Origin of the sequence: Haloplanus sp. C73 (assembly GCF_051195115.1) — an archaeon.
Classification (GTDB): Archaea; Halobacteriota; Halobacteria; order Halobacteriales; family Haloferacaceae; genus Haloplanus.
Map to the genome: position 1 here is coordinate 107,375 of NZ_JBNTJZ010000005.1, position 109,318 is coordinate 216,692.

The 109,318-nt window shown below is 66.9% G+C and carries 113 protein-coding genes and 2 tRNA genes (2 of these 115 cut by a window edge); 68 read left to right on the top strand and 47 right to left on the bottom strand.

Going from position 1 to position 109,318, the window contains the following annotated elements:
* On the top strand, positions 1-266 hold the 3' portion of the coding sequence (gene thrS, locus ACQUSQ_RS10415) for a threonine--tRNA ligase (protein WP_435068909.1). Its footprint begins 1,657 nt before the window's first position; only the last 266 of its 1,923 coding nucleotides appear in the window; its start codon lies beyond the left edge, outside the window; the stop codon is at positions 264-266.
* Here the strand turns inward: thrS and ACQUSQ_RS10420 are convergent.
* From ACQUSQ_RS10420 to ACQUSQ_RS10440, 5 genes are all read right to left on the bottom strand, one after another.
* Positions 263-451, bottom strand: coding sequence for a hypothetical protein (locus ACQUSQ_RS10420; protein ID WP_435068912.1), 189 nt, complete (start codon positions 449-451; stop codon positions 263-265). The two genes, thrS and ACQUSQ_RS10420, sit on opposite strands and share 4 nt — an antisense overlap.
* Before the next feature lie 128 nt (positions 452-579).
* Positions 580-2,433 carry an ATP-binding protein gene (locus ACQUSQ_RS10425; protein WP_435068913.1) on the bottom strand — a complete coding sequence of 618 codons (1,854 nt, stop codon included), beginning with the start codon at positions 2,431-2,433 and terminating at the stop codon, positions 580-582.
* A gap of 52 nt (positions 2,434-2,485) precedes the next feature.
* Positions 2,486-3,214 (bottom strand): response regulator, encoded by a 729-nt coding sequence (locus ACQUSQ_RS10430; RefSeq protein ID WP_435068915.1) that lies wholly within the window; start codon positions 3,212-3,214, stop codon positions 2,486-2,488.
* A 46-nt stretch (positions 3,215-3,260) separates the two neighbouring features.
* Positions 3,261-3,953: a plastocyanin/azurin family copper-binding protein gene (locus ACQUSQ_RS10435; protein WP_435068917.1), complete on the bottom strand. Its 693-nt coding sequence runs from the start codon at positions 3,951-3,953 to the stop codon at positions 3,261-3,263.
* A gap of 50 nt (positions 3,954-4,003) precedes the next feature.
* Positions 4,004-4,273, bottom strand: coding sequence for a glutaredoxin family protein (locus ACQUSQ_RS10440; protein ID WP_435068919.1), 270 nt, complete (start codon positions 4,271-4,273; stop codon positions 4,004-4,006).
* Positions 4,274-4,355: 82 nt separating this feature from the next.
* Between ACQUSQ_RS10440 and ACQUSQ_RS10445 the strand changes: the two genes are divergently transcribed.
* Positions 4,356-4,598 carry a hypothetical protein gene (locus ACQUSQ_RS10445; protein ID WP_435068921.1) on the top strand — a complete coding sequence of 81 codons (243 nt, stop codon included), beginning with the start codon at positions 4,356-4,358 and terminating at the stop codon, positions 4,596-4,598.
* Here ACQUSQ_RS10445 and ACQUSQ_RS10450 read toward each other — a convergent pair.
* From ACQUSQ_RS10450 to ACQUSQ_RS10465, 4 genes are read right to left on the bottom strand one after another with little or no spacing between them, the layout of a single operon-like run.
* Complete coding sequence (locus tag ACQUSQ_RS10450; protein WP_435068923.1) at positions 4,595-4,765, bottom strand: hypothetical protein; 171 nt, start codon at positions 4,763-4,765, stop codon at positions 4,595-4,597. The genes ACQUSQ_RS10445 and ACQUSQ_RS10450 overlap by 4 nt on opposite strands.
* 1 nt (position 4,766) lies before the next feature.
* Positions 4,767-6,140: a cytochrome b gene (locus tag ACQUSQ_RS10455; protein ID WP_435068924.1), complete on the bottom strand. Its 1,374-nt coding sequence runs from the start codon at positions 6,138-6,140 to the stop codon at positions 4,767-4,769.
* 1 nt (position 6,141) lies between these two features.
* On the bottom strand, positions 6,142-6,789 hold the full coding sequence (locus tag ACQUSQ_RS10460; RefSeq protein ID WP_435068926.1) for a ubiquinol-cytochrome c reductase iron-sulfur subunit: 648 nt from the start codon (positions 6,787-6,789) through the stop codon (positions 6,142-6,144).
* Between the two features lie 3 nt (positions 6,790-6,792).
* Positions 6,793-7,365 (bottom strand): hypothetical protein, encoded by a 573-nt coding sequence (locus ACQUSQ_RS10465; RefSeq protein ID WP_435068928.1) that lies wholly within the window; start codon positions 7,363-7,365, stop codon positions 6,793-6,795.
* 207 nt (positions 7,366-7,572) lie between these two features.
* Here ACQUSQ_RS10465 and ACQUSQ_RS10470 point away from each other — a divergent pair, with 207 nt between their 5' ends.
* A complete protein-coding gene (locus tag ACQUSQ_RS10470) occupies positions 7,573-8,589 on the top strand; it encodes a zinc-dependent alcohol dehydrogenase family protein (RefSeq protein ID WP_435068930.1) in 1,017 nt (338 codons plus the stop codon).
* 11 nt (positions 8,590-8,600) lie between these two features.
* Here ACQUSQ_RS10470 and ACQUSQ_RS10475 read toward each other — a convergent pair whose 3' ends face one another.
* From ACQUSQ_RS10475 to ACQUSQ_RS10485, 3 genes are all read right to left on the bottom strand, one after another.
* Positions 8,601-9,845, bottom strand: coding sequence for an RNA-guided endonuclease InsQ/TnpB family protein (locus ACQUSQ_RS10475; RefSeq protein ID WP_435068932.1), 1,245 nt, complete (start codon positions 9,843-9,845; stop codon positions 8,601-8,603).
* A gap of 411 nt (positions 9,846-10,256) precedes the next feature.
* A complete protein-coding gene (locus tag ACQUSQ_RS10480; protein WP_435068934.1) occupies positions 10,257-11,024 on the bottom strand; it encodes a DUF7537 family lipoprotein in 768 nt (255 codons plus the stop codon).
* A gap of 319 nt (positions 11,025-11,343) precedes the next feature.
* Positions 11,344-11,417, bottom strand: a tRNA-Lys gene (locus tag ACQUSQ_RS10485).
* Between the two features lie 100 nt (positions 11,418-11,517).
* Here ACQUSQ_RS10485 and ACQUSQ_RS10490 point away from each other — a divergent pair.
* Positions 11,518-12,981 carry a DHH family phosphoesterase gene (locus ACQUSQ_RS10490; protein WP_435068936.1) on the top strand — a complete coding sequence of 488 codons (1,464 nt, stop codon included), beginning with the start codon at positions 11,518-11,520 and terminating at the stop codon, positions 12,979-12,981.
* Here ACQUSQ_RS10490 and ACQUSQ_RS10495 read toward each other — a convergent pair.
* Entirely contained in the window at positions 12,978-13,268 is a 291-nt protein-coding gene (locus ACQUSQ_RS10495) for a PRC-barrel domain-containing protein (protein ID WP_435068938.1), read from the bottom strand. The genes ACQUSQ_RS10490 and ACQUSQ_RS10495 overlap by 4 nt on opposite strands.
* Positions 13,269-13,388: 120 nt before the next feature.
* Here ACQUSQ_RS10495 and ACQUSQ_RS10500 point away from each other — a divergent pair, with 120 nt between their 5' ends.
* Both ACQUSQ_RS10500 and ACQUSQ_RS10505 read left to right on the top strand, forming a co-directional pair.
* On the top strand, positions 13,389-14,174 hold the full coding sequence (locus ACQUSQ_RS10500) for a helix-turn-helix transcriptional regulator (protein WP_435068940.1): 786 nt from the start codon (positions 13,389-13,391) through the stop codon (positions 14,172-14,174).
* A 66-nt stretch (positions 14,175-14,240) separates the two neighbouring features.
* Positions 14,241-14,528: a DUF7344 domain-containing protein gene (locus ACQUSQ_RS10505; RefSeq protein ID WP_435068943.1), complete on the top strand. Its 288-nt coding sequence runs from the start codon at positions 14,241-14,243 to the stop codon at positions 14,526-14,528.
* A gap of 3 nt (positions 14,529-14,531) precedes the next feature.
* Here the strand turns inward: ACQUSQ_RS10505 and ACQUSQ_RS10510 are convergent, their stop codons facing one another.
* The 3 genes from ACQUSQ_RS10510 to ACQUSQ_RS10520 form a co-directional block, all read right to left on the bottom strand.
* Positions 14,532-16,724, bottom strand: a complete 2,193-nt coding sequence (locus ACQUSQ_RS10510) for an LUD domain-containing protein (protein ID WP_435068945.1) — start codon at positions 16,722-16,724, stop codon at positions 14,532-14,534.
* Positions 16,717-17,223, bottom strand: coding sequence for an LUD domain-containing protein (locus tag ACQUSQ_RS10515; RefSeq protein ID WP_435068947.1), 507 nt, complete (start codon positions 17,221-17,223; stop codon positions 16,717-16,719). Before ACQUSQ_RS10515 ends, ACQUSQ_RS10510 begins: the two co-directional genes overlap by 8 nt.
* A 95-nt stretch (positions 17,224-17,318) precedes the next feature.
* Positions 17,319-19,049 carry an L-lactate permease gene (locus ACQUSQ_RS10520; RefSeq protein ID WP_435068949.1) on the bottom strand — a complete coding sequence of 577 codons (1,731 nt, stop codon included), beginning with the start codon at positions 19,047-19,049 and terminating at the stop codon, positions 17,319-17,321.
* A 260-nt stretch (positions 19,050-19,309) separates the two neighbouring features.
* Between ACQUSQ_RS10520 and ACQUSQ_RS10525 the strand changes: the two genes are divergently transcribed.
* A complete protein-coding gene (locus ACQUSQ_RS10525; protein ID WP_435068951.1) occupies positions 19,310-22,324 on the top strand; it encodes an FAD-binding and (Fe-S)-binding domain-containing protein in 3,015 nt (1,004 codons plus the stop codon).
* On the opposite strand, the gene ACQUSQ_RS10530 is transcribed toward ACQUSQ_RS10525, so the two are convergent.
* The 5 genes from ACQUSQ_RS10530 to ACQUSQ_RS10550 form a co-directional block, all read right to left on the bottom strand.
* Positions 22,321-23,076 carry a helix-turn-helix transcriptional regulator gene (locus ACQUSQ_RS10530; RefSeq protein ID WP_435068953.1) on the bottom strand — a complete coding sequence of 252 codons (756 nt, stop codon included), beginning with the start codon at positions 23,074-23,076 and terminating at the stop codon, positions 22,321-22,323. The genes ACQUSQ_RS10525 and ACQUSQ_RS10530 overlap by 4 nt on opposite strands.
* A gap of 216 nt (positions 23,077-23,292) precedes the next feature.
* Positions 23,293-23,718: a GIY-YIG nuclease family protein gene (locus tag ACQUSQ_RS10535; RefSeq protein ID WP_435068955.1), complete on the bottom strand. Its 426-nt coding sequence runs from the start codon at positions 23,716-23,718 to the stop codon at positions 23,293-23,295.
* Between the two features lie 51 nt (positions 23,719-23,769).
* Positions 23,770-24,654 carry a Vms1/Ankzf1 family peptidyl-tRNA hydrolase gene (locus ACQUSQ_RS10540; protein WP_435068957.1) on the bottom strand — a complete coding sequence of 295 codons (885 nt, stop codon included), beginning with the start codon at positions 24,652-24,654 and terminating at the stop codon, positions 23,770-23,772.
* A 39-nt stretch (positions 24,655-24,693) separates the two neighbouring features.
* Positions 24,694-25,044, bottom strand: coding sequence for a DUF5802 family protein (locus ACQUSQ_RS10545; RefSeq protein ID WP_435068958.1), 351 nt, complete (start codon positions 25,042-25,044; stop codon positions 24,694-24,696).
* 74 nt (positions 25,045-25,118) lie between these two features.
* On the bottom strand, positions 25,119-25,340 hold the full coding sequence (locus tag ACQUSQ_RS10550) for a hypothetical protein (RefSeq protein ID WP_435068960.1): 222 nt from the start codon (positions 25,338-25,340) through the stop codon (positions 25,119-25,121).
* An 88-nt stretch (positions 25,341-25,428) separates the two neighbouring features.
* Here ACQUSQ_RS10550 and ACQUSQ_RS10555 point away from each other — a divergent pair, with 88 nt between their 5' ends.
* Positions 25,429-25,938, top strand: a complete 510-nt coding sequence (locus ACQUSQ_RS10555) for a MogA/MoaB family molybdenum cofactor biosynthesis protein (RefSeq protein ID WP_435068961.1) — start codon at positions 25,429-25,431, stop codon at positions 25,936-25,938.
* Between the two features lie 66 nt (positions 25,939-26,004).
* The gene (gene ilvD / locus ACQUSQ_RS10560) at positions 26,005-27,759 is read left to right on the top strand and encodes a dihydroxy-acid dehydratase (protein WP_435068963.1); all 1,755 of its coding nucleotides are present in this window, start codon (positions 26,005-26,007) and stop codon (positions 27,757-27,759) included.
* A 7-nt stretch (positions 27,760-27,766) separates the two neighbouring features.
* Here ilvD and ACQUSQ_RS10565 read toward each other — a convergent pair whose 3' ends face one another.
* Complete coding sequence (locus ACQUSQ_RS10565; protein WP_435068965.1) at positions 27,767-28,951, bottom strand: lycopene cyclase domain-containing protein; 1,185 nt, start codon at positions 28,949-28,951, stop codon at positions 27,767-27,769.
* A 101-nt stretch (positions 28,952-29,052) separates the two neighbouring features.
* Between ACQUSQ_RS10565 and ACQUSQ_RS10570 the strand changes: the two genes are divergently transcribed.
* From ACQUSQ_RS10570 to ACQUSQ_RS10595, 6 genes are read left to right on the top strand one after another with little or no spacing between them, the layout of a single operon-like run.
* On the top strand, positions 29,053-30,330 hold the full coding sequence (locus ACQUSQ_RS10570; protein ID WP_435068966.1) for a CaiB/BaiF CoA transferase family protein: 1,278 nt from the start codon (positions 29,053-29,055) through the stop codon (positions 30,328-30,330).
* Positions 30,330-31,469 (top strand): LeuA family protein, encoded by a 1,140-nt coding sequence (locus ACQUSQ_RS10575; protein WP_435068968.1) that lies wholly within the window; start codon positions 30,330-30,332, stop codon positions 31,467-31,469. The genes ACQUSQ_RS10570 and ACQUSQ_RS10575 overlap by 1 nt, the downstream gene beginning before the upstream one ends.
* Before the next feature lie 58 nt (positions 31,470-31,527).
* Positions 31,528-32,139 carry a translation initiation factor IF-2 subunit beta gene (locus ACQUSQ_RS10580; RefSeq protein ID WP_435068969.1) on the top strand — a complete coding sequence of 204 codons (612 nt, stop codon included), beginning with the start codon at positions 31,528-31,530 and terminating at the stop codon, positions 32,137-32,139.
* A gap of 38 nt (positions 32,140-32,177) precedes the next feature.
* Positions 32,178-32,891, top strand: a complete 714-nt coding sequence (locus ACQUSQ_RS10585) for a fumarylacetoacetate hydrolase family protein (RefSeq protein ID WP_435068971.1) — start codon at positions 32,178-32,180, stop codon at positions 32,889-32,891.
* 37 nt (positions 32,892-32,928) lie between these two features.
* On the top strand, positions 32,929-33,183 hold the full coding sequence (locus tag ACQUSQ_RS10590; RefSeq protein ID WP_435068973.1) for a DUF7385 family protein: 255 nt from the start codon (positions 32,929-32,931) through the stop codon (positions 33,181-33,183).
* A gap of 53 nt (positions 33,184-33,236) precedes the next feature.
* Positions 33,237-33,671 carry a universal stress protein gene (locus ACQUSQ_RS10595; RefSeq protein ID WP_435068975.1) on the top strand — a complete coding sequence of 145 codons (435 nt, stop codon included), beginning with the start codon at positions 33,237-33,239 and terminating at the stop codon, positions 33,669-33,671.
* Here ACQUSQ_RS10595 and msrB read toward each other — a convergent pair.
* Both msrB and ACQUSQ_RS10605 read right to left on the bottom strand, forming a co-directional pair.
* Positions 33,668-34,072, bottom strand: a complete 405-nt coding sequence (gene msrB / locus ACQUSQ_RS10600) for a peptide-methionine (R)-S-oxide reductase MsrB (protein WP_435068977.1) — start codon at positions 34,070-34,072, stop codon at positions 33,668-33,670. The two genes, ACQUSQ_RS10595 and msrB, sit on opposite strands and share 4 nt — an antisense overlap.
* A gap of 40 nt (positions 34,073-34,112) precedes the next feature.
* Positions 34,113-34,787, bottom strand: a complete 675-nt coding sequence (locus ACQUSQ_RS10605) for an HAD family hydrolase (protein WP_435068979.1) — start codon at positions 34,785-34,787, stop codon at positions 34,113-34,115.
* Positions 34,788-34,888: 101 nt separating this feature from the next.
* Here ACQUSQ_RS10605 and ACQUSQ_RS10610 point away from each other — a divergent pair, with 101 nt between their 5' ends.
* From ACQUSQ_RS10610 to ACQUSQ_RS10675, 14 genes are all read left to right on the top strand, one after another.
* Positions 34,889-35,452: a hypothetical protein gene (locus ACQUSQ_RS10610; RefSeq protein ID WP_435068981.1), complete on the top strand. Its 564-nt coding sequence runs from the start codon at positions 34,889-34,891 to the stop codon at positions 35,450-35,452.
* Between the two features lie 61 nt (positions 35,453-35,513).
* A complete protein-coding gene (locus ACQUSQ_RS10615) occupies positions 35,514-36,533 on the top strand; it encodes a lamin tail domain-containing protein (RefSeq protein WP_435068982.1) in 1,020 nt (339 codons plus the stop codon).
* A gap of 129 nt (positions 36,534-36,662) precedes the next feature.
* Positions 36,663-38,291, top strand: a complete 1,629-nt coding sequence (locus ACQUSQ_RS10620; RefSeq protein WP_435068984.1) for a COG1361 S-layer family protein — start codon at positions 36,663-36,665, stop codon at positions 38,289-38,291.
* Between the two features lie 58 nt (positions 38,292-38,349).
* A complete protein-coding gene (locus tag ACQUSQ_RS10625) occupies positions 38,350-40,656 on the top strand; it encodes an efflux RND transporter permease subunit (protein WP_435068986.1) in 2,307 nt (768 codons plus the stop codon).
* Between the two features lie 48 nt (positions 40,657-40,704).
* A complete protein-coding gene (locus ACQUSQ_RS10630; protein WP_435068988.1) occupies positions 40,705-41,472 on the top strand; it encodes a CehA/McbA family metallohydrolase in 768 nt (255 codons plus the stop codon).
* 45 nt (positions 41,473-41,517) lie between these two features.
* Positions 41,518-42,504: a S49 family peptidase gene (locus tag ACQUSQ_RS10635; protein ID WP_435068990.1), complete on the top strand. Its 987-nt coding sequence runs from the start codon at positions 41,518-41,520 to the stop codon at positions 42,502-42,504.
* A complete protein-coding gene (locus ACQUSQ_RS10640) occupies positions 42,494-43,504 on the top strand; it encodes a hypothetical protein (RefSeq protein ID WP_435068993.1) in 1,011 nt (336 codons plus the stop codon). Before ACQUSQ_RS10635 ends, ACQUSQ_RS10640 begins: the two co-directional genes overlap by 11 nt.
* Positions 43,501-44,046 (top strand): peptidylprolyl isomerase, encoded by a 546-nt coding sequence (locus ACQUSQ_RS10645; protein ID WP_435068995.1) that lies wholly within the window; start codon positions 43,501-43,503, stop codon positions 44,044-44,046. The genes ACQUSQ_RS10640 and ACQUSQ_RS10645 overlap by 4 nt, the downstream gene beginning before the upstream one ends.
* Before the next feature lie 18 nt (positions 44,047-44,064).
* Complete coding sequence (pabB, locus tag ACQUSQ_RS10650) at positions 44,065-45,513, top strand: aminodeoxychorismate synthase, component I (protein ID WP_435068997.1); 1,449 nt, start codon at positions 44,065-44,067, stop codon at positions 45,511-45,513.
* Positions 45,510-46,091 carry an anthranilate synthase component II gene (locus ACQUSQ_RS10655; RefSeq protein ID WP_435068999.1) on the top strand — a complete coding sequence of 194 codons (582 nt, stop codon included), beginning with the start codon at positions 45,510-45,512 and terminating at the stop codon, positions 46,089-46,091. The genes pabB and ACQUSQ_RS10655 overlap by 4 nt, the downstream gene beginning before the upstream one ends.
* Entirely contained in the window at positions 46,076-46,936 is an 861-nt protein-coding gene (locus tag ACQUSQ_RS10660) for an aminotransferase class IV (protein WP_435069000.1), read from the top strand. The genes ACQUSQ_RS10655 and ACQUSQ_RS10660 overlap by 16 nt, the downstream gene beginning before the upstream one ends.
* 118 nt (positions 46,937-47,054) lie before the next feature.
* Positions 47,055-47,139: transfer RNA gene (locus ACQUSQ_RS10665), tRNA-Leu, on the top strand.
* A 403-nt stretch (positions 47,140-47,542) separates the two neighbouring features.
* Positions 47,543-48,025 (top strand): DUF5813 family protein, encoded by a 483-nt coding sequence (locus tag ACQUSQ_RS10670; RefSeq protein WP_435069001.1) that lies wholly within the window; start codon positions 47,543-47,545, stop codon positions 48,023-48,025.
* A 38-nt stretch (positions 48,026-48,063) separates the two neighbouring features.
* Positions 48,064-48,375 (top strand): hypothetical protein, encoded by a 312-nt coding sequence (locus tag ACQUSQ_RS10675; RefSeq protein ID WP_435069003.1) that lies wholly within the window; start codon positions 48,064-48,066, stop codon positions 48,373-48,375.
* Here the strand turns inward: ACQUSQ_RS10675 and tmk are convergent.
* Positions 48,372-48,950: a dTMP kinase gene (gene tmk / locus ACQUSQ_RS10680; RefSeq protein ID WP_435069004.1), complete on the bottom strand. Its 579-nt coding sequence runs from the start codon at positions 48,948-48,950 to the stop codon at positions 48,372-48,374. The genes ACQUSQ_RS10675 and tmk overlap by 4 nt on opposite strands.
* Before the next feature lie 146 nt (positions 48,951-49,096).
* On the opposite strand from tmk, the gene ACQUSQ_RS10685 reads away from it, so the two are divergent.
* The 5 genes from ACQUSQ_RS10685 to cofG all read left to right on the top strand — a co-directional run bounded on the left by ACQUSQ_RS10685 (position 49,097) and on the right by cofG (position 53,885).
* On the top strand, positions 49,097-49,981 hold the full coding sequence (locus tag ACQUSQ_RS10685) for a complex I NDUFA9 subunit family protein (RefSeq protein WP_435069006.1): 885 nt from the start codon (positions 49,097-49,099) through the stop codon (positions 49,979-49,981).
* A gap of 158 nt (positions 49,982-50,139) precedes the next feature.
* Positions 50,140-51,327, top strand: a complete 1,188-nt coding sequence (locus tag ACQUSQ_RS10690) for a tubulin/FtsZ family protein (protein ID WP_435069008.1) — start codon at positions 50,140-50,142, stop codon at positions 51,325-51,327.
* The gene (locus ACQUSQ_RS10695; RefSeq protein WP_435069010.1) at positions 51,296-52,096 is read left to right on the top strand and encodes a hypothetical protein; all 801 of its coding nucleotides are present in this window, start codon (positions 51,296-51,298) and stop codon (positions 52,094-52,096) included. The genes ACQUSQ_RS10690 and ACQUSQ_RS10695 overlap by 32 nt, the downstream gene beginning before the upstream one ends.
* Before the next feature lie 2 nt (positions 52,097-52,098).
* Positions 52,099-52,710, top strand: coding sequence for a 2-phospho-L-lactate guanylyltransferase (gene cofC, locus ACQUSQ_RS10700; RefSeq protein ID WP_435069012.1), 612 nt, complete (start codon positions 52,099-52,101; stop codon positions 52,708-52,710).
* Between the two features lie 44 nt (positions 52,711-52,754).
* Positions 52,755-53,885 (top strand): 7,8-didemethyl-8-hydroxy-5-deazariboflavin synthase subunit CofG, encoded by a 1,131-nt coding sequence (cofG, locus tag ACQUSQ_RS10705; RefSeq protein ID WP_435069014.1) that lies wholly within the window; start codon positions 52,755-52,757, stop codon positions 53,883-53,885.
* A 3-nt stretch (positions 53,886-53,888) separates the two neighbouring features.
* Here the strand turns inward: cofG and ACQUSQ_RS10710 are convergent, their stop codons facing one another.
* Both ACQUSQ_RS10710 and cofH read right to left on the bottom strand, forming a co-directional pair.
* Positions 53,889-54,443 (bottom strand): metal-dependent hydrolase, encoded by a 555-nt coding sequence (locus ACQUSQ_RS10710; RefSeq protein ID WP_435069016.1) that lies wholly within the window; start codon positions 54,441-54,443, stop codon positions 53,889-53,891.
* A gap of 6 nt (positions 54,444-54,449) precedes the next feature.
* Positions 54,450-55,820, bottom strand: a complete 1,371-nt coding sequence (gene cofH, locus ACQUSQ_RS10715; RefSeq protein ID WP_435069018.1) for a 7,8-didemethyl-8-hydroxy-5-deazariboflavin synthase subunit CofH — start codon at positions 55,818-55,820, stop codon at positions 54,450-54,452.
* An 84-nt stretch (positions 55,821-55,904) separates the two neighbouring features.
* On the opposite strand from cofH, the gene uppS reads away from it, so the two are divergent.
* The 3 genes from uppS (at position 55,905) to ACQUSQ_RS10730 (ending at position 58,690) form a co-directional block, all read left to right on the top strand.
* Complete coding sequence (gene uppS / locus ACQUSQ_RS10720; protein ID WP_435069020.1) at positions 55,905-56,843, top strand: polyprenyl diphosphate synthase; 939 nt, start codon at positions 55,905-55,907, stop codon at positions 56,841-56,843.
* 42 nt (positions 56,844-56,885) lie between these two features.
* Positions 56,886-57,770 (top strand): mechanosensitive ion channel family protein, encoded by an 885-nt coding sequence (locus ACQUSQ_RS10725; protein ID WP_435069022.1) that lies wholly within the window; start codon positions 56,886-56,888, stop codon positions 57,768-57,770.
* A gap of 242 nt (positions 57,771-58,012) precedes the next feature.
* The gene (locus ACQUSQ_RS10730) at positions 58,013-58,690 is read left to right on the top strand and encodes a DUF4382 domain-containing protein (RefSeq protein WP_435069024.1); all 678 of its coding nucleotides are present in this window, start codon (positions 58,013-58,015) and stop codon (positions 58,688-58,690) included.
* Positions 58,691-58,693: 3 nt separating this feature from the next.
* Here ACQUSQ_RS10730 and ACQUSQ_RS10735 read toward each other — a convergent pair whose 3' ends face one another.
* A complete protein-coding gene (locus tag ACQUSQ_RS10735; RefSeq protein WP_435069026.1) occupies positions 58,694-59,302 on the bottom strand; it encodes an undecaprenyl diphosphate synthase family protein in 609 nt (202 codons plus the stop codon).
* Between the two features lie 93 nt (positions 59,303-59,395).
* On the opposite strand from ACQUSQ_RS10735, the gene ACQUSQ_RS10740 reads away from it, so the two are divergent.
* Both ACQUSQ_RS10740 and ACQUSQ_RS10745 read left to right on the top strand, forming a co-directional pair.
* A complete protein-coding gene (locus ACQUSQ_RS10740) occupies positions 59,396-60,709 on the top strand; it encodes a DUF92 domain-containing protein (protein ID WP_435069028.1) in 1,314 nt (437 codons plus the stop codon).
* Entirely contained in the window at positions 60,706-61,116 is a 411-nt protein-coding gene (locus tag ACQUSQ_RS10745; RefSeq protein ID WP_435069030.1) for a GNAT family N-acetyltransferase, read from the top strand. Before ACQUSQ_RS10740 ends, ACQUSQ_RS10745 begins: the two co-directional genes overlap by 4 nt.
* Positions 61,117-61,208: 92 nt before the next feature.
* On the opposite strand, the gene dnaG is transcribed toward ACQUSQ_RS10745, so the two are convergent.
* Positions 61,209-62,564, bottom strand: coding sequence for a DNA primase DnaG (gene dnaG / locus ACQUSQ_RS10750; RefSeq protein WP_435069032.1), 1,356 nt, complete (start codon positions 62,562-62,564; stop codon positions 61,209-61,211).
* 148 nt (positions 62,565-62,712) lie between these two features.
* Here dnaG and ACQUSQ_RS10755 point away from each other — a divergent pair, with 148 nt between their 5' ends.
* Positions 62,713-63,522 (top strand): MOSC domain-containing protein, encoded by an 810-nt coding sequence (locus ACQUSQ_RS10755; RefSeq protein WP_435069034.1) that lies wholly within the window; start codon positions 62,713-62,715, stop codon positions 63,520-63,522.
* Between the two features lie 51 nt (positions 63,523-63,573).
* Positions 63,574-64,494, top strand: coding sequence for an HFX_2341 family transcriptional regulator (locus ACQUSQ_RS10760; protein ID WP_435069036.1), 921 nt, complete (start codon positions 63,574-63,576; stop codon positions 64,492-64,494).
* On the opposite strand, the gene ACQUSQ_RS10765 is transcribed toward ACQUSQ_RS10760, so the two are convergent.
* Positions 64,491-65,537, bottom strand: coding sequence for a hypothetical protein (locus ACQUSQ_RS10765; protein ID WP_435069038.1), 1,047 nt, complete (start codon positions 65,535-65,537; stop codon positions 64,491-64,493). The genes ACQUSQ_RS10760 and ACQUSQ_RS10765 overlap by 4 nt on opposite strands.
* 106 nt (positions 65,538-65,643) lie before the next feature.
* Between ACQUSQ_RS10765 and ACQUSQ_RS10770 the strand changes: the two genes are divergently transcribed.
* Positions 65,644-65,904 carry a hypothetical protein gene (locus ACQUSQ_RS10770; RefSeq protein WP_435069040.1) on the top strand — a complete coding sequence of 87 codons (261 nt, stop codon included), beginning with the start codon at positions 65,644-65,646 and terminating at the stop codon, positions 65,902-65,904.
* 1 nt (position 65,905) lies between these two features.
* Positions 65,906-66,436 carry a hypothetical protein gene (locus ACQUSQ_RS10775; protein ID WP_435069042.1) on the top strand — a complete coding sequence of 177 codons (531 nt, stop codon included), beginning with the start codon at positions 65,906-65,908 and terminating at the stop codon, positions 66,434-66,436.
* A gap of 3 nt (positions 66,437-66,439) precedes the next feature.
* Here ACQUSQ_RS10775 and ACQUSQ_RS10780 read toward each other — a convergent pair whose 3' ends face one another.
* A complete protein-coding gene (locus ACQUSQ_RS10780) occupies positions 66,440-67,162 on the bottom strand; it encodes a DUF1405 domain-containing protein (protein WP_435069044.1) in 723 nt (240 codons plus the stop codon).
* Between the two features lie 38 nt (positions 67,163-67,200).
* On the bottom strand, positions 67,201-67,347 hold the full coding sequence (locus ACQUSQ_RS10785; protein WP_435069046.1) for a hypothetical protein: 147 nt from the start codon (positions 67,345-67,347) through the stop codon (positions 67,201-67,203).
* Between the two features lie 112 nt (positions 67,348-67,459).
* Here ACQUSQ_RS10785 and pdxS point away from each other — a divergent pair, with 112 nt between their 5' ends.
* Positions 67,460-68,359 (top strand): pyridoxal 5'-phosphate synthase lyase subunit PdxS, encoded by a 900-nt coding sequence (gene pdxS / locus ACQUSQ_RS10790; RefSeq protein ID WP_435069048.1) that lies wholly within the window; start codon positions 67,460-67,462, stop codon positions 68,357-68,359.
* Here pdxS and ACQUSQ_RS10795 read toward each other — a convergent pair.
* Positions 68,356-68,739 carry a hypothetical protein gene (locus ACQUSQ_RS10795; protein WP_435069050.1) on the bottom strand — a complete coding sequence of 128 codons (384 nt, stop codon included), beginning with the start codon at positions 68,737-68,739 and terminating at the stop codon, positions 68,356-68,358. The genes pdxS and ACQUSQ_RS10795 overlap by 4 nt on opposite strands.
* Before the next feature lie 42 nt (positions 68,740-68,781).
* Positions 68,782-69,666, bottom strand: coding sequence for a homoserine kinase (locus tag ACQUSQ_RS10800; protein WP_435069052.1), 885 nt, complete (start codon positions 69,664-69,666; stop codon positions 68,782-68,784).
* A 94-nt stretch (positions 69,667-69,760) separates the two neighbouring features.
* Here ACQUSQ_RS10800 and ACQUSQ_RS10805 point away from each other — a divergent pair, with 94 nt between their 5' ends.
* Positions 69,761-71,071 carry an MFS transporter gene (locus ACQUSQ_RS10805; RefSeq protein ID WP_435069053.1) on the top strand — a complete coding sequence of 437 codons (1,311 nt, stop codon included), beginning with the start codon at positions 69,761-69,763 and terminating at the stop codon, positions 71,069-71,071.
* On the opposite strand, the gene carA is transcribed toward ACQUSQ_RS10805, so the two are convergent.
* Positions 71,068-72,135 carry a glutamine-hydrolyzing carbamoyl-phosphate synthase small subunit gene (gene carA / locus ACQUSQ_RS10810; protein ID WP_435069055.1) on the bottom strand — a complete coding sequence of 356 codons (1,068 nt, stop codon included), beginning with the start codon at positions 72,133-72,135 and terminating at the stop codon, positions 71,068-71,070. The genes ACQUSQ_RS10805 and carA overlap by 4 nt on opposite strands.
* A gap of 97 nt (positions 72,136-72,232) precedes the next feature.
* On the opposite strand from carA, the gene ACQUSQ_RS10815 reads away from it, so the two are divergent.
* Together ACQUSQ_RS10815 and ACQUSQ_RS10820 are read left to right on the top strand one after the other, a co-directional pair.
* A complete protein-coding gene (locus ACQUSQ_RS10815) occupies positions 72,233-72,646 on the top strand; it encodes an Lrp/AsnC family transcriptional regulator (RefSeq protein ID WP_435069057.1) in 414 nt (137 codons plus the stop codon).
* A gap of 50 nt (positions 72,647-72,696) precedes the next feature.
* On the top strand, positions 72,697-73,140 hold the full coding sequence (locus ACQUSQ_RS10820) for a DUF5778 family protein (protein ID WP_435069060.1): 444 nt from the start codon (positions 72,697-72,699) through the stop codon (positions 73,138-73,140).
* Here the strand turns inward: ACQUSQ_RS10820 and ACQUSQ_RS10825 are convergent.
* A complete protein-coding gene (locus ACQUSQ_RS10825) occupies positions 73,137-73,853 on the bottom strand; it encodes a rhodanese-like domain-containing protein (RefSeq protein WP_435069063.1) in 717 nt (238 codons plus the stop codon). The two genes, ACQUSQ_RS10820 and ACQUSQ_RS10825, sit on opposite strands and share 4 nt — an antisense overlap.
* A gap of 287 nt (positions 73,854-74,140) precedes the next feature.
* Here ACQUSQ_RS10825 and hemA point away from each other — a divergent pair, with 287 nt between their 5' ends.
* Genes hemA through ACQUSQ_RS10845 form a run of 4 tightly spaced genes read left to right on the top strand, consistent with a single transcriptional unit; the run spans position 74,141 to position 76,840 of the window.
* Complete coding sequence (hemA, locus tag ACQUSQ_RS10830; protein ID WP_435069065.1) at positions 74,141-75,478, top strand: glutamyl-tRNA reductase; 1,338 nt, start codon at positions 74,141-74,143, stop codon at positions 75,476-75,478.
* 38 nt (positions 75,479-75,516) lie between these two features.
* Positions 75,517-75,792 (top strand): 4a-hydroxytetrahydrobiopterin dehydratase, encoded by a 276-nt coding sequence (locus ACQUSQ_RS10835; RefSeq protein ID WP_435069066.1) that lies wholly within the window; start codon positions 75,517-75,519, stop codon positions 75,790-75,792.
* A complete protein-coding gene (gene lwrS / locus ACQUSQ_RS10840; protein WP_435069067.1) occupies positions 75,792-76,148 on the top strand; it encodes an LWR-salt protein in 357 nt (118 codons plus the stop codon). Before ACQUSQ_RS10835 ends, lwrS begins: the two co-directional genes overlap by 1 nt.
* Before the next feature lie 41 nt (positions 76,149-76,189).
* Positions 76,190-76,840 carry an HAD family hydrolase gene (locus tag ACQUSQ_RS10845; RefSeq protein ID WP_435069069.1) on the top strand — a complete coding sequence of 217 codons (651 nt, stop codon included), beginning with the start codon at positions 76,190-76,192 and terminating at the stop codon, positions 76,838-76,840.
* Here ACQUSQ_RS10845 and ACQUSQ_RS10850 read toward each other — a convergent pair.
* Genes ACQUSQ_RS10850 through ACQUSQ_RS10860 form a run of 3 tightly spaced genes read right to left on the bottom strand, consistent with a single transcriptional unit; the run spans position 76,837 to position 80,716 of the window.
* Complete coding sequence (locus ACQUSQ_RS10850) at positions 76,837-77,538, bottom strand: HalOD1 output domain-containing protein (RefSeq protein WP_435069071.1); 702 nt, start codon at positions 77,536-77,538, stop codon at positions 76,837-76,839. The genes ACQUSQ_RS10845 and ACQUSQ_RS10850 overlap by 4 nt on opposite strands.
* 51 nt (positions 77,539-77,589) lie before the next feature.
* The gene (locus ACQUSQ_RS10855) at positions 77,590-79,476 is read right to left on the bottom strand and encodes a molybdopterin biosynthesis protein (protein ID WP_435069073.1); all 1,887 of its coding nucleotides are present in this window, start codon (positions 79,474-79,476) and stop codon (positions 77,590-77,592) included.
* Between the two features lie 19 nt (positions 79,477-79,495).
* Complete coding sequence (locus tag ACQUSQ_RS10860; RefSeq protein WP_435069074.1) at positions 79,496-80,716, bottom strand: molybdopterin molybdotransferase MoeA; 1,221 nt, start codon at positions 80,714-80,716, stop codon at positions 79,496-79,498.
* Between the two features lie 594 nt (positions 80,717-81,310).
* Between ACQUSQ_RS10860 and ACQUSQ_RS10865 the strand changes: the two genes are divergently transcribed.
* The 8 genes from ACQUSQ_RS10865 (at position 81,311) to ACQUSQ_RS10900 (ending at position 91,326) form a co-directional block, all read left to right on the top strand.
* A complete protein-coding gene (locus ACQUSQ_RS10865) occupies positions 81,311-81,667 on the top strand; it encodes an Hsp20/alpha crystallin family protein (protein WP_435069077.1) in 357 nt (118 codons plus the stop codon).
* 6 nt (positions 81,668-81,673) lie between these two features.
* Positions 81,674-83,350, top strand: a complete 1,677-nt coding sequence (locus tag ACQUSQ_RS10870; protein ID WP_435069079.1) for an ABC1 kinase family protein — start codon at positions 81,674-81,676, stop codon at positions 83,348-83,350.
* A 53-nt stretch (positions 83,351-83,403) separates the two neighbouring features.
* The gene (locus ACQUSQ_RS10875) at positions 83,404-83,778 is read left to right on the top strand and encodes a translation initiation factor IF-5A (protein WP_435069080.1); all 375 of its coding nucleotides are present in this window, start codon (positions 83,404-83,406) and stop codon (positions 83,776-83,778) included.
* A 79-nt stretch (positions 83,779-83,857) separates the two neighbouring features.
* The gene (gene speB, locus ACQUSQ_RS10880) at positions 83,858-84,682 is read left to right on the top strand and encodes an agmatinase (protein WP_435069082.1); all 825 of its coding nucleotides are present in this window, start codon (positions 83,858-83,860) and stop codon (positions 84,680-84,682) included.
* Between the two features lie 32 nt (positions 84,683-84,714).
* On the top strand, positions 84,715-85,473 hold the full coding sequence (locus ACQUSQ_RS10885; protein ID WP_435069084.1) for a Nif3-like dinuclear metal center hexameric protein: 759 nt from the start codon (positions 84,715-84,717) through the stop codon (positions 85,471-85,473).
* 46 nt (positions 85,474-85,519) lie between these two features.
* Positions 85,520-86,527, top strand: a complete 1,008-nt coding sequence (locus ACQUSQ_RS10890) for a deoxyhypusine synthase (RefSeq protein WP_435069086.1) — start codon at positions 85,520-85,522, stop codon at positions 86,525-86,527.
* A gap of 376 nt (positions 86,528-86,903) precedes the next feature.
* Positions 86,904-90,896: a PAS domain S-box protein gene (locus ACQUSQ_RS10895; protein WP_435069180.1), complete on the top strand. Its 3,993-nt coding sequence runs from the start codon at positions 86,904-86,906 to the stop codon at positions 90,894-90,896.
* Between the two features lie 178 nt (positions 90,897-91,074).
* Positions 91,075-91,326: a hypothetical protein gene (locus tag ACQUSQ_RS10900; protein WP_435069088.1), complete on the top strand. Its 252-nt coding sequence runs from the start codon at positions 91,075-91,077 to the stop codon at positions 91,324-91,326.
* A gap of 16 nt (positions 91,327-91,342) precedes the next feature.
* Here ACQUSQ_RS10900 and ACQUSQ_RS10905 read toward each other — a convergent pair whose 3' ends face one another.
* Positions 91,343-92,068, bottom strand: a complete 726-nt coding sequence (locus ACQUSQ_RS10905; RefSeq protein WP_435069090.1) for a hypothetical protein — start codon at positions 92,066-92,068, stop codon at positions 91,343-91,345.
* Between the two features lie 221 nt (positions 92,069-92,289).
* On the opposite strand from ACQUSQ_RS10905, the gene ACQUSQ_RS10910 reads away from it, so the two are divergent.
* Entirely contained in the window at positions 92,290-92,484 is a 195-nt protein-coding gene (locus ACQUSQ_RS10910) for a cold-shock protein (RefSeq protein ID WP_049937282.1), read from the top strand.
* Between the two features lie 120 nt (positions 92,485-92,604).
* Here the strand turns inward: ACQUSQ_RS10910 and ACQUSQ_RS10915 are convergent, their stop codons facing one another.
* The gene (locus ACQUSQ_RS10915) at positions 92,605-94,173 is read right to left on the bottom strand and encodes a spermidine synthase (protein ID WP_435069094.1); all 1,569 of its coding nucleotides are present in this window, start codon (positions 94,171-94,173) and stop codon (positions 92,605-92,607) included.
* Between the two features lie 143 nt (positions 94,174-94,316).
* Here ACQUSQ_RS10915 and ACQUSQ_RS10920 point away from each other — a divergent pair, with 143 nt between their 5' ends.
* Together ACQUSQ_RS10920 and ACQUSQ_RS10925 are read left to right on the top strand one after the other, a co-directional pair.
* Positions 94,317-95,357, top strand: a complete 1,041-nt coding sequence (locus ACQUSQ_RS10920) for a hypothetical protein (RefSeq protein ID WP_435069096.1) — start codon at positions 94,317-94,319, stop codon at positions 95,355-95,357.
* Positions 95,358-95,445: 88 nt separating this feature from the next.
* Complete coding sequence (locus tag ACQUSQ_RS10925; RefSeq protein WP_435069098.1) at positions 95,446-95,886, top strand: universal stress protein; 441 nt, start codon at positions 95,446-95,448, stop codon at positions 95,884-95,886.
* 31 nt (positions 95,887-95,917) lie between these two features.
* Here ACQUSQ_RS10925 and ACQUSQ_RS10930 read toward each other — a convergent pair whose 3' ends face one another.
* From ACQUSQ_RS10930 to solA, 4 genes are all read right to left on the bottom strand, one after another.
* Positions 95,918-96,364: a hypothetical protein gene (locus tag ACQUSQ_RS10930; protein WP_435069099.1), complete on the bottom strand. Its 447-nt coding sequence runs from the start codon at positions 96,362-96,364 to the stop codon at positions 95,918-95,920.
* A gap of 43 nt (positions 96,365-96,407) precedes the next feature.
* A complete protein-coding gene (locus ACQUSQ_RS10935) occupies positions 96,408-98,159 on the bottom strand; it encodes a BCCT family transporter (protein WP_435069101.1) in 1,752 nt (583 codons plus the stop codon).
* Between the two features lie 189 nt (positions 98,160-98,348).
* Complete coding sequence (locus ACQUSQ_RS10940) at positions 98,349-100,904, bottom strand: GcvT family protein (protein WP_435069103.1); 2,556 nt, start codon at positions 100,902-100,904, stop codon at positions 98,349-98,351.
* Between the two features lie 89 nt (positions 100,905-100,993).
* Positions 100,994-102,136 carry an N-methyl-L-tryptophan oxidase gene (gene solA / locus ACQUSQ_RS10945; RefSeq protein WP_435069105.1) on the bottom strand — a complete coding sequence of 381 codons (1,143 nt, stop codon included), beginning with the start codon at positions 102,134-102,136 and terminating at the stop codon, positions 100,994-100,996.
* A 151-nt stretch (positions 102,137-102,287) separates the two neighbouring features.
* On the opposite strand from solA, the gene ACQUSQ_RS10950 reads away from it, so the two are divergent.
* The 4 genes from ACQUSQ_RS10950 to ACQUSQ_RS10965 all read left to right on the top strand — a co-directional run bounded on the left by ACQUSQ_RS10950 (position 102,288) and on the right by ACQUSQ_RS10965 (position 106,130).
* A complete protein-coding gene (locus tag ACQUSQ_RS10950; protein WP_435069107.1) occupies positions 102,288-103,661 on the top strand; it encodes an aminomethyl transferase family protein in 1,374 nt (457 codons plus the stop codon).
* Positions 103,662-103,701: 40 nt separating this feature from the next.
* On the top strand, positions 103,702-104,541 hold the full coding sequence (locus ACQUSQ_RS10955; protein ID WP_435069109.1) for a methylenetetrahydrofolate reductase: 840 nt from the start codon (positions 103,702-103,704) through the stop codon (positions 104,539-104,541).
* A gap of 108 nt (positions 104,542-104,649) precedes the next feature.
* The gene (locus ACQUSQ_RS10960; protein ID WP_435069111.1) at positions 104,650-105,792 is read left to right on the top strand and encodes an aromatic ring-hydroxylating oxygenase subunit alpha; all 1,143 of its coding nucleotides are present in this window, start codon (positions 104,650-104,652) and stop codon (positions 105,790-105,792) included.
* Entirely contained in the window at positions 105,789-106,130 is a 342-nt protein-coding gene (locus tag ACQUSQ_RS10965) for a hypothetical protein (RefSeq protein ID WP_435069114.1), read from the top strand. The genes ACQUSQ_RS10960 and ACQUSQ_RS10965 overlap by 4 nt, the downstream gene beginning before the upstream one ends.
* A 1-nt stretch (position 106,131) precedes the next feature.
* On the opposite strand, the gene ACQUSQ_RS10970 is transcribed toward ACQUSQ_RS10965, so the two are convergent.
* Complete coding sequence (locus tag ACQUSQ_RS10970) at positions 106,132-106,776, bottom strand: helix-turn-helix domain-containing protein (RefSeq protein ID WP_435069116.1); 645 nt, start codon at positions 106,774-106,776, stop codon at positions 106,132-106,134.
* A 128-nt stretch (positions 106,777-106,904) separates the two neighbouring features.
* On the opposite strand from ACQUSQ_RS10970, the gene ACQUSQ_RS10975 reads away from it, so the two are divergent.
* Entirely contained in the window at positions 106,905-107,693 is a 789-nt protein-coding gene (locus tag ACQUSQ_RS10975; RefSeq protein WP_435069119.1) for an SDR family oxidoreductase, read from the top strand.
* A gap of 51 nt (positions 107,694-107,744) precedes the next feature.
* Positions 107,745-108,794: a sodium:calcium antiporter gene (locus ACQUSQ_RS10980; protein WP_435069121.1), complete on the top strand. Its 1,050-nt coding sequence runs from the start codon at positions 107,745-107,747 to the stop codon at positions 108,792-108,794.
* Positions 108,795-108,798: 4 nt separating this feature from the next.
* Here the strand turns inward: ACQUSQ_RS10980 and ACQUSQ_RS10985 are convergent, their stop codons facing one another.
* Positions 108,799-109,318 carry the end of a sodium:calcium antiporter gene (locus tag ACQUSQ_RS10985; protein ID WP_435069124.1) on the bottom strand. The gene runs 695 nt beyond the window's last position, so only the last 520 of its 1,215 coding nucleotides appear in the window; its start codon lies off the right edge, out of view — the gene reads right to left on this strand; its stop codon occupies positions 108,799-108,801.

The following is a 109,318-nucleotide window of genomic DNA, read 5'->3' on the forward strand; positions in this document are numbered from 1 at the left end:
ACGCACACCGCCTCAAAAACGAAATCGACGACTTCCGCGTCGAAGTCGAAGACCGGTCGTGGACGGTCGGCCGCAAGATTCAGCAGGCACACAGCGACCGTGTACCCTATATGCTCATCGTCGGCGACGACGAGGAGGAGAGCGGCACCGTCTCGGTCCGTGACCGAAAGGAGCGCGAACGGAAGGACGTCGAGATGGAAGCGTTCGCGACCCACATCCGCGAGGAACGCGACGAGAAGCGAGTCGAACCGGACTTCTTGGATTAATCGAGCATCGCACGGTTTTCGTCGTCGATGAGGTTGTAGAGACGCTGGGTCGAGAGGGAGAACTGTCGCGGCGCGTCGTGAACAAGGGAGTCGGAGGCGGCCGATGGGTCGGCCCGCCAGCGGCCGTCGGTGAGCGTCGGTTCGGTAGCGGTGCGGTCGGTCTGGGGCGTGTAAGGTGTGCTCATTCGGGAGATGGCTTCGAAATCAGTTGAACGTCGATACCTGTCGATGGAGAAGGGGTCAGTCGCGTACAGGTACGACGTGAGGTCGCATCACTTCACACGAGCGCCGCATCTATCATAAACGTTCCTGTTTATCTGGCGGCGACCGGTCGGTCGACGCCGGAGAACTCGAAGCGAGCGCCGCCGGCGTCGCTGTCGGTGACGGCAGTCGACCACCCGTGGGCGTCGGCGACGGCGCGGACGATGGTCAACCCGAGGCCGGAGCCGCCGCCCGTGGTGTGACCCCGCTCGAAGATGGCCTCGCGCTGGTCGGGGTCGATGCCCGGTCCCGTGTCGGCGACGTAGAAACCGTCGTCGAGGACGCCGACGTGGACGGTGAGCGGGTCGGCGGTCGTGGAACCGTGTTCGACGCTATCATCGGCGCGTTCAGCGCGCCGATTGTTTATGGAACTATGTTCCACACTATCGCCGGACTCCGTCCGGCTATCCGTCGAACTATGTTCGACGCTGTTCCGAAACAGATTCTCCAACAACTGCAGGAGCCGTTCGCGGTCAGCTTCGATGACGCCGTCGGCGTCGACGACCAACTCGGCATCGTCGGTCGCCACGTTCCCCCACGCGTCGCTTGCCGCCTCGCTCAGCGTCACGTCCTCGACGTCCTCGATGACCGTCCCCTGTTTGGCGAGGTCGAGAAGCCCGGTCACGAGCTGTTCCATCCGGTCGAGCGCCTCGCCAGCCTCGTCGAGATGGTCCGTATCGCCCGTCTCGCGTGCGATTTGCAACTTCCCCTTCGCGACGTTCAGCGGGTTGCGGATGTCGTGAGAGACGATGCTCGCGAACTCGGAGAGGCGGTCGTTCTGGCGCTCCAACTCCTCCCGTGCCATCCGCTCTTCGAGTTCGTAACTCACCCACCGCGTCAGCAGTTCGACGAACGTCCGCTCGGTGTCGGTAAAGGAGGTGCCGCGAGGGTCGGCGTCGGCGAAACAGAGCGTGCCGTAGAGGCGACCGTCGGCGAGCACCTTCCCGCCGAGATAGCAGCCGAGGCCGAAGGCGTCGTAGGCGGGGTCTGACTCCCAGCCCGCCGCGATGGCGTCGTGGACGCCGAGCAGTCCCTCGCCCTTGATGGTCTTGCGGCAGTAGGCCTCCGAGAGCGGGCACTGCTCGCCGGGCTGGAGCAGTGGATGCGAGCCGTGTGCGGCGACGACGTGCTGGGTGTTGCCGTTGATGCGCGTGAGGAAGCCGTAATCGACCCCGAGCCAGTCACAGCCGAGTTCGAGAATCCGCTCCAAGCGCTCCTCGAAGGAGATGTCGCGATTCGAGAGCGTGTCGTAGAGCGCCGCCAGCGACGCCTCGGTCTCACGGAGTTCCGCGGCGAAGGCGACACGCGAGGAGATATCGATGCCGACGGCACAGACGACGCCATCGAGTCGGGTGAGCGTCCACTCGTGAGAGAGCTGTTCGTCCGCCGCCAGCGGCGCCTGTATCGTGGCTCGCCCTTCGGCGATGGCCTCGTCGAGCGTCTCCGAGAACTGGACGCGGTCCGCCGGGGGGACGAGGTCGGTCACGTCGGCGTCGTCGCCGAGGACGTCGGCCGCCCGGTCGTTGGCCCGAACGACCTCGCCGTCGGGCGTGACGAGACAGGCGACGCCGGGAATAGCATCGAGGAGGTCGCCCGCGGGCGCCGACGTCGCCGCCGTGACGCGGTTGGCGAGCGTCTCGGCGTCGTCGGGAGTCGCGTCCGGGGCGAGTACCTGCGGGACGTCGGCGTCTGTCTCGCGGAGCGCTCGAAGCAGGTCGACACCCGACTGCTCGACGGGGTCGAACGCGACGACGATGCAGTCGACCCCCGAATTCCGAAGGCAATCGACCGCGTCGTCGAGGGTCGTCGCCACCGCGACTGAGACGGCGGGCGCCGCGTCGTCGAGTTCGGCGGCGAGACCGGTCGCCGCCTCCGCCGACGGATGAGCGAGCAGTACCTGTGTCACGTGTATCGTCTCCGCGTTGACGCGCGGGATGATAAATGGTCGGGGGCGTTCACTACGGAGAGACCGCCGACACGGCGATGAGGAGTCGGTCGTCGTCGAGCGCGGTCACCAGTTTCGACTCGGTGAAGGTACTGCCGTCGGCGCGGAGACCGGTGCTCCGACCGGTCCACTGGCCGCCCCCCTGTACCACCGGCAGGACGTGAGTTCGGATGTGCCGAACCTCGTCGTCCGGATGGAGTTCGGTCCAGCGTTTGCCCTCTACCTCGGCGGGGTCGTAGTCGTAGAGTCCGGCGTACCCGGGGTCGACGCGGTCGAATCGCTCGTCCGAGCCGACGATACCCACGGCGTCGAGTTCCAGCGACTCGTCCGCGTCGAAGCGCCCGTCGGCGTCGACGGCGTGTTCGACCCGGCGGACGAGCATGGTGTACTGGTCGGTGCCGTACCCCTTCTGGATGTAATCCGTCACGCCGGCGCGGACGATTTCGGCGGCCACATCGTCGGTTCGCTCCCCCGAGAACAGCAGGAAGGGGAGTTCGGGATGCGTCTCGCGAACGGCGCGCAGGAATTCGATGCCGTCGGTGCCGGGCATCCGGTAGTCGCTGACGACACAGTCGACGTCTGTGTCGTCGTCGCGGAGCACGTCGAGCGCGTCGGCGGGCGAGGTGCGCGACCGAATTTCACAGTCGAGGTCGGTCGCCCGTTCGAGATACGTCTGCACCAAATCGCCGAAGGACTCGTCGTCGTCGACGTGGAGAATCGACAGCGAACCGTCTGAATGCACGGCAGTAATTGCGCGGGCGCAACTAAGAAGCTATCGGGTCGGGGGCTCAGTCGTCTTCCCAGACGTTGGCGTCGGCGTAACGGCCCGAGGAGCGGTCGTACACCGAGAACAGGTACGCACTCGTCGCGCCGACGACGCCGAGGCCGCCCCAGAACAGGAGCGGCGGGCCGCCGTGGTCCGACGAGGGGACGTACGGCCATTCGAGACTCCCCTCTTCGACGATGACGTCGGATGGCGGCATGACGCCGCGCGGCGAGTCGGATTCGGGGAGCGAACTCTCCTCGGCGGGGCCGCCGGGTTCGCCACAGACGATGCGGCCGACCATGCCGAGGGTGCGGTGGGGGATGCAGTAGTAGTCGTACGTGCCCGTCTCCTCGAAGGTGTAGGAAAAGGTCGCGCCCTGTTCCTCGAAGACGCCGCTGTTCCACGACGCCGCGCCCTCGGGGATGCGACGGTCACCGTCGTATCGGGGGTTGTCCGACGTGTAGGAGGTGGCCGAGTGCTGGCCGCTCTCGTTGACCCACTCGACGGTGTCGCCGGGTTCGACGTGCAGGCCGATGGGGTCGAAGTAGTAGGAGCCACTTTCGGTCACCATCGCGACCGTATGCGTCGTTCCGCCGCCGCTCTGGGCCGTGGCGGGAGTGGCAGCGAGGGCGCCCGCGGTCACGCCGCCGACAGCCCGCAGAAAGCCCCGACGACTCCGCCCGCCGGTCGACCGATTCGCGCCGTTCTGAACCATATATCCTATCTCGGAGGAGTACCCTTGAATCCATTTCGGAATCGACAGGGCTACCCGGACAGCGTGGCGCGCAACTCGTCGGCGTCGACCCGATACTTGAACGCCGGGCGGTCGTCGACGAGGACGTAGGGCACGCGCTCGCCGTACTCCTCGCGGAGGGCCGGGTCGGTGTCGACGTCGACTGTCTCGACCGACACCTCGCGCGCGACGCCCGCGGCGACGCGCTCGATGGTCTCGATGGCCTCGTGACAGAGGTGACAGTTCTCTCGCGTGTAGACGGTAACGGTGGCTGGCTCCGGGGACGACTCGTCGGCAGACACACGCCCGCGTAGCCCTCGCTCGCTCCTAACTCCTTCGACAACGAATCGCAACGATGTTGGGTGCCGACGAGAAGAAGGGGGTATGGCGTCGTTTTTCGACCGGTTCGTCCATCCGCGTCTCGCCCGAATCGCCACCGCCGGCGCGGCGCTGTGGGCCGGGTCGTTCCTCGTCGCGGCCGTCGGACTGGGGCTTCGCGGCACCGCGCCGACGACGAGCGGGACGCTCTTTTTCCTGTCGGGGCTCGCCGGCCTCGGCGGGATGGCCCTGCTTACGGCCTGCGGCCTCTGGTTGCTCGGCGTGCGGGCGCGGCAGATACTCGGTTAGTCCGCCGGTTCGACGAACACCGTCGCGACGCCGACGACGGCGCCGGCGATAGCGACGGCGGGCGACATGGGGCCGAACGCCCCCGCGATGCCGCCAGCCAGCGCGAGCAGACCGACGAGTTTCGTCACGCGGTCGACGGCGAAGTACGCCCGCGGGGACAACTGCACGCTACGCCTCCAGTCGCGCCTGCCGTCGGCGAAGCGCGACGTAGACTAGCAAGCCCTGTATCGGCGGGACGAGTATCGTCATCGCGAGCAGGTAGGGGTAGATGGCACCTCCGCTCACGCCCAGCGTCTCGGCGATGAACGTGTTCATCCCGGCGATGGAGAGGACGATAATCATCGAGATGGCGGCGACGCCGACGGCGGTCGGCATCGGCCGGTCGAGCGGGTTCGCGGTGAAGTGAACCGGCTCCTCGTGGCGGTCGATGAACGCCCACATCATCATCACGCCGACGACGATACCGGGGAAGAGCACGCCCCCGATGAATCGCCCGTAGCCGGCGAAGATGTTGGGCGTCATGTTCAGGGCGCCGAACACCCACATGAAGAACCAGTCTGGACGGACGCCAGATGGTTGGGTGAGCGGCGACGCCGGCCCGATGATGGCGACGCGCTGGACCGGGAACAGCGCCGCGAGGAAGGAGACGATAGAGGCGGTAAAGAGGAAGACGATGACGGACATGGCGGCCTGATTCGGCCACATCGGCACGCCGACGACGACGCTCTCGTCGTCGGGGTCGGGACCGACCGGCGAGTCGGCCTCGCGCGAACTCTCCGGGTGCTCCGTGTGCTTCTGTCGGAGCAGGATGAACATGTGGAGCCCGATGAGACCGGCCATGATAGCCGGCAGTAGGAAGACGTGATAGAAGAAGAATCTCGGCAGGATGTACGTCGCGTCGGCGGGGAAGTTACCGCCGAAGATGAGGTTCTTCAGCGTCGTCCCCAGAACCGGGATAGAGGAGGTCATCTGGAACCCGATGGTGGTCGCGGTTTCGCTGAAGTCGTCGTACGGGAGCGCGTATCCGAAATAACCCTCACCGAGCGCTAACAGGAGGAGGGTGCTCCCGACGAGCCAGTTCGCCTCGCGCGGGTTCCGGTAGGAACCGGTGAAGAACACGCGGAACATGTGGAGGCCGATGGCGGCGAGGAAGAGATACGCCGCCCAGTGGTGGGCCATCCGGATGAACATCCCGAAGCGGACGTCGTAGGAGATACGCAGGACGCTCGCGAACGCGCCGGGCACCTCGGTCCCGGAGTACTGTGCGACCTGCCCCTGATAGACGACGGTGGAGGCGTGGGGCGTGTACATCAGCCCGAGGAAGGTCCCCGTCGCGGCGAGGATGACGAAGGAGAAAAGCGCCACCTCGCCGAGCAGGAACGAGCCGTATCGGTCGTCGGGGAACGCCTTCCCGAACGAGTCGTCGTCGAGGTCGAGTCGGTCGTCGAGCCAGCGATAGAGCCGGCTGTGTTCGTACCGCTCGGTGCCGCCGTCGGGGAGCGTGTCGGCCGCGTCCGTCGTGTCGTCAGTGTCGTCGGTCATGTTAGTGCGAGGCTCCGATGGGCCCTTCGAAGGGGCCGGTCGCGAGCAGGAGGTTGCCCTCGTCGCTGATGCCGATTGGGAGCTGTGGGAGCGGACTGGGAGCGGGACCGCCGACTACCTCGGCGCCACGGAGCGGGTCGTAAGACGTGCCGTGACAGGGGCAGAACAGGTCCTCTCCGTCCCGGCCCGACACGAGACACTCCTCGTGGGTACAGACCATCGAGTAGGCGACGTAGCCGTTGGCCGTCCAGTCGAGCTCCGTCGGCTCCTCGAAGTCGTCGGGGCCGAACCGGACGAGCAGGGTCGTCGCCTTCTTCTCCGCGAGGGCGCCGCCGCCCTCTTGCTCCGGCAGGACGGTGAGGCTCTCGCCGCTGCCCTGTTCGAGCTGGTCCGCGGAGACGCGCTCGCCCTCTTGGTCGACGAGGTGCGTGCCCTCGACGTAGATGTTCTCGTAGGTGAGGTCTTCCTCACCGGTCGCGAAGCCGGCGTCGGCCAAGCCAGTAACGTAGTTGACCGAGAACGCACCGATGGCGGCGGCACCGCCCATCACGCCGAGAACTTTGGCGACGTTACGGCGGGTCGACACCGATATATCGTGGTCCGTCTCGTCAAGCGATACAGCGTCGTCGGGGATATCGTCGGAAGTCATTGGTTAGTGTTCGCGTCGTTCTGCGACGGTGATACTCGGCATGAACCAAGTGGTGTAGACGGCCATCCAGACGCCCATCGTGAGCAGCATCATGCCCATGTAGACGCCGAGGAACTGGGTCCGAGCGTAGTTGAGCCCCTCCCACGCGAGGAGGCCGGCGAAGGCCACGACGGCCCACGTGAGGAGACCGAGCGTTATCAGCCCGGCAGAGGGCGTTCGCGCCGGCCAGTACGACAGCACGGACCGGTGTTCGGACGTCAGCCACGACGGCAGAACGGCGTCGTCGAGTCTGAGTACGTCTGTCGCGCGGCCGACCCGCTCCGTGAATCGCCTCGTGTAGACTATCATCGCCACGAGGACGAAGAGGGCGAGCCACGTCACGACGCCGGAGACGTTAGTGTTGACCTCGTTCGGCGTCGGGAGGAACGTCTCTGTCGGCGCGATTTCCGTATCGGAGTCACTCTGTAACTGAACGCCCGGAGTCGGCTCGCCACTCGCCAGCGCGAAATACCACATCGGGGCGAGAACGAGTCCGATGAGGACGACGATCAGAATCGTTTCGCGTTCGATTCGCACGTGCTGATCACCTCGGAACCCGTTGGGGGAGGGTAGACGGATAGCTCATCTGTGTGTGTGCGTGAGACTCAGCAATCCACGCAAAAGCCAGTTTCTATTCGCGCGGCATTCTCGGGCGTAATCGTGGCACACGGTCACGACAGGCGTAGACGCTAGCCGAGTCGGCCCTCCACAGCGCTCAAATACGGCCGCCCCCGTGATGAGGCGATGCGAGCCTACGAAGTTCAGGACACCGACACCGACTACGAGGGCGTCGTCGAAGTCGACCGCGAGCGCCCGACGCCGGCCGCTGACGAGGTACTCGTCCGGATTCGAGCCGCGTCGCTCAACTACCGCGACCTCGCCATCGCGAACGCCGACCTCGCCTACCCCGGCATGTCGCTACCCGTCGTCCCCCTCTCGGACGGCGCGGGCGACGTCGTCGACGTCGGCGCGGACGTCGACCGACTCGCCGCCGGCGACCGCGTCGCGACGCCCTTTGCCCCCGACTGGATAGACGGCCCCGCGACCACCGAGAAGATTCGGCGCACGACCGGTGGCAACGTCGACGGCGCACTCGCGGAGTACGCGACGTTCCCCGCCGAGAGCCTCCCTGTCCTCCCCGACTACCTCTCCTACGAGGACGGCGCGACGCTGTCGTGTGCGGGACTCACGGCGTGGCGCGCGCTCGCCGAAGACGGTGACCTCGGTGCCGGCGAGACAGTGCTTGCGCTCGGCACCGGCGGCGTCTCCACCTTCGCCCTTCAGTTCGCCTCCCTCCACGGCGCCGAAACCATCGTGACCTCGTCCAGCGACGAGAAACTCGACCGGGCGCGAGAACTCGGCGCCGACGAGACGCTGAACTACGAGCGGACGCCCGAGTGGGGCGAGGCCATCGTGGAGCGAACCGGCGGCGTCGACCACGTCGTCGAAGTCGGCGGTCCCGGCACGCTCGAACGCTCGCTGGAGGCGGCGGCCTTCGGCGGCCACGTCCACCTCATCGGCGTCCTCGCCGGACAGGCCGGGCAGGTCGACCCCAGCGCGATTCTTCACAAAGGGCTCGATGTCGAGGGCGTCATGGGCGTCGGCAGTCGCGCCATGTTCGACCGGATGCTCGACGCGATGGCCGTCGCCGAACTACAGCCAGTCATCGACCGCGTCTTCGACTTCGAGGACGCTCGCGACGCCTATCGCTACGTCGACGCCGGCAAGCACCAAGGCAAAGTCGTCATCAGCCTCGAGTGAACTACCCTACCCTACTCGCTCACCGCTGACGCGGTTCGCTCCTTGAGGGTAGGGTTTCCTGCTTCTATGACGCGCTTTGCAGATACCGAATCGGTATCCACAGGAAGCGCAGTCTCCACAGGCGTTCGTTCGGAGTGTCCCACTCCTACTTTTTCGATACCGCGAGAAAGGATATTCCACGCCGCGTTCGCGTCCCTGTCCGTCTCAAACCCGCAGGCAGGACAGGAGTGCTCCCGAACCCACAGCGGTTTCTCCGTCGAGACGCCGCACGACGCGCACCCCTTGGTCGTGCCGCTCGGGTTGACCGCGACGAAGTGCGTTCCCTCTCGCTTGCACTTGTATTCGAGCAACGAGAGGAACGTCCGCCACGCGGCAGATGCCGTGTTGCGGCTGTTTGACGGCGACTCCATCATCCCCTTCACGTTCAGGTCTTCTACCGCCACTAGGTCGTACTCCCGAGCGTAGTAGTTCGAGAGTTTGTGCAAGAAGTCGCCGCGCTTTCGCTTGAGGGCGGCGTGGCGTTCAGCCACGACCTGCCGTTGTTTCTCCCAATTCGCGGAGCCGTGTTCCTTCCGCGAGAGGTCGCGGTGTTCGCTTTCGAGCCGTTCGCGCTCGTCAGAGAGGTCTGGCGACCCGACCGCCGTGCCGTCGGTGTCGTGGACGTACTTCAGAATCCCTATGTCGATACCGACGCACTTCTCGGGGTTTTCGGGCTTCGCGGGTGGTTCGCGGTCCATTTCGACGCCGAAGGAGGCGAACCACTCGCCCGTCGGCTCCTTCTTGAGCGTGACCTGCTTGAGTGTCGCGTCGTCAGGGATGGCGCGGTGGAGTCGAATCGGTATCTCTCCGAGTTTCGAGAGTGATAGGACAGTCTGACCGCTCTTCTTGTCAAGCTTGAAGCCAGACTGACTATACGTGAAACTGCGGAACTCCCGTGGTGGCTTCCATTTGAGTTGGCCGACGCCGTACCCGTTCTCCTTGAGCTTGGAGAGTCCTTTGAGGTTGTCGAACAACCGTTCAACGACGGTTTGGAGAACTTTCGAGTACACGTCGGAGAGGTCGTCCCACCACTGTTTGAGGTCGGGAAGTTCCGACCGCAGGGTAGTCATGGACGGCAATTCGCCGTGGTTCTCTCGGTGCTCGTTGAGGCGGTAGAGCGTGTGGTTGTAGAGTTGCCTACAAATGTCTCGGTGGCGGTCCAATTCCTCGCGGTGGGCGTCGGACGGCTTGAGACGGTAATTGTAGGCGTAGTACATCTGTTACGCTCGTTCTTCAATTAGTTCGTCCAGTTTTTCGCGGACAAACGACGAGAGGTTGAGGTGTTGGTCCTCAATCCACTCGTCTTGGTCCTCCCGAATGGTGATTGTCTTCCGTTTCACCGTAATGCACACTATGCACATTATACATATAGTGTCTTCGGTGGCGTGGGCCTGTGGGCCGAGCGTCGAACGTGTTTGAGAACTGTGCGGCGTTGACGAGACGCGGAGCGTCTCGTTCGCACACCAGAAATCGAAGATTTCTGGGGACGCTGTATCCCCTCCCTACTGCGCTACTCGGTCGCTTTGCTCCCTGCGTTGTCGTCCGAAAATCTTCGATTTTCGTGATCACGAGAGAGCTTCGCTCTCTCGAACGACTCCTTGAGGAAGGGGGCTTAGGCCTCAATTCAGCTAAGACCGCCAGTCGGGGGCGCTCACCGTCGTCTCGCCGAGACGGGTGTGTGCGTAGCGGTATCTGACCGTCGCGCGCTCGTAGGTCACCGTCGTCTCCAGTTCGAGAATCCGCCCGTTCGGGCCGACGACGATGTGACCCTCCCCCGACGACGCCGCGCCGTAGGCGTTCGAGAGCGTGTTCGGGTGGACGCCCGTGACCTCGTAGCGACGGGCCGTGGCGCCCTCGTATCGGACCGTGCCGTTCTGTTCGAGTTGGTAGAGGAGGAGATGCGAGATGAGGACGCCTCTATCGATAGACTGCGCTACCAACCGGAACTCCGTCTGGGACTCGGAGACCACGGTCCGATTCACCACGTCCCACCGCGAGAGTCGCCCGTCGGCGAAGTACGCCTCGCGATGCGTGTCCCGCCCGTCGATATCGGCCAGAAGTCGCTGTGTCTCGGTGTCGAGCGCCATCTGGAGCGTGGTGTCACTGCCGGTGTTGTTCTCCGATTCGATGACGCGTGACCGGTACTCGATGGTCGCCGACGGGCCGGCGAGGACGGCTCGGTAGTGCGCGTCACGCGCCGCCTGCGCGTCCTCGACACCCGACTCCGACCACCCGTCGGGGTACGAGTCGAGCGTCGATGCGGGTGTCGGCGTGGGCGTCTCGGCTGGCGTCTCGGTCGGCGTGGCCGGTCCGCCAGATTCGGACGCCGGGCCGGTACAGCCAGCCACGACGACGAGTAGCAACACGAACCCGGTCGTGAGGTGCGCGCGGTGCATACGTGGCGGTGAGGGGAGGATGGTATATTAGGGTCGTGGGTTGGTGGCGAACGACTGGTTTAGGGCCGGGAGGGAGTTGAACCACGCGAACGCCTCGCTGACGCTCGGCGTTCTCTCGTTCAACACCCTCCAGCCGTCGCTCTTTGGCTCACTACGTTCGCACAAAGAGCGGGCCGGGAGGGAGTTGAACCACGGTCGTTTCGCTCACTTCGTTCGCTCCACTCCCTGATTCAACTCCCACCGTATACCGTTCGCGCGACACGACTCCTCGCGTCGCTCACTTCGTTCGCTCCGCTCGTCGTGTTGTGTCGCGCAGAAGCGGGCCGGGAGGGAGTTGAACCCCCGACCGACGGATTAAGAGTCCGTCGCTCTACCTAACTGAGCTACCGGCCCTCGCCTTTCGCTACCGGAGGGCTACTCAAAGGCGTTTCCATTCGGGGTTGATAGACCGAAGGGACGGCGTTAAGTGAGATGGCGGGAATATTCGGGACATATGAGTAACGCGGCTACTGTCTCGACGATGTCGTCGTACGCGATTCTCGGGTGCGGGAGCGTCGGGCACGCGGTCGCCGAGGACCTCGCGGACGAGGGCAAGAACGTGCTGATTCTCGACCGGGACGAGAGCCGCGTCGAAGCGCTGCGCGACCAGGACCTCGACGCGCGTCAGGTCGACATCCGCGACGACGAAGTGGCCGACATGGTCGCCGACCGCGAGGTGCTTCTCATCCTCGCGTCGGACGTCGAGGCGAACAAGGCGGCGGTGTCGACGATTCGAGAGCGCGGCGGTGAGCAGTTCATCATCGTGCGCGCGTCCGACCCCGTCTCGGAGGACGAACTCACCGAAGCGGGCGCAGACGTCGTCATCAACCCCTCGCAGGTCATCGCCGAATCCGCGCTCCGGGCGCTGGAGACGGGTGAACTCGAATACAAGGCCCAGCAACTCGCCGAACTGCTTCGCACCGCCGGCGACGGAACGCTGGCCATCCTCACTCACGACAACCCGGACCCCGACTCCATCGCCAGCGCGGTGGCGTTGCAGGCCATCGCCGAGGCCCACGACGTCGACGCCGATATCCTCTATCACGGCGATATCGGGCATCAGGAGAACCGGGCCTTCGTGAACCTGTTGGGTATCGAACTCCTGCCACTGACGGACATCGAATCGCTCGACGACTACGCCCTCGTCGCGCTCGTCGACCACATGAAATCGGGGGATATCGGCCTCGAAACCGGCGTCGACGTCTTCATCGACCACTACGAGCCGGAGTCCGAGTACGACGCCGACTTCATGGACGTCCGCCCCAACGTCTCCTCGACGTCGACCATCCTCACGAAGTACATTCAGGAGTTCGACCTCTCGCCGGACGAAGCGGTGGCGACAGCGCTCCTGTACGGGATTCGAGCCGAAACCTTGGACTTCAAGCGCGATACGACGCCCGCGGACCTGACGGCGGCGGCGTATCTCTACCCCTTCGCCAACCACGACACGCTGGAGCAGGTGGAGTCGCCGTCGATGTCCCCGGAGACACTCGACGTCCTCGCGGAGGCCATCCAGAACCGGCAGGTGCAGGGGAGCCATCTCGTCTCGAACGCGGGGTTCATCCGTGACCGCGACGCGCTGGCACAGGCCGCCCAACACCTCCTCAACCTCGAAGGCATCACGACGACGGCGGTGTTCGGCATCGCCGACGACACCATCTATCTCGCCGCGCGCTCGAAGGACATCCGTATCAACATCGGGAAAGTCCTCGAAGACGCCTACGGCACCATCGGCGAGGCGGGCGGCCACTCGACGCAGGGGAGCGTCGAGATTCCGCTCGGCCTGTTCACGGGTATCGAGGCGAGCGAGGACAATCGCGACACGCTCCTCTCGCTGGCCGAGGAAGCAGTGCGGAAAAAGTTGTTCGACGCGATGGGCGTGGAAAGCACCACGGCCGAATCCGGAAACGGGAGTTAGGCGATTACTTCTTCGTCCTCACCGTCCTCTTCGAGTCGCTCGACCACGTCGTTGATGAGGATGACGTCACCGACGGCACGCACCCATCGGTACGGAATCATCACACCCTTCCCGGACTCGATGCGCCCGGCAAACAGCTCCTGACTCAGTTCACCGAGCGCCAGCCCCGTGACCGTCTGCTGGCTCAAGTCGAGGCGAACGTCTTCGACTTCGCCGACGAAAACCCCGTTGTTCGAATACACCTCACGCCCGACCAGCGTCGTTATCTCCTGTGGCGTACCGTCCATACGAACCACCTGTTCGCCGCGGGTCTTAATAGTTCGCGGAAGGGTCGCGGCGCGCCGCCGAGACTCACCACGGGGGTATCGCAGGGGCCGATTTAAGTGCTAGCTCCGGCAGTCACGGACATGGGGAGCGCCATCGCGGAGCTTCGGTTCGTCACGCAGTCCGAGAATCGAGCGGCGGCACTCGCGGTCATCTACGAGAGCGCGCCCATCGAGACGCGAGAACTGGAGTCACGCATCGACGCCTCGCGCAGAACGGTCATTCGCGTCGTGAACTCGCTCGAAGAGCGGGGCTATCTACGAGAGACCGGCGAGGGCGTCCGGCTCACGCCGTTCGGCGACCACCTCGCAACCCAGCTGGACCGGGTCACCGCGTCGACGGAGACGGCGGTCGAGTTCCGGGAGTTGCTCCGGCACGCACCACCGGCGCTGGCGGACATCCCAGTCGAGAGTCTGGCGGGCGCCGACCTACTCGTCGCCTCGGACGTGGACCCGTTCAGTATCCTCGACCGGGTGCTTACGCTCCGCGCGGAGGCGACGCGAATCCGGGAGGTTGCCCCCGGCGTCCAGAAAGAGAGCATCGACCAACTGGCAGAACGAGTTCGAGCGGGGGAGGACGTAGACGTCGAGACGGTCATCTCGCGACAGGCGAGCGACGCGGCCGAAGACAATCTCGACTACCGCGACGGCCACGCGACGACGGTCGAATCGAACGCCGTCGACATCTACATCCACCCGTCAGAGCTGTCGTTTTTCGCGGGCGTCATGGACGAAACGGCGGCCATCGGCGTCTCCAAAGACGGCCAGCCGTACGCGCTTGCGGTGTCGGACGACCCGGACCTACACGAGGCGGTTACGGCGGTGTACGAACGGTTCCGCGCCGAGGCGACGCTGAAGTCGCCGGAGTAACACGACAGGGGTTGTCGTCGCGTTACGGGATGACAATTTGTAGCCATCGGCCGAACGCTCGATTATATGCAGACACGGCCGACGGACGAGGTTTTCCGCGCGCTCGCCGACAGACGACGGCGGCTGGTCGTCCGGTATCTGATGAACGAGGCTGACGGGGTCGCGTCCTACCGAGAGGTGACCGACGCCCTCGCCAGCGAGGATGCACAGTCGGCGGCGATACCGCTCACGCACACGATACTGCCGATACTGAAGGAGGCAGAAATCGTCGACTACGACCCAGAACGCGAGCGAATCCGATACCGGCCGAACGAGTTGGTCGAGGACGCCTTGCGCGTCGTCGACGGCAGGTGACGGCTAGGGCTCGACGAGTTGGATGGGGTGGGTCGCGGGGCGGGAGAGCAGGGCGTCGAGTTGTTCCAGACACGAGGTGCCGCTGGCGACGACCGTTCGGTCGCGGGTTTCGGGCTCCGAGAACTGCTCGGCGAGGTCGTCGCCCACGTCCATGCTCAGTTCGTAGTAGGTGTCTTTGTAGCCGAAGGAGCCGGCCATCCCACAGCACTCCACGTCGGAGGTGACGACGTCGTAGCCGAGGTCTTCGAGCACCGCGACGGTGTGGGCTTCGAGGCCGAGGGTGCGCTGCTGGCAGTGGGCGTGATACGCGATTTCGCGACCCGACCCGCCACGGAGCGTGTCGGCGTCGGCGCCGTTCTCCAACAGGCCGTAGACGTACTCCATAATCTCGTAGGCGTTGTCGCGGAGGCGCTCGGCCGACGATTCCGGGAGGAACCGCTCGTACTCGGACTCGAACATGGCGATGTCGGAGGGTTCGATGACCACCACGTCGCGCCCGGCGTCGAGGTGTTCGGCCAGACTCCCGTAGACGTCGTGGGCGTGGTCCTCGGCGGTGGCTATCATCCCCTGCGAGAGCGGGGCACGACCACTGGACCGAACCGACGGAACCCGGACCGAGACGCCGAGGGCTTCGAGCGTTCGGACCGCCGCCTTCCCGCGTTCGACCTGCACGTGGTTGGTGTAGACGTCGGGATAGAGGACCACCTCGCGGGTCGGGTCGGAGACGGTCGAGACGCGGTTCTCGGCCCAGTCGACGAGCGTTTCGCGCTGGAACTCGGGGAGGTCACGACGGGCGTCGACGCCCGCGACGCGTTCGAGCGCCCACCGGGCGGGCGCGGCGTCGGCGACCCAGTTGGAGACGGGCGCCGTTGCGCTCCCGAGTTTGGCGAGCGTCTCGAAGTTGCCGAACAGGCGCTTGCTCAGGTCGAGTCCGCCGGGCTCCTCGTCGGGGGTCAGCCCCTCCACGAGGAAGTCCGCCCCCTCGGGTTCCTCGCCGCGGTTGATTCGGTCGCGGACGACCGTGTTTATCCACGGGATGTCTATTTTGGTGGGACAGCCGTTCACACACCGCGAGCAACCGGTACAGAGGTCGTTGAACTCGGCGGCGGTGTCGAGGCCTTCGATGCCCGCCTCCCAGCCAGTGCCGATGCCGCCGGAGTAGGTTTCGCCGCCGAAGCCGTGGCCGCCGACGTGCTGGAAGTTGGCACAGGAGTTCGAACACTGCCCACACCGGATGCAGTAGAGCGTCTCGCGGAGTTGGTCGTCCTCGCGCATCGCCATCCGGCCGTTGTCGACGAGGACGAGGTGGAACTCGCGGTCCGAGTCCCGCTCCGACAGTGGCGTCTCGTCGTCGTCGAAATCGAGTGTGGGCGAGTCGACGGGCGGGGTGAGCATCGAGACGTAGGCGGTGAGGTCCTGTCCCGTGCCGGAGCGCGCGAGCAGTTCGAGGAACGGCGAGAGGTCGTCCGTCGAGGGGACGATTTTCTCGACGCCGGCGACGGCGACGTGGGTGTCGGGCGTGACCGCGCATTTCCGGGCGTTGCCCTCGCTGGTGACGAGTGCGAGCGTCCCGGAGTCGGCGGTGATGAAGTTGGCGCCGGTCATGCCGATGTCGGCGTCGCGAATGCGCTCGCCCAGTTTCTCGCGGGCGAACATGGTGAGTTCGCTCGCCGTCTCCGGCGGGTCGGCGGGGTCGAACACCGTCTCGAACAGTTCGGCGATGCTCTCCCGGGAGCGGTGGATGGCGGGGGCGATGAGATGGGAGGGGGATTCGTCGGCGAGTTGGACCACCCACTCCCCGAGGTCCGTCTCGACGACGTCGACGCCGTCCGCTTCGAGGGCGTCGTTGACGTCGAGTTCCTCCGTCGTCATCGACTTGCTCTTGACGACGCGCTCGGCGTCTTTCGACGCGGCCACGTCGCGGATGTAGCGGTTGGCGTCTTCGGCGTCGTCGGCGATGTAGAGGGTGCCGCCGTTTGCCTCGACGGTCTCGCGCAACTCGTCGATGAGTTCCGGGAGGCGGTCGATGGCGTCTTCCTTGATTTCGCGGGCGCGGGTCCGGAGTTCCTCGTAGTTCTCGAGGCCCGCGACGGCCTCCTGTCGCTTCCGGTTGAACCCTTTGGTGTTTTCTTCGATAGCGGGGCCTTCGGTCGCCATGAGCCGCCGGATTTCGGCGGCTCGGTCGCCCTTACTCATCGAGCATCACCACGTGGACCGCCTTCGGGCCGTGCGCACCGAGGACGAGGTCACCCATGTCGGCGGTGGCGCTGGGGCCGGTGCCGACGACGACGCTCGCATCGTCGTCGCGGGCGGCGTCGCCGAAGTGGTCGAGCGCCGTGGGCAGGTCCGGCAGGACGTCGTCCGCGTGGACGACGGGTACGTGGAGTTCGGGGTAGAGGCTGACGGGTTCGGCGCCGGAGTCGGTGGAGGGGAGGATGACGCTGCCGTAGTTGGCGACGCCGTAGGTGGCGGGGGTGACGCCGGTCGTCGCCCGCTCCAGCGCGGCGGGCGTCGGGTCGACCGTGACGCTGTCGGGGTACTCGACGTCGAAGGGGAGCGCGACGCCGACGGCGGGGTCACGGACGATGTCGTCGAGCGTGTCCGCGAAGTCGTCGACCGTCGTTCGCGTGAGGTCGACGCCGAGCGCCGAGAGCGACTCCTCGAACGTCGAGAGTGTCGTGGTCGTCGTTGCCATACGCGACCCGAAGCAGTGCGACGGCTTTGTACCTTCGGTCCGAGCGCGTCGGCGTCAAAAAAAGAACGAGTCGAGACGGAACCGCAGGGGGCCGGTTAGAACAGCCCCGAGAACAGGACGTAACTGAACAGCATCGCGAGGATGCCGACGCCCGTTGCGTAGTAGGCGAGCGGGATGAGGTTGTACCGCATCACCCGTCCCTCTTCACCGACGAGGCCGACGGTCGCCACGGCGGCGACGACGTTGTGGACGGCGACCAAGTTACCGATTGCACCACCGACGGCCTGTGCACCGACGATAATCTGCGTCGGGAGACCGAGTTGCTGGGCGGCTTCGAACTGGAAGCCACCGAAGGTGATGTTCGAGACGGTGTTGGAGCCGGCCATCGCAGCGCCGAGCGCACCGATGAGCGCGGCGAAGAACGGATAGACCGGACCGAGGAAGTCGGCGGTGAGAGTCGCGAGAACGACAATCATGCTGCCGGCCTCGGGTGCACCGGGGTGGGCTCCGGAGTTGAGCATCACCTGCACCATCGCGATGACGAAAATCAGCGCGATGAACGGCGAGACGATTTTCCGTGCCGTCTCGGCCCACGCGGCGGAGACTTCGTCGCCCGACATCCCGAAGATGGGGATGGCGAGGATGGCGCTAATGATGAGCCAGAAGCCCGGCACGTTCATCCACGCGATACTGCCACCGAGTGACGTCCCGAGGATACCGCTCCACGAGAGGACGAACCACGAACTGTTGATGAACGACGAGATGGGACCAACGGCGCGCGTGACCACGAGCAGCACGACGAGAATCACGTACGGCGACCACGCCTTCAGGAGCGACATCTCGGAGTTATCCGCGACGCCGCCGTCCGTGACGGCGTCTTTAGCGGCGCTAGCACCCTGACCGGGTTCGATGGTTCCGACCCAGTGGTCGGGCCACTCCTCACGGGGCGGGAAGTCCCAGTGAGAGTCGGGCAGGAGGTAGCCGGCTCGGAGCGTGCTCACCACGATAGCGCCACCGACCATGGAGCCGATGAGGCTCGGGAACTCGGCGGTGATGAACCACGCAGAGAGCCAGTAGGGAACGGCGAAGCTGATGCCTGCGAACAGGCAGAGCGGCGCGACTTCCCACGCCGGCTTCAGCGAGCGGTCTTCGCCGCCGAAGAAGTAGACGACCATCCCGACGGCGAACAGCGGCATCACGAATCCGACCAGCGCGTGATACGTCGCGGCCCACGCGGCGACCTGATTCGAGTACTCGGTGACGGTGAACCCGCCAGCCTGAATCGCTTCACCGAAGCCAGCTGTGGACAGCGGGTCGCGAATACCGACGACGATTGGCGTCCCGACCGCCCCATACGTGACGGCGATGATGTGGCCGATGATTGCTGCGATGACGGCCGCCAGCGCCGGGAAGCCGAGTCCCAGCATCAGCGGTGCGACGACTGCCGCGGGCGTCCCGAACCCGGCCGCCCCCTCGATGAACGTCGCGAGGAAGAAGCCAATCAGGACGATTTGCACCCGGCGGTCGTCGCTGACCGCTGCAAAGCCGCGGTTGATTCGGGAGAAGGCGCCAGCCTCCATGAGCGTGTACAGGAGCAGTAGCGCCCCGAAGACAATCCAGAGAATCTCGACGGCGGTCATGACGCCGGATATCGATGCGGCCGCCAGCCAGTCCGTGGGCATATCCCACGCGACATAGCCGACGGCGAGCGCGGAGACCCACGCAATCGGCATCGCTCGCGTCGCAGGCCAGAGGAACCCGACCAGCAGTATGCCGGCGAGAAGCAGCGGCAAGGCCGCGAGGGCAGTTTCGACTGTCGTTACCATTGGTAAGCCACCCCGAACGTCTGTGCTGTCGATGGCCCGACAGCAGTCCGAACTAGTGTGCGCATAGTTCACTCACGCCGTCTTACTCATACCTTATAAATCATCATGGAATTCGTGATGTCAGTTTTTATACCAAACAATCGATGATGTTTATATTATATTGTGAGCGAAACATTTGCGTCGAGGAATCGTGTCTCTCTCGACTCACATCCGAGAGCGAGAACCGGCATTTTAAGCGGTTATACACTAACGGGGCGCCAATGGCAACGAGAGGCGACTCCGCCGACGAACCCGCGCAGGCGGGCGATTACGACTATCAGAGCGACGACGTCGACCGACCGGGGATGGTCGACGACCTCGCTCAACTCATCGACGGCGACGTGCGGTTCGACGACTACTCTCGGCAACTGTACGCCACGGACGCGAGCGCCTACGAGATGACGCCAATCGGCGTCGTCATCCCGACGTCGACGGCGGACGTCGCCGCCGTCATCGAATACTGCGCCGAGCGAGAGATTCCCGTGCTTCCCCGCGGCGGCGGCACCAGCCTCGCCGGGCAGACGGTCAACGAGGCGGTCGTCCTCGACTTCTCGAAGGAGATGACCGACGTGCTGGAGATGGACCCCGACGCCCGGCGCGCTCGCGCCCAACCGGGCGTGAAACTCGGCGACCTCAACCGCGAACTCGCGCCCCACGGGCTGAAGTTCGCCCCCGACCCCGCGTGGGGCGACAAGAGCGTCCTCGGCGGCGCCATCGGCAACAACTCCACTGGCTCGCACTCCCTGAAATACGGCAAGACCGACGCCTACGTCGAGGAGGTGGAAGTCGTCCTCGCCGACGGGACGGTGACGACGTTCGGCGAGGTGAGCCTGTCCGACCTCCGCGCCCGCGCCGACCCGGACGGCGACCTCGAAGCCCGCTTCTACGCCGAGGTGAACCGCATCGTCGAGGAGGAGGCCGACGAGGTGCGCGAGCAGTACCCCGACCTGAAGCGTAACGTCTCGGGCTACAATCTGGACCGCCTCGTCGACGAGGCGGAGACGGGGTCGGTCAACCTCGCGCGCCTCCTCGCGGGCAGCGAGGGAACGCTCGCCGTCATCACGGCGGCGACCGTCTCGCTCGAACCCGTGCCCGAGACGAAGGCCATCGGTCTCCTGACCTACGACGACCTGCTGGATGCGATGTCGGACGTGGCGCCCATCCTCGAACACGACCCCGCCGCCGTCGAGGTGATGGACGACGTCTTGCTCGACCTCGCCCGAGATACGTCCGAGTTCGCGGACGTCGTCGGCATGCTACCCGAGAACACCGACTCGGTCCTGCTCGTGGAGTTCTACGCCGACAGCGACGAGGCGGGCCGACAGAAGGTGGCGGACCTCATCGCCGACCGGGTGCCCGGCGACGACGCCGAGGCCGACCCGAGCGCCGACGCCGCCGACCGAACAGACGCGCCACCGCGCGCCCGGGCGGCGATGGAGGCCCACGACGCCGAGACGCGCGAGAAGTTCTGGAAGATGCGGAAGGCGGGCCTGCCCATCCTCCTCGGGCGCACCAGCGACGCGAAACACATCGCGTTCATCGAGGACACCGCGATTCCCGCCGAGAACCTCCCCGACTACGTCGCGGACTTTCAGGAGATACTCGAGGACCACGACACCTTCGCGAGTTACTACGCCCACGCCGGGCCGGGCGTCCTCCACATCCGCCCGCTCATCAACACGAAGACGGTCGAGGGCATCGAGCAGATGGAGTCCATCGCCGACGCCGCGACGGACCTCGTGGTGAAATACGACGGCTCCGTCTCGGGCGAACACGGCGACGGCCGGGCGCGCACCCAGTGGAACCGGAAACTGTACGGCGACCGCCTCTGGCAGGCGTTTCGCGACCTCAAGACCGCAGTCGACCCCGACTGGCTCCTGAATCCGGGGAACATCTGCGGGGACATGGACATGACGGAGAATCTCCGGTTCGACCCCGACTACGAGTTCGACGCCGGGTTCGACTCCGTCCTCGAGTGGGACAACGAGAACGGCATGCAGGGCATGGTCGAACTCTGTCACGGCTGTGGGGGCTGTCGCGGCCCGCAGGAGACCACCGGCGGCGTCATGTGTCCAACGTACCGCGCGAGTCAGGAGGAAATCACCGCCACCCGCGGCCGGGCGAACCTGCTCAGGCAGGCGATGAGCGGCGACTTGGACCAAGAGGCCGCCGACGTGGAGTTCATGCACGAGGTGCTCGACCTCTGTATCGGCTGCAAGGGCTGTTCGAAAGACTGTCCGAGCGAAGTCGACCTCGCGAAACTGAAAGCGGAGGTCACGCACGAACACCACCAGCGTCACGGCTCCAGCCTCCGTGACCGCCTGTTCGCGAACATCGACGCGCTGAACGCCGTCGGGTCGGCGCTCGCTCCCCTCTCGAACTGGCTGGCGAAGGTGCCCGGTGCCCGCACCGTCATGGAGAAGACGGTGGGCATCGCGAGCGAGCGCTCGCTCCCCGAGTTCCACCGCGAGTCGCTCGTCGACTGGTTCGAGAGCCGGGGCGGCGCGCAGGTGAGCGCCGCGGAAGCCGACCACCGCGTCCTGCTCTTTCCCGACACCTACACCACCTACAACGCCCCGGACGCGGGGAAGGCCGCGGTCCGCGTCCTCGAAGCCGCGAACGTCCACGTCGGGATTCCGGACGACGTCACCGGGAGCGGCCGCCCCCCGTTCTCGAAGGGCTTTCTCGACCAAGCCCGCGAGCAAGCGCGGACGAACGTCGACGCCCTCGCGCCGCGTGTCGACGACGGGTGGGACGTGGTCGTCGTCGAACCGTCCGACGCGGTCATGCTGCAGTCGGACTACCGCGACTTGCTCGACGGCGACGACGTCGACGCGGTGGCGGCAAACACCTACGGCGTCATGGAGTATCTGGACACCTTCCGGCTGGACGAGGCGCTCGCGACCGACGCCCCGGCCGAGACGCTGACGTATCACGGTCACTGCCACCAGAAATCGACCCGGAAGGACCACCACGCAGTCGGCGTGTTGCGCCGCGCCGGCTACGGGGTCGACCCCCTCGACTCCGGCTGCTGTGGGATGGCCGGCTCCTTCGGCTACGAGGCCGAACACTACTCGATGAGTCAGGCCATCGGCGACGTGCTCTTCGGGCAGGTAGACGAGAGCGACGGCGACCGACTCGTCGCCCCCGGCGCCTCCTGTCGAACCCAACTCGGCGACGAGTACGACGAAAAGCCCCCGACGCCCGTCGAGGCGCTCGCGAGCGCCCTCGACTAACCGTCGAGCGGCGTCGCTTCGGCCCAGACGCGCTCGTGAAGGGCGCGCGCCCACCGCGTCGGCGCGGGGTCGTCGGCGCCGACGAACCCCCGCGGCATCTCGTCAGAGAAGACGACCAGTCCCATCTCCGGCCCGTCGTCAGTCTCTGCCAGTACGAGCGCGACGGGGTCGTCACGGTCGGTGCGCCGAATCGCCGCGCGTTCGAGTCCCGTCGCTCGCCAGTCCCCGGCGTCGGACGCGCGCTTCCGGTCCAGCGCGCGCTCGGAGACGATGACGGTGCCCGTCATCCCGTCGCGGAGCCGGTCGTTGCAGACACGAACGGCGGGCGCTCGGCCCGCGTACACCGAGGCGTGCGTGGCGTCGGCGACGAGGGCGGCGAGGCACTCGACGGGTCGGTTCGGCGCGTGCGGCCGCGCCTCGACGACGCGGGCGCCGTCGAAGACGGCAGGGTCGACGTCGAACCCGAGACTGACGCCGTCGAACAGGGCGGCCGCGTCGGCGGCGCCCTCGACCTGCCGTGTGTACCGGTCGTAAGCGTCAAGCGCGGCGCGTCCCGCGACCGTCGGGCGATAGCCGTCGTCGTCGGCCGTCACGAACCCGACCGTCGCCAGTTCGCGGAGCGCGCGGTCCGCCGTCGAGCGCGACACGTCGAGCCGAGTGGCTACGTCTGTCGTCGAGGCTGGAGCCGAGACGAGCGTTCGGAGCGCGTCGACGCGGCGCTCGACGACTGCCGTCGGTGTGGCGTCAGTCATACCATAACCGACAGGTTCCGAAACAGATATATGTGAGCCTTCACTTCCTGACGACTTCAGCAGCGGGAATCATGAAGGTATCGACGACTGTCTGTAACAGCGCCGGGGTGCCTCTGACACTCGGTCGCGGCGGGTTGCCCGGCCCGCCGCCCGTTGGCGTCCGACGGTCGTGGATTCGCCCGGACCCATACCGTCGGACAGCCCCGGTCGACGCGACTACTCCTCCGTGACCGCTCGGTGTGCCGACGTGACTCGCTCGCGGAGTCGGTCGACGCTCGACCCGCCCGCGAGATGCGAGCGACAGTCACAGGCCGAGGCGCCGAAGCCAGCGACCGGGCCGTCGGGGAGGCGCGCGGCGACGGCACACTCGACGTCGGCCCCGGGAGACGTGACGACGTCGACCAGTTCGACGGCCGGGTGGCCGGTGAGGTAGTCGACGTGCCAGTGAGAGACGTCGTGTTCGCCCGCGGCCACCCGGCGGTGGCGGTCGACGCGAGCGAACCCGCCGCTCCCGAGCGCACTCCCCGTGTAGGCGTAGGCGCCCGCTTCGAACTCGTGGATGCCGAGCGCACCCACCTCGATGCTGGCCGGGCACGCCAGCGCGAGGACGAGCGTGTACGTCCCGCCGGTCGATGCCGTCATATCCCGGTGTCGACGCCAATCACGCAAAACGGTGTCGTGAGTGCGGCGCCCTCACAGCAGCGTGAGTCGGGTCGTGAAAAACGAGTCGAGGGCGTCGACCAGTGCCTCGCGGGGCGGGCCGCTCGCGTCGACGGCGGCGCGGGCGACGGTCGGCCAGTCCAAGTCGTCGAGGACGGTGCGCTCGCCGAGGAGGACGAGTCGGTCGGGGTCGCGGCGGTCGACCACGTCCCGGCAGTCGTCCAGATGGGCGGTTATCTGCTCGTCGCGCCGGCGCTCGAACCGCGACTGCGAGAACCCGCCCTTCGAGTGCGTGGCCTTGACGTCCGTCTCCACCGTCTCCACGTCGGTCAGGTCGCCGTCGTCGACGACGCCGATGGCGAAGCGGTCGGAGCGCACCAAGGCCACGGAGAGGCCGTCCGGCGGGTGAAACCAGTCCTCGTCGACGCGGAAGCCGTCCGCCCACTCGACGAAGGAATCGGGGGCCAGCGGCGGGTCGAGGGCGACGCTCACGAGTTTGGCGTCGTCGACACAGACCAGACACGGGGCGGCGTCGGCGACGAGCGACGACCGGTCGCCGAGAAGCGAGGCGACGGCGTCGGGCACGTCGTCGGTCACCATCGCGGTCAGCGCTCCCTCCGGACTGGTCTCGACGCTCCGGAGTCGCGAGAGGACGTCGTCGAGTCGGTCGCCCCGAATCGACTCGGTGCCGCGAGGGGTGAGGTCGCTGCCGTCGCGCTCCTCGGCCACCCGGCCTTCGAGGTCGGCGATGCGGTCTTCGAGGCGGTTGACCCGCTCTTCGGCCTCTTGTCGCTCCGTGACGGCTTCCGACCGGCGCTCGCTCTCGGCGTCGAGGCGGCGTTCGAGGTGGCGCTTTTCCTCTTCGAGTTCCTCGATGCGCGCCTTGAGTTCGGCGCGCCCGAGCAACGAATCGAGCATACGCCCACGACGAGCGCGGGTGCCTTCTACCCTGCGGCGTCAGACGGCCTCGGCGTGACCCTGCTCGTAGCCCACGTACCGAAGGAGTTCCGCCGCGCGGTCGGGTTTGGCGAGAAACACCTCACAGCGGTCGGGGAGCGTCGTGTCCGTGACGCTCGGCGGGAGTGCGAGCGTGCCGGAGGGGACGCCCTCGCGCCCGACGACCGGGAAGTGTCGCCCGTCGAGTTTCATCACGAGGGGCGCGTCGAGGCGCTCGACCCCCTCGCCGTCGGTGTAGAGCCGTCGGTTCATCCGTTCGTGGTCCGTCTGCTGGATGACGGCATGGTCGCCGTCGTGGGGTTCGACGTACAGTCGACCGAGGTAGTAGCCCGAGGAGAACTCTTCGAACATGCTATTCGGTGTGTGGTACCGTGTCACACGGTATAAGTCTTGTCGGCAGGCTTTATGTCGAAGCGCAAGTCGGCTCAGCGTCGGTCGCGCATGGCCCAGACGGCGACGAGGCCGAGCAACACCGCGGGGAACATCGGGAGGACGAGCATCGCGGAGCGGTAGGAGGCGCCGAGGACGCGGCCACCGGCGGGCCAGAGATAAATCAGCCCGGGGACGACGAGGACGGCGACGACGACGGCGGCGACCAGCACCCAGCCCGCGCGGCCGAGGCCTTCGTCGTCCGGTGCCGTGGACATACCTGTCATCGACGGCGGCGACGGACAAAACGCTGTGCATGGAGTCGGACCGCCCACCGTTTAGTGGCCGAGTCTCGAACTTGGAGGTATGAGTGACCACGACCACGGCCACCACCATCACGACGTCGAGACGCTCGAAGCGGGCATCGTCACCGTCTCGTCGTCGCGAACGCTCGACGACGACCCCGCAGGCGACGCCATCGCCGCCGCCTTCGAAGCAGAGGGCCACGACGTGGCGGCGCGGGAACTGGTTTCGGACGACTACGACGAGGTGCGGTCGACGCTCCAGACGCTCGCCGACGGCGTCGACGTGGTCGTAAGCACCGGCGGGACGGGCGTGACGCCGGACGACGTGACCGTCGAGGCCGCGGAATCGCTGTTCGCGAAGACCCTGCCCGGGTTCGGCGAACTGTTCCGCCGGCTCTCGTACGACGAAATCGGGACGAAAGTGGTCGGAACGCGGGCCGTCGCCGGCATCGTGGAGGGGACGCCCGTGTTCTGCCTGCCCGGGAGCGAGAACGCGGCGACGCTCGGCGCGGAGGAGGTCATCGTTCCGGAGGCGGGCCACCTGTCGGGGCTGGCGACACGCGAGGAGTGAGGCACAGTCCCGCGCTCTGGCCGTCGCCGGCAGGGTTTTAACACCCGGAGCGAGTAGGGTCGGCACATGAGTCAGCAGGAACCAGAGCGGTCGGAGACCGAGTCCGACGAGCCCTACGCGGGGAACAAGGACCCGAGTCTCCGGAGCCGCGAAGTGACGGAGGGGCGCGACCGGGCGCCACACCGGTCGATGTTCCGTGCGATGGGGTTCGACGACGACGACTTGGAATCGCCCATGGTCGGCGTCCCCAACCCCGCCGCCGACATCACGCCGTGTAACGTCCACCTCGACGACGTCGCCAGCGCGGCCATCGAGGGTATCGACGAAGCCGGCGGGATGCCCATCGAGTTCGGCACCATCACCATCTCCGACGCTATCTCGATGGGAACCGAGGGGATGAAATCGTCGCTCATCTCCCGAGAGGTCATCGCGGATTCGGTCGAACTCGTCTCGTTCGGCGAGCGCATGGACGCACTGGTCACCATCGGCGGCTGTGACAAGAACATGCCCGGCATGATGATGGCCGCGATTCGGACCGACCTGCCCTCCGTCTTCCTCTACGGCGGGTCGATTATGCCCGGCGAACACGACGGGCGCGAGGTCACCATCCAGAACGTCTTCGAGGGCGTCGGCGCCGTCGCCGACGGCGACATGTCCGACGACGAACTCGACACGCTGGAGCGAAACGCCTGCCCCGGCGCGGGGTCGTGTGGCGGGATGTTCACCGCGAACACGATGGCGTCGATTAGCGAGGCCATCGGCTTCGCGCCGCTCGGCTCCGCCTCGCCGCCCGCGGAGGACGAGGCGCGCTACGACGTGGCACGCGGGGCGGGCGAGGTCATCCTCGACGTGGTCGAGGCGGGGCGCACCCCCTCCGATTTCCTCTCTATCGAATCCTTCGAGAACGCCATCGCGCTACAGGTTGCGGTTGGCGGCTCGACCAACGCCGTCCTGCACCTGCTCGCGATGGCCGCGGAGGCAGGCGTCGACCTCGATATCGAGGACTTCAACCGCATCAGCGCCCGGACGCCCAAAATAGCCAACCTCCAGCCCGGCGGCGAACGGGTGATGAACGACCTGCACGAGGTGGGCGGCGTGCCCGTCGTCCTGCGGGAACTGCTCGACGCCGACCTGCTCCACGGCGACGCCCTGACCGTGACGGGCGAGACGATGGCCGAGGCCATCGAGCGCTACGACCCGCCGGCAATCGAGGACGTGGACGCCGACTTCCTCCACACGGTCGACGACCCGATTCACGAGCGCGGCGCCATCCGCATCCTCACCGGCAACCTCGCCCCCGGCGGCGCGGTCATCAAAATCACCGGCGAGGACCACCTCCACCACGAGGGGCCGGTGCAGGTGTTCGAGGAGGAGAAAAACGCGATGGAGTACGTCCAAGAGGGCCACGTCGAATCGGGCGACGTCATCTGCATCCGGAACGAGGGGCCGCGCGGCGGTCCGGGTATGCGGGAGATGCTCGGCGTCACTTCGGCTGTCGCCGGACAGGGCCACGCCGAGGACGTGGCGCTCTTTACCGACGGGCGGTTCTCGGGCGCGACCCGCGGCTTCTCCATCGGCCACGTCGCCCCCGAGGCGTTCGTCGGCGGCCCCATCGCCGCACTCGAAGACGGCGACGTGGTCACCATCGACATCGACACGCTCGAACTCTCGGTGAACCTCACCGACGAGGAACTCGAAGCGCGTCTCGAAAATCACGACGTCGAGCCGAACTACACCTCGGGCGTGCTGGCGAAGTACGGTCAGATGTTCGACTCGGCGGAAAACGGCGCAGTGACGAATCCCGCGGCGAAACAGGACTGACTCGGCGCTACGCGTTTTCTTCCGTGGAGTCGCTATCGTCCAGTTCCCGAAGCGTCTCGTGGACGCCGACGACCATCGTCGGGACGACGAGCATGAACAGGTGTTCCTCCAGCGGGATGCCAAGCAGGTCGATGCCGGTTCGCATCGGGATGGCGAAGACGCCGACCGACAGCGTGTACCAGTCCCAGACGTAGGCAAAGGGATAGAGGACGGCGGCGGTCCGCGCGGCGGCCCGGAGCGCGCCCGCGCGAACCACCAGTCCGAGGGCGGCGGCCCCCCAGAGTAGTTCGGTCGCGAGGTAGGTGTAGGGACCGAGGACGGTGATGTCGGGGACGGCGACGCCGGCGAGCGGCCGGAGCCACGCGACGACGACCAAGAGCGCGAAAAAGAGGTAGGAGGCGCGGACGAGAAGCATCGTCGCGAGTTCGGCGTCGGCCCGGCGGGCGACGACGGCGACGGTGAGGAACGGGAGCGTCGCGAACGCCGAGCCGCGGGGGAGGACACCCGTCACGGAGAGGGCGACGACGGCGACCATTCCGGCGGTCATCAGCGTCCCGGCGACGACGCGCGCCCGGTGGCGGCCGACGACCACCGCGACGGTTCGCTTGTCGACCGAGCGGTCGTAGTCGTAGTCGGTCGTGTCGTCGACGACTTTGATGCCCGCGAGGACGACGACGAAGACGGCGGCGAAGGCGAGAGCGGTCGTCGAGAGCGTCCGCGACTGGACGTAGTAGCCGCCCAGCAGGGCGAAGCCGATGCCGACTGGGTAGCCGAGCGTCGCGCCGAACGGGTTGGTGTCGAGGTGGGGGGCGTGGAGGACGGCGACGACCCAGCCCGGGAGCGCGAGTATCGCGGCGACGGCGTCGACGCGGAGAGCGAGAGCGGCGACGCCGACGAAAAACAGCGCCGTCGACCCGGCGAGCGCGAGGTGACAGCCCCGGCGGGTGAGCGGGTGGTCGTCGTCCTCGCCGCGGTGGTGGAAGTCGACGAGGCCGTCCTTGACGTGGGCGGTGTAGAGCGCACAGAAGGCGACGGCGACGTGGAGGAGGGCAAGGCGGGGCGCGCCGAAGCCGGCGAGGACGGCGCCGAACCCGGACGCGGCCAGTGGCGGGAGCATGAACACCGGATGAATCTGGGACGCGACGGCGCCGACCGAGGCGCGGACGCCGGAGCCGTGCCGGGCGATGGCCATGAGTCGTGTGTACGCACCACACCCACATATACTGCCGGCCGCGACGAGCGGCGGTTGGGTGGAGCGTGTCGCTTAAGGTGGCGGGCGGGAATCCGACTCGCATGACGACCGCACGCGACCATCAGGGCCCGCTCGACGGCCTGCGGGTGGTCGACTGCTCGGGCATGATTGCCGGCGGCTTCGCCACGACGCAACTCGCCGACTTCGGCGCCGACGTCATCAAGGTGGAACACCCCGAGGGGGGCGACCCGCTCCGCGAGTGGCCGCCCTACGACGAGCGCGAGGAGCCACGCTCCTCGGAAACGGACGAGGAATCACGTTCCTCGGACGACCGAGACGTGTCGCTCTGGTGGAAGTCCATCGGCCGGAACAAACGCTGTGTGACCCTCGACCTGAGCACGGCCGAGGGGAGCGCGCTCCTCCTCGATTTAATCGCCGACGCCGACGTCCTCTTCGAGAACTTCCGGCCGGGGACGATGGAGAAGTGGGGGCTCGGCCCCGACGACCTGCACGCGGAGAATCCGGGACTCATCGTCGTCCGGCAGTCGGGCTACGGCCAGACCGGCCCCAAGTCGGATAAACCGGGCTTCGGCACCGTCGCGGAAGGCATCACGAACTGGGCGCACGTCAACGGCTTTCCGGACAGCAAGCCGCTCCTGCCGCCAATCAGTCTCGCCGACCTGACGGCGGCGAACTTCGCCGTGCAGGGCGTCATGTTCGCCATCTTCGAGCGAGACGTCGGCCGCGGAGGGGGAAGCGGCGAGGGACAGGTAATCGACATGAGCCTCTACGAACCCCTCTTTCGGCTCTTTCTCTCGGAGGTAGAGGCTTACGACCGACTGGGCGAGGTTCGGGAGCGCATCGGCAACCACCACGAGAGCGCGGCCCCGCGGAACGTCTACGAGACGAAAGACGGTTACATGACGCTCTCGGCGTCGGCTCAGTCCATCTTCGAGAACGTCGCCGACGCCATCGGCCGGCCGGACATCGTCGACGACGCTCGCTTCGCCGACAACGAGCGCCGAGTCGACAACGCGGACGCGCTGGACGAGATAATCGAAGCGTGGACGCGCGAGCGAACCACCGAGGCGGCCATCGAGGCGATGGAGGCGGCAGACGCCATCGTCGGCCCCGTCTACGACATGGCCGACATCTTCGAAGACGAGCAGTACGCGGCCCGGAACGACATCGTCGAAGTCGATGACCCGGAGCTTGGAAGCCTGAAGACGGCGGCGCCGGTGCCGCGATTCAGTCGGACGCCGGGGGCCGTCGACCACGCCGGGCCGCGCCACGGCCAGCACAACGGCGAGGTGTTCCGCGACGAACTCGGCCTCGACGAGGAGGCGTACGACCGCCTCCGCGAGGAGGGTGTCATCTGATGGCTGGCGTCTCCCTCCGCGACGTGACGATTCGGGAGGGTGCGCAGATGCCCGGCCGGGAGTACGGCGTCGACGCGCGTATCGAGGCGGGACGCGCGCTCGACCGACTCGGCGTCGACGCGATTCAAGCGGGGTTCCCGGTCGTCGGCGAGACGGACCGCGAGGCGATTCGGCGGCTGAGTGGGGGCGTCGACGCCGACGTGGTGGGACTCGCTCGCGCCACGACCGGCGATGTCGACGCCGCCCTCGACGCCGACGCGGACGTCGTCGAGGTCATCGTCCCCACCTCGGAGCGACAGTTGACCCACGTCCTCGGCGAGTCGTGGGAGACGGCGCTGTCGATGGCGGGCGAGGCGCTGGACCGGGCGCGCGACGGCGGCGCGACGGCGCATCTCACGCTCGTCGACGGGTTCCGAACGCCGACGGACCGGCTGGTCGAGGCGTTCGCGGCGTTTCCCGCGGTGGCGACGATAACCGTCGCGGACACGGTGGGGGCGCGGACGCCCGACCCCGTCCGAACCGTCGTCTCGGACCTGTGTGACCGGGTCGACGGTGACCGGGTGGGCGTCCACTTCCACGACGATTTGGGCGTCGCGGTGGCGAACACGCTGGCGGCGGTGAACGCGGGCGCGACGACGGCGGACGTGAGCGTCGCGTCGCTGGGCGAGCGCGCGGGCAACGCGGCGCTGGAGCGGGTCGTCGTCGCGGACGCCGTCGACGGCGAGGCGCGACACGCGGGCGGCGAGTCGGGTGGCGACTGCGCCGCGGCCGTCGACCGCTCGGAACTGGTCCCCGCCTGTCGGTCGGTGCTCGACGCACTCGGCGAGTCGGTCGAGCCGCGGACGCCCGTCCTCGGCGAGGCGGTGACGACGCACGAGTCGGGCATCCACACCGCCGCGATGCTTGACGACCCGGGGACGTTCGAGCCGTTCGACCCCGCGACGTTCGGCGGGGAGCGACGGCTGGTGTTCGGCGCTGGGAGCGGACGAGGGAGTGCGCGCGCACTGCTGGAGGCGGCGGGAGTCGAGGTGACCGACGAGCGGGTGGCGACCCTGCTCGACCGGCTGGCCGAGGCGGGGCCGCTGGACGCCGATGCGGCGACGGCGCTAGTCAGGGAGACGTTCGAACGAGGGAACTGACGCGCCGTGTGAGCGCGGGTCACGGAACGGATTTACGACGCCGGACCATCATAAACGTATGAACTACGATTCGGCACTCGACCGGGCGTACGACACGCTCCCGGAGCGGACCCGCGAGGCGGGCGACCGACTGCAGGTACCCGACCCGGCGGGCGAAACCGACGGCGCGTTCACTCGGCTGACCAACCTCGGCGACATCGCGGAAGCGCTCGACCGCGACCCCGAACATCTCCACCGCTCCATCCAGCGCGAACTCGGCACCAACGGCCAGTTCGACGGTGACCGCGCCCGCTACAACGGCTCGTTCACGGTCGACGACTTCGACGCCGCGCTCGACGCCTACGTCACGGAGTACGTCACGTGTTCCGAGTGTGGCCTGCCCGACACCAACCTCGTCCGCGAGGACGGCGTGGACATGCTCCGCTGTACGGCGTGTGGGGCCTTCCGACCGGTCCAGAAGCGGCCGCAGCAGACGTCGGCGGCCGAGCAGGCGACGCTGGAGGAGGGCAAGACCTACCAAGTCGAGATTACGGGCACCGGGCGCAAGGGCGACGGCGTCGCGGAGAAAGGAAAGTACACCATCTTCGTCCCCGGCGCACAGGAGGGGCAGGTCGTCGAGGCGTACATCGACAACATCAGCGGGACGCTCGCGTTCGCGCAGTTGGCATAAAGCGAAAACGATAGACGGGGGGCGGCCGTCGTCGGCCCATGAAACTGGCACGGATTGCGACGTCGAAGGGGATTCTCACCGGCGAGTACGACGACGGGCGCGTGACCGTCGAGGGCGACACCTACACGGTCGGCGAGGACGCCCAGTTGATGGCGCCGTGTGACCCCGACGCAATCTTCTGTACCGGGCGAAACTTCGGCGCGAAAATCGAGCAGATGGGCGAGGGCGACAAGCCCGACCGCCCGGACTGGTTCATCAAGCCACCCCACTCACTTCACCCGCCGGAGGAGCCAATCGAGTACCCCGACTGGGTGAGTTCCTTTACCTACGCGGGCGAACTCGCCGCCGTCATCGACGAGCGATGTCACGACCTCTCGGTCGACGAGGTGGACGACGCGCTCCGCGGGTACACGATTCTGAACGACCTCGACGCGTACGACCAAGACCGCCGGACGGCCCGGAAGACCTTCGACGGCGCGGCACCGCTCGGGCCGTGGATAGAGACAGAGGCCAACCTCGACGGGATGGCGATGGAGACGGTCATCTCGGGCGAGCAACGCCAGTCGGCGACGACCGATGAGATGATTTTCTCGCCCGAGGAAATCGTCGCCTTCCTCTCGGAGCGATACACCTTCCGGCCCGGCGACGTCATCTCCTTCGGAAGCCCGGCGAACCCCGGCCTCCTCGAACGCGGTGACACCATCGAAATCACCTACGAGGGCGTCGGAACGCTCCGCAACGACATCGTGTAGGCGTAACGCCTTTCGTCGTCGCCTGCGGTCACGTGGCATGGCCGACGGCGAGCGACTCGACCTCTCGGACGGGTTCGACGTTCACGACTACCGCGCGGGACTCAAACTCCAGCGACAGGACGGCGCGTCGATGTATCTCGAAAACCGGTCGGACTATGTCTGCCCGGCGTGTGACCGCCCGTTCGACCGCCTGTTCGTCTCGACCGACGACCGGGTTACCTTCGGCAACCCGCCGGACGCCCCCTTCTGTCTCGCGCGGACGGCGGAGCGGGTGCTCCTGTTGACGCACTGAGCGAATCGAACCGAAAAGGGTGTGGGGGTACGCGCCGAACCGGCGGGCACACGATGTACGACGACATTCTGCTCCCGACGGACGGGAGCGAGTCGATGGACGCGGTGGTCGACCACGCAGCAGATATCGCCGCGCGCCGCGATGCGACGGTCCACGCCCTGTACGTCGTCGACGACCGCTCCTTTCTGACGCTGCAGGAGGGCATGAAATCGGACGTCGTCGCCGGCCTCCGCGAGGAGGGCGAAACCGCGACCACCGAAGTTGCGAGTCGACTCGAAAGCGAGGGCGTCACCGTCCGGACGGCGATTCGGAAGGGCAACCCCGCCGACGAAGTCCTCGACTACATCGACGAGGCGGGAATCGACCTCGTCGTCATGGGAACGCACGGCGCCGACTACGAGCGAAACATGCTCGGCAGCGTCTCGCAGAAGGTCGTGACGATGTCAGCGGTGCCGGTGCTGACCGTCAACATCAGCGAACGGGACTAATCGGGGTCGAAATCCAGCGCGACGGAGTTGATGCAGTAGCGCTCGCCGGTGGGGTCGGGGCCGTCCTCGAAGACGTGGCCGAGGTGGCCGTCGCAGGTGGCACACCGCACCTCCGTCCGCGTCATGCCGTGACTGGTGTCGGTTTCGAACTCGACGGCACCGTCGAGCGCGTCGTAGAAACTCGGCCAGCCGGTTCCGGAGCCGAACTTGGTGTCGGCGTCGAAGAGTTCGGCGCCACACCCCGCACAGACGAAGGTGCCGTCGCCTTTCTCGTCGAGAAGGTCACCGCTGAACTTCGGTTCGGTGCCCTGTTCGCGCAGGATGTGGTACTCCTCTTCGGTGAGTCGCTCGCGCCACTCGTCCTCGGAGAGGTCACCGAGTGACCGCTGGTCGTTGCTCATACTCGTGGTAGGGACTGGAGGGGCTTAGCCTCGGCGCCGACTACCGGCCGCGGACGGGCACGTCGTCGAGAGAGAGCAGGTCGGTGAGGCCGTCGAGTTCGTAGGTGGGCGTGACCGAGAGGGTGTACGACTCGCGGTGGGGGCGGCGGACGAAGGCGGCGTCGAGGCCGGCGTTGCGGGCGGCCAGCAGGTCGCTCTCGCTGTCGCCGACGAAGAGCGCGCTGTCGACGTCGAGGTCGGTGAGCGCGCGCCGGAGGTAGTACGGTTCGGGCTTCTTGCGTTCGAGGCTCTGGATGGTCGGCGTGCGTCCGTAGGCCGTCTGAAACAGGTCACGCGTCGCGAAGAAGTCGTGCATGAACTCGACGGTGTCCTGCTGGTTCGAACTGACGATGCCGCGCGGGGCGTCGATGTCGCGGATGGCGTCGAAGTCGTCGTAGAGGGCGGCCCGACCGGCCCGGAGTTCGGCCCGCTGAGCGTGAGAGGAGTGGTAGTCGCGGGCGCGCCAGAACCGCTCGGGGTCGATGCCGTACGCGCCACACACCTCGGCGAGGACGTCGGGCGTGACGCCGATAGAGAGCCGTTCGACGTCGTCGGATGCGGGGTCGGGCACGCCCAGTGCGTCGAACGCTTCCCACGTCGCCCGTTCGAGGACCGCCCGCCCGACCGGTTCGACGAGGACGCCGTCGTTGTCGAACAGGACTGCCTCGTAAGTCATGGTCGAGGTTGGTGTCGAGAGCGCAAAAGGTTCAGGGGTCGCGCCGGCCGTCTTCGGGGAAGGGAGAGGTTTAATCCGTCCGTCGGTCTATGTCCGGGCCGATGGAGGATGACCGTATCGGGCGCCGGACGCTTCTCGGAGCGAGTGCGGGACTGCTGGCGTCGCTGAGCGGCTGTAGCGGGCTGTTCATCGAGGAGACGGCGACACCGGGAGGCACGTCGACGCCGACAGCGACGCCGAGACCGACGGCGACGACGACGGCGACGGCGACGCGACGACGGTCACCGACGGAAACCGAAGCGCCGGCGGCGAGCGACGACGTCGAGGTAGACAACCGGGGGTTCGTCATCGAACTGGACCGGCTGGAGAAGTACGCGACCGTCGTCTATCGATTCGACGTCGAAAACACCAGCGACCGAGTGATACGGGACGTCGAGTTCCGGGTCCGCGTCCGGTACGAACACGAGGACTACGCGCGAATCGTCGCCACGGACTACCCCCGGTTCTGGTTCGACACGGGCGACGACGACGACGGCCTCGGCACCGGGTCGACGGAGCGGGTGCGGAACGACGTGCGGTTCGAGCGGGACGGACGCGCTCAGGAGTCGACCGACTCGGACCGCTTCAGCCTCGAACTCACCGTGCGTCGGGTGCGGTTCGTGTAGGTGTGGGCGAATAACTAAGTCGCTCGACCGTCCAGCGTGAGCAACGCGGCCGACGCCTCACATGCTCTCGCTCATCGCTCTCGCCGTCGCGCTCGTTCTCGTCGCCAGCGCCGTGGCTGCCGCGCGAGTCGACGCGCTGGACTATCGCGTCGCGCTCGTCGCCGTCGCCGTGGCGCTGGCCGTGGGCGGAGCGACGGCGCAGGTGGCGCCCACCGAGTCGCCGGCGAGTGCCGTCGACGCGGCGACGGGGAGCGACGACCCGACGAGATTGGCGGCCGCGACAGCGCCGAACCCGACGGCGACGGGCAACGCGACAGCGAACGGGACGAACGCGACGGTCCTCGGCATCGGCGACGGCGGACGACTCACGTACCGGACCGCCGGGGGTGACCAGCAGACGGTTCGCCTCGCCGGCCTCGACGTGCCGAGCGCCGGCGGCGCCGACCCGGCCCGGTTCGACGGCGTCCTGACCGGCAGCCGAGGCCGGACCTGTCTCGCCCAGCAGGGTCGACGGGCACTCATCGAGACGCGAACGCGTCTCGTCGGCGAGTCGGTGTCGGTTCAGTCGGTGGACGCGGACGGAGCCACCGTCCGCGTGGACGGCCGCTCGCTCAACCGGCAACTGGTCGAGCGGGGCGCCGCCCGGGCGACGGGCGAGACGTACGCGGACGCCGAGCGGTCTGCCCGGAGCGCTCGACTCGGCGTCTGGTCGTGTGCGGTCGTGGAACCGACGTCGCCGCTCCGGGAGGCAAACACCTCGAACGTCCGCATCGACACCGTCCACCCGAACCCGCCGGGTGACGACGCGGCGTCGCTGACCGACGAGTACGTCGTCATCGAGAACGCCGGCGAGCGGACGGTCGACCTCTCGGACTGGTATCTCATCGCCGACGAGAACTACTACTTCTTCGGTGACCGGACGCTCCGACCGGGCGAGGAACTCGTCGTCCGCGTCGGGTCGGGGCAGGACGCCGCCGGCGTGGTGTACTGGGGCGCCCCCCGGCCCATCCTCGATAACGACCACGACACGTTGAAACTCGTCGACGGTGACACTGACCGAACGGTCCGGGTGACGTACTGAGTTCGAGACGCGCGGTATCCGGCACTCCGCGGTAATTGTCGCCGAAGAAAACCTGAGTATAGTTTAACTCTGTTTCTGTGGAATGTGGCTAATCGTCATCGTTATGACTGACGGAACGCAGGAGCGACTATGAGGCGGATAACGATTCTGGCGGTCGTCGGGCTTCTGTTGCTGGCGCCGGTCGTTCCTGCGGTGGCGTCGAGCGTCGTCACGGGGAACCCGGAGCTACAGTACAGCGTCGCCGACGACACGTTTCAGGCGAACGAGCGAGCGACTCTGAGCGTCGTCGCGAGCAACGATGGCAACATCGAAGACGGGGGAATTGGGCGGTTCGAAGACCAAGTGCAGACGGCCCGGAGCGTCCAGATGGACATCCGCGAGGGACAACTCGATTCGACCATCGACGTGAAGACGGGGACGGTGACGGCGGGGAGCATCGGGCCGGGCGGCACCGCCCGGTTCGATTTCAACCTCGAAATCGGTGACGCCGAACCCGGAACCTACACCGTGCCGGTCGAAGTGACGTACCGACACGCGAGCGCCGTCATCTACGACGAGACACCGTCGGGGCCGGCCGAAATCGAGTACGTCTGGACCGAGCGCACCAAGACCGTCGACCTGACGATTCACATCGACGAGCGCGCCGAGTTCGACGTCGTCTCTGAGGGGACGAACCGGCTGTTCAGCGGCGACACGGGGTCGCTCGCGTTCACCATCAAGAACACGGGGACACAGACGGCGCGGAACGCGTCGGTACAGCTATCCTCGGGCGGCGAGGGCGTCTTCTTCGGGTCGCCGTCGGCTCCCTCGCGGGAGACGAGCGTGTTCGTGCAGTCGCTCGCCCCGAACGAGACGCGCCGAGTGTCGGTACAGGTCGGCGCGACCAGCGACGTCTCGCCCGGTGAGTATCCGGTCGACGCCGTCGTCTCGTACCGGGACGAGAACGACATCGGCCAGCAGTCGGACACGCTGACGACGGGCGTCGAGGTCCGGGGCGAGCGAACCTTCGCCTTGGAGGACCTCTCGACGTCGAACTTCCGCGTCGACGAGTCGGAGGCGACCATCTCGGGCCGCGTCGTCAACACGGGACCGGCCCCCGCGCGGAACGTCGTCGTCCGGATGCGGAACCACGGCTCGGTGTCGCCGACGAACGGTGAGGCCGCAGTCGGCACGCTGGCACCCGGCGAGTCCGCGCAGGTGTCGTTCACCGCGGTCATCCCGAGCGAGGCCGAACCCGGGTCGAACTCCGTCGGCTTCGACGTGGAGTACGAGAACGCAGACGGCGACGTGCGGACGACGTCGAACCCGATTCGCAAGACAGTCGCCATCGAACCCGAACGCGACCGGTTCGAAGTGACGAACATCTCGACGACGGTGACCCCCGGCGGCACCGCCCAACTCAGCGCCGAGGTGCAGTACGTGGGCGACGACCCAATCTCTGCCGTCAACGCTCGCCTGTTCACGAGCGACCCGCTGTCGACGTCCGACGACGGGGCCTACCTCGGCCAGATGGAGCCGGGTGAGACGGACACCGCGACCTTCCGAATCAGCGCGACGAGCGATGCGCTTCCGAAGGAGTACGCCTCGTCTATCGAGGTGCGCTACGACGAAACCGACGGCGACACGGAGTTCACCGACGGCATGTCCATCGGCGTCTCGGTGAACGAACCCGAAGGGGGGCCGCCGGTCGTGCCCATCGTCGTCGCGGTGGTGCTCGTCCTCGTAATCGGTGGCGGTATCTGGTATCGCCGGCGATGACGGCGGAAGCGAGTCGTACGGGGCGACCGACTGCAAGCGGTGAGCGGGAGGTGAACTGATGGGGACGCTCAGACGAGTGTTTCGCTCGGTCGGCCACGAGATTCAGGCCCACCCCTTCGCCACCCTCTTGCTCGCGCTGGTGTTGCTTTTCGCCGCGCTGGGCGGCGCCGCCCAGATTACGAGCGTCACGGGCGACCAAGCGTTCACCGCCGAGAACCCGACGCTGGAGCGGTTCGACGACGCTTTCGACCGCGGCTCTATCTCGGTGTTGCTCCGGGGTGAGACGACGAACCCGGCGACGCTCAGGGCGATTGCGAGATTCGACGACCGGATGTCGAGCGTCGAGGACGTGGCCTACGTCTCCAGCCCGGCCGACCAAGTCCGGGCCGAGTACGGGCGCATTCCCGACTCGCAGGCGAAAATAGAGCGGGTAGTCGGCTCGCCCGACGTGACGTTCATTCAGGTGGTGTTCGAGCCGGGACTCACCCAGCCCGAGGAGCGACCCATCTACACCGAGGCGCTGGACGCCAAGGAGTGGTCGCGCTTCCCCGCGGGCGTCGACGTAATCATCACCGGCTCGGCCGCCTTCTCCGCGCAACTCTCGGAGCTCATCGGCCAGAGCACGAACCAGTTGCTCGGGCTCGCGGTGGGGCTGATGATAGTCGCGCTCTTTTTCCTCTTCAGGGGTGTGCGCCTGCGTCTGCTCCCCATCGTGGCGGTGTTTACCGGCGTCATCTACACGTTCGGCGCGATTGGCTACGCGGGCGTTCCGAACTCGACGCTGACGAGTTCGGTCTTCCCCATCCTCATCGGCCTCGGCATCGACTACTCGGTGCAGTTCCACGAGCGCTACGAGGAGGAACTGGAGTCGGCGCCGCCCCGAACGGCGCTCCCGCGGGCGCTCTCGGGCATCGGGCCGCCGGTGTTCATCGCGATGCTCGCCGCGGCGCTCGGCTTCGGCGCGACGTGGATATCGACCATCGGGTCGCCCGCGTTCGTCTGGTTCGCCCAGACGTCCATCTTCGGCGTCCTGTTGACGTTCTTGGCGGGCATCATCGTCTTGCTCCCCATCCTGACGCTGTACGCGCGGTTCAGGCGACGGGGGCTCGGCGAACTCGGAAGCCACGAAGTCGAGGCCGAAACTGGCGAGACTGAAACGGACGCAGACGCGTCGGCGGCCGACACCAATCCAGACCCGGCCGAATCTGACCGCGTCGGCACGGTCGGCCGAGCGCTCGGTCGCGGGTCGCGGACGCTCGCCGCCAACCCCGGCATCGTGTTGCTCGTCGCGCTGTTGCTGATGGGCGCGGGGGTTCAGGCCGGGCAGGGCCTCGATACGCTGGCCGACACCGAGGAGTTCGTCCCGCAGGACCTGCCGGCGTACGTCGACCTCCAGCAGTTCCGCTCCGTGACCGGTGGCGGCAGCGCCGTCCAGTACGACGTCCTCGTCACCGGCGAGGGGCTCAAAGAGCCGGAGGTGTTGCGCTGGATGCAGCGGTTCGAGGGGGTCGCCACCGGAGCACCCCTGATTCAGGGCGTCGACTCGCCGGCGACGCTCGTCGCCGAACACAACGGCGGCGAGATACCCGAGACGAGAGGGGGCGTCGAGCGCGTCCTCGACGACGTGCCCGAACAGGAGCGCGCCCGGTACTACAACGACGGCGCGGCCCACATCACCGTCATCGGGGCACAGGACATGACCACCGGCGAGACGCTGTCGTTCATCTCGAACGTCCGCGAGTCGATTCGATTCAGCAACCCGCCGCCGGGCGTCGACGCGACGCTGACGGGGTCCGCGGTCATCTCGACGCCCTCTATCGTCGACCAAATCGAGAACCGGAACACGACGACGGGGCTGGGCGTGCTGTTCGTCTTCGGCCTCCTGTTGGCGTACTACCGGAACCTCGTGAAAGCGATTGCGCCGCTGGTGCCGATGCTGTTCGTCATCGGCTGGCAGAACCTCTACATGGCGGCGCTCAACATCCCCGTCTCGCCGCTGGGGGCGTCGCTCGGCGCGATGACCGTCGGTATCGGCGCCGAGTACACCATCATCGTGATGGAGCGGTACTACGAGGAGAAAGCGCGGACAGGCGTGAGCAAACTCGATGCGGTGGAGACGGCGGCAACCCGCGTCGGCAAGGCCATCTCCGTCTCGGGCATGACCACCGTGTTCGGGTTCTCGGCGCTGACACTGTCGCCGTTCCCCATCCTCGCGGACTTCGGCTACCTGACCGTCGGCGTCATCTTCCTGACGCTGGTGGCGGCGCTCGCGACGCTCCCGCCGACGCTCATCGTCCTCGACACGGCGTCGGAGCGGGTGCAGGCGTTCCTCGACGGCCGCGCCGAGACGCCCGCGCGCACCTGAAGGTGGTCGAGCCACGAGGCTTATGCCTCTCAGCGACCGAGTATCGGTGTGAGCCAGACGACGCTCCGTATCGACCCCCACGTCCACTCGGCGGCCTCCTACGACGGCCACGACCCCGCCGAACTCCTGTTGGAGCAGGCGGCAGAGATTGGCCTCGACGGAATCGTCGTCACCGACCACGACGTGATTCACGAATCGCTCCGGGCGGCGGAACTCGCGCCGGAGTACGGCCTCGTCGGCATTCCGGGCGTGGAGGTGTCGACGGCGGTGGGCCACCTGCTCGCCATCGGCGTCCGCGAGATGCCGCCGCGGCGCGCACCGCTCGACGAGACGGTGGCGTGGGTGCGCGACCACGGCGGCCTCGCCGTCGTCCCCCACCCGTTCCAGCGGAGTCGACACGGCGTCCCCCGCCGCCATCTCGTAGACTGCGACGCAATCGAGGTGTTCAACTCGTGGCTGTTCACGGGCTTTCGGAACCGGCGGGCGCGGCGCTTCGCCGAAGAGCACGACTACCCGGCGCTCGCCGCCAGCGACGCCCACTCCGTCCCACACGTGGGGCGGGCGTTCACGGAACTCGTCGTCGACGACGCGCGCGACGACCTCGACGGCGACCGAGTGCTCGACGCGATGCGTTCGGGCAACACGCGGATGCGCGGGCGGAGCCAGCCCATCGCCACGTCGGCCCATCACTACGCCATCGGCTCGGCGCGCAAGAGCGGCTACTACGCGAAGGCCGGGGCATTCAAGGGACAGGCCGCGGCACGGGCGGGCGTCCTCCGAGGGGCGCAACTCTTGGCGCGGTTGTCGCCGCGATAGCAGGGCCGTCCGACGTTTTTTGTAGTGGTATGCTAACGGGTAGGCATGGCGAGCAGAATTCGAGCCCTCCTGACGCGAATCGCACGGTCGTACGTGCTGTTCGTCGTCATCGGAGTCGTCGTCGGGCTGGCGGTGGCGCCGGTGGCGTGGGACGCAACCTCGACCGAGGGGACCGTCGCAGTCGTCCCCGTCTCCGGCACTATCGACGGCGCGACTGCCGCCGGCGTGTCGTCGATGCTCCAGCAAGCCCGCGCCGACCCGGACGTGAAAGCAGTCGTATTGCTCGTAAACAGCGGGGGTGGTGGCGCCGCCGCCAGCGAGGAGTTGTATCTCCAGACCAAACGCACCGCGAACGAGATGCCGCTCGTCACGAGCGTCGACGCCTCGGCGGCCTCGGGCGCGTACTACACGATTGCGCCGAGCGACCACATCTACACCAAGCCGGCGTCGACCGTCGGGAGCGTCGGCGTCCTCGCGACGACGCCACAGGAACTCGAACCGACGGGCGTCGTCTCGACGACGGGACCGAACAAACTGACCGGCGGTGACGAACGGGAGTTCAACTACATCCTCGAATCACTGGGGAACGCCTTCATCAGCGCCGTGTTCGAACAGCGGGGCGACGAACTGTCGCTCTCGCGAACCGAAGTCGAACAGGCGCGTCTCTACAGCGGGACGCAGGCCGTCCAGAACGGCATGGCCGACTCCATCGGCGGGCGACAGGCCGCCGTCGAACACGCGGCGAACGAGGCAGACCTCGACAACTACGACGTGCGAGTGATGCGCCCCGGCGGCACCACGCGCTTCCTCTCGCGGTCGAACTACGTCGCCTCGACGGCGCCGAACAAGACGATGGTGTCTGCGTCGTATCTCTACGGCGAGACGCCCACGGAGCCGGTGTTCCTCATGGTCCCGGCGGCGTACGTCGACCCGGCGGCGAACGACTCGGCTGGCGGCGGGGCAACGGCGAACGCCTCGGCTGAACCAGCCCTGACGGCGACGAGTGAAACGGAGGTCAGCCATGCTGCGTGAACTGGGGACGCGACTCGTCGTCCTCGTTCTGACCGCGGCCGTCGTCGTCGCGGTGGTGACCGGCGCGCCGCTACTACTCCAGAGTGACGGCGGCGACGACGAGTCGCTCCAGAACCCCGAGTACGACCCCGACACCATCGCCACCGACCCCATCGACGCGACGGGGACGGTCGAGCCGAACCCCGACCCCGCGGCCGACGCCAGCGGGACGATTCTCATCGACCGCGGTCACTCCAATCGCTTCTCGCGGGCGGATATCGAACCGCTCGTGGACGCGCTGGTCGGCGCGGGCTATCACGTCGAGTTCTACACCGACGGCGACTTGGCGACGCATCTCGAAGACGCGGACGCCTTCCTCGTCATCGACCCCGGGACGGAGTACCTGCCCGGAGATATCAGCGACGTGCGCCAGTTCACGGGCAATGGCGGCCGGCTCGTGATGGTCGGCGAACCGGACCGGACGACGGTCAGCGCCACGCTCGTCGGCACCAGCGTCCAGAATCAGGAGAGCCGACTCACGACCCTCGCCTCCAGCTACCAGATGAGCATCGAGACGCAGTATCTCTACAATCAGGAACACGCCGACGGGACGTTCAAGCACGTCCTCGTCCGTCCGACGGGCGCCGGTAACGTCGAGAACGTCGACCGCGCGGCGATGTACACGGCGGCGGCCGTCAGCGCCCGCGACGGAACCGTTCTACTCCGGAGCGCCCCGAACACGCACAAGTCGGGGAGCGACGACGTGACCGGCGAGTACGGCGTGGCGGTGCGTCGCGGAAACACCCTGTTGCTCGGGGACAAGACGTTCATGCGCGGCGACCGCTACCGCGTCGCCGACAACGAGGACCTGCTTGCCTACGTGGCCGAGTTCATGATTGAGGGCGACTATCAGGCGCCCGGCGGGTCGTCGACAGGGGCGGACGAGGACGACGGAAACAACGCGACGGCCCGTCTGTCACGGGACAGGGTTATCACGTCGGACCGCCAGATGAGCGTATGAGCAACCCAACTGCGACGCTGCACACGACACACGGCGACATCACGGTCGAACTGTTCGCGGACCGGGCGCCGACGACAGTCGAGAACTTCATCAATCTCGCCGAACACGACCCGGCGGCGAACGACGACCCCGCACCCGAGACGACGACGTGGGAGGACCCCGACTCGGGCGAGACGCGCGGTGACGCGCTCTATGCCGACATCCCCTTCCATCGCATCATCCACGACTTCATGATTCAGGGCGGGGACCCGACCGGAACCGGGCGCGGCGGCCCCGGCTACACCTTCGACGACGAGTTCCACCCCGACCTCCGACACGACAAGGCGGGGATGCTCTCGATGGCCAACCGCGGCCCGGACACCAACGGCTCGCAGTTTTTCATCACGCTGGACGCCCAGCCCCACCTCGACGATAGCCACGCCGTCTTCGGCGAAGTCGTCGACGGCATGGACGTCGTCGAAGAACTCGGGTCGGTGAAGACGGACACGGACGACCAGCCGCTCGACGACGTTCGGCTCGAATCCGTCGATGTGGACCGCTGAGGCGGCGGGAGGGAACGCGTGAGCGGAGAGGTCGAGACGTCGCTCGACGCGTTCCGCGCCGCGGCCGCGGACGCAACACCCGAGGCGCGCGTGCCAATCGAGGTGTCGTTCGAGGCGGACCCGTTCGACGCCTATCGACGTGCCCGACGCGGTGCGCCGTCGGTCTTCCTCGAAACGTCCGGCGGCCAGCCCGGCTGGGGCTATTTCGGCGTCGACCCCGACGCGGTTCACGAGGTGGGCGCGGACGAGTCGCCGGGCGTCCTCGACACGATACGGGAGTTGACGGCCGGGGAGTCGCTGGCGCGTGGCGACTGCGAGATACCCTACCCCGGCGGCTTCTTCGGGTGGCTGTCGTACGACACGGTCAGAGAAATCGAAGCCCTGCCGTCGACCACCGTCGACGACCGGGGGCTACCGCGGCTCCAACTCGCCCGCTACACGTGTCTCGTGGCGTGGGAGGCGGGCGAGTCGACGCTCCGTGCCGTCGCGACGCCGCGAGTCGGTGACGACCCCGAGGCGGCGTACGAGCGGGGCGTGAAACGGGCACGGGAACTCGCCGATGCCGCGACGACGGGCGACCCCTCGGTCGGCGACCCGCCCGTGTCGGGGCCGGTGAGTTTCGAGAGTTCCTGTGACCGGGCGGCGTACGGTGACCGCGTCCGGCGGGTGCAGGAGTACATCCGCGACGGCGACACGTTTCAGGCGAACATCTCGCATCGGCTGACCGCGCCCGCGGCGGTCCACCCGGTCGACGTCTTCGCCGCGCTCCGGACGGTGAATCCGGCGCCGTACTCCGGACTGCTGGAGTTCCCCGGAGTCGACCTCGTGAGCGCGAGCCCGGAACTCCTCCTCGAACGCGACGGCGACTTCCTGCGGACGGAGCCGATTGCGGGGACGCGGCCGCGGGGTGCGGACGACGCCGAGGACCGGCGGCTCGAAGCCGACCTACAGAGCGACGAGAAAGAGCGCGCGGAACACGCCATGCTGGTCGACCTCGAACGCAACGACCTCGGGAAGGTGAGCGAGTACGGCTCGGTCACGGTCGACGAGTACCGCCGCGTCGACCGCTACTCCGAGGTGTTTCACCTCGTCTCCTCGGTGACGGGTGACCTCGCAGCGGAGTACGACCTCGCCGACGCCATCGGCGCGACGTTCCCCGGCGGGACGATTACCGGCGCACCCAAGCCGCGGACGATGGAGATAATCGACGAGGTCGAACAGCGCCGGCGCGGCCCGTACACGGGCAGTATGGCGATTATCGGCTTCGACGGGCGCGCGACGCTCAACATCATCATCCGGACGCTGGTGCGGCACGGCGACGAGTACCACCTCCGGGTGGGCGGGGGCGTCGTCCACGACTCGGACCCCGACCGGGAGTACGACGAGACGCTGGCGAAGGCGCGAGCGCTCGTCACCGCCGTCGACACCGCGCTCGACGACGACCAAGAGATGGAGGTGGGGGAGTGACGCGAGTGCTCGTCGTCGACAACTACGACTCCTTCGCGTACAACCTCGTCCAGTACGTGGGCGAGGCGGCCGACGAGGTACTCGTCCGCCGGAACGACGCCGTCGACCTCGCGGATATCGACGCGCTCGACCCGGACGGCATCGTCGTCTCGCCGGGGCCGGGGACGCCCGAGGACGCGGGCGTGTCGATGCCTGTCTTCGCCGAGCGCGAGTATCCGACGCTGGGCGTCTGTCTCGGCCACCAAGCGCTGTGTGCGGTCCACGGCGCGACGGTCGGGCACGCGCCCGAAGTCGTCCACGGTAAGCGGTCGACTATTCGCCACGACGGACAGGGCGTGTTCGCCGGGCTACCCGACCGGTTCGAAGTGGGGCGCTATCACTCGCTGGCGGTCGAGCGCGGCGACGTACCCGACAGCCTCGTCGAGACGGCGTGGACGGACGACGACCGTGGCATCGTGATGGGCGTTCGCCACCGGGAGCAACCTCACATCGGCGTGCAGTTCCACCCCGAGAGCATCCTGACGGACGGCGGCAAACGACTCATCCGCAACTTCTTGGACCTATGCAGTACCACGTGAACGGTCGGCTGGTCGACGCGAGCGAGGCGACGGTCAGCGTCGAGGACCGCGGCTTCCTCTACGGCGACGCCGCCTTCGAGACGTGTCGCGCCTACGGCGGCGACGTCTTCGAGTGGGCGGCCCACCGCGACCGACTCGAACGCACCTGCGAGACGCTGGGGATGGCCGAGGCCGTGCCCGAAGATATGCACGACCGAATCGCGGCGACGCTCGACGCGAACGGCCTCGACGACGCGTACGTCCGCGCGTCGGTGACCCGCGGCGTCCAACCGGGGAAGCTGACCCCCGCCGAGGACGTCGACCCGTCGGTCGTCGTCATCGTCAAACCGCTTCCCCGAGGGGGTGTCGACGGCGAATCGGTGTGGGAAGCCCCCGCCACCGTGCGGACGGTCGAACGCCGGCGGATTCCCGAGTCGGCGATGCCGGCAGAGGCCAAGACACACAACTACCTCGACGGGATTCTGGCTCGACTCGAACTCCGGGGGACCGACGCCGACGAGGCGCTCGTCCGGGACGTCGACGGCGCCGTCGCGGAGGGCGCGACGAGCAACGTCTTCTTCGTCGACGACGGGATACTCCGGACGCCGTCGCTCGCGGGGCCGATTCTGCCGGGCGTGACGCGAGCGGTCGTCCTCGAACTCGCCGCCGACCTCGGGATTCCGGTCGAGACGGGGACCTACGGGGTGAGCGCGGTCCGGAGCGCCGACGAGGCGTTCCTGACGAACACGACGTGGGAACTGCGCCCGATAGCGACAGTCGACGGGGTTTCCGTCGGCGGCGGGCCGATAACGGACCGTCTCGCGGCGGCGTTCGACCGGCGAGTCGAGTCGCAGTACACCAGTTAGCCGGGCGGTCGTCGACTACGCCGCCCCCGGTGTCGACGCCGCGAGGCGGCGACCGGACGACGAGCGTGAGTTCCCCGACCGAAAGCCACTTGCGGAGGTGCGGGAAACGGGCAGTCGGGCGAGGGTGGCCGAGCCAGGCCAAAGGCGGCGGGCTTAAGACCCGCTCTCGAAGGAGTTCGGGGGTTCGAATCCCCTCCCTCGCACTGTCTCCGAACGAACGTGAGGAGCAGTGCGTCCAGGATTCGAACCGGAAAGTGGAGCGAGCGAACGCGAGCGAAACGACCGTGGTGAGAATCCCCTCCCTCGCACTGTCTCCGAACGTGCAGAGCGTGCCGAGAAGAAACTGCTGTGCATAGAACGAATCGCGAGCCGGTGGCTCGGTAGTGTACTGACAAAGCGAAAAGCGAGCGTACGGGGAAAGAGGGTCCGTACGTTCGCTTGCCGCCCTGAATTGGTCCCCGCTGACGCTTCGGCCCTCCAGACGAAGCGTCACATGGTACGAACGGGGGAAGGAACTTAACGTTGCCGCCGGCGGCAGGATGAGTGGGATGCCGAAACCGCGACCCAACGCGAGGGGCTTTTGGCCGCGCACCCCCTGATGGGAGTATGAGCGAGACAGCCGGCAGAGCCGCCCGTGCGTTCCGCAGCCACGATTCCTTCGAGCGGATTGACGACGGTCGCTTCGCGTCGACGACGACCACCTTCGACGCGACGGTCGAAGCGGAGGAAGTCGAGGGCCGCATCGACTACACGGTACAGATTCGCGTGCCCACGCTCTCGGCGGCCGTCGACGGCGACGTCGCCGACGTCGTTGAGGAGGGATGGGTCGAGACGTTCGAACTCCGCGTCGCCGACGCCGACGGCGTCGTTCGCGGCGACCACGACTTCGACCCGCGGGTCGAGGTTCGAGACGGGAAGGTGGTCGCCGAGTTCACGTTCACCGACATCAACGAGCAGCGGGGCGTCGACGACGCGGCGGCAATCGTCGACTACGTCGAGGGGACGTACGTGCAGGGAATCATCCCGGGCTACGAGTACGTCGACCCGGTCGCGGGACTGCTCGACCAAGCGCGACGGGCCGGCCAGTAAGCCGACAGCGAAAAGCCGGTGGAGCGTCTTCCTCCGGCATGGCGACGATTCTGGATGTCGCGCTGATGGCCGCCGTCTTCGCGGTCAACACGCTTCTCGCGGCGGTGTTGACCCGATTTCTCCGCCTCCAACTCGCGACGCGCTGGGGGAGTGCCGTCTACGTCGGGTTCTTGGTCCCCGTCGTTCTCGTCGTGACGACCATCGTGTCGTTCAGCCTCGGCGTGGGCATCGACCTCGGTAGCGCGGCCGCCGTCCTCGGCCTGATGGTCGCGCTCCCGATGGCGCTCGGGGTGAGCATCGACGTGCTGTACCTGCCGTCTCCGGCGGAGTACGACCTCCCGGACACCTAGAGACGCTCGACGGCGTCGAAGACGTCGTCGAGGACGGCTTCCCGGGTCCGTGTGGCGTCGATGCGGACGAACCGATCCGGCTCCGCTTCGATGAGTCGCTCGTACTGTTCGCGGACGGTCCGGAGGTAGTCGGCGCGCTCGAACTTGTTCGTCTCGCCGCTTCGCTCCGCCGCCGTCTCGGGGTCGATATCGAAATACAGCGTCGCGTCGGGCGCCCGCGAGAAGGGTTCGTGAAGGTCGTGGATGTAGTCGAAGGGGTCGTCGATGGGGGAGTCGGCGAGCGTCGCGGCCTGATACGCGATTCGCGAGTCGGAGTAGCGGTCGGAGACGACGAGCGACCCGTCTTCGAGCGCCGGGCGCACGACACGCGAGAGGTGGTCGGCGTGGTCGGCGGTGTAGAGAAACAGTTCGGCCAGCGGGTCGGCGTCCTCGTCGTCGACGGAGCGGTAGACGGCGTCGCCGTACCACGAATCGGTGGGTTCGCGAGTGAACACGGCGGATGGATAGCGGTCACGAAGCGCCCGCCAAGCCGTCGTCTTGCCGCTGCCGTCGAGTCCCTCCAGCGTGAGGAGCATAGCCGGAGTTGCCGGGGCGGGGGGTTAACTGCCGGGGTCCGCGGCCGACCCCTTCGGCGGCCGACACGAGTGGCCGCGGGCGACGCCGCCGTGTGAACCGTTGACGGCGCGTTAGGTTTAGGTCGATTCACGGAAATGTATAGCCTATGAAGATTCTGGTGACCGGTGGGAGCGGCTTCGTCGGTCGACATCTGTGCCGTGAGTTGAAATCGCGGGGCCACTCGGTGACGGCGCTCGCGCGGCGGCCGAGCGAGGGCGACCTGCCGGGCGGCGTCGAGAAGGCGATGGGCGACGTGACGGCCTACGACTCGCTGCTCGAACCGATGCGAGGGCAGGATATCGTCGTCAACTTGGTCGCGCTCTCGCCACTGTTCAAGCCCTCGGGCGGCGACGAGATGCACGACCGGGTGCATCGACAGGGAACGGAAAACGTCGTGCAGGCGGCCGAGGAGATGGGCGTCGAGAAAATCGCCCAGATGAGTGCGCTGGGCGCGGACCCGAACGGGGATACAGCGTACATCCGCGCAAAGGGCGAGGCCGAGGAAATCGTCCGGTCGTCCTCGCTTCGCTACGTCATTTTCCGCCCGTCGGTCATCTTCGGCGACGGCGGCGAGTTCGTCTCGTTCACGAAGAAACTCGCGCCACCGTATCTGACGCCGCTCCCCGGCGGCGGGAAGACACGGTTCCAGCCACTCTGGATTGGCGACTTGGTGCCGATGCTCGCGACGGCCATCGAGGACGACGCCTACGACGAGGGCGTGTACGAACTCGGCGGGCCGGAGAAACTGACGCTCGCGGAGATTGCGCGCATCGTCCACGGGAGCGAGGGGCGGCCGGCGACGGTCATCCCGGTTCCGATGGCGCTGGCGAAAGTCGGCCTGTCGGCGCTCGGAGCGCTTCCCGGGGCGCCGATGGGCGCCGACCAGTACCGCTCGCTGCGCTTCGACAACACCACCGACCACAACGACATCGAGGCGTTCGGCGTCGAGGAGTCGGAGCTACAGACGCTCGGCGGGTACCTCGCTGACTGACGAGCGGCAGACGCCCGTCCGACATCGCCGCGACGAGTCGAATCGTCGCGCCGTCGGGCGATATCGACGATAGAATTTGGGAGCGGAAGTGCGCACGCCCACAAGGTTTATGGTCGTTTTGCGCTTGGGTTCTTCCCAATGAAACGGGGTCTGAAACTATGAAACTGGCCATGATTGGATTCGGTCAGGCCGGGGGCAAAATCGTCGATAAGTTCCTCGAGTACGACCAGCGTACGGGGAGCGAAATCGTCCGCGCGGCCGTGGCGGTGAACACGGCGAAGGCCGACCTGATGGGCTTAGAGCACATCCCACAGGACCAGCGGGTGCTCATCGGCCAGTCCCGCGTGAAAGGACACGGCGTCGGCGCCGACAACGAACTCGGCGCAGAAGTCGCCGAGGAGGACATCGGCGAGGTACAGGGCGCCATCGACGGCATTCCGGTCCACGAAGTCGACGCCTTCCTCATCGTCGCCGGCCTCGGCGGCGGGACGGGGAGCGGTGGCGCGCCCGTCCTCGCGAAACACCTCAAGCGCATCTACACGGAACCAGTCTACGGCCTCGGCATCCTCCCCGGCAGCGACGAGGGAGGGATTTACACGCTCAATGCCGCTCGCTCCTTCCAGACGCTCGTCAACGAGGTGGACAACCTGCTCGTTTTCGACAACGACGCGTGGCGACAGACGGGCGAGTCCGTCCAGAGCGGCTACGACGAGATAAACGAGGAAATCGTCAAGCGGTTCGGCATCCTCTTCGGCGCCGGCGAGGTCAAACAGGGCCAAGAGGTCGCCGAATCCGTCGTCGACAGCTCGGAGATTATCAACACGCTCTCGGGCGGCGGCGTCTCCACCGTCGGCTACGCCCGGGAGACGGTCGAGCGCAAACAGCAGTCGGGCGGCTTGCTCTCGCGCTTTACGGGCAACGACGAGTCCATCGAGGACCAACTCGACTCCGCGAACACCACGAACCGCATCACCAGCCTCGTCCGCAAGGCGGCGCTCGGGCGTCTGACCCTCCCTTGTGAAATCGACGGCACCGAGCGCGCGCTGCTCGTGATGGCCGGGCCCTCCGCCTACCTCAACCGGAAAGGCATCGAGCGCGGGCGGAAGTGGCTCGAAGAGCAGACCGGAAGCATGGAAGTCCGTGGCGGCGACTACCCCATCAACAACAGCGACTTCGTCGCCTCCGCCATCCTGCTGTCCGGCGTCACGAACGTTCCCCGCATCAAAGAGCTACAGCAGGTCGCCATCGAAGCGCAGGACAACATCAACGAAATCCGCGAAGAGAGCGAAGCCAACCTCCAGAACTTAGTCGAAGATGACGAGGACGAACTCGAGTCACTCTTCTAGGGTCGTCCTCGCCACAGTCGTCGTGTTGCTCGCTGCGACCGTTCCGGCCGCAGCGGTCAGCGTCACTGGCGAGGACGTCCCCGAAGAAGCCCAAGTCGGAACGCAGGTATCGGCATCCGTCACGCTTGACGAACTGTATCAGAACCCCCAGAGCGAGCAGTGGCAGCTCTCCGGGTCGACCGAACTGACCGACGTCTCGTGGACCATCGTGTTCTACGACCAGACGGGGTCACAGGTCGACTTGATAGAGCCGACGGGACAGTCCTTCTCGAACGTCGGGATTCGGGCCAGCGACGGCATCTCGGAGGTCGAAGTCCGGGTCACGGGGACGGTCCCCGCCGTCGACACCTACAGCTACGACCCGGCACAGGAGTTCCAGTTGCTACAACTCCAGCGCGGGCAGGCGGGCGGTGCGAGCAACACCATCGACACGTGGCAGACCCACCACTACACCGAACAGAGCGCGTCGGCGCGTGAGGCCATCGACCGCGCGGGCGACGAACTCGAACAGGCCCGGGCGAGCGGCGCGAACCCGAGCGACGCACAGGCGAACTACGACGACGCCATCGCGGCGTACGAAGACGGGAGCTTCGACGTGGCGACCAACCTCGCCAACCGGTCGGCGAGTCAGGCCGAACAGGCCCAGCAGTCCCAGCAGACCCAACAACTGCTCATCTACGCCGGTGTCGGGCTGGTCGTCCTCGCCCTGCTAGTGGGTGGCATCCTCTACTGGCGCTCCCAGCAGGGCCCGGAAGACCCGCTCAGTTAGGGATGCGATTTCTCGTCCCCTTCGAGTCGACGACGCCGAAGACGCGACTCGACGGGGTTCTCGACGCCGCGGAACGCGGCGCCTTCTCGCGGGCGATGCTCCGTGACGTGTGTGAGGCAGTCGCCGATGCGGGCCACACCGCCGAGGTACTCGCGACTGCTCCGGTGTCGGTCGATACGTCCGTAACCGTCGACGAGCGCCCGCTCTCGGCGGCGATAAACGCCCGCCTCGGCGACGAACGGGTCGGAATCGTCGTCGCTGACCTCGCGCTGGTGACATCGGCGGCGGTCGACCGTCTCACCGACGCCGCGGCCGACGCCGACGTCGCCATCGCGCCGGGACGGGGCGGCGGGACGAACGCCCTCGTCGTCGACCACCCCGAGTTTCGCGTCGACTTCCACGGCGTCTCCTATCGTGACCACCGAGCGCTCGCCCGCGAGATCGGTGCATCGATTGGGGTCGTCGACTCGATGCGGCTGGCGACCGACGTGGACGTACCGGCTGATTTGGTCGAGGTACTCCTCCACGGCGACGGCGAGGCGGCGTCGTGGCTCCGGGCGGCGGGGTTCGAACTCGACGCGAGCGGTGGCCGGGTCGGAGTGCGGCGCGAGTAACGGCAGAGAGCGGGTTTTTTGCCCGTCGGGGCGCGAGTCGACCTATGGTACGGGCCCCGGAGACGGACGACGAACGCGTCGACCCGTCGACACTCGTCGACGACGGCGCGGTCGACGCCCTCCTCGACGTGACGCCCGCGGACGTCGATTCGGCGCCCGAACTCACCTTCGCGCGCAACGTCTTCCTCCCGCTGACGACCGCCTGCCGCTACACCTGCACCTACTGCTCGTTCTACGACGTGCCCGGCGAGGCGACGCTGATGCCGCCCGAGGCGGTGCGCGAGCAACTCCAGTACGGCGCCGAAGCGGGCTGTACGGAGGCGCTCTTCACCTTCGGCGACGCGCCCGACGAGCGCTACACGCAGGTGCACGAGCAACTCGACGAGTGGGGTCACGACACCGTTCTCGACTACCTCGTCGAGGCCTGCGAGATGGCACTCGACGTGGGACTGCTCCCTCACAGCAACCCGGGTGACCTCCGGGAAGACGAACTCGACCGCCTCGCCGCGGTCAACGCGAGCATGGGCGTCATGCTGGAGACGACGGCGGACGTGGACGCCCACGCCGGCGGGCGACGGAAGACGCCCGAGCGCCGTCTGGGGACGATTCGCGCCGCCGGCGCGGCTGGCGTGCCCTTTACGACGGGTATCCTCGTCGGCATCGGCGAGACTCGGCGGGACCGCGCCGAGAGCCTGCTCGCCATCGGCGAACTCCACGAGCGCTACGACCACGTGCAGGAGGTCATCGTCCAGAACGTCGTGCCGAACGAGCGCTCGGACTTCGACCGGCCGAGCGTCGAGACGATGCGCGAGACGGTGGCGATGGCGCGGGCGGCGCTCCCGTCCGAGGTGTCGGTGCAGGTGCCACCGAACCTCTCGCCGACGGCGGAACTGCTGGACTGCGGCGTCGACGACCTCGGCGGGGTGTCGCCCGTCACGGACGACTACATCAACCCCGACTACGCGTGGCCCGCGCTCGACGAACTCACGTCGCTCGCGGCCGACGCCGGCGTGCCGCTGCGGGAACGGCTCCCCACACACGAGCGCTATCTGCCGGCGGCGTTCAGACGGGATGACGTGACGCCGGCGGCGGGGTCGTGGCTCCACCCGGCGGTCAGCGAGACGCTGGCCGACTCGATGGCGCGGTTCGCCGGCGGGCCACCCGTTCACGAGTGAGGCTCACAGCCATCGCTCTTCGACCGCCGGCAGTCGCTTTCGGACGAGCGTGTACCCGCCGCCGACGGCGATGCCGACGAGGCTGAGGCGTCGAAGGGTCGGCCCGAACTGCGTCAGTCCCGGCGCGAAACAGACGACGGTGAGCAGGAAATCCTCCGGGGCGCCGTCGTAGCGCACCCAGTAGCGGGGGCGAATCCAGCGCCGGCGCGAGTGGAGATACACCGCCTCGACGGAGGTACGCTCCCACGGCCGGGCCTCAGTTCCCGCGCCGAACACGTCGGTCACGGAGTGGACGGCGGCCGCGAGGAAGAACCACGCGACGGCGACGGTCGCAGGACGGGGGTCGACGACGGCGAGCGCGAGAGCGGGGAGCGCGCCCAGCCAGTAGTAGTCGGGGAAGTGAAGCGTCCGGCGGTGGACGCCGGCGAGGAGGTCGAGGTCCGGAAAGATGCCGCCGGCGAGGCCGGCGAGCGCGGCCACCGGCGCCAGCTCGGGGGCGACGACGGTCAGCGGGAGGGCGAGGAGGAGGCCGACCGCCGCGTGCGTCGTCGCCATCATGACTGGTTAGTCGTCACCGGGAGTAGGAGTCCGGCGGTCGAGCATCGGCGTTCCGTCAGCGCGGGGGCCGAGGCCGGGCCCGTACGGCGGGTCGTCGGTGAGGGGGCGGCGCCGCTCGTAATCCGTCGAGCGCTCGACCGGGCGCCGACCGATGGCGGTCACCATGTCGACGTAGTCGGCGACCGAGCGGAACTCGCCGTAGTCGCCGCCGGCGCGCTTGGTTATCTCCTCGGAGAGGAGCGTCCCCATGAAGTCGTTGGCGCCACAGGAGAGGGTCTTCAGCGACTTCTCGTCGCCGAACTTCACCCACGAGGTCTGAACGTTCTCGATGTTGTCGAGAAAGAGCCGCGAGACGGCAATCATGAGTTCGTCCTCCGCGTCCGTCGCCCCGCCCGACACCAGTCCGTGTTCGTACAGCGGCGTCTGTTCGTGGATAAACGAGAGGGGGACGAACTCCGTGATGCCGCCGGTCCGGTCCTGCAGGTCGCGCACCCGCTTCAGGTGCATGACCCGGTGCATCTCGTTCTCGACGTGGCCGTACATGATGGTCGCGGTGACGGGCAGGCCGGCGGCCATCGCCCCCTCCATCGCGTCGAGCCACGCCTCCGTGTCCATCTTCCCCGGACAGATGACCTCGCGCACCTCGTCGACGAGAATCTCGGCGGCGGTGCCGGGGGCGCTGTCGAGGCCCGCGTCTCGCAGGCGGCGATACACCGTCTCGTACGACCAGTCGGTGCCCCGGCGGGCGTGGTAGGCCTCCTCGGGCGTCATCGAGTGGACGTGGACGCCGTCGACGGACATCGCCCGAATCTGGTCGACGTAGGTGCCCGGCGAGGTGGTGTAGGCCGACGGGGGGCGGTAGTTCACCTGCTCCGGGTCGGACGCCGCTTCGAGCAGTTCGCGATGCTCGGAATCGAGGGCGAAAGCCGGGTGGAGACCGCTGACCGAACACACCTCGGAGATGCCGAGTTCGAGGGCGTCGGCGACGGCCTGTCGCGACTCGGCGGGCGTCTTGGTGAAGCCGCCGTGGTCGTCGGGGGCGTCCGTCTCGAACGCCGAGGCGCGGTCCTTGAAGTTACAGAACTGACAGCCGGTGTCACAGGCCGTCGTGACGTTGTTGTTGAGGTTGGCGACGAAGGTGACGTCGTCGCCGACGACGTCGGCGCGGCGGTGGTCGGCCGCCTCCAGCACTCGCTCCTTTCGGACGGGGTCGATGCCGTCGTGGTCGGTGCCGGTCGTCAGGAGTTCGACCCCGTCGTCGACGGTGAGGCGGTGCCCGTCCCGAGCCTTCGCGAGGGCGTTCTCGAACGACTGCTCGGTCTCCGGGACGTGGTCGAAATCGAAGCCCGTAGCCGCCGCGTCGGGCGTGTCGCTCATCGTAACAGGGGAGACGCCCGAGACTAATAGGGGTTGCCGTCACACGTCAAAAGACCCATACCAGTCGGTGCCGAGGGGGTAGGTATGCGAGGCTGGGTCCGTCGACTGGGAGAGCGCGCCTACGAGCGTCTCCTCCGCCGGGACATCGACGGCGGCCCGAGCCACGTCGCCATCATTCAGGACGGCAACCGCCGCTACGCCCGAGAGCGGGGCGACAGGAGCACCGACGGCTACCGCGAGGGCGCCCGAACGACCGAGCAGGTGCTCCGGTGGTGTCAGGAGTTGGGCGTCGAGGAACTCACGCTCTATGCCTTCTCGACGGAGAACTTCGAGCGCCCGCCCGAGGAGCGCGAACACCTGTTCGACCTCATCGAATCGAAGCTCTGGGAGTTCGCGGACAACGAGCAGATTCACGAGAACGAGGTGTGTATCCGCGCACTCGGGGAGGTCAACCGCCTGCCCGAACGCGTCCGCGACGCCGTCGCGTACGCGGAGTCGGAGACGGCCGACTACGACCGCTTCCGACTGAACGTCGCACTCGCCTACGGGGGGCGGGCCGAACTCCTCGGCGCCGCTCGCGACACGCTCCGCGCCGTCGACGACGGGCGTCTCGACCCGGAGGACGTGACCGTCGAGACCATCGAGCAACGCCTCTACGCCCGCCCGGTCCGCGACGTGGACCTCATCGTCCGCACCGGCGGGGACGAGCGAACGAGCAACTTCCTGCCGTGGCACGCCAACGGCAACGAGGCCGCCGTCTTCTTCTGTGCGCCCTACTGGCCCGAGTTCTCGAAAATCGACTTCCTGCGCGCGATTCGCACTTACGAGTCGCGAGAGGCGTCGTGGCGACACACGCGCCGAGAGCGCGCCGCCGCGCTGGTTCGGGCCGTCGCGGGGTCGTCGCTCGTCGAGACGCGGGAGGTGGTCGGGCGACTGCGCGAGCAACTGCCACACGTCGGCGCCGACGAACTCACGGACGAACTCGCCGCGGAGGCAGAGCGCAGCGACGGCGCCGTGGAGTAGGGCTGGCGAGAACCTTTGTACCCACCGGCGCGAACGGGTGGTATGCTCGACCTGTTGCTCCAGACAGCCACGCCGACGCCGTCGGCGGTCGGTCCCGGGGGGCTCGCGGACTACTGGCCGCTGGTCCGACGCGGGGTGTGGTTCGTCGGCGGGTTCGTCGTTACCGCGCTCGTCGGGTGGTTCGTGGTCGAACCCCTCGTCGGGCGGTACGTCCAGCGGCGAAACCGCAACAACCCGACGATTCAGGAGGCCGTCTCGCGGTACGTCCGCTTGACCGTCCTCGTCGTCGCCTTCTTCGTCGCCGCGGGCATCGCAGGCTACGGCCGGTTCATCGGCGATTCCGCGCTCGTCATCGCCGCCGGGACGCTCGCCGTCGGCGTGGCCGGCCAGACCGTCATCGGCTCCATCGTCAGCGGCCTCGTCCTCGTCGTCGACCCCGAGTTCAACGTCGGCAACTACATCGAGTGGGCGGACAACGAGGGGACGGTTCAGTCCATCACGCTCCGGGTGACACGCGTGTTGACGCCGGACGGCGAACTCGTCACGGTTCCGAACACGGTGTTGACGGGGCAGGCCATCACCCGCCCGTACGGACGGGGACGCCGACGCGTCGTCGAACACGTCGGCATCGCCTACGAGGCAGACGTGAGCGACACGCTCGACCACCTCACGGCGGCGACGGAGGCCATCGAAGGTATCGAGGGCGAACCGACGCCGAAGGCCTACGTCGACGACTTTGGCTCCGACGCCGTCGTCATCCGCGTCCACTACTGGATTAGCGACCCGCGCAAGCGAGACGTCTTCGGGATTCGTTCGGCGTACGCCCGCGCGGTCAAGCGCCGCCTCGACGACGCCGGCATCGCCATCAGCCCCGCGTCGAAGCGCGAACTGCAGGGGCGAATCGAGATTGCGGACGGCGCGGCGTAGTCAGTCGTCGCGCGCGATGGTCGCGAGCAGGGACGCCGTCGAGTCCGCATCGAGCGTCGTCTGCGCCATACCCCATCCAGCGTCGCCTGCGACAACTACCTGCCGGATATGAGTATAACCCGTTCAAGTGGGGCGGGACGAACCGCCAATCCGTGCGATACCCGCGTAATCCGGCTAAATTCGGGTTTACTCGCCACGAACCGTCGCCCCGGTTTATACTCTCGGAGGCGGTGGCTCCATCCATGCACGAGAGCGATACTCCCTCGGCATCGAGACGCGACTACCTGCGGGCGACCACGGGTCTCGCCGCCGCGGGGCTGACCGGGCTGGCCGGCTGTTCGAGCGCCCAAGCGACGACGGGGACGCTGGCGACGCGTGTGAGCGACCAGCCGGGCGACATCGGCGACTTCGAAACCTGTGTCGTCACCATCGCCGGGTTCTGGGTGAAGCCGGGGACAGAGGACGAAGACGACGAGGATAATGACACGACGGCGACGGCAACGACGACAGAATCGGAGTCAGACGGCACCGAAACCCCCGACGAGAGCGACGAGCGCGAGTACTACGAGCTAGAGAGCCCACAGGAGGCCGATTTGGTGGAGCTACAGGGCGACCGCTCGGCGCTCATCGGCGAGCAGGAACTCGAAACGGGGACGTACGCGTACCTCCAGTTGGACGTGACGGGCGTCGACGCCACGCTCGCCGACGGCGGCGAGGCGACGGTGACGACGCCGGGCAACGCCCCCCTCCAGTTCAAGCAGTCGTTCGAGATTCGGGAGGACACGCGGACGCAGTTCACCGCCGACTTCACGCCCGTCAAGCGGGGGCAGACCGGGTCGTACCTGCTCCAGCCGGTGGCGAGCGAGACGACCGTGAGTTACGAGTCGGTCGAGGCGACGGCGACCGAATCGGGCGAGTAGCGCTTACCGGCCGAACCGCCGCTGCCGGTTCTGGTAATCCAGCACCGCCCGGAGGTAGTCCCGCTCGCGGACGTCCCGCCAGTTCAGGTCGATGAAGTAGAGTTCGGAGTAGACGGACTGCCAAATCATGAAATCGGAGAGGCGTTCAGCGCCCGTCTTGATGAGCAGGTCCGGTTCGTCGGGGAAGACGAGTCGCCGCTCGACGTCTGCCCCGTCGACTGCGTCGGGGTCGAGTTCGCCGGCGTCGACCTCCTCGGCCAGCGACCGGACGGCGGCGGCGAACTCCCCCTTCCCCCCCAGCCCGACGTTCACCTGCACCGGGGCGGAGACGGGGTCGGTGTCGTCGGGGGCGCGGACGGCGACGGGGCGCGGGGCGGAGATGGCGCGGAGTTCACGCTCTAGCGTCGGCACCACGGACTCGTCGAGGACGCTCACCGAGACGGTGGCTCGCTCGGCGCCGTAGTCGAACACCCAGCCAAGGAGGCGTTCGAGGCGGTCGTACGCCCCCTGTTCCAGCAGGTCACGCTCGGTGAGGACGAGCGCGACGTGTGCGGGCGGGTCGGCGCCGTGAAAGCGCTGTCTGAGCGCGAGATAGCGGTCGTACAGGCCCACAGCTGAGACAGGCGTCGACATCCCAAAAGCCCAACGGGTCGGGCGAAGGCCCGTGTCGGGAGCGTTAAGTGGCCGTCCAAGATACCGAACGGTGTGACGTCCCCCCTTCGACGGGCCGGAGGGTTCGCGGCGGTGGGCACGCTCGCGCTCGCCGCACCCGAACTCGGGAAGGCAGCGGCGGCCCCCTTCGCTATCGTCGCGCTCCTCGCCGCCTTCGTCATCGACGACGGGCCGGTGTTCGAGCTCTTCGCCCGAGCGCAGGACCGCCGCGACGGCCAGCTCAACGGCCTCGCCGGATTCGCGCTGGCCGCGACCGGACTCGCGATTCTCTCGACGGCGCCCCGAGAGTCGATGCCGACGGAAGTGTTCGTCGCGGCGATTCTCGTCGTCGCCTACGGGAACGTGGGCGCCCGCGCCGTCGAGCGCCTGTGGAGCGACCCCGGCCGGTCGGTCGCCGGCTTCAGCTTCGCCGCCTTCCTCGCCGCCGCTGCCGGCCAACTCGTCATCGCGTGGACGGTGGGCCGAGCGCCCGCGCCAGCCGCCGTCGTCTTCCTCGCCGCCGCGGGCGCGCTCGTCGCCGCGCTCCTGCGGTCGATGCTCTACGAGCGCGACGACCCCATCGTGTTGCTCTCGACCGGACTCCTGCTGTGGCTGTTCCACACCATCGGCGTCGACGCCGGGGTCGTAGCTGTCGGCGCCGCACTCCTCGTGACCGTCGCACTCGGCTACGTCTCCTATCGCACCGGCACCGCGTCGGTGCCGGGGATGGTGACCGGCGTCCTACTCGGCCTGCTCACCATCGTCTTCGGCGGCGTCGGCTGGTTCGCCATCCTTATCGCCTTCTTCGGTATCGGCGGCCTCTCCGCCAAGTATCGCTACGCCGAGAAAAACAAGCGGGGCGTCGCCGAGGACAACGAGGGCGCCCGCGGGAGCGGGAACGTCCTCGGGAACGCCGCCGTCGCCCTCGTGGCCGTCATCGGCTTCGCCGCCAGCGCCAACCTGCAGATGGACGCCACTCTCTTTCGCTTTGCCTTCACCGGGTCGCTCGCGGCCGCCATGAGCGACACGCTCTCCAGCGAAATCGGCGTCCTGTTCGACGAGCCGCGACTCATCACGACGCTCGAACGCGTCGACCCCGGCACCGACGGCGGCATCACGTGGCAGGGCTACGTCGTCGGCGTCGTCGGCGCCGGCCTCGTCGCCGCCGTCGCCGTCGCCGTCTTCACCTTCGACGCGCCGGCGCTCGCCGCCCTCACCGTCGTCGCCGGCGGCGTCGCCGGCATGACCGTCGACAGCGTCCTCGGGGCGACGCTGGAGGGTGGGCGCGTCGGCAACCAGACGGTCAACTTCTTCGGCACGCTCGCTGGCGCCGTCGCGAGCGCCGCCCTCGCGGTCCTCCTGCTGTGATTCGCGTCGCAACGCCCGACGACGAGGACGCACTCGTTCGCCTCCAATCGCTACTCCCCGAGCCGAGTCCGACGCTCTTAGAGAGCGCACTCGCCACGGAGGCGCCCGCGCCCGCGACAGCGCTCGTCTCGACGGCCGACGGCGCCGTAGTCGGCTACCTCCTCGCCGTCCCCGGCGACGACACCGCGTACGTCGCGGAACTGGTCGTCGCGCCGGCCCACCGCCGGGAGGGGCGGGCGCGGGCACTGCTGGAGCGGTGTGGGGAGCGAGCGGACACGCTGACGGTCACCGTCGCGCCCGACAACGAGGCGGCGCAGTCGCTCTACCGGTCGTGTGGCTTCGAGCGCGTCCAGCGGCTGCCGGACTTCTTCGAGGAGGGGGCGGCGATTCAGTATCGTCGCCGGTAGAAGGGGCGGCGATTCAGTATCGTCGCCGGTAGAAGGGGCGGCGATTCAGTATCGTCGCCGGTAGAAGGAGCGGCGATTCAGTATCGCCGATATCACTCGGTCGCGGCGAACTGGTCGACGGTTCGAACCCGAACGTCGACGGGCGTTTTCACCGTCTCACCCGCCGAGCGCGCGATTATCTGCTCGACGCCGCGCTGGGCCGCCACGTCGAGGATGCGCTGGCTCACTTCGCCGTCGACGACGACGGCGTACGGCGACGGGTCGGCGTTCGCGATGGCGTCGAAGGCGTCGTCGACGGGCACGGTGTCGATGACGTCGTAGTCGGCGTCGAGGAGGCGCGCCGACGCCGTCTCGGCGTCGACGATTGCGCGGACGTGTTCCCGAAGCGTCGACGGGGGCGCTCCCTCGTCCGACTGCGTCTCGGACGATTTGTCCGCGGTCGTATCCTCAGACGGGGTGTCCGCACTCGCCGACGCTTCGGCCGGAGTGCTCGTAGCGGGAGCGTCGGCGCTCTCGCCGTTCGCGGTGGTTTCCCCGCTCGCGGCACCGGCCGTCGCCTCTGCGACGGCACCGTCGCCGATGGAGACGGCCGTCGTGGTCGCCGCGCCCTCCTCTGCGGGCGGGGCGACCGATTCGTCGCCCTCGCCGACGATGTCGCCGTACGGCGTCTTGTTCCGGAGCGCCGACATGACTTCGTGGCGTTCGAGGTCCTCGACCGACCGGTTTTCGGGCGCGAAGACGACGTAGTCGACGTCGCCGACCTGTGCGAGTTCGCGCAGGATGAGTTCGCCGCCGCGGTCACCGTCGAGGAAGGCCGTGACCGTTCGCTCCTCGGTCAGGTCCGCGACGGGGTCGGGGACGTTCGTTCCCTCGACGCCGATGGCGTTTTTGATGCCGTACTGGAGGAGCGTGAGGACGTCCGCCCGGCCCTCGACGACGATGATGGCGTCGGAGTCGGCGACGCGCGGGCCGGCAGGAAGGCCGTGATACTCGGTGATGTCCTCGATGCGGACGCTCTCGCGGACCTCTTCGAGGATTTTCGAGGAGTCCATAACGCTCTCGTCGAACGACCCCGCGAGCAGTTCCTTGGCGCGGTCGATGACTTTCCGGCGCTTGGCCTCGCGGACGTCCTCGATGTTGGTGACTTCGACCGAGGCCTGACAGGGGCCGACGCGGTCGATTGTTTCGAGCGACGCCGCGAGGATGGCCGTCTCCACCTTGTCGAGGCTAGTGGCGATGGTGATGCGGCCAAACGACTGGCCGTTTTCGCTGTCTATCTGTACGTCTATCCGACCGACTTTCGAGGACTGCTGGAGGTCACGCAGGTCGAGTTCGTCGCCGAGCAGTCCCTCAGTCTGCCCGAAGACGGCGCCGACCACGTCGCTTCGCTCCACGACGCCGTCGGCCGCAATCGATGCGTGAATGAGGTATTTGGCTGTGTCGTCCATGATAATCCCCTCGTGGGGGTGGTGATGGTGATGATGAGCCCATGAGTCGCCCCATGGATACCTATATAATTTTCGGGGAGGCCGGAAATACCTGTCGTACTCGGTGGGGGGACCACCGTTATATCGCCGCCGTTCGAATCCGGCATCGATGGCGCATATCGATCGAGTGCGGTGTTATCCACTCAAGGGCTTCGACGGCATGGACGTCGAGAGCGCCCGCATCACCGACGCAGGCACGGTCGCCGGCGACCGGGCGTACGCCATGTGCGACCCCGATGCGGACCGCATCGAGACGGGGTCGGATATGCAGACGCTCGCGTACAACGGCAAGCAGACCGGCCGGATTCACGACGTCCGGACCGACTTCGACCCCTCGACGGAGACGCTGACCGTCCGCCCGGACGACGGCGAGACGCGAACGTTCGACCTCGGGACTGATACTGGGATGGCGGCGGCGAGCGAATGGCTGGGCGAGTTCGTCGGCGACCCCGTCGACCTGCGGCGGCGAGAGCCACCGGCGTTCGTCGACCGGCCCGACGCCGGTCCCTCCGTCATCAGCACGGCGACGCTGGAGGAAGTCGCCTCGTGGTTCGAAGACATGACTATCGAGGGCGCGCGCCGTCGCCTCCGCGCTAACGTCGAGGTGGGCGGCGTTCCCGCGTTCTGGGAGGACCGCTTCGCGGGAGCGGACGCGCCGGCCTTCGTCGCCGGCGGGATTCGATTCGAGGGTGCCGAGCCCTGCGCGCGGTGTGTCGTCCCCAGCCGCGACCCGGAGACGGGCGACCCGCTCCCCGAGTTCCGAGAGCGATTCATCGAGCGCCGCGAAGCGACGTTCCCGGACTGGGCCGACGACGACGCCTTCCCACATTACTACACGCTCATGCTCATCTCGCGGGTGCCGGAGGCGTCCCGGGGGCAGACGCTTCGGGTCGGAGACGAAGTGCAGGTCGTGGAGTGATGCGACGCCCAGACTGGTACTTTTTATAAACTGCGCCGCTACGTCGTCCGTATGCAGACCCACATCGTCCCGGTCGGCTTCGACTACGACCGGCTGATCGCGCCCCTGATTCGCGACCAGTTCGACGTGGACCGGGTGATTCTGCTGGAGGGCGCCGTCGGGAGCGAGGCCAACGTGGAGTACTCGCGCAACATCTCGGCCAAGCTAGAGCAGGACTTCCAGAACCTGCTCGGTGCCGAGACTCGGCGCGTCGTCGTTGCAGACGTCTACGACTACGACGCCGCCTTCGAACAGGCGTACGACCTCATCAACGACCAGTTGGACGAGGGCGCGCCCGACGGCGAGGTGTGGGTCAACGTGAGTTCGATGCCCCGGCCCGTGAGTTTCGCGTTCGCCACCGCGGCCCACTCCATCACGCTCGAACGACAGGCCGACCGCGACCGAATCCACACCTACTACACCGCCCCCGAGAAGTATCTGGAGACCGAACTCGCCGAGGAACTGCGGGCGAACTGCGCTCTCCTGACCGACCTGATGGAGGAGGAGTCGGTCGACGACGAACGGATTCGCGAGCGACTGGAGGGGACGACCGACCTCCTCAACGAGTTCGACGAGCGCGGGACCACCATCGGCGCCAAGCGCATCGGCGACAACCACATCGTCGAGTTGCCCGTCGCTTCCTTCTCGAACGTCAAGCCCTTCGAGGAGGTCATCCTGTTCGAACTGGGCGAACACGGCGAGTTCGAATCCGTCTCCGAACTCGCGGAGGCGCTCGCCGCCGAACTCGGCGAGGAGTACACCGACAGCTTCCGGTCGAAAGTCATCTACAACGTCGACCGCCTCGGCCCGGGCGGGAAGGGGTACATCGAACAGGAGGAACACGGCAAGTCCTACCGGACGCGGCTGTCACGCATCGGCGAACTCTGGGTGCGCTCGCACGCGAACGACGAAGACGCACCGGTCGTCGACTAGAACGCGAGGCCGCGCGGCTCTGTGTTGGGAACGAGCGGGCTGTCCGGCAGGTCCGGTGGGAGGGCGGGCAGGTTGTACCCGCCGGGCGCGACGTCGTTGGGCGCGTCGGGGTAGAACGTCGCCGCGAGCGTCTGGATATGGTCTCGCCCGACGCCGAGTTCGAACTGTCCGCCGCCGTAGCAGATGATGCCGGCGTCGCGGGCGTACTCGATAGTGTCGAGTAGTGACTCGACCGTGCCGAACCGGGAGGGTTTGATGTTGAGCCATCGCGGCTCGAACGGCAGGTCACGCACGCTCTCGACGCCGGTAATCGGGGCGTCCCACGAGAGGCGGTCACGCTCGGCGGCGACCAAGGTTCGTGTCTCGTCGGTGACCGCGGGGTCCTCGACGACGGCGTCGGGAAAGCCCTCGAACACGCGCTCGTAGAGGGCCGAGTCCGGTGGCTGGTCGACAGACGTGCCGACGTACTGGCCCTTCAGGTCGAGCAGTCGGACGGCGCCGGTGTCGGCGAGGGCGGCGACGAGGGCGTCGTCCCACGCGCTGGTGGGGTCGAGTTTCAGTTCGAGGTCGGGATGCCGGCCGAGAATCTCCTCGACCCGGTCGATAGTCGGGGGGTCGCCGAGGCGGGTGCTGACGACGAACCGGACGGGGTCGCGCTCTCGGCCCAGCGCCGACGCGAGGTCGGTGTCGGCCTGCCGGAGGGCGAGGTCGAGGGCCGCGCTCTCGATACCCCAGCGGCGATAGTGGCGGGCCGAGGGCTGTTCCGGGTCCTTGGTGGGAAAGAGGTCGACGTCGTCGAGCGCCGCCGAGAACTCGTCGACCGTGAACTCGCCGGTCGGGACGAGCGATTCGGTTTCGGCGAGAGCGTCGTGGTCGACGGCGTCGTAGGTGACGTCCTCGCCGCGGCCCACACAGTCGTCGCCGTGAAGTTCGAAGACGGTGGTGACGCGGGTGAAGCCACTCGACGTGTCGCGCTCGTGTCGGGAACGAGTCTCGCGGTCGATGCGGAGCGGCAGGTCCGCGAGCCGGTCGTACGCGCTCATACGGGATGCAGACGGTCGGGACGGAAAACGTGTGGCACGGCGCTCGCCTAATCCGACTTAATCCGGATAAAGCCCGCCGAACTGGCGTTTAGCGAGGTCTGGTTATATGCGGTTGCAGTCCCTCGCTCCGAGCGAGATGCGCACAACCGGAACGTGGCTCGCGGCAGTCGTAGTGTTCGCGCTGCTGGCCGGAGCGATAGCGATGCCCGCGGCGGCGACTGGAGCGGACGGTGGCGACGCGGCGCCGAGCGACCGCGCCGGACCGCCGGCTGACCTTCCGGGTCCGGTCCCGGGCTTCGTCGAGGAGCTTCTCGGGTCGATTCGGGAGTTCGTCGTGACCACCGTCGCCGGTCACGTGGGGGGGTAGCGTGCAGCGGAGTTCACTCGTCATCGCCGTCATCGTGGTCGCGGCGATAGGCGCGCTCGGCGCGTCGCTGGTGCTCGACGTCGGCAACGCGGGTCAAGGAGACGCCGAGAGCGGCGTCGAGTCGTTCCCGACGGCCACCGAGCCGACGGCGTCGCCGAACGACAGCGACGGGGCCGCGACGAACGACACCGGCCCCGAGTTCGGGTTCACCATCGACCAAATCGAGAGCTGTGGCGAGACGTGTCGGGACGTGACGACGACGCTGAACAACGACGGCGGTGGCGCGACGAACGTCACCGTCTACACCCGGATTCACGCCGGCAACGGCACCGACGGGCAGGTGGTCTGGGAGGGAACCGAACCGGTCGGTGACCTCGCGGCCGACGACTCCTACACCACGACCGAGCGGGTCGAACTGTCGGTGACGGAGGCGTTCGCCGTTCAGCAGGCCGACGGGTGGATAACGGTCCGGATGGCCGTCGAGTCCGACCAGCGGACGACGACGTTCACGGAACGCCGGAACGTGCTGTGACGGTCACCGGACGCGGCCGGCTTCGAGTTTCTTCACGCGAGTCGCGAGCGTCAGGAAGGTGGCCGTAAGCGTCAGGACGACGGCGCCCGCGGCGGCGAGTTCGTGTGTCGGCGAGAGGTGGGTAATAGCCCCGTCGACGACGCGCTGACCGGGCAGGAGGGTGTGGTGTGGCGTGCCAACGACCGGCACGAAGTAGTCAACGAGGTCGTTCAGGCCGTACCACGCGACGGCGGCGGCGACGGCGGCGACGGGAAAGTCGCTGTAACGGTGGATGAGAAACGCCTCCACGGCCATCATGAGGTGACTGCCGAGGAGGAACGCGTACATCGGAATCGAGTTGGCGGCCAGAAAGCCGTCGGCGAAGACGACGAGGACGAAAGGCGTCCAGAGACCGAGTTTCCAGCAGCCAAAGAAGGCGAGTGCGTTCAGCGTCTCGCTCTGTCGCCCCAGTTTCCAACTGGCGAGCGAGAGTGCGATGAAGAGGGTGGCGACGGGGCTGTCGGGGACGAGCGGCCAGATGACCGCGGGTTCGGCGGAAAACTGGAAGCGGTAGTACCAGAAGCCGAAGGCGGTTCCGACGAGGTTGATAGCGACGATGGCCCACGCGAGCGAAAGCCCGACATCCTCGACGGTCCGGGGCAGGGGCGCCAGCCATCGAGGAAGCGGGTCGGGCGCGGGGAGCGTGCCGTCGAGGCGGTCAACGAGCGACGCCAACCCGGAACTCATTGTCGGTGGGTTGGCGCGTGGCGATAAATCGGTGACGGTCACACGAGAAGCACGAGGAACCCGTACACCGTCCCGGTCAGAAGTAGGAGAACGACCAGAACCGCGAACCACGTCCGTCCGTCGCCGGGAACGTCGGGAGTCTCCGAGGGGTAGTACGGCGAGAGGGGGTCGTTGCGGTCGACCATGGCCGACGTGTAGTCGTCCAGACAGATATGCCTTCTCAGCGCGGAGCGATACGATATGCGGCAATATCGACCCAAAGACCGGGGTTAAGTGGGTCGCTCCGTAACGAAGAATATGACCGATATCGAGGAACTGCGACGCGGCACGGAGTTGGTGAAACGCGGCTTCGCGCAGATGCAGAAAGGCGGCGTCATCATGGACGTCGTCAACGCCGAACAGGCCCGCATCGCGGAGGACTGTGGCGCCGTCGCGGTGATGAGTCTCGAAGCCGTCCCGGCGGACATCCGGAAGCGCGGCGGCGTGGCCCGGATGGCCGACCCCGCGGCACTCACCGAGATTCTGGAGGAAGTGTCCATTCCCGTCATGGGGAAAGCTCGAATCGGCCACCAGAAGGAGGCCGAGATTCTGCAGGCAACCGGCGCGGACATGATAGACGAGAGCGAGGTGCTCACGCCCGCGGACGACGACTACCACATCGACAAGCGAGAGTTCACGGCGCCGTTCGTGTGTGGCGCGCGCAATCTGGGCGAGGCGCTCCGGCGCATCGACGAGGGCGCGGCGATGATTCGAACCAAAGGCGAGGCTGGGACCGGCGACGTGAATCAGGCCGTCACCCACCAGCGCGCCATCAAGGGCGCCATCCGGAAACTCGAGGGGATGGCGTACGAGGAACGCGAGCGCTGGGCGCGCGAACACGGCGCGCCGCGCGACTTGGTCCACGAGACGGCGGAGATGGGCCGACTGCCCGTCGTCAACTTCGCCGCGGGCGGCATCGCGACGCCCGCCGACGCGGCCCTCATGATGCATCACGGCTGTGACGGCATCTTCGTCGGGTCCGGCATCTTCGGCGCCGAGAACCCCGAAGCGATGGGGACGGCCATCGTCGAGGCCGTCAACAACTGGGACGACCCCGACCGACTCGCCGAGATTGCGACCAACGTCGGCAAGGGGATGAAAGGCCAGTCGAACGCCGACATGGCCGACGAGGACAAACTGCAGGGTCGCGGCGTCTAACTGCCGGCGTCGACCGACACCCGAACCACGTCGCCGTCGTGGCGCACGTAGAACGCCGTCGGCACGTTCTCGGCCCGATACCGTTCGGTCGTCGTCTCTACCGACCCGGACCCCGACCGAAGCGCCGCCTCGACGGCCGCCCGCACCGGGCTGTCGGCCGAGAACCGCGATAGCGGGTAGACGTCCTCCGCCGCCGCGTCGGGGGGGACGCCGCCGACGACAGTCGCCTCCACGGTGACCGTCGGGGTACTCGCCAGACCGAGCAACACGAGGACGGCAAACAGGAGGACAGCGGAGCCGAGGACGCCGAGGAGGAGGTACCGGACCGGCTTGGAGAGGACGTGGAGGTCGGGGACCATCGGCAGGCTGTTGGAGTCCACAGTTCGAGAACGGCTGTCAGAAAAGATACGTCTTGTGGCGAGTTATTCGTCGGGGTACAGCGTCGCACCGCGGCCGATTTTGGTCTGGTAGGCCCGCGAATCCACGCCCACGTCGGCGAACGCGGCGACCATCGCCGCCGCGATTTCTCGGCGGTCGCCGGGATGGCAGGCCGCGAGGATGCCCGGGCCGGCACCGGAGACGGTAACGCCCGTCGCGCCCGCGGCGAGGGCGGCCTCTCGAACCTCGTTGTAGCCCGAAATGAGGTCGGCGCGCGCGGGCGTGACGAGACGGTCGTGCATCCCCTTGCCCACGAGGCGGGGGTCGTCGCGACACATCCCGGTCGTCAGCGTGGCCGCCCGGCCGACGGTGTATATCAACTGGTCCATCGTCGCGCCCGCGGGAACGACGTCGCGGGCGTCACGCGTCGAGACTGCTATCTCGGGAAGACAGGCCACGAGGGGGATGTCGGCGTCGACGACGGTGACGTCGCGCCCGGTGGCGACGGTGAACCCGCCAAGAAGTGCCGGCGCCACGTTGTCGAGGTGGACCTCGCCGGAGACGGTCGCTTCGCCCTTCCCGGCGATGGGGACGAGGTCCCGCCGCGAGAGTCCCCGGTCGTAGAGTTCGTTGAGCGCGAGCGCCGCCGCGGCGGCGCTGGCACCGGACGACCCCAGTCCGGACGAGGGGCGGATGCCCTTGTCTATCCGGATGTGTGCCGGGGCGTCGAGCGCCTCGGCGACCGCGCCGACGGTGTTTGCCTCCGGGTCTTCGGGGATGAACTCGCTCCCGTAGCCCGTCACGTCTATCGTCGTCCGGTCGGCCTTCTCGACGCGGACGATGTCCGCCGGCCGGTCGAGGGCCGCGCCGAACACGTCGAACCCGCTACCGAGGTTCGCACTCGTGGCCGGAGCCCTGACCGTAACCATGCCCCGGAGTTGCGCGAGTCGGGTCAAAAACCTGCCGAAGGGTTCGGGCGGTCGCGAGCCGAACCTATACCCCGCTGGCGGCGCCGGTGTCGGTATGGGGGTTCCCGGCGCGACGGCGCGCATCGACCGCCCTCGCCGAGCCGTGGCGATGATGGTGTTCGTCGTCTTCCTCGACCTCGTCGGCTTCGGCATCGTCGTCCCCATCCTCCCGTACTACGTCCGAAGCTTCGGCGTCGGCGACGTGTTCATCGGCCTGCTGGCGGCGACGTACTCCCTCACGCAGTTTCTCGCGGCGCCCGCGCTGGGCCGGGCCTCGGACCGCTGGGGGCGACGGCCGGTCGTCACGCTGTCGCTCGCCGGAAGCGCCGTCGCGTGGACCGTCTTCGGCCTCGGCGACGCCGTCGGCGAGGTGGCGGGACCGGCCGCGGGCGTTGCCGTCCTCTTCGGGTCGCGAGCGCTCGCGGGGGCGATGGGTGGCAACATCGCGGCCGCACAGGCCTACGTCGCCGACGTGACGCCGCCGGAGCGGCGAGCGGGGGCACTCGGCCTCGTCGGCGCCTCGTTCAGCCTCGGGTTCATCTTCGGCCCGGCCATCGGCGGCGCCCTCGCGAGCGAGACGGCGGTGAGGCTGGCGTCGTCGCTCCCCATCCCCGCGACCCGTTTCTCCCTGCCCGCGTTCGGGGCGGCGGCGATGAGCCTCGCCGCTCTCGCCGTCACGCTGGTCGCGCTCGAAGAGCCGAGTCGGCGCCGGTCGACGGGGGAGCGGTCGTCGCTGGTGGCCGACTTCGCGACGGCGCTCCGGGACACCGACCTCCGGGGATTCGTGGTCGCCTTCTTCCTCGTCTCCGTCGCGTTCGCGGGCGTGCAGGTCATGTTCATCCCCTTCGTCGCCGACACCGCGGCCTACCGCTTCGACGCCTCCGCGGCCGCGCTCTTGCTCACCTACGTCGGCGTCCTCGGCGCGGTCAATCAGGGGCTTCTCGTCGGACGGCTGGCGAAGCGGTTCGGCTCGGCCCGCCTCGCCGTCGTCGGGGCGGCGCTACTCGCCGTCGCGCTGGCGGCGCTTCCCTTCGCCCCGGCGCTCGGGGGATTCTTGCCGCCGGTCGGCGGCCCGGCGTGGGTCACGCGAGAACTGGTCGCGCTGCTGGCCGTCCTCGCCGTCCTTTCGGCGGGCAACGGCCTGCTGAACCCGTCGCTGGCGACGCTGGTGTCGTCGAACGCGAGTGCAGAGACACAGGGGACCGCCTTCGGCGTCACGCAGGGCGCGGGGAGTCTGGGACGGACCGTCGGCCCGCCGGTGGCGGCGGCGCTGTACGCGGTGGCCGACTGGTCGCCGTTCGTCCTCGGGAGCGTGGTCGTCCTGCCGGTAATCGGACTGCTGATAGAAGCGGTGCGACGGCGTTAGTCCGACGTTGCGACGGCGGCGTCGGTCGACACGAGGTCGAGTACGTCGTCGAAGAAGTCGAGCGAGTCGTGGGGACCGGGGTTGGCTTCGGGGTGGTACTGACGGGTGAGGACGCCGAGTTCGTCGTTGGCGAGGCCCTCGGCGGTGCCGTCGTTGACGTTGACCTGCGTCACGTCGAGTCGGTCTCCGGGTTCGCCGACGGTGTAGCCGTGGTTCTGCGTGGTCATGACGACGCGGCCCGATTCGAGGTCACGGACCGGTTGGTTGACGCCGCGGTGGCCGAAGGCCATCTTCTCGGTAGTGCCGCCGAGGGCGTTGGCGACGACCTGTTGGCCGAGACAGATGCCGGCGACGGGCAGGTCGCCGATGTAGGAGTCGACCAGCGCCTCGGCGGCCTCGAAGTTCTTGGGGTCGCCGGGGCCGTTCGAGATGAAGAGGACGTCGGGGTCGACGGCCTCGACGTCTTCGCGGGTCGCGTCGTAGGGCAGGACGTGCACCGTCGCGTCGCGGTCACAGAGTGACTCGATGATAGAGCCTTTCGCGCCGCAGTCGATGAGGGCGACGGTGGCCTCGTCGCCGCCCTCGTAGACGGCGGGTTCGTCGACGCTCACCTGCGCGCCGATGTCCGTGTGCTCGCTCATGCCCTTGCAGGCGTCGAGTTCTTCCTTGGCGTCCTCGGGCGTGGCGTCGGGGCCGACGGCGATGCCGCACTTCATCGCCCCCTCCTCGCGGATGGAGGTGACGAGTTCGCGCGTATCGAGGTGGTCGATGGCGGGGATACCCTCCTCGTCCAACCAGTCGACGACGTCCTCGGTGAACTCGCGGGCGATGGCGGCACGGGGGTGGATGCGGTCGGATTCGAACCGCTCGGAGCGGACGCCGTAGTTGCCGATGAGTGGGTACGAGAAGGTGAGCACCTGTTCCTCGTAGGAGGGGTCGGTCAGGCTCTCCTCGTATCCGGTGTATGCGGTCGTAAAGACCAGTTCGCCGCGCGTACGACCCGGAGCACGGCCACGCGCCTCGACGACGCGGCCGTCCTCCAGAGCTAGGTAGGCGTCCGACATTACGAGATACACAGTGAGCCGCGGCCATTAAGCCTTCCTTTCGTAGTTGAGTTACGAATTTCGTAATCGGTAAGTTGCTGCCGGTGATACCCGTCGTATGGACGATTTGGACCGGCGGATTCTGGGGATTCTCCGGCGGGACTCGCGGACGCCCTACACGGAGATTGCGGACCGAGTCGGAACGTCGGAGGGAACGGTCCGAAATCGGGTCGAACGCCTCGTTGACGAGGGGATTATCGAGCGGTTCACGGTCGCGACTCGCACCGGCAACGTGAAGGCGATGATTGAGGTGTCGGTCGCCGTCGACGTCGACACCGCCGACGTGTCGGGGCGGATGGCCGAGTGGAACGAGGTGGATTTCGTCTGGCAAGTCTCGGGCGAGGCGGATATCGTCATGGTCGTCGACGCGGCGGATACGGGCGCGGTGAACGACCTCATCACGAAAGCGCGGGACTTGGACGAGGTGCAGAACACGAAGACCCGACTGATTCTCAACGAGCAGATGGGCTAAAGTCTCCCGAAAACCGTCATCGGTAAACCGACGCCACACGGAGTGAACGTATGAGCGATAGCGACGACGGTTCGGACGTACTCGACGCGGACCTCTACCGACGGACGAAGGCGCTGCTCGAACCCGGCGACATCGACCTCTCGGGGGCCATCGTCCACACCGACCTCACCGGACAGGAAGATTTGGAGATGCAGGAGCTGACGGTCGACCTCAACGAAATCATCGCGGCCCACGCCGGCAAGGGCGAGTCGTACATCCACGCCGGCAACGACGACCCCAACTTCTCCTCGAACCAGTTTCAGGGTCGCAGCCTCGACGACGACGAGTTCGTCTGGGAGTGCCAGCAACTGCTCCGCGACGGCACCTTCGACATCGTGTTCTACTACGAAGCCGACGTCGACCAAGCGGCGCTCGTCGACGACATCCGCGATAGAGGGTACGAAGTGACGAGCGTCGTCCTCGAAGACGAGGAACTGACCGCGAGCGAGGCCTAGAGTCGGCCGTCGACGCCGACGACGCTCGATGCGAGCGCCCCGAGCGACGCCGACAGGTCGTACGCGGGCGTCGTGAGTCGAATCGGGTCGTCGTCGGCCACGTCGGCGAAGCGAACGTTGAGCGCGTAGGTACCGTCGTCGGCGATGGGCGTGACCTCCCGCTGACCGGAGGGTTCGTGACGCACCCACGCCAACTCGCCGGCGAAGGTGGGGTCGGTCCGGCCCTCGACGACGCGAAGCGGCGGTTCGTAGTCGGGGCGGCCGCCGGCGACGGGGTAGCCCGCGTCCTGCCACGCCCAGAAGCCCTCGTCGAGGGCGGCGACGTTCTCGTAGCCGGCGTCGATGAGCGCCGCGGCCCGCATCGCCGAGAGATGGTGCGGACAGCCACAGTAGGTGACTATCAGCGTGTCGGTGGGCCACTCGGCGACGGGGTCGTCTTCCGCCTGCCCGTGACGGGCGGGGCTCCAGACGGCCCCCTCGACGTGGGATTCGGCGTAGGCGGCCTGTGAGCGGGCGTCGACGATACGAGCCTCGTCGGACTGATACCACTCGTGGACGTGAGCGAGTGGGGCGAGGGGGACGGACTGGTCGTCGACGCCGACGGTTCGATAGCGGTCGAGAGAGGAGGTGTCGCTGTCGCCGCCGAGACAGCCAGCGAGGCTCCCGAGGGCGACACCCGCACTCGCGAGGGCCGTGCGTCGAGTGAACGTCATTGGCGCCAGTAGGCACGGATGGTGTATGAGCGTTCCGCCGCGCCGCGATGCCACGCAGTCGGTCGATTATCGGAAGCCGGGAGACGACGAGACGTTTAAGCCCCCACACCCACGAGGTGTCGGTATGCAACGGTTCCGCGGGGCTCGCCAGTCGGTCGGGTCGGCGGCGCCGGAAGGCGGCGTCGCCGCGACCTCGTGGCGACGTCATTGGAAGAGTTTAGGTAGGACGGACGCAAAGCCGGACGCGAACCGAACGGTATGATAGGCGTGTCTCGGAGTGATCGACTGTGACGACGGGCGTAATCCGCGGCGTTACCGTGGCCCACCAGCGGGCGACTGTCGACGAAATCGAGTCGGCGACGGTTGACGACGAGGAGACGGTCGTCCGCGATTTGCTGTCGCGAGAGGGCGTCGACGAGGCCTTCGCCCTCCAGACGTGTAACCGCGCGGAGGCGTACGTCGTCACCGAGTCGGCGGCCGACGGCCGGGCGGCCCTCGACGGGTTCGCGTCGTCGGTTCGGGACGGCGCCGTCCACGAGATGGACCACGAGACGAGTCTCCGGCATCTGATGCGTGTCGCCGCGGGATTGGAGTCGCTCGTCCTCGGCGAGGACCAGATTATCGGCCAACTGCGGACGGCCTTCGAGACGGCGCGGGGCGTCGGGGGAATCGGCCCCGTCCTCGACCCCGCCATCACGAAGGCGCTTCACGTGGGCGAGCGAGCGCGGACGGAGACACGTATCAACGAGGGCGTCGTCTCGCTCGGGAGCGCGGCGGTCGAACTCGCCGACCGGAAGCAGGCGCTGCTGGGGTCGACGGCGCTCGTCGTCGGCGCGGGCGAGATGGGCCGCATCGCCGCCCGAGCGTTCGACGACGCGGGCGTGTCGACGCTCGTCGTCGCCAATCGGACGGTGCCGAAGGCCGCGAGCCTCGCCGACGAGGCAGACGCCGACGCCCGGGCGATATCGCTCGACGCGACGCCCACCGCCGCGACGGAGGCCGACGTCCTCGTCACCGCGACGAACAGTCCGGACCCCGTTCTCGATGGCGACGACTTGGCCGACGCTGGGCAGACGCTCGTCATCGACCTCGCCCAGCCCCGAGACGTCGCGCCCGCGGCGGCCGACCTCGACGACATCGACGCCTACGACATCGATTCGCTGCAGTCCATCACGGACGAGACGCGCGCCCAGCGTCGCGAGGCCGCGGCGACGGTCGAGGAGATGATAGACGACGAACTCGACCGCCTGCTCGACTCGTTCAAGCGCCAGCAGGCCGACGAGGCCATCAGCGCGATGTACGAGAGCGCCGAACTCGTCAAGGAGCGAGAGCTTCGGACCGCCTTCTCGCGACTGGAGGCACAGGGTGACCTGACCGACGAGCAGCGAGCGACGATTGAGTCGCTCGCCGACTCGCTGGTCGGGCAGTTGCTCGCGGCGCCGACGAAGAGCCTTCGCGACGCCGCCGCTGAAGACGACTGGACGACGATTCAGACCGCACTCGAGCTGTTCGAACCCGAGTTCGGCGACGACTCGGCGCCGACGACGACCGAACGCCCGCGCGAGGCGCTGGATTCCGACGCCGAGATGCCCCAACACGCCATCGACCGCCTCGCCGACGAGTAGGCCCCAACCTTATCTTTTCGCGCAGTCGACATGCGATCATGGCCGACGTGCTCGACGACGACGAACTCGACCGTCAGCTTCCCGAAGGGTGGGAGCGCGACGGCGACGAAATCGTCCGCGTCTACGAGTTCGAGGACTATCTCGACGGCGTCACCTTCGCGACGAGCGTCGCGGAGGTTGCCGACGAGGAGTTTCACCACCCCGAGATTCGCATCCGGTACGACGAGGTGGAGGTGCGGCTGACGAGTCACGAAGCGGGTGGCATCACCGAGACGGATATCCGGCTGGCCAACCTGTTCGACAGCGAGCGCTGATGCACGCCGCCTACGTCTTTCGCGTCACGTTCGAACTCGACGCCTCGGGCGTCGTCACCGACCCCGCGACGTTCGAGACGGTGGTTCGAAAGCCCGCCGCCGCACCGGGGACCGAGGGCTGGCGGTTCTTCGAGGAAGTCCTCTGGCGGGGCGAGGCGAGCGACGAGGAACACCTGCGGTCGCTGGCCGAAGACTGGCTTTCGGTCCCCGTCCGAGAGGCGACGTTCAGCGAGTTGCGCGCGGACGAGGCGTATCTCGACGCGCTCCGGGACGCCATCAGCGAGGAGGATGCGTTCGATGACAGCCCCCAGACGGTGTTGCACGCCCATCTCGGAAGTTCCATCCGCGTCGAGTAGGGCGCAACACACTTGTTTGGCGCGCGCGTATCTGAGCGTGAATGGTCGCACACGCCTACGACTTCTGGCTGTTCGACCTCGACGGGACGCTGGTGGACGTCGACCCGGACTACGCGGACGCGGTGTTCGACCGCGTCGGCGACAGGCTCGGCCGCTCCTTCTCGGACCGCGAGGTCGAAGTGCTCTGGCACGGCCTCTCGGGGGAGCGAACCCCCCAGTTGCGCGAGTGGGGTATCGACCCCGAGGCGTTTTGGGCCGCGCTCCACGAGGCCGAGGACCCCGAAGCCCGCGCCGAGGCAACCTTCCTCCACGACGACGCCGAGTTCGTCGCCGAACTCGACCGGCCCGTCGGGCTGGTCACGCACTGTCAGGAGTATCTGGTCGACCCCGTACTCGACAGCCTCGACATCCGCGACTGGTTCGACACCATCGTCTCCTGTACCCACGACGTGGGGTGGAAACCCGACCCCGCGCCGGTGTATCTGGCCATGTCGGATTTGGACGTCGGCGACGACGCCGCGGGCGTCCTCGCGGGCGACGGGCCGAACGACATCGGCGCCGCGTGGAACGCCGGCCTCGACGGTATCCACGTCGAGCGTCACGGCCCGCATCGGCGCGGCCGCTGCGTACTCGGTGACTATCGCGTCGAGTCGTTCGACGAACTGCGGGCGCGCCGCGTCGCGAGCGACTAATCCATCCGAACGAGCACCAACCCGTCGCCGGTCACCACGAGTTCGTGGTCCGCGTAGCCGAATCGAACCTGCACGTCGTCGCGCAGGTCACCGTGGGGCGTTCGGAGGAGTGCCGCGAGGGCGTCGGCGTCGATTGAGCCGTAGAGCGGGTCGAACTCGGCCCCGTCGCGCCCCGTGTACGCCTCGAGAGCGGTGACGATGGTCGTCGCCAAGTCGTCGTCCGGGTCGGCCGCCTCGTAGCGGCCGAGTATCGCCCAGTCGTCGACCACGTCGGCGCCATCGGCGCGCACGCCGACCCGTGGCATCACGTCGGGCACGTCACATGACCCGGTGCCGAACGTCGTGGTGATGCGTTCGAACAGGGCGTCGAGAGGGTCCGACGCGCCTTTCATAACGTATCCCGTCGCCGACGCACGAACGTCGGCGTCGAGTGCGGCTTCGTCCGTCGAGGTGAAGAGGACGACCGGGAGGTCGGGGAAGGCGTCGACGGCGCGCGTGACGAACGGCTCTCCGTCGGCGGCCCGGAACGAATCGCTGACGAGGCAGTCGACATCGCGAGTCGAGAGGAGTTCGAGGCCGGTGCCGGCGTCCGGCGCCGTCAGCCACGTGACGTCGTCGTGAACGGCGGCCCAGTCGCTCGACAGCGAGAGTATGTCCGGGTCGTCATCCACGTGCAACACGACACGCTGGCTCGACACGCGATTCAGTTTGGGACCGACTCACAAATAACCGTTGGCGACGGCGACCGCTCAGGCATCGTAGCCGGAGAGCGACGCGACCACGTCGTCGAGATGGGCGTCAAGCGCGTCGCGCAGGGAATCGACGCCGGGTTTGCCCGTCCGCTCCGGGTCGGCGAGGACGCGGACGGATTCGGTGCCGAGGGGGACGAACCCGCAGTCGAGGGTGTCCGCCGTCGCTCGGAGACCGAGTCCGACATCGGCATCACCCCCGAGTACCTTGTGTGCGGGGCTTTCGAACCCCTTGACCGTGAGGCTGTAGCCGTCGATGTCGTCGGTCAGGTCGCGACGGTCGACACCGCGGTCCACGGCCAAGTCGTCGAGTTCGGCGTCGAGGCTGGCGCGCAGGCCGGCGTCGGTGCCCCGGTTGACGAAGCGCAAGTCGCGGTCGACGAGGTCCGCAAGTCCCGACACGCCGTCCGGGTTGCCGGCGGGGACGACCAGCCCCCACTCGCGGGTCCAGCCGCCGATATCGACGGCGTCGAGGTCACGGTCCGACGGCCCGCTGACGACGGCCACGTCGGGCACGCCGTCGCGGAGTCGACGCCGCCCCTGTCGGCTCCCGACGTCGAGATACCGCGGTCGGGGGACGTAATCGAGGAGTCGGGAGAGCGCGGGGTCGTCCTCGCCGACACCGAGGAGTTCGGGGGGGCGCACGTCGGGCGAGAACAGGTCCACCGTCACTCGCTCGCCGGCGGCGAGATAGGCGGTGTCGGCGTCGACTTCCACGACGCCGTCGGCCTCAACCAGACTCGTCGTCGCGCCGCTGCCCTTGTCGACGGGGTAGACGAGGCGGGTGCCGTCGCCGTCGTCGACGAGGCCGACGGGCATGAGGCGAGTGCGACCCTCGCCGTAGCGCTCTTGCACGGCCATCTCGCCCGCGACGCTCGCCGTCTGGGGTTCGGGAAGCGCCGCCGCGGAGCGAATCGCGGGCGCGACGAAGGCTTGGAAGATGGTGAGCGCGGAGACGGGGTAGCCGGGGAGGCCGACGTACGCGGAGTCGTCGAGTCGGCCCACGAGCATCGGCTTGCCGGGCTTGACCGAGACGCCGTGAAGCAGGAGGTCACCCTCGCTCTCGATGACGCGGTAGATGACGTCGACGGCGCTCGCGGAGGTGGACCCGGAGGAGAGGACGAGGTCACACTCCTCGGCGGCTTCGAGAAGCAGGCGCTCCATCTCGTCGTAGTCGTCGCCGGCGTGGGGGTAGAGCCGCGCTTCGCCCCCTGCCTCCTCGACGCCCGCGGCGATGGTGTAGGAGTTGACGTCGTAAATCTGGCCGGCGTCGCTGTTCAGGTCGCCGCCGGGGCGAACGAGTTCGTCGCCGGTAGAGACGATACCGACGGTGGGCCGGCCGCGGACTGGCACCTCGTCGACGCCGAGCGCCGACAGCAACCCGATTTCTCGCGGCGTGAGGAGCGTGCCGGGGCCGAGCGCGCGCGACCCGGCGGCCACGTCGGCGCCCGCGACCATCACGGCGTCGCCCGGCGCGACCGAGGTTCGGATGGCGATGCCCGCCTCGACTTCGTCGGTGCGCTCGACTTTCACCACGGCGTCGGCACCGGGCGGCATCACCGCACCGGTCGAGATTTCGGCGCAGGTCCCCTCCGTGACGCGCACGTCGGGTTCGGCCCCGGCGTGGACGGCGCCGATTCGGTCGAGGACGACCGGGTCGGCCTCGTCGGCACCGAAGGTGTCGCGGGCGCGGACGGCGTAGCCGTCCATGCTCGCGCGGTCGAACCCCGGCACGTCGAGACCGGCGTCGATTCGCTCGGCGAGGACGCGCCCCCGCGCCTCGTCGAGCGGGACCGTCTCGTCGGCAGGGGAGAGGTCGAGGCTGTCGATGGCGTCGCGCGCCTCGGCGGGCGAGGCGAGGTCACGGAACTCGCGTCGGTCCGTCATCGTTTCCCTCCGACTCCGCTCATGCCGACCACTCCCAGTTCTCGACGGGAACTGTCTCGCCGGCGTCGTACCCCTCGCGCCCCTCGGGGACGACCACCCAGCCATCCGCGAGAGCGACGCTGGAGAGGACGCCCGACCCGCTGGCACGGGTTGGCTCGGCGGTTCGCTCGCCCTCGTCCTCGTGGAGGCGGACGCGGGCGAACGTCCGGGTGCCCGGCTCGCTCGATATCTTTCGCTCCAAGCGCGCCTCGACGGTCGGGTGGGACGGGACGGGCATGTTGCCCGCGCGTTTGAGGACGGGCCGGAGGAACTGGACGGCGTTGATGATGCAGGCGACGGGGTAGCCGGGGAGCATGACGACCGGCGTGTCCTCGACGACGCCGAGTGCGACGGGGTGGCCCGGCTTGAGCGCGACGCCGTGGACGAGCACCTCGCCCAACTCGTCGACGACTTCGGGCGTGTAGTCGCGCTCGCCCACCGACGAGCCGCCGGTAGTGACAACGACGTCTTTCGCCAAGTCGCGCTGGATGGCCGCGCGGATGGCGTTGGGGTCGTCGTCGACGACGTTCCGATAACTGGGGACGCCGCCCCAGCGGTCGGCCAACCGGGAGACAGTCAGCCCGTTCGTCTCGATGACCTCGCCGGGGTCGGGGTCCCGCTGGACGAGTTCCTCGCCCGTCGGAATCACGCCGATGGTGGGTGGTTCGTAGACGCTCACTTGGTCGACGCCGACCGACTTCAGCAGGCCGAGGTCGGAGGGCCGGATTCGGTGGCCGGGTTCGTAGAGTTCGGCGCCTTCGGCGACGTCTTCGCCTACCTCGCCGACGTTCTCCCCCTCGGCGACGGCGTCGAACACTTCGAGTTCGTCGCCGACGCGCTCCGTCTCCTCTATCATGACGACGGCGTCGGCGCCCTCGGGCAGGTCACTCCCGGTGTGGACGCGGACGGCTTCGCCGGGCGTGACTGGCCCCTCGCTCTCGCGGAGGACGGTCGGCGACCGGCCCGTGGCGCCGAAGGTGTCCTCGGCGCGGACGGCGTAGCCGTCCATCGCGGCGCGGTCGTATCCGGGGACGGGCGCGGGCGCGACCACTCGCTCGGCGAGCGTCCGGCCGTCGGCCCGGCCGAGCGCGACGCGCTCGGTTCGGTCGTGTGCCGACACGGCCTCGCAAATCGTCTCGAGAGCCTCGTCGACGCGGGTGCGGTCCTTGAAGCCCGCGTGTTCGAGGTCGTCGTGGCTCATACCCGCCCTTGCGTTCGGGGATACAAAAACCCGTGCTGGCGCGCCGAGGTAGTGTTCAGATACGCAGGTGAAGCTAGGACTACCTCGAAAGCCCCCGGCGTCTCGACTCCCGGGACTCGCTGTCGTTCGAAAGAGTGCAACGCACTCTTTCGTGATGACGAGAGAGCTTCGCTCTCTCGAACCACGCTCCTCACTGCGTTGCGGTGCTTGCTTCGTCCGGGTACGCCGAGACGCCGGCCCCTTTCAGTCCCACCCTGTGGCGGCCGTCCGGCCAGCCGATGCGGGCGGGACTGAAAGGGGCGACTCGTCATCGGGCGGCTTCGCCGCCCGATTGCCCGAGGGAGCTTCGCACCCTCGCTGCTGGAGGAAGGCGGGCGTTCACGGCGGCGAAGCCGCCGTGAGCTCGGGAGAGCTTCGCTCTCCCGGTGACGCAAGCACGCGAGCAAAGCGAGCGCGCGCAGCGAGCCCCCCGACTCCAGCGAGTCGGGGCTTTCGAGGTGTCTTTAGTCCGAGTGCACTAGTCTGAACAGTATCCGCGTCGACGGTGTCTCACACACCGCGGCCTTTTTCGACACCCGGACCGTACGGGCGGGCATGTCAGCACTGCGGGACGCGCTTCGGGACCTCCCCGAAGCGGTGTTCGCGGACTTGCTCGAGAGCGACGACGCGTACCTACTCGTCATCGACCTGCCCGGTGCCACGTCCGAGACGGTCGATACGCGAATCGAGAAGGGACGGCTCTTCATCGAAGCGCGCCGCGAGAAGGAACTGCCCACGTCGTTCGAGTACGTGCGCGAGGACCGCCCGCTCTTTCTCGACGCCGAACTCCCCCTGCCGCCGGACGCGACGGGCGCCGGCGCCGAAGGGTCGATGGAGCGTGGCGTTCTCGAACTCCGTCTCCCGAAGTACGAGGCCGCACCGGAACAGTCCATCCCCATCGAGGACGCGTAAGCCGGGGTGGTCACGCTGGTCAATCTCCGTGCCTACTGGCGGTTCGTGCGCGTCATCCACCAGTTCCTCCCGCTCCTGCTCACGTACGCCCGCGACCGACGGAAGTATCTCGTCGTCGGCGGGTCGCGGGCGGTCAGTCCCGACACACAGCGGGAGCGAGCGGACCGTCTCCTCACCTCGCTGCTCACGCTCGGGCCGACGTTCATCAAACTCGGGCAACTGCTGTCGACGCGGCCGGACGTCCTCCCACCCGCGTACATCGAGGTGCTGAGCAGTCTGCAAGACGACGTGCCGCCGGCGCCGTGGGACGACACCAAACCTGTCCTCGAAGACGAGGTGGGGCCGGTCGACGAGGTGTTCGACGACTTCGACCGCGACGCCATCAGCGGCGCGAGTCTCGGGCAGGTGTATCACGCCACCTACGAGGGCGAGGAAGTGGCTATCAAGGTGCGTCGCCCCGGCGTCGAGGCACTCGTCGAGGCGGACCTGCGCGCACTCAAGTGGCTCCTGCCCGTCCTCCTGCGCTTTACCGACGAGGCGCGGCGCTTCTCGCTGTCGAATCTCGCCGACGAGTTCGACACGACCATCCGACAGGAGATGGATTACAGCCGGGAGCGGCGGATGCTCGACGAGATTCGCGAGAACTTCGCGGGCAACGACCGCATCCGCATCCCGCAGGCGGAACCCGACCTCTCCGGCGAGCGCGTGTTGACGATGGAGTATCTCTCGGGCGTCAAAATCAACGACGTGGACGCCCTCGACGAACGGGGGTTAGACCGGAGCGAACTCGCCGAGAGCCTCCAGCGCATCTATCTCCAGATGATAATCGAGGACGGCGTCTTCCACGCCGACCCGCATCCCGGCAATCTAGCCGTCGACGAGGACGGCGCGATTATCTTCTACGACTTCGGGATGAGTGGGCGCGTCGACGCGTTCTTCCAGGACAAAATCGTCGAGTTCTACGTCGCCATCGCGAATCAGGACATCGACGGCATCCTCGACGCGATGGTGGAGATGGGGACGCTCAGCCCGAACGCCGACCGCGAGGTGATGGGCAACGTGATGGAACTCGCCATCGCCGACGTTCGGGGCGAGGACCTAGAACAGTACCGCGTCCAGCAGGTCATCCAGCAGGTGGAAGACACCATCTACGAGTTCCCCCTGCGCCTGCCCCGGAACTTCGCGCTCATCCTCCGGGTGGCGACGGTGGTCGAGGGCGTGTGTATCACGCTCGACCCCGATTTCGACTTCATCAGCGTCGCCACCGACTACCTCACCGAACAGGGGTATCGCGAGGAGGGCGTGAAGCAGGCCGTCGAGTCCGCGGGCGACCAGTTCGAGGAGACGATGCGGTCGCTCGTGACCGTCCCCCCGAAACTCGACGAGACGCTGGACCGGGTGAATCGCGACGACCTGACCGTCGAGGTGCGCCTCGACGACGACCACGACGTGTTAGACCAGTTGGCAAAGCGCATCGCCTACAGCATCCTCGTCGCGGTCGGACTGCTCTCGACGGCCATCCTCTACTCGTTCAACGAGACGCCGGAAGCCGCCATCGTCGCCGGCGTCGTGACGATGCCGGTGGGCCTGCTCCTCTATCGGTCGCTCCGGCAGAAACGGGGCGTCAAAGCGCGCCCGCAGTTCACCCGACAGGAGATGCGCCGGCGCCGCGGCGACGAATAGTCGCCAGAGCGCGTTCCAAACCGTTTATACCCCGCCTTCCGCTATCGGACGGTATGGCGCGAGAGCAAAAGCAGGTGCGGGAACTACAGGAGGGGAGCTACGTCATGATGGAAGACTCCCCCTGCAAAATCAATTCGTACAGCACGGCCAAGCCGGGGAAACACGGCAGCGCCAAGGCCCGAATCGAGGGCACGGGCGTCTTCGACGGCAAGAAGCGCTCGCTCAGTCAGCCAGTCGACGCGAAGGTGTGGGTCCCCATCGTCGAACGCAAGGGCGGGCAGGTCGTCTCCGTCTCCGGTGACGACGCCCAGATTATGGACCTCGACACCTTCGAGACGTTCACGATGCGCGTCCCGGAGGACGCCGACCTGTCGCCCGACGACGAAATCGAGTATCTGGAGTACGAAGGCCAGCGGAAAATCGTCTGAGGCCGATGGTCGCGTGTCAGCATCGGCGGGCCGTCCGACCGCCACGGCGACTCGCCGGTGCCCCGCGACACCCTAACTAATGTTTCCCGGTGCAACAGCCGACCGCGAAGCGGCAGAGTACGTCGTCGTCGGCGCACCGCTCGATATCTCGACGACGTTTCAACCCGGCACCCGGTTCGGCCCCGACAGAATCCGGCAGTTCGCCCGGTCGTTCGAGGATTACGACCACCGAACCGACCAGCACTTCTCCGCGCTCGACGTTCACGACGCCGGTGACGTCCACGCTTGGAGCGACGCCGCCGAGTACGTCGAGTATCTCGCGGGCACGCTCCGCGATATCGACGCCGTGCCGCTCCTCCTCGGCGGGGAACACACCGTCACCGTCGCGGGCGTGCGCGCAGTCGACCCCGACCTCTTTGTCTGTCTGGACGCTCATCTCGACCTGCGGACCGAGTTCGACGGCGACCCGTGGAGTCACGCCTGCGTCACACACCGAGCGCTCGACCACGCGGACCACGCGATAGTCGTCGGCGCCCGCGCCGGGAGCGAGGCCGAGTGGGACCGCGCCGACGCGCCGGACGTGACTCTCGTCACGCCCGAGGCAGTCACCGCGAAGGGAGTCGAAGCCGTCCGCGACGCCATCGACGCCGCCGTCGACGACCCCGCCCCGACGACGTATCTGAGCGTCGACATCGACGCCGTCGACCCCGGGTTCGCGCCCGGTACGGGGACGATGGAGCCCGGCGGGCTGTCGGCCCGCGAGGCCCGCGCGGTGGTGCGGGCCGTCGCCCCGGACGTCGACGGCGCCGACGTGGTCGAGGTGAACGACCGCGACGACGGGCAGGCGGCGACGCTGGGCGCGAAACTCCTTCGGGATATCGTCTTCGCACACGCCGAGTCCTAAGGTTACAAATCCGTGCCCCGTGAGGGGGAGGTATGGACCGCAGCGAGTTCGTCGACCGACTTGACGAGCGACTTCGCACCGACGACTACGCCGACGTGGACGCGAGCGCGAACGGATTGCAGGTCGGGCGCGCCGAGGGCGACGTCGAACGCGTCGCCCTCGCCGTCGACGCCGCGGAGGCAACCATCGAGCGAGCGGTCGAGTGCGACGCGGACGTCCTCCTCGTCCACCACGGCCTCGCGTGGGGCGGGTTCGACCGCCTCACCGGCCTCCACTACGACCGTATCGAGCCGCTGGTCGCGAACGACGTGGCGCTCTACGTCTCGCATCTGCCACTCGACGGCCATCAGGAACTCGGTAACGCCGCCGGCGTCGCGGACGTTCTGGGACTGACCGACCGCGACCCCTTCGGCGAGTACGGCCCCGAAGTCATCGGGACGCAGGGGACGGCGCCCGAGGGCTACGGTGTCGAGGAACTGGCCGACCGACTGGACCGAGAACTCGACACCGAGACGCAGGTGCTGCCGTTCGGTCCCGAGACGATTCGAGAAGTGGGTATCGTCACCGGGAGCGGCGTGGACTGGATTGAGGCGGCGGCCGAGGCGGGCCTCGACGCCCTCGTTACGGGCGAGGGGAAACAGCAGGCGTATCACGAAGCGCGGGACCGGGGGCTGAACGTCTTCCTCGCCGGCCACTACGCGACGGAGACGTTCGGCGTCCGCGCACTCGGCCGCCTCGCCGAGGAGTGGGGCGTGGAGACGACGTACATCGACCACCCGACCGGACTCTGACGCCCGACCGCGCCGTTGAAACCTCTGGGGCGCGCAGAACCGAGCAATGAGCGACGATTCGAACGGCCACCACTCGCGCGAGGAGTTCCACGAGGACCCACTCGGCCACGCCGACGTGTGGGCGGGCATGAGCGTCGGTGACCTCGCCACGGAGTACGGCAAGGCCGGCATCGGCGCGGCGGAGATGGGGCGGGCGGTCGACGTGTACGCCGAGATGCTCGGCCGAGACGACGTGACCAACTTCTTCGGCCTCGCGGGCGCGATGGTGCCCGGCGGGATGCGACAGGTGGTGACCGACCTGATTCGCGACGGCCACATCGACGCGCTGGTGACGACGGGCGCGAACCTCACCCACGATTCCATCGAGGCTATCGGGGGCAAACATCACCACGGCCGGACCGCCGACTCCGGCCACGAGCGCGACCACGACGAGCAACTGCGCGACGAGGGCGTCGACCGCATCTACAACGTCTATCTTCCGCAGGAGCATTTCACGCTGTTCGAGAACCACCTCCGAGAGCGCGTCTTCGACGAGTTCGACGGCGTCGTCGCCACCAGCGAGTTCACGCACGCGCTGGGGCGGGCGAATCTCGAAGCCAACGACGAAAACGACGTCTCGGAGGATGCGGGCATCGCCGCCGCGGCCTACGAACACGACGTGCCGGTGTTCGTGCCCGCGATACAGGACTCCGTCCTCGGGATTCAGGCGTGGATGCACTCTCAAGTCTCTGCCTTTACGCTCGACGCCCTCGCGGACCTGACGAACATCACGGACGTCGCCTTCGACGCCGAGAAGGCCGGCGCGACGGTCGTCGGCGGGGGCGTGCCAAAGAACTTCGTCCTCCAGACGATGCTCACCGTCCCCGACGCGTACGACTACGGCGTCCAACTCACGACCGACCCCGCCACGACCGGCGGGCTATCGGGCGCGACACTCGACGAAGCGCGCTCGTGGGGCAAGATGGAGAAGTCGGCGAAAAACGTCACCGTCGTCGGCGACGCGACCATCACGCTCCCCCTCCTCGTGGCGGCGGCCCGGGACCGAATCGAGTGACTGGACAGAAACGCGTTTGAGGCCGGCGGTCGGAGGTGTGAGTGGCCGATGACGAGTGCACCACTCCGAGTCGGGGTGGCTCCCGGTGATGACGAGCCCTATGAGTGCCGAGGCCGACTATTCCGGTCCCGTTATGTATCCTAAAATGGATGGAAATGCCATTAGAGACGAAGTAGAGTTTAATTTTAAGCGTTTCTTCCAAGCCTTCAGGTTACGTACTTGAGCGACTTTTGAGAACGGTCCTCTACAAAGCACCATAGTGACATCTATTTCTCTCCCCGTTCCCGGCGGATTAGGCGCCCTCTTTTTATGACGGCCGCTTGCTCATTGCCTAGAAGTGAACTCCGAAACTGGGGCTGTCTCGGATCTCGGTGGGATGGACCGGAAGCTCGGGCTCGATGCGTTACGTGAGAGTCCCGGGTTTCGCGGGCCGGTTGAGCCGATCGATGACCACGATCACGCAAACGGGCACTTCGCGCTTATCTACGACACGCTCGAAGAGCGACTCGCCGCTACGATTCCGTTCGTTCGACAGGGACTCCGACGGGGAGAAAAGTGTGTTTACGTGGTCGAAGATGCGTCTGAACGAGAGACGATGGTCGACGCGCTCCGGGAATCCGGTGTCGACGTCGACACCTATCTCGATGCGGGGGCGTTAGCGTTCTACACCGTCGAGGAGGTCTATTTCCGGTCGGGATCGTTCGACCCCGATCAGGTGCTCTCGTTTTACAGCGAGTATATCGAGGACGTACTCACGGAGTACGATGCCTTTCGGGTCGTCGCGGGAACGAACTGGATCGACGAAGTCCCCTTCGAGACGTTCATGGAGTACGAGGGACGAGTCAACACCCTCTTCGACGAGCACGACGCGATGGCGATCTGCCACTACGACCGAACAACGCTATCTTCGGACGTGATACGGGACGTCATCCGGACCCACCCACATCTGATCTACGACGACAGCGTCTCGCACAACTTCTACTATACGTCGCCGGAGGAGCTCGTCGACAACGGGAAGAGAAACGAGGCCGACCGCATGCTGCGGACGCTGCAGGATCGAACGAAGGCGAAGACGGAACTGGCCGTACACGAGCGCTTGCTCCGGGACCTGAACGAAATCATGGCCAGCCAGGGCCGCTCCTTCGAGGAGAAGCTGCAGGCGCTGTTCGAACTCGGATGCGAGCGCTTCGACCTCGAACTCGGCGGGGTGAACCGCGTCGACCGCGAGAACGACCGCTTCGAGGTCGAGTATGTCAGCGGCGAGCACGACTTCTTCGAACCTGGGCTCGAACTGCCGCTGTCGGAGACATACTGTCGCGCGCCGTCCGAAACGGTGGCCACGGCGAGCGTGTCGGAACCGGTCGACGACGGCTTCGACGATATCGCCGTCTACGAGGAGCACGGTGCGAAGGCGTATCTCGGGACGTACATCTCGATTTCGGGAGACGAGGATCGGACGCTCGCATTCATCAGCTCGGAACCGCGAGTAGAGCCGTTCTCCGCGGAAGACCGAGCGTATATCGAGATGATGGGACAGTGGGTGAAATACGAACTCGAGCGGAAACAGCGCGAGAAGCGACTCGAACGCTCGAAACAGCGCTTCCAGCGGATTTTCGAGAACAGCCAGGACGCCATTTTCATCGTCGAGCCTCACGGGGACGAAATCCTTGAGGTGAACCCGGCCGGGTGTGAGATGCTGGGATACGACAGAGCGGAGATTCTGTCCCGAGGGCCGTCGGACGTTCACCCCGACGAGATGGAACGCTTTCGCGAGTTCGTCAATACCGTCTTCGAGATGGAGGCCGGATGGACGGACGAACTCACGTGCCTCCGAAGTGACGGTAATCGTATCCCGGTCGAGATGTCGGCGTCGACCATCGAGTACGACGGTCGGGAGTGTATGCTGGCGATCGTTCGGGACATCAGCGAGCGCAAAGAACAGCAGCGTGAACTCGAACGAACCGAGCGGCAGTTCGAAGCGACGTTCAACAACCCTATCTCGTTTATGGGGTTGCTCAATCCGGACGGGACGGTACAGCGGATCAACGAGAACGCCCGCCAGTTCGTCGGCGTCACGAACGAGGACGTCGAGGGCGAGAAGTTCTGGGAGACGCCGTGGTTCACACATTCCGAAACGGTCCGGGAGAACGTCCGGGAGGCTGTCGCCCGTGCCGCTGCGGGCGAGTACGTGCAGGCGGAAATCCCACATCAGGCACCGGATGGCGAGACGATGATCGTCGACGCGATGCTCGAACCCGTTTGTGAAGACGGGGAGGTCAGGACGATTCTCGCCAGCGGCCACGATGTCACCGAGCGCGTTCGACAGGAGCGGGCCCTGCGAGACGCCTACAGTATTATCGCTGATGCCGACCGCTCGTTCGGGGCCAAGATCGACGACCTGCTCGAACTGGGTCGGGAGACACTCGGTGTCGACTACGCGAATCTGTCCCGCGTTTACGAAAACACCGACGAATATGTCTTCGAACGGGTCGCCGCACCCGACGAGGCCGACCTCGAAGCCGGTGATTCGATCCCGCTCGAAGCGACCAACTGCGAGCGTGTCGTCGAGACCAGCGAGAATCTGGTTCTTCGAGATGTCGACAGCGATGCGCCCGAGTTGGCCGACCGCGCGGGCAACGCTGACTGGGGTATCGCCTGCTATCTGGGGACGCCGGTGACGGTCGACAACGAGGTGTACGGCACCTTCTGCTTCCACGATATGGAGACCCACAGCGAGGACTTCTCTGACTGGGAAGTCACGTTCGTAGACCTGCTGAGTGACTGGATCGGCTCCGAACTCGAAAAACAGCGTGACACCGACCGGCTCGACGCACTGAACAACCTCAATGCGGTCGCCCGCGATATCAACCGAGCGCTTGCGGATCAGTCGACGCGCGAGGAAATCGAGCAGGTCGTCTGTGAGCATCTGGCGACATCAGATTCCTACGAGTTCGCGTGGATCGGCGCTGTCGACGAAGATACCGACGGAGTCGTTCCGTCGACTGCTGTCAACACCGACGGCTATCTGGATGAAGTGACTATCACGGCCGACGACAGCGACACGGGACGGGGACCGACCGGTCAGGCCATCCGTACCGGCCAAACACAGGTCTTACAGGACATCGAGAACGACCCGGAGTTCGCTCCGTGGCGTGAATCGGCGAGCAAACGCGGGATCGAGGCCTCGGCGTCAGTTCCGATCACCTACGAGGACCATACGTACGGCGTGTTGAACATCTACTCGGCCCGGACGAACGCCTTCGACGAGGAGGAGCGAGACGTCATCGCCCAGCTCGGGAAGATGATCGGTCTCACAATCGCTGCTGTCGAGAACCAGCGCCGCTACCGGGCGCTCGCGGAGAATATCCCCAACGGATCGGTCGCACTGTTCGACACCGACTGTCGGTACCTGACCGCCGCCGGCACTATATACGACGACCTCTCGATCGCTCCGGATACCCTCGAGGGGAACCGCCTCGACGAGATCGACGCGCTTCCACGGGATCTGGTCTGGACGATGAAAGACGCCATCCAAGTGGCTCTCGACGGCCAGTCTCACACCATCCAGTGCCAGCTTGAGGGGCGGACGTTCGACGTCCAATTCCTCCCGATTCGGGACGACTCCGGCGTGGTTTCGGCCGTAATGTCGCTCATGCAGGACGTCACCGAGCGCGAGGAACGCGAGGCGCAACTCCAGCACGAGCGCGAGCGACTCGAACTGATAAATCGGTTGCTCAGGCACAACCTCCTCAACGGACTGAATGTGGTGGAGGCCCGCCTCGATATTCTCAACGGCCGCGTCGACTACGAGGTCAGCGACCATCTCACCGTCGCGGAAAGCCGAACCGACGAGATGATCGACCTTATCCAGACCTTGCGCTCGCTGACCGAGAAGCTCATCGCCGACGACTACGAACTCGAACCAGTCAATCTCGAAACGACGCTGCAGGACGAACTCGACCGGGCACAGGAATCTTACGAGAGCGCCATCTTCGAGACCAGAGCCGATCTCGCCGACGCGCCGACGGTTCTCGCCGACGACCTGCTGGAGGAGGTGTTCGAAAACCTGCTGGTCAACGCCGTCCGACACAACGACAAGGACGACCCGCAGGTCATCGTCGATATCGACGTCGAGCCGGACACGGCGACCGTTCACTTCATCGACAACGGGCCAGGCATCCCCGAACAGATGCAGGAAACCATCTTCGAGAAAGGACAGAAAGGATTCGAAAGCCCCGGAACCGGGTTCGGGCTCCATCTTGTCCGGGAGATCGTCGACATCTACGACGGCGGTATTACCGTTCAGGACCGCGACCCGACCGGGACGATCTTCTCCATTACGCTGCCCCGAACTGCGGCAGCCGAGTAACCGGCGGGAGAATCCTCTTCGCCTCCGTACACCCCGAGGGATAATATCAAATTTTTAATATTTCATCTGTGTTAGTGTTTATCAGAGTGTCGAGGTCGGTTCCGCGCGGGCGACTCGCAGAATCCGATTACGAAACCCAGCCGACATATTATTCTATCTGGCCGCCCCAGCGGTCGATATGCCCTCCGATGAACTCAGCGAAGAGCGGGTGCGGACCATCGTCCGCGAGGAAGTCGTCGGGACGAGTCGAACGCTGCTGGGACTCGTTTTCTGGACGCTGCTCGCCGTCGTCGCCGTGCTCGTCGGCCTCCAACTGCTCCAGATGGCGCTGTACACGGTCTCTATCCCCGCCATGATTGGGTTGAGTCTGATAGGAGCGCTCGTCGTCGGGGCGAGTCTCTACCTGCTCTACAGCCTCCACTGGACGTAGGCGGGGCGAGGCGGATTCACGCCGAAGCCGTCTCGGCGATGGCGGTTTCCAGACGCGACAGAAAGTCGGGGTCGTACGACTCCTCGGTGTGGTTCACGTTCCACAGTCCGGACCGGCGAATCTGTGGGCTGCGACTGTGGTGGCCGAGCCAGTCGTCCGCTCGGGCGTCGATAGCGGGGGTGTCGACGTTGCTGAGCAGCGCGATAGCGTTTCGCTCGACGACCGCCCGGTCGCTGTCGGTCCCCGGTTCGTCGTCGATGGCTATCCAGAGGACGCGCTGTTCGCGGAGGTAGGCGCTCACGCGCCGTTCGAGGAGATACTCCTCGTCGCGAACGTCGTCCCGGTCGCGCTCGATGGCCGCCCAGCGCGCGTCCCAGTCGGGGTAGTCGTCGTGGAGCGCGTGTTTCTCGATGAGCGCCTCGCCGACGCGCTTGCGATAGACGGAGCCGCGGTGGTTGCCGCCGTGTGGGTGGTCGGCGCTTCGGCTGCCGGTGCCGAAGTGCTGTTTGAGTCGGTCCCAGAGCGACGTGCTACTCCCCGCCGAGACGGCGTGCGTGCCGACGCGAGTGACGCGGTGCTGGCCGGGCGCGTGTGTCTCGCCGGGTTCGAGCAGGAAGTAGACGCCGCGGTCGGGCCAGTCCATGTAGCCAGTGCAGTCCTTGAGCGCTCGCGCCCCGCCGACGCGCTCGTCGAGGTCGGCGAGCAAGTCGTAGAAGCGGTCGAGGTCCTCGGCGCGTGACATGCCCGCTGCTCACGCCGGCGGGTGAAGAAAGCCGGTGTGTTCGTACCCAGCGAAAGTATCGCCCTCACGTGTCGGTTTGGGCATCGAACTAGCGAATAATCGATACAATGGCACGATTAGAAAGAAAAACCCCAGATGTCGAATCGTTCGTTCTTCCAACTAGCCGATAGAGAAAACAGATGGCAACCCTTAACCGTGTACTCGGAGTTTGTGTAATTGCAATGGCAAACGGTAAGGTTGATTTCTTCAACGACACAGGCGGTTACGGTTTCATCGAGACTGAGGATGCTGACGACGACGTTTTCTTCCACATGGAGGACGTTGGTGGTGAGGATCTGACGGAAGGCACCGAAATCGAGTTCGACATCGAACAGGCCCCCAAGGGCCCGCGCGCGACGAACGTCGTTCGCGTTTAAATAGGAGTTGCCCGTCGCCTGAGGCGACGGACTGCACCAACGTTTTTCGTGTCTCCTCGCGACCGGCGCGGGCGACACTACGTTTTCGACGTGTGAGCGACGGGTCTCGCCCGCCGACGCCTACGTCCCTCGCTCGGCAGCGGTGTCGTTCGCGCCCGTGCGCTGAATTACGTATCGCTGGCCGACCATCGGGTCGAGGAGGTCATCGACGGGCGCTCTATCGTCGCGAAGCACCGGCACGTCGTCGGTCGGTGGCGGCTGTCGGTACGACGCTATCTCGGGACTGAGGTCGATACCGATGTCGCGGCGCTCGTTCCGGCGCCGTAACTCGGCGGGCGAGAGTCGGTCCGACCGCTTCGTGGCGACCACCTCGATGTTCTGGACGACGCCGTCCTGTGCCGTCGGGAAGGTGTAGACCTGCGGGTACACCTCCGCCATCGTCGCGTACTCGGCGCGGTAGAACTCGGAAGCGGGGCCGCTGGGCGCGGAGATTAGGTTGGCGAAGAGGACGCCGTCGTCGTCGAGTCGTGACTCGGCGAGGCGCATGAATTCGACGGTGGTCAACTGGAAGGGTACCTTGTCTTTCTTGTACGCGTCGAGGATTATCAGGTCGTAGGTGCGGTTGGTCTCCTGAAGGAACTGCCGCCCACCGGTGTTGTAGACGTTCAGGTTCGGAGACTCTTCGAGGCCGAAATACTCCTTCGACGTCCGAATCACTTCGGGGTCGAGTTCGGCGACATCCACAGTGACGTTGTAGGCGTCGGCGAAGTGTTTCGGGCCGGTGAAGCCGCCGCCGCCGACGAACAGCACCCGGTCCACGTCCTCCGTCATGAGCAACGGGAGATGGAAGGAGCGAGTGTACTCGAAGACGTGGCGGTTCGGCTCGGTGACGTCCATCGCGCTGTGGGGTTGGCCGTCGAGATACAGCGTCCGCACGTCACCGACCTGTGTGACTTCGAGTTCCTGATACGGCGTCTGGGTGTGATAGAGGACGTGGCCGCCGGCGGAGACGCCGAAGGCGCCGCTGAAGCCCGCGGCGACGACGAGGACGGCAACGGCGACGCCCGTGAGCGGCGGGCCGTGCCACTTGGCGTCGCGGACGAGCCAGAGCGCGGTGCCGACGAGCAGGAGGCCGAAGCCGACGCCGATGGATTCGACGCCGAAGGAGGGAATCAGGAAGAAGGTCGTTCCGAACGCGCCGACGATGCTGCCGACGGTGCCGACGGCGTAGACGTGACCGGAGGCTTCGCCGACCCCCTCGCGGTCGGTGAGCTGGGCGGCGTAGGGGCTGACGAACCCGAGGAGGTAGGTCGGCGGCCCGAACAGCAGGGTCACCGCCGGGAGCGAGGCGAACCGGCTGGGAAGCGGGACGGCGCCGGCCATCGAGAGCATCATATCGGCGGCGAAGACGACGAGTGCGACGTAGGCCGCCGTCCCGATGAGGAGCCACGCGAGGCGCTCGTCGGTCGCGCGCCGGGTCGCGCGCTTCCCGCCGAAGTGGTAGCCGAGACTCAGCGCCGCGAGGAAGACGGCGATGATGCTGCCCCACGTGTAGATACTGCTTCCGAACTGCGGCGCGACGATGCGGCCCGCGAGGATTTCGAGGCCCATGCTGGCCACGCCGGAGACGAACACCGCGAGGCCGGGGTCGGAGGGGCGCCACGCCATCCGCGAGCGGAACGTCGACATTCGGTCGGCACTGGGGTCAGCGTTCGGTTAACGCTGCCGGCTGTGAGAGGTGGTGATATCTCGACTCGACCCAGCCGACGACGAACCCATTCAGGAACATGTTCGTGAGAACACTAATCGAAATAACAACATTATTTTTTGGTATGTTCGACGAGTCGAGCGACTCGGTCGACGGAGCGTGTGACAGACGGCGAGTCCTGCAAGCTATCGGTGCGGGTGGCGTCGCCGCCGCCTTCGGGGGGCGGGCAGTCGCTCAGAGCGACGCGGGTCGCGGCCGCGGCGGGGGCGAGAGCAACGCCGGCGTGGACGTAATCGCCCGGCAGACCGAGGGCGTCGTCCACTGGTCGTTGCCGGGGCCGCGACGAATCGACCCGACGGTCTTCGGGACGCCGGAGCGCCCGCGCGCGACAGTCGCGCCGATTCTCGACTTACTCGACGACGGCCCGGTCGCGACGCTACTCGAGGAAGTACCCATTCTGGTCGGGCTTCCACCGGAAGCGCGGGAGACGACCGATGACGAGTCGGCGTACACGCAGACGGCAGTGCCGACGCCGTTCAGCGACGACGTGGTCCGGGTGTCGGGAGAGATGGAGGCGAGATATCGAGACCGGCGCCCCTACGACCTCCCGTCTGAGTACGGCGAGTCGCCCGACGAGGTGTCGTTCGACGTCGAGTTCACGGACCCCGACGGCAACCGCTACACGCTCGATATCCATCACACCATCCAGCCACCGATACCGACGTGGGAGACGGGCGGGGGCGTCGTCACGGATACGTGGATTCACGGCACCACGAGGACGGAGTCGCCGCTGTTGCCCCGGGTCTACACGTACGCGGCATTCTGGGGGCTCTGTGACGTGGTCGTCGAGGGCGACGTTGTCGACGAGAACAAAGTCATCCACGCGATGACGATTGGGAACATGCGAAAGTCGGACGAGTCGCTCGCGCTGCAGTCGGAGATGCCGCTCGCGCCGTCGGAGACGTTCAGCGGGCAGGCCCACCACACTCAGCTGATAGTGCCGCCAATCACCGTCGGCCCGGACGGCCCCATCCACGAGGCGGTCAACACGGCATATCAGCTTCCGAACGGTCACACCCAGCCGTTCATCCACCTCACCTTCGAGGAGGATACCCTCGTGAAAGCGCCCTTCGCGGACTGGTCGTTCCCGGAGCCGGACGAGTGAGGGGCCAGCGTAGCCGTCTCCCGCTGACCGGGTCTTTGCCCCAACTTATTTGCTCTCGTCAGTCGAACGACTGGTACGGCCCGACGCGATGTACGATAACATTCTAATTCCGTTCGACGGGAGCGACGAGGCGATGAAGGGGGCCAACCACGGTATCGGCCTCGCAGCGACGTGTGACGCGACGGTCCACGCGCTCTATGTCATCGACTTACCGGGCGCTCCGCGGACGGTGTATCTCCGGGACGACGAGGACGAGATGCGCGAGCGCTACCGCGAGTACGGGGAGGAGGTCACCGAGGACCTCTGTGAGATGGCGTCCGAGGAGGGCGTCGAGTGTGTCACGGCGATTCGAAGCGGCTCGCCCGGCGAGGAAATCGTCGACTACGCCAAATCGGAGGATATCGACGCTATCGTCCTCGGGAGCGCGTACCGCGGGAAGTTCCGCGCGATTCTCGGGAGTACGGCGGAGAAAGTGGTCCGCACCGCCGAGGTGCCGGTGATTACGGTCCGCCAGAAGATGAACGAGTAGCGTCGAGAGACGTGCACACCGGCTCTCCGTTCTAGTAGGAGTGTTTGAACTCCCAGTGATACTGGCAGTTCGGACAGTTCGCCCACTCGGGGACGCCGAACTCGGGATGGCGCCGTCCGTACTGCATCCCTGACCGACAGACGGGGCAAGTGAGCGCGAGGAGGTCGAGGTCGGTGAATCGGTCTGCCGGCAGGTCGACGCGACAGCGAGGGCAGTCGATAGGTGCGCTGGAGTCGGCCTGCAGAATCTCGTCGCCGCACTCGGGACACCGGAGCGTCGCAGGCGGGCGGTGGGCCCACCCGGTGTCGCCGTCGATGGTCGTCGTGTGCGTCTCGACGCTCGACAGGCGGAACTCGTTTGGGCCGTCGCCGGTCCGGAGGGGTGCGACGAGGCGCGTCCCGAGCCATCTGAGCGACGCGAGGACGTGCCCGGTCGCGGCGCCGAGCGCTCGGACGAAGCCGCGCGACTGGTCGGCCACGCGCAGTTATGGGTGGGGAATCCGCATAAATCGTCGGGCCGGGTCAGTCGCTGCTCGCGGGGTCGTCGCTCTCTTTGATGTCGGTCACCATCTCGTCGCCCGCGGTCACGACGTCGACGTTCTCGTCGTCGGAGAGTTCCTCGATGGATTCGGCGAACTCCTCCGATTCGAGGATTTCGTACTCGTTGCTGAGGCCGAGATAGACGGTGTAACACATCAGACAGAGGATGACGGCGAATGGGAGGCCGGTCGTGATGGCGGCCGTCTGGAGCGCGGTCAGCCCGCCGCCCCAGAGCAGGATGGCGGCGACGAGACCCTCGATGAGCGCCCAGAAGATGCGCTGGGCGCGGGGCACGTCGTGTTTCCCGCCGGAGGTCAGGTGGTCGATGACGAGCGACCCCGAGTCGGAGGACGTGACGAAGAAGGTGACGACGAGTAGCGTCGCCAGAATACCCGATAGCGCCCCGAGCGGGAACTGTTCGAGCATGGCGAACATGGCGACGGTCTGGCCGACCTCGTTGTACGTCGCGAGCGCCGCGCCGTTGCCCTGAATCGAGTTGAAGAGGGCGCTCCCGCCGAACGTCGAGAGCCAGATGGTCGAGAACAGCGCGGGCAACACCAGCACGCCCATGACGAACTCGCGGACGGTCCGCCCCTTCGAGATGCGGGCGATGAACATCCCGACGAAGGGCGACCACGCTATCCACCAGCCCCAGTAGAAGACGGTCCACGCGGTGACGGTGCCACCGCCGGGCGCGAGCGCGCCACGGAAGAACCCGAGTGCGACGATGTTGTTGAGGTAGGCACCGAGGCCTTCGACCCACGTGCCGAGGATGAACACGGTCGGCCCCACGATGAGCAGGAAGCCGAGGAGCGCGAACATCAGATAGAGATTGATGGTGCTCAGGCGCTTGACGCCGCCGTCGAGACCGGCGGCGACGGAGAGCGTCGCGATGAGCGTGATGACCGCGATGAGAGCCACTTGGACGGCGGAGTTGGTGGGGACGGAGGCCACGCCAAGCAGGTCGCCGCCGACGTAGGAGAGGCCGGTGTTAATCTGTGCGACGCCGAGACCGAGCGACGTCGCGAGACCGAACAGCGTCGCGAACACCGTCACGAGGTCGATGATGTGGCCCGGCCAGCCGTAGATTCGGTCACCGAGCAGGGGCCAGAAGATAGACCGGAACGTCAGCGGCAGGCCCCGGTTGAACGAGAAGAACGCGAGGCCGAGGCCGACGAGGCCGTAAATCGCCCACGGGTGAAGCCCCCAGTGGAAGAACGTCTGGGCCATGGCCGCAGAGCCCGCCGCGCCAGTTTCGGGCTGGGCCGACCAGAAGCCGGGGACGTTCTGGAAGTAGTACAGCGGTTCGGAGACGCTGAAGAACATGAGACCGATACCCATGCCGGCGCTGAACAGCATGGCCATCCACGAGAAGTCGCTGAACTCCTTCTCGGCCTCGACGCCGCCAATCTTGATTTTGCCGTACTTGCTGAACGCGAAGTACAGGAGCACGAGGATAAAGAGGTTCACCGACAGGAGGTAGAACCAGCCGAAGTTGTCCCCGATGAAGTTGAACAGGCCAGTGTACACCGACGAGGCCTGCTCGCCGAGAAGCAGCGTAACGCCGATGAACAGCCCGATTAGCACCAGCGCCACCGGGAAGACGACCGGATGGATGTCAAAGCCCAGCGCCTGAATGTTGGTATCGCCGGGTTCGCGGTCGGACTCGGGGTGGAACAGGTCCACCTGCAGTCCCTCGGACATCTCGCCGGACCGCTCGTCTGAATCAGCCATGCCATACCCCCATCCGCCGATGATCGATAGGTCGATGTCGGTGTATCATGTGCGTATCTGTTGGTCGGTTTGCGGCCGCTGGTCGCGCACTGCGAGGCGAGTTACCATTGCCACGTGCATCGGTACCGATGCCCGTGACAGAGGGACACATAGTTCTACTCATTGTTTCAAATAAAGTTTGGTGTCAGCTTATCGCAATATTTTCGACCGGCCGGGGTCGAACAGCGGTTCGTCGCGTACCGTCGCGTCGTACGTCTCTCCCTCACAGCGAATCTGGACGGCGGTGCCCGCCTCCGCGTACTCGGTGGGCAGGTAGGCGTAGGCGATTGACTCGCCGATGCTGTAGCCGTAGTCGCCGGCGACGACGTAGCCGAGCGCCGACCCGTCCGAGAGGACGGGGCGCCCGCCGAGAACGGCGTCCGAGGAGTCGTCGAGCGTCATCGGGACGAGTTTGGTGTCGGGGCCTTCCTGCTGGATGTCGACGAGTGCGTCCCGGCCGACGAAGTCGGTGTCCATGTCGACGGCAAAGGAGAGGCCGGCGGCGAAGGGGTCGCTGTCGGTGTCGAGGTCGGTCCCCCAGAGCCGGTACCCCTTCTCCAACCGCATCGATTCGAGCGCGCCACCGCCCATCGGACGCACGTCGAGGTCCTGCCCCGCCTCCCACAGCGTCTCCCAGAGACGGCCGCCGTACTCCGTCGGCGCCCACAGTTCCCAGCCGAGTTCGCCCACGTACGACACGCGGAGCGCGAGGACGGGCACGTCGCCGACGTAGAGTTGCTTCGCGCTGAAGTAGGGGAACGATTCGGCAGTGACGTCGGCGTCCGTCACGCGCTGGAGGAGGAGCCGGGACTTCGGCCCCCACAGACCGACCGTCGCCCGCGACCCCTCCTCGACGGTGACCGACACCGTCTCGGGCGCGTGTTTCTGCAGCCAGCCGCCGTGAATCCCCGGCGAGTTGCCGCCGCCGGTCGTCACGACGAACTCGTCGGGCGCGAGGCGAACGACGGTCACGTCGCCGAGGACGGTGCCACCCTCGTTACAGAGCAGGGAGTAGCGAACCCGTCCGGGGTCGATGTCGACGTCGTTCGTACACATCCGCTGGAGGAACGCCGCGGCGTCGTCGCCCTCGACGACGATGGAACTGAACGACGTCATGTCGTACATCGAGACGTGTTCGCGGGTGTGGAGGTGTTCGGCGCCCTCGATGGGCGAGCGATTCACCCCCTGCCAGCCCTCCTGCTCCGGGATGCGGTCGGCGTAGCGGTCGACCAAGTCGGCGTTGGACTCGTACCACTGCGGCGTCTCCCAGCCGCCGGACTGGTAGAACTCCGCGCCGAGGTCCTGCTGGTGGTGATAGAACGGGCTCCGCCGGAGCGTCCGGTGGTCGTCCGGCTGCCACCCCGGTTCGACGATGCTGTACACCTGCCGATACCGGGTTGCCCCCCGGTCGACGAAGTAGTCCGGACTGCCGGCGTGAGGCTCGAAGCGGTCGACGTGAATCCCGCCCACCTCGACGGGACCGGAGGGGAGTTTCGGGGTTCCCGTCTCCATCCACTCGGCGAGAACCTTGCCGTACCCTCCGGAGTGAGTCCACCAAATGGCGAGCGCCGTCCACAGGTCGTCCACCGCCTCCGGTTCGCCGAGGACGGGCATCCCGTCGGGCGTGAACACGAAGATGCCGTTCTCTCGCGTTTCGAGGTTCGTCTCCGCGGTGACCGGGAGCAGTTCCTCGAACGCTCGCTTGGGCGAGGTGTCGCGGTCGGGGTGGGTGGCGCGCTCCCAGTGGTCGTCCGTGAAGTCCCGGACCGACGCCTGCCGCTTCTCGGTGTTCGTCCCCATCTTCCGGGGGTCGACGGTCAGCGCCTCGTGGTTGTACGACCCGAGACCGAGGGCGTCGCCGTGGGTGCGGAAGTAAAGCGAGTGGTCCTGGTCGCGACCCACCGGGCGAGAGGGAGGTTGGCTCATGGCGTCGGCGATGCTGTGGTCGCCGGGCACGTCCATGTCCGCGGTGTCGACGCGGGGCGCGACCGCCTCCCCCGCCAGTTCGTCGAGGGGTTCGGTGACGGCGTACTGGTGCTGAACGGGGGCGATGGGAAGGTCGAGTCCCGCCATCTGGCCGGTCTGATACCCCCAGTTGTTGGTGGCGAGGACACAGCGCCCACACTCGATGCGCCCGCGGTCGGTTTCGACGGCGGTGATTTCGCCGCCCGAGACGTCGAGGTCCGTCACAGTGGTGTGGCCGTAGAAGTCGGCGTCGGACTGCTCGATGTACCACTGGAGGGCGGCGACGCCGTCCACCCGCCCGTCGGTCGGCGAGTAGTAGCCGCCGAGGATTTCGTCCTCGTCGACGAGGGGCAGGTAGTCGGCCACCTCCGCAGGCGAGAGGAGTTGAGGGTCGGGGAGGCCGTACGCCGTCGCGTGTTCGACCCGTCGCTGGAGGAAGTCCATGCGCTCCTCGGAGCGAGCGACTTCGATACCACCGACTTCGTCGTAGACGCCGGCGTCGGAGAGGAGCCGCGACGTGTAGTGAGCCGTCTTCGTCATCAGTTTCGACGGCGACGTTTGGAACATGATGCCCGGGGCGTGAGTCGACGACCCGCCCGTGACCGGGAGCGGTCCTTGGTCGACGACGACGATGTCCTCGGCCCCTAACTCGGAGAGGTGGTAGGCGACGCTACACCCGACGGCCCCGGCTCCGACGACGACGGTTGCCGCGGACGACGGGAGTGTGCTATCGGCACTCATGGGGGAAGTATCTCGCCGACCGATGCAAAAGCCCCTAGGTTGCTCACCTGTGGTGTTTAAACGAGGCGCGTCAAAAGCCGCCGAATCGCTCACTCGAAGCGGTCGAGACTGAACATATCGATGGGGTGGTCCGTCTCGCCGTCGGCGGCGAGGTCGGCGAGGATTTCGCCGATGACCGTCGCGAACTTGAAGCCGTGGCCGGAGAAGCCGGCGCCGACGACCACCTGCGGATGCTCGGGCAACTGGTCGAGGATGAAATGCTCGTCGGGGGAGTTGGTGAACATACAGGTGGCGAGTCGCATCGTCGGCCCGGCCGCCTTCGGGAAGTATTTCTCGGTGAAGTCACGGAGCAGCACCTCGTCGGCGTCGTTGGGTTCGGTGTCGTAGCTGTCGGGGTTGACCGCCTCGCCGAGGTGGTGGTACTTGCCCAGTTTGAAGCCGGGGACGTCGTAGATGGGGAGGCCGTAGAACCGCCCCTCGGGGACGGCGATGTTCCACACGGGGAGCGAGTCGGGTTCGAACAGTTCGGGCGTGTCGGGCTGGAACCACGCGAGCACCTGTCGCTCGGGGACGGCGAGGCCGTCGAGCGCGTCGGCGAGTTTGTAGTTCCACGCGCCGGCCGCGAGGACGAGGCGGTCGGCCTCGTACGTGTCCGTCCCGGTCCAGACCCGAACGCCGCCGTCGGGCGTGGGCGCCCAGTCGTGGACCCCCTCCCGAGCGCGGATTTCGGCGCCCGCCGCCTGCGCCGCCTCGGTGTGGCCGACGATGGACTGTTCGGGGACGACGAAGCCGCCGTCCTCCTGATAGAGCGCGCGGTAGTCGTCGGGGAGGTTGTAGCCGGGGAACCGCTCGTTCAGTTCCGCGCCCGTCAGCACCTCGTGTGGGATGTCGTGTTCCTCACAGGAGCGTCGCGACCCCTCGAAGACGACGTTGCCCTGCGGGCCGGCGTCGATTGAGCCGGTTCGGTGGATGACCTCCCGGCCCGTCTCCTCGGCGAGTTCGTCCCAGAGGTCGTACGCCCGCTCTATCAGCGGGATGTAAGAGGGGTGTTCGTAGTACGCCCGGCGGATGATGCGCGTGATGCCGTGGGAGGAGCCTTGCGTGTGCGGGATGTCGAATCGCTCCAACCCGAGGACGTCCACCCCGCGAGAGGCGAGGTGGTACGCGGTTGCACTTCCCATGCCGCCGACGCCGACGACGATGACGTCACGTCGCTCGTCACGATGACTCATACCGCCCCGTTTGACGGGGAGGGTTTTGATGCTTTGGACGCCAGCAACCGGCGTTACGGGCGCCCACGCGCGGGATTTCCGCCATCTGACTTATACACCTGAGATAGCTGTGGTCGACGTTTATGGATATGTAAACCAACTATCATTGTTGATGGCGAACGATTCCCCAACCCCCGACGACCACCCGAACCACCCGGAGATAGACCAGTCGGACCGGACGCTGCCCCGGAACCTGCGACAGACCGGCGACCCGGGCATCGAGATGCTCGTCTCGACGCGCGTGCGGAAGTCGCCGTTCTTCCACAAGTCGTTCAACGAGGAGGGTGCGTGGCGCTGTACCGTCTACAACCGAATTTACCACCCCCGTGGCCTCGTCGAACCGGAGGACGGCGGCGCGATGGCTGAGTACGAGGCGCTGACCGAGAGCGTGACACTCTGGGACGTCGCCGTCGAGCGACAGATTCGCGTCCGAGGCCCCGACGCCGAAGCGCTCACGAACTACGTCATCACGCGAGACGCGACGGATATCGAGCCGATGCACGGCAAGTACGTTATCCTCTGTAACGAGGACGGCGGCATCCTGAACGACCCGATTCTCCTGCGGGTCGCGGAGGACGAGTTCTGGTTCTCGATTTCGGATTCGACGCTCATGCAGTGGCTGCAGGGCGTCGCCGTCGGGACGGACTTCGACGTCGACATCGACGAAATCGACGTGGCGCCGATGCAGATTCAGGGGCCACTTTCTGAGGACGTGATGGTCGACGTCGTCGGCGAGGAGGTGAGCGACATCCCCTACTACGGGTTGCTGGACGCGGAGATAAACGGATGTGACGTGCTGGTGAGTCAGACCGGCTTCTCCGGCGAGAAGGGCTTCGAAATCTACGTCAAAGACGCGAGCAAGAACGCCGAGCGCGTCTGGGACCCCGTGATGGCGTCGGTCAAAGACCACGGGGGGCGACAGATTGCGCCGGGCCACCACCGCCGCATCGCCGCCGGAATCCTCTCGTGGGGGCAGGATATGGACCACGAGACGTCGCCGTTCCAAGTGAATCTCGGGTATCAGGTCCCCGACGACAAGGATGCCGATTACATCGGCAAGGAAGAACTCGAACGACAGAAAGAGCTGATAGAAGGCGGCGAGTACCCCTTCAACCTGAAGCTCGTGGGACTGAAAATCGCGGGCGAACCGATTCGGGACTACGCGCCCGACTTCTGGATTATCTCCGACCCCGAGACGGGCACGGAGTGTGGCTACATGACGTCGCCGTGGTGGAACCCGGACTTGGAGACGAACATCGGCCTCGGGTTCGTGCCGGCGGAGAAACTGCAAGCCGAGAGCGACGCCCTGCTCAACGACGAAATCTACGAGGAGGATTTGGACCTAGAGTTTGCGGTCCACCTACCCGACGAGTACGCGACGGAGGCGGGCGAACCGGCGTACGCGACGGTTGCGGAGGTGCCGTTCAAGGAGTCGGTGAACCCGAGCGCACGGGAACAGGCGAAGCTGAACGCCCGGAAGGAGTAACCCAACCCGCCCACTACGGCGTCGTACGCCGGCCACTCTCATGTCACGTAGCACCCACGCCGACGCGACGAGCCTGCTCCGCGACCCACGCTTCGAGCTGATGCCGTTCGACAGCTTCGAGGAGCAGATGGAACAGCTTCCGGACGGCGCGACGATTGCTGTGACGGCCTCGCCACAACTCGGCCTCGACGCGACGGTCGAGTGGAGCGAGCGAGCCGCGGCCCGCGACTACGAGCCGGTTCCTCACGTCGCGGCGCGATACGTCCGCGACGACGACCACCTCGACGAGGTGGCCACCCGCCTCACCGAGGCGGGCGTGACCGACATCTTCGTCCCCGGCGGTGACCGCGAGGAACCGGTGGGGGAGTTCGAATCGGCGTACCAACTCCTCACGGCGCTCGACCGTCTCGGCCACGAGTTCGAGGAGGTGGGTATTACCGGCTACCCGGAGGGTCACGACTTCCTCGACGACGCCACGCTCGCCGAGGCGATGGCACGGAAAGCGCCCCACGCCACCTACATCACGACTCAGCTCTGTTACGACCCCGACGCCATCGGCGACTGGATTGAAGGGGTCCGTGACCGCGGCATCGACCTCCCCGTCGAGGTGGGCATCCCCGGCGTCATGAAGTACCAGCGCCTCCTGAACATCTCGCAGAAGGTGGGCGTCGGCGACTCCATCCGATTCCTTCGGAAGACGAGCGGCGTCCTCGGCTTCCTGCGCCAACTCGTCGGGTCGCGCGGGACGTACACCCCCGACAACCTCGTCGACGGCCTCGTGCCCTACGCCTCGGAGTACGACGTTCGGGGCCTGCACATCTACACGTTCAATCAGGTGAGCGACACCGAGGCGTGGCGTCGGGAGCGGCTGGGCGAGTGACAAAACTGTTCGTACACCTCAGTTTCGCCGCCTTTCTGCCCGAATTATATAAATACCTCAATTGAGACGGACTTATGCTTATGCCCCATCCGTGAGGCATGAATTAACATGACCCGGTGGACGAACGGAGTTGACGAAACGAGCGCTGTGAGTCCGGACATCACGGACGAGACGAACGCACTTCCCGCAGACTGCTTCACCGACCCCGAGATATGGGAGTTGGAGAAAGAGACGATTTTCGAGGATTACTGGCTCTATGCGGGCCACGCGAACTGCATTCCCGAGGCGGGCGATTACTTCACGCGCACCATCGGTGACCGGCAGGTCATCGTCGCTCGCGACAAGGAGGGTGAGGTCCGCGTGTTCTACAACGTCTGTGCCCACCGCGGCTCGAAGATGGTCGAGGAGACGCCGATGAGCGACCCCGACAACATGGGTCGCATCCAGTGTCCGTACCACCTCTGGACCTACGACCTGGACGGCAGTCTGCGGAGCACGCCCAAGAGCTTCGAGGAGGCGAGTCTCAACCCTGACCTCGACGACGACGAGGTGTCCGGACTCGACCCAGACGAGAACGGACTGCTCGAAGTCCAGACCGACAACATCGGCCCGCTCGTCTTCCTCAACTTCTCCGACGACCCACCGGTTTCGCTGGACGAGCAGGCGGGCAAGATGAAGACGCGCCTCGAATCGCTCCCGCTGGGAGAGTACGAACACGCGCGACGCTACGTCTCGGAGGTCGAATGCAACTGGAAGACGTTCGCGGGCAACTACTCCGAATGTGACCACTGTCAGGCGAATCATCAGGACTGGATAAAGGGCATCCAGCTCGACGAGTCCGAACTCGAAGTCAACGACTACCACTGGGTGCTTCACTACACCCACGAGGAGGACGTCGAGGACGAACTCCGCATCCACGACGAACACGAGGCGCAGTTCCACTACTTCTGGCCCAACTTCACGGTCAACATGTACGGCACCGCGGACGGCTACGGGACGTACATCATCGACCCCATCGACGAGGAGCGCTTCCAGCTAATCGCGGACTACTACTTCGCCGACCCCGACCTGAGCGAGGAGGAAGAGGAGTTCGTCCGCACCAGCCGCCAACTGCAGGAAGAGGACTTCGAACTCGTCGAGCGCCAGTACGACGGGCTTCGCTCGGGAGCGCTCGCACAGGCACAACTCGGCCCCAACGAGCACACGCTCCACCGGTTCCACCGGCTCGTGCAGGAGGCGTACGAGGCGTGACGTCGTCGTTCGTCGCCACCTGCGTCGAGTGCGACGAGGAGCGGACGGCGAGAGACCCGAACGAAATCGTCCGCTTCTACCGGCGTCACAACTCGGTGACCGGCCACGACGTGACGTGGACGGAGACGCCGGACGACTTCGACGGGGCGAGCAAGGACGTCCCGTCGGCGGTGGCGAGTCTCGTTTCGGACCCCGACGAGGGCGTCTCGCTCGGCGCACTCAGCGCCGCCATGAGCGAGTTCGGGTGGACGGTCGGCGAAACGCTCGACGCCGTGTACGACCATCGGATGCGGGGCGCGCTCTGGGAGCCACAGGACGACTACGTGTCCGCGGTGTAGCTCACTCCTCGTCGAGAAGCGTCCGCTCGATGAGCCGGGCGGTGCCGCGGCGGATGCGGCCACCGACGGCCGTCGGCGAGATGTCGAGTTCGTCGGCGAGTTCCTCCAGCGACGTTCCGCGCGGCTCCTCGAAATATCCCGCCTCGTAGGCCATGATGAGCGCGTCGTGTTGCGCGTCGGTGAGGCCCACGCCGTCGAGCGAGAAGTCATCGAGCGAGTAGATGTGACCCAACTCGAACTGGATGCCCTCGTTCTCACAGTGCTCCCAGAGCGCGCCCAGCGTCTCGCGGTCGGGGAGTTGCATCCGAACTGACCACCCATCGCTCGTGCTCTCGGCTTCGAGCATCAGCCCGCCCATCTCCGTCACCGGCGGCGAGACGAGTTTCGTCCCCGGCGTGTGGCCGAGGCGGTAGATGCGCGTCGTCGACGCCTCGGCGACGAGCATCGACTCCGAGACGGTGTGGTCGGCTTCGAGCGCCGCCTCGAACTCCGGGAACGAGTCCGCCTCGACGAGGAAGAAGAACATCCCCGTCTCGGGGTCGGTCGCGGTGTGCGAGACGACCTGAATCGACGCGTCGGTCGACCGAATCGTCGGCGTCAGCGCGAGGTCGGGGTGGGCGAGGTCGACGACGGCGACGAGGCTCACGCCGCCCCTCCGGCACGCGATGCGATGCGCCCGTGCATACGCCTACTCTGGCACGCCCGCCGACTTTATCGTTTCGAGCGATTTTCCGACTCCGGTGGCTCTTTGACCGCCGCCACGACAATCCCGGCATGGACCTCGGACTCGACGGCAACGCGGCACTGGTATCGGCCTCCAGTAGCGGGCTGGGGAAAGCGTCGGCGGCGGCGCTCGCCGCCGAGGGCGCAAACGTCGTCATGAACGGGCGCGACCCGGACCGTCTCGCCGACGCCGTGAGCGACGTTCGCGAGACGGCGACGGGCGACGTGGTGGGCATCCAAGGCGACATCACCGACCCCGACGACGTGACGGCGCTCGTCGAGCGGACGGTCGAGGAGTTCGGCGGCCTCGACCACCTCGTGACGAGCGCCGGCGGCCCGCCGAGCGGCCCCTTCCTCGACACCACCGACGAGGACTGGTACGAGGCGTACGACCTCCTCGTGATGAGCGTCGTGCGACTGGTTCGAGAGGCCGCCCCACATCTGCAGGACGGCGGCGGCACCATCGTCAACGTGGCGTCGGGGAGCGTCAAGGAGGCCATCGACGGCCTCGTCCTCTCGAACTCGGTGCGGATGAGCGTCGTCGGACTGGAGAAGACGCTGTCCGAGGAACTCGCACCGGACGTCCGGGCGAACGCGGTGTTGCCCGGAACCCACGAGACGCCGCGCATCGAGGAACTCGTCGAACAGGGCGTCGAGCGGGGCGACTACCCCGACTACGAGACAGGTGTCGAGGAGTGGAGCGCCGGCAACCCACAGGAGCGAATCGGCCAGCCCGAGGAGTTCGGCGATGTCGTCGCCTTCCTCTCGTCTGAACGCGCGAGTTACGTCAACGGCGCGGCCATCCCCGTCGACGGCGGCGACCACGCCTCGAACCTCTGAGTCGGACGCTTGGGGTTTATGTAACATCCGTCGTACAACCCTGCAACTCGCATGGTGTTGGGACTGTCCGGAGAGCTGGTTTCGGTCGTGTTGTTCTTGGTCGGCGTCACTATCGTCATCGTGAGCGTCGAGACGTTCATCGAGGCAGTGGCCGAGGGGGCGCTGGCGTTCGGTATCTCGGGGTTCTTCCTCACCGTCGTCCTCGCGGGGACGGACCTCGAAAACGTCATCTTGGGCGTCGCGGCGGCGTACGGCGAACTCCCGGACCTCGCGCTCGGCACCGTCTTCGGCGAGGCGCTTTTCATCCTCGGCGCCGCCGTCGGCCTCGCGGGCGTGGTGGTCCCCTTCGAGACGGAGGTGCCGCGGAACTACCTCGGCCTCATGCTACTCGCCCCCTTTCTCTTTTTCGCGCTCGCGCTCGACGGCACCCTCTCCCGATTCGACGGCGCGATTCTCACCGCGACGTTCATTCCCTATCTCGCGATTATCTACACGCTCGAACGCTACACGGACACGCGATACCTCTCGTCCGAGGAGGTAGAGGTCATGGAAGCCGAGCGGGAGGCGGCGATGGAGGACGAGGAGGAAGACGAAGGGTGGTTCGACCTCGATATCGACGTCGACGACTTGGTCGAGGAACACGTCCCCGAGCGCTACGAAGGGCCGGCGTTTCTCGGCATCGCCCTCCTCGCCACCGTCGGCATGACGGTCGGCTCTGAACTCGCCGTCGAGGGAGCACAGGAACTACTGACGCTGCTCGGCGTGACGGGGCTGGCCTTCGGCGCGACGGTCATGAGCTTCATCGCGTCGCTCGAAGAACTGTTTCTGACGGTCGAGCCGGTCCGGCAGGGGCGCCCCCACATCGGCGTGGGCAACGTCGTCGGGAGCATGCTCTTTTTCGTCAGCGCCAACGCGGGGCTGATAGCGCTCGTCCATCCGCTGAACACGGCGGGAACGGTCATGACCGTTCACTGGCCCTTCTTCTTCGGGACGATGCTCGTCGTCGCCCTCGCGTTCTACCGCGGAAAAGTGGGTCGGCCGACCGGCGTCCTCCTCCTCGGCGCCTACGCGGCGTACTGGGTGGCGAACTACGCGGTGTGAGCGTCTACTCGCCGATTGGCACCCCGCTCAGGACGACGAGGGAGACGACCCAGTAGGCGACGTAGAGGCCGCCGAGGAGGGCGCCGTGCCAGCGCTCGACGCGCTTCGTGTAGAAGAAGTAGGCGGCGAGCGCCGTCACGACAATCATGGCGGGGAGGTGGAACGTGAGCACCGACGAGGAGATGGTCACGTCGCTGAGGAACATGATGACACCGATGTTGCCGGTGACGGAGAAGAGGACGCTCCCGATGACGTTGCCGACGCCGATTTCGGGGAACCCCCGGCGGACCGGTTCGATGGTGAGCATGATGTCCTCGAAGGTGAGGATGAGGGTGAGGAAGGTGGCGCCGAAGACGGTTTCCTCGATGCCGAAGCCTTCGATGACGACTTCCGAGCCACCCTCCAGCAACATTGCGGCGAAGACGATGCCCGCGAGCGCGACGATGGCGAGGCCAATCCAGACGAACCCGGAGTCGGCGAGGTCACCGAGTACGCGGTCCTCGGGTATCTCTTCGAGCGAGTTG

Excerpts from the sequence above, each read along its gene's own strand:
- ACQUSQ_RS10420 (WP_435068912.1), bottom strand. The coding sequence starts at position 451 with ATGAGCACACCTTACACGCCCCAGACCGACCGCACCGCTACCGAACCG.
- ACQUSQ_RS10435 (WP_435068917.1), bottom strand. The coding sequence starts at position 3,953 with ATGGTTCAGAACGGCGCGAATCGGTCGACCGGCGGGCGGAGTCGTCGG.
- ACQUSQ_RS10445 (WP_435068921.1), top strand. The coding sequence starts at position 4,356 with ATGGCGTCGTTTTTCGACCGGTTCGTCCATCCGCGTCTCGCCCGAATC.
- ACQUSQ_RS10455 (WP_435068924.1), bottom strand. The coding sequence starts at position 6,140 with ATGACCGACGACACTGACGACACGACGGACGCGGCCGACACGCTCCCC.
- ACQUSQ_RS10460 (WP_435068926.1), bottom strand. The coding sequence starts at position 6,789 with ATGACTTCCGACGATATCCCCGACGACGCTGTATCGCTTGACGAGACG.
- ACQUSQ_RS10470 (WP_435068930.1), top strand. The coding sequence starts at position 7,573 with ATGCGAGCCTACGAAGTTCAGGACACCGACACCGACTACGAGGGCGTC.
- ACQUSQ_RS10475 (WP_435068932.1), bottom strand. The coding sequence starts at position 9,845 with ATGTACTACGCCTACAATTACCGTCTCAAGCCGTCCGACGCCCACCGC.
- ACQUSQ_RS10480 (WP_435068934.1), bottom strand. The coding sequence starts at position 11,024 with ATGCACCGCGCGCACCTCACGACCGGGTTCGTGTTGCTACTCGTCGTC.
- ACQUSQ_RS10490 (WP_435068936.1), top strand. The coding sequence starts at position 11,518 with ATGAGTAACGCGGCTACTGTCTCGACGATGTCGTCGTACGCGATTCTC.
- ACQUSQ_RS10495 (WP_435068938.1), bottom strand. The coding sequence starts at position 13,268 with ATGGACGGTACGCCACAGGAGATAACGACGCTGGTCGGGCGTGAGGTG.
- ACQUSQ_RS10500 (WP_435068940.1), top strand. The coding sequence starts at position 13,389 with ATGGGGAGCGCCATCGCGGAGCTTCGGTTCGTCACGCAGTCCGAGAAT.
- ACQUSQ_RS10505 (WP_435068943.1), top strand. The coding sequence starts at position 14,241 with ATGCAGACACGGCCGACGGACGAGGTTTTCCGCGCGCTCGCCGACAGA.
- ACQUSQ_RS10510 (WP_435068945.1), bottom strand. The coding sequence starts at position 16,724 with ATGAGTAAGGGCGACCGAGCCGCCGAAATCCGGCGGCTCATGGCGACC.
- ACQUSQ_RS10515 (WP_435068947.1), bottom strand. The coding sequence starts at position 17,223 with ATGGCAACGACGACCACGACACTCTCGACGTTCGAGGAGTCGCTCTCG.
- ACQUSQ_RS10520 (WP_435068949.1), bottom strand. The coding sequence starts at position 19,049 with ATGGTAACGACAGTCGAAACTGCCCTCGCGGCCTTGCCGCTGCTTCTC.
- ACQUSQ_RS10525 (WP_435068951.1), top strand. The coding sequence starts at position 19,310 with ATGGCAACGAGAGGCGACTCCGCCGACGAACCCGCGCAGGCGGGCGAT.
- ACQUSQ_RS10530 (WP_435068953.1), bottom strand. The coding sequence starts at position 23,076 with ATGACTGACGCCACACCGACGGCAGTCGTCGAGCGCCGCGTCGACGCG.
- ACQUSQ_RS10535 (WP_435068955.1), bottom strand. The coding sequence starts at position 23,718 with ATGACGGCATCGACCGGCGGGACGTACACGCTCGTCCTCGCGCTGGCG.
- ACQUSQ_RS10540 (WP_435068957.1), bottom strand. The coding sequence starts at position 24,654 with ATGCTCGATTCGTTGCTCGGGCGCGCCGAACTCAAGGCGCGCATCGAG.
- ACQUSQ_RS10545 (WP_435068958.1), bottom strand. The coding sequence starts at position 25,044 with ATGTTCGAAGAGTTCTCCTCGGGCTACTACCTCGGTCGACTGTACGTC.
- ACQUSQ_RS10550 (WP_435068960.1), bottom strand. The coding sequence starts at position 25,340 with ATGTCCACGGCACCGGACGACGAAGGCCTCGGCCGCGCGGGCTGGGTG.
- ACQUSQ_RS10555 (WP_435068961.1), top strand. The coding sequence starts at position 25,429 with ATGAGTGACCACGACCACGGCCACCACCATCACGACGTCGAGACGCTC.
- ilvD (WP_435068963.1), top strand. The coding sequence starts at position 26,005 with ATGAGTCAGCAGGAACCAGAGCGGTCGGAGACCGAGTCCGACGAGCCC.
- ACQUSQ_RS10565 (WP_435068965.1), bottom strand. The coding sequence starts at position 28,951 with ATGGCCATCGCCCGGCACGGCTCCGGCGTCCGCGCCTCGGTCGGCGCC.
- ACQUSQ_RS10570 (WP_435068966.1), top strand. The coding sequence starts at position 29,053 with ATGACGACCGCACGCGACCATCAGGGCCCGCTCGACGGCCTGCGGGTG.
- ACQUSQ_RS10575 (WP_435068968.1), top strand. The coding sequence starts at position 30,330 with ATGGCTGGCGTCTCCCTCCGCGACGTGACGATTCGGGAGGGTGCGCAG.
- ACQUSQ_RS10580 (WP_435068969.1), top strand. The coding sequence starts at position 31,528 with ATGAACTACGATTCGGCACTCGACCGGGCGTACGACACGCTCCCGGAG.
- ACQUSQ_RS10585 (WP_435068971.1), top strand. The coding sequence starts at position 32,178 with ATGAAACTGGCACGGATTGCGACGTCGAAGGGGATTCTCACCGGCGAG.
- ACQUSQ_RS10590 (WP_435068973.1), top strand. The coding sequence starts at position 32,929 with ATGGCCGACGGCGAGCGACTCGACCTCTCGGACGGGTTCGACGTTCAC.
- ACQUSQ_RS10595 (WP_435068975.1), top strand. The coding sequence starts at position 33,237 with ATGTACGACGACATTCTGCTCCCGACGGACGGGAGCGAGTCGATGGAC.
- msrB (WP_435068977.1), bottom strand. The coding sequence starts at position 34,072 with ATGAGCAACGACCAGCGGTCACTCGGTGACCTCTCCGAGGACGAGTGG.
- ACQUSQ_RS10605 (WP_435068979.1), bottom strand. The coding sequence starts at position 34,787 with ATGACTTACGAGGCAGTCCTGTTCGACAACGACGGCGTCCTCGTCGAA.
- ACQUSQ_RS10610 (WP_435068981.1), top strand. The coding sequence starts at position 34,889 with ATGGAGGATGACCGTATCGGGCGCCGGACGCTTCTCGGAGCGAGTGCG.
- ACQUSQ_RS10615 (WP_435068982.1), top strand. The coding sequence starts at position 35,514 with ATGCTCTCGCTCATCGCTCTCGCCGTCGCGCTCGTTCTCGTCGCCAGC.
- ACQUSQ_RS10620 (WP_435068984.1), top strand. The coding sequence starts at position 36,663 with ATGAGGCGGATAACGATTCTGGCGGTCGTCGGGCTTCTGTTGCTGGCG.
- ACQUSQ_RS10625 (WP_435068986.1), top strand. The coding sequence starts at position 38,350 with ATGGGGACGCTCAGACGAGTGTTTCGCTCGGTCGGCCACGAGATTCAG.
- ACQUSQ_RS10635 (WP_435068990.1), top strand. The coding sequence starts at position 41,518 with ATGGCGAGCAGAATTCGAGCCCTCCTGACGCGAATCGCACGGTCGTAC.
- ACQUSQ_RS10640 (WP_435068993.1), top strand. The coding sequence starts at position 42,494 with ATGCTGCGTGAACTGGGGACGCGACTCGTCGTCCTCGTTCTGACCGCG.
- ACQUSQ_RS10645 (WP_435068995.1), top strand. The coding sequence starts at position 43,501 with ATGAGCAACCCAACTGCGACGCTGCACACGACACACGGCGACATCACG.
- ACQUSQ_RS10660 (WP_435069000.1), top strand. The coding sequence starts at position 46,076 with ATGCAGTACCACGTGAACGGTCGGCTGGTCGACGCGAGCGAGGCGACG.
- ACQUSQ_RS10670 (WP_435069001.1), top strand. The coding sequence starts at position 47,543 with ATGAGCGAGACAGCCGGCAGAGCCGCCCGTGCGTTCCGCAGCCACGAT.
- ACQUSQ_RS10675 (WP_435069003.1), top strand. The coding sequence starts at position 48,064 with ATGGCGACGATTCTGGATGTCGCGCTGATGGCCGCCGTCTTCGCGGTC.
- tmk (WP_435069004.1), bottom strand. The coding sequence starts at position 48,950 with ATGCTCCTCACGCTGGAGGGACTCGACGGCAGCGGCAAGACGACGGCT.
- ACQUSQ_RS10685 (WP_435069006.1), top strand. The coding sequence starts at position 49,097 with ATGAAGATTCTGGTGACCGGTGGGAGCGGCTTCGTCGGTCGACATCTG.
- ACQUSQ_RS10690 (WP_435069008.1), top strand. The coding sequence starts at position 50,140 with ATGAAACTGGCCATGATTGGATTCGGTCAGGCCGGGGGCAAAATCGTC.
- ACQUSQ_RS10695 (WP_435069010.1), top strand. The coding sequence starts at position 51,296 with ATGACGAGGACGAACTCGAGTCACTCTTCTAGGGTCGTCCTCGCCACA.
- cofC (WP_435069012.1), top strand. The coding sequence starts at position 52,099 with ATGCGATTTCTCGTCCCCTTCGAGTCGACGACGCCGAAGACGCGACTC.
- cofG (WP_435069014.1), top strand. The coding sequence starts at position 52,755 with ATGGTACGGGCCCCGGAGACGGACGACGAACGCGTCGACCCGTCGACA.
- ACQUSQ_RS10710 (WP_435069016.1), bottom strand. The coding sequence starts at position 54,443 with ATGATGGCGACGACGCACGCGGCGGTCGGCCTCCTCCTCGCCCTCCCG.
- cofH (WP_435069018.1), bottom strand. The coding sequence starts at position 55,820 with ATGAGCGACACGCCCGACGCGGCGGCTACGGGCTTCGATTTCGACCAC.
- uppS (WP_435069020.1), top strand. The coding sequence starts at position 55,905 with ATGCGAGGCTGGGTCCGTCGACTGGGAGAGCGCGCCTACGAGCGTCTC.
- ACQUSQ_RS10725 (WP_435069022.1), top strand. The coding sequence starts at position 56,886 with ATGCTCGACCTGTTGCTCCAGACAGCCACGCCGACGCCGTCGGCGGTC.
- ACQUSQ_RS10730 (WP_435069024.1), top strand. The coding sequence starts at position 58,013 with ATGCACGAGAGCGATACTCCCTCGGCATCGAGACGCGACTACCTGCGG.
- dnaG (WP_435069032.1), bottom strand. The coding sequence starts at position 62,564 with ATGGACGACACAGCCAAATACCTCATTCACGCATCGATTGCGGCCGAC.
- ACQUSQ_RS10755 (WP_435069034.1), top strand. The coding sequence starts at position 62,713 with ATGGCGCATATCGATCGAGTGCGGTGTTATCCACTCAAGGGCTTCGAC.
- ACQUSQ_RS10760 (WP_435069036.1), top strand. The coding sequence starts at position 63,574 with ATGCAGACCCACATCGTCCCGGTCGGCTTCGACTACGACCGGCTGATC.
- ACQUSQ_RS10765 (WP_435069038.1), bottom strand. The coding sequence starts at position 65,537 with ATGAGCGCGTACGACCGGCTCGCGGACCTGCCGCTCCGCATCGACCGC.
- ACQUSQ_RS10770 (WP_435069040.1), top strand. The coding sequence starts at position 65,644 with ATGCGGTTGCAGTCCCTCGCTCCGAGCGAGATGCGCACAACCGGAACG.
- ACQUSQ_RS10780 (WP_435069044.1), bottom strand. The coding sequence starts at position 67,162 with ATGAGTTCCGGGTTGGCGTCGCTCGTTGACCGCCTCGACGGCACGCTC.
- ACQUSQ_RS10785 (WP_435069046.1), bottom strand. The coding sequence starts at position 67,347 with ATGGTCGACCGCAACGACCCCCTCTCGCCGTACTACCCCTCGGAGACT.
- pdxS (WP_435069048.1), top strand. The coding sequence starts at position 67,460 with ATGACCGATATCGAGGAACTGCGACGCGGCACGGAGTTGGTGAAACGC.
- ACQUSQ_RS10800 (WP_435069052.1), bottom strand. The coding sequence starts at position 69,666 with ATGGTTACGGTCAGGGCTCCGGCCACGAGTGCGAACCTCGGTAGCGGG.
- ACQUSQ_RS10805 (WP_435069053.1), top strand. The coding sequence starts at position 69,761 with ATGGGGGTTCCCGGCGCGACGGCGCGCATCGACCGCCCTCGCCGAGCC.
- carA (WP_435069055.1), bottom strand. The coding sequence starts at position 72,135 with ATGTCGGACGCCTACCTAGCTCTGGAGGACGGCCGCGTCGTCGAGGCG.
- ACQUSQ_RS10815 (WP_435069057.1), top strand. The coding sequence starts at position 72,233 with ATGGACGATTTGGACCGGCGGATTCTGGGGATTCTCCGGCGGGACTCG.
- ACQUSQ_RS10820 (WP_435069060.1), top strand. The coding sequence starts at position 72,697 with ATGAGCGATAGCGACGACGGTTCGGACGTACTCGACGCGGACCTCTAC.
- ACQUSQ_RS10825 (WP_435069063.1), bottom strand. The coding sequence starts at position 73,853 with ATGACGTTCACTCGACGCACGGCCCTCGCGAGTGCGGGTGTCGCCCTC.
- ACQUSQ_RS10835 (WP_435069066.1), top strand. The coding sequence starts at position 75,517 with ATGGCCGACGTGCTCGACGACGACGAACTCGACCGTCAGCTTCCCGAA.
- lwrS (WP_435069067.1), top strand. The coding sequence starts at position 75,792 with ATGCACGCCGCCTACGTCTTTCGCGTCACGTTCGAACTCGACGCCTCG.
- ACQUSQ_RS10845 (WP_435069069.1), top strand. The coding sequence starts at position 76,190 with ATGGTCGCACACGCCTACGACTTCTGGCTGTTCGACCTCGACGGGACG.
- ACQUSQ_RS10855 (WP_435069073.1), bottom strand. The coding sequence starts at position 79,476 with ATGACGGACCGACGCGAGTTCCGTGACCTCGCCTCGCCCGCCGAGGCG.
- ACQUSQ_RS10860 (WP_435069074.1), bottom strand. The coding sequence starts at position 80,716 with ATGAGCCACGACGACCTCGAACACGCGGGCTTCAAGGACCGCACCCGC.
- ACQUSQ_RS10865 (WP_435069077.1), top strand. The coding sequence starts at position 81,311 with ATGTCAGCACTGCGGGACGCGCTTCGGGACCTCCCCGAAGCGGTGTTC.
- ACQUSQ_RS10875 (WP_435069080.1), top strand. The coding sequence starts at position 83,404 with ATGGCGCGAGAGCAAAAGCAGGTGCGGGAACTACAGGAGGGGAGCTAC.
- speB (WP_435069082.1), top strand. The coding sequence starts at position 83,858 with ATGTTTCCCGGTGCAACAGCCGACCGCGAAGCGGCAGAGTACGTCGTC.
- ACQUSQ_RS10885 (WP_435069084.1), top strand. The coding sequence starts at position 84,715 with ATGGACCGCAGCGAGTTCGTCGACCGACTTGACGAGCGACTTCGCACC.
- ACQUSQ_RS10890 (WP_435069086.1), top strand. The coding sequence starts at position 85,520 with ATGAGCGACGATTCGAACGGCCACCACTCGCGCGAGGAGTTCCACGAG.
- ACQUSQ_RS10895 (WP_435069180.1), top strand. The coding sequence starts at position 86,904 with ATGGACCGGAAGCTCGGGCTCGATGCGTTACGTGAGAGTCCCGGGTTT.
- ACQUSQ_RS10900 (WP_435069088.1), top strand. The coding sequence starts at position 91,075 with ATGCCCTCCGATGAACTCAGCGAAGAGCGGGTGCGGACCATCGTCCGC.
- ACQUSQ_RS10905 (WP_435069090.1), bottom strand. The coding sequence starts at position 92,068 with ATGTCACGCGCCGAGGACCTCGACCGCTTCTACGACTTGCTCGCCGAC.
- ACQUSQ_RS10910 (WP_049937282.1), top strand. The coding sequence starts at position 92,290 with ATGGCAAACGGTAAGGTTGATTTCTTCAACGACACAGGCGGTTACGGT.
- ACQUSQ_RS10915 (WP_435069094.1), bottom strand. The coding sequence starts at position 94,173 with ATGTCGACGTTCCGCTCGCGGATGGCGTGGCGCCCCTCCGACCCCGGC.
- ACQUSQ_RS10920 (WP_435069096.1), top strand. The coding sequence starts at position 94,317 with ATGTTCGACGAGTCGAGCGACTCGGTCGACGGAGCGTGTGACAGACGG.
- ACQUSQ_RS10925 (WP_435069098.1), top strand. The coding sequence starts at position 95,446 with ATGTACGATAACATTCTAATTCCGTTCGACGGGAGCGACGAGGCGATG.
- ACQUSQ_RS10935 (WP_435069101.1), bottom strand. The coding sequence starts at position 98,159 with ATGGCTGATTCAGACGAGCGGTCCGGCGAGATGTCCGAGGGACTGCAG.
- ACQUSQ_RS10940 (WP_435069103.1), bottom strand. The coding sequence starts at position 100,904 with ATGAGTGCCGATAGCACACTCCCGTCGTCCGCGGCAACCGTCGTCGTC.
- solA (WP_435069105.1), bottom strand. The coding sequence starts at position 102,136 with ATGAGTCATCGTGACGAGCGACGTGACGTCATCGTCGTCGGCGTCGGC.
- ACQUSQ_RS10950 (WP_435069107.1), top strand. The coding sequence starts at position 102,288 with ATGGCGAACGATTCCCCAACCCCCGACGACCACCCGAACCACCCGGAG.
- ACQUSQ_RS10955 (WP_435069109.1), top strand. The coding sequence starts at position 103,702 with ATGTCACGTAGCACCCACGCCGACGCGACGAGCCTGCTCCGCGACCCA.
- ACQUSQ_RS10960 (WP_435069111.1), top strand. The coding sequence starts at position 104,650 with ATGACCCGGTGGACGAACGGAGTTGACGAAACGAGCGCTGTGAGTCCG.
- ACQUSQ_RS10975 (WP_435069119.1), top strand. The coding sequence starts at position 106,905 with ATGGACCTCGGACTCGACGGCAACGCGGCACTGGTATCGGCCTCCAGT.
- ACQUSQ_RS10980 (WP_435069121.1), top strand. The coding sequence starts at position 107,745 with ATGGTGTTGGGACTGTCCGGAGAGCTGGTTTCGGTCGTGTTGTTCTTG.